Origin of the sequence: Pyxidicoccus sp. MSG2, from assembly GCF_026626705.1 — a bacterium.
Lineage (GTDB): Bacteria > Myxococcota > Myxococcia > Myxococcales > Myxococcaceae > Myxococcus.
Window position 1 is genome coordinate 57,672 of the sequence record NZ_JAPNKC010000001.1, and the last position, 113,801, is coordinate 171,472.

93 protein-coding genes and 2 pseudogenes (2 of these 95 cut by a window edge) are annotated in these 113,801 nt (G+C 69.8%); 43 read left to right on the top strand and 52 right to left on the bottom strand.

The features are described 5' to 3' along the window. The 3 genes in view from OV427_RS00175 to OV427_RS00185 are tightly spaced (at most 23 nt apart) and all read right to left on the bottom strand, a layout consistent with a single transcriptional unit that may run on beyond the window. On the bottom strand, positions 1–177 hold the 5' portion of the coding sequence (locus OV427_RS00175; protein WP_267854096.1) for a competence/damage-inducible protein A. The gene continues 561 nt to the left of window position 1, outside the view; the window shows 177 of its 738 coding nt (coding positions 1–177); its start codon is at positions 175–177; its stop codon lies off the left edge, out of view. A 23-nt stretch (positions 178–200) separates the two neighbouring features. Next, positions 201–857 carry a dTMP kinase gene (gene tmk, locus OV427_RS00180; RefSeq protein ID WP_267854097.1) on the bottom strand — a complete coding sequence of 219 codons (657 nt, stop codon included), beginning with the start codon at positions 855–857 and terminating at the stop codon, positions 201–203. Beyond that, the gene (locus tag OV427_RS00185) at positions 854–1,192 is read right to left on the bottom strand and encodes a hypothetical protein (protein WP_267854098.1); all 339 of its coding nucleotides are present in this window, start codon (positions 1,190–1,192) and stop codon (positions 854–856) included. The genes tmk and OV427_RS00185 overlap by 4 nt, the downstream gene beginning before the upstream one ends. Before the next feature lie 200 nt (positions 1,193–1,392). On the opposite strand from OV427_RS00185, the gene ribB reads away from it, so the two are divergent. Continuing rightward, on the top strand, positions 1,393–2,544 hold the full coding sequence (ribB, locus tag OV427_RS00190; protein ID WP_324290047.1) for a 3,4-dihydroxy-2-butanone-4-phosphate synthase: 1,152 nt from the start codon (positions 1,393–1,395) through the stop codon (positions 2,542–2,544). A 91-nt stretch (positions 2,545–2,635) separates the two neighbouring features. On the opposite strand, the gene thrC is transcribed toward ribB, so the two are convergent. From thrC to greA, 5 genes are all read right to left on the bottom strand, one after another. Further along, positions 2,636–3,973, bottom strand: coding sequence for a threonine synthase (gene thrC, locus OV427_RS00195; RefSeq protein ID WP_267854100.1), 1,338 nt, complete (start codon positions 3,971–3,973; stop codon positions 2,636–2,638). Then, entirely contained in the window at positions 3,970–4,440 is a 471-nt protein-coding gene (locus OV427_RS00200) for a hypothetical protein (protein ID WP_420718237.1), read from the bottom strand. Before OV427_RS00200 ends, thrC begins: the two co-directional genes overlap by 4 nt. A gap of 208 nt (positions 4,441–4,648) precedes the next feature. Continuing rightward, positions 4,649–5,287 carry a protein-L-isoaspartate(D-aspartate) O-methyltransferase gene (locus tag OV427_RS00205; protein WP_267854102.1) on the bottom strand — a complete coding sequence of 213 codons (639 nt, stop codon included), beginning with the start codon at positions 5,285–5,287 and terminating at the stop codon, positions 4,649–4,651. A 79-nt stretch (positions 5,288–5,366) separates the two neighbouring features. Then, entirely contained in the window at positions 5,367–8,267 is a 2,901-nt protein-coding gene (gene recG / locus OV427_RS00210) for an ATP-dependent DNA helicase RecG (RefSeq protein ID WP_267854103.1), read from the bottom strand. 112 nt (positions 8,268–8,379) lie between these two features. After that, a complete protein-coding gene (greA, locus tag OV427_RS00215; RefSeq protein WP_267854104.1) occupies positions 8,380–8,898 on the bottom strand; it encodes a transcription elongation factor GreA in 519 nt (172 codons plus the stop codon). A gap of 179 nt (positions 8,899–9,077) precedes the next feature. Between greA and OV427_RS00220 the strand changes: the two genes are divergently transcribed. Together OV427_RS00220 and OV427_RS00225 are read left to right on the top strand one after the other, a co-directional pair. Further along, complete coding sequence (locus tag OV427_RS00220) at positions 9,078–9,608, top strand: FHA domain-containing protein (protein ID WP_267854105.1); 531 nt, start codon at positions 9,078–9,080, stop codon at positions 9,606–9,608. Positions 9,609–9,625: 17 nt separating this feature from the next. After that, on the top strand, positions 9,626–10,024 hold the full coding sequence (locus OV427_RS00225; RefSeq protein ID WP_267854106.1) for an ACT domain-containing protein: 399 nt from the start codon (positions 9,626–9,628) through the stop codon (positions 10,022–10,024). Between the two features lie 4 nt (positions 10,025–10,028). On the opposite strand, the gene OV427_RS00230 is transcribed toward OV427_RS00225, so the two are convergent. Further along, entirely contained in the window at positions 10,029–11,981 is a 1,953-nt protein-coding gene (locus OV427_RS00230) for a hypothetical protein (protein WP_267854107.1), read from the bottom strand. A gap of 335 nt (positions 11,982–12,316) precedes the next feature. Here OV427_RS00230 and OV427_RS00235 point away from each other — a divergent pair, with 335 nt between their 5' ends. The 3 genes from OV427_RS00235 (at position 12,317) to OV427_RS00245 (ending at position 15,136) form a co-directional block, all read left to right on the top strand. Beyond that, positions 12,317–13,972: a DUF2339 domain-containing protein gene (locus OV427_RS00235; RefSeq protein ID WP_267854108.1), complete on the top strand. Its 1,656-nt coding sequence runs from the start codon at positions 12,317–12,319 to the stop codon at positions 13,970–13,972. A 124-nt stretch (positions 13,973–14,096) separates the two neighbouring features. Next, positions 14,097–14,501: an MGMT family protein gene (locus OV427_RS00240; protein ID WP_267854109.1), complete on the top strand. Its 405-nt coding sequence runs from the start codon at positions 14,097–14,099 to the stop codon at positions 14,499–14,501. 86 nt (positions 14,502–14,587) lie between these two features. Then, a complete protein-coding gene (locus OV427_RS00245; protein ID WP_267854110.1) occupies positions 14,588–15,136 on the top strand; it encodes a M15 family metallopeptidase in 549 nt (182 codons plus the stop codon). 1 nt (position 15,137) lies between these two features. On the opposite strand, the gene OV427_RS00250 is transcribed toward OV427_RS00245, so the two are convergent. Beyond that, positions 15,138–15,560, bottom strand: a complete 423-nt coding sequence (locus OV427_RS00250) for a hypothetical protein (RefSeq protein ID WP_267854111.1) — start codon at positions 15,558–15,560, stop codon at positions 15,138–15,140. Positions 15,561–15,788: 228 nt separating this feature from the next. Between OV427_RS00250 and OV427_RS00255 the strand changes: the two genes are divergently transcribed. The 3 genes from OV427_RS00255 to OV427_RS00265 all read left to right on the top strand — a co-directional run bounded on the left by OV427_RS00255 (position 15,789) and on the right by OV427_RS00265 (position 20,408). Continuing rightward, entirely contained in the window at positions 15,789–18,056 is a 2,268-nt protein-coding gene (locus tag OV427_RS00255; protein ID WP_267854112.1) for a mucoidy inhibitor MuiA family protein, read from the top strand. Beyond that, positions 18,056–19,612: a DUF4139 domain-containing protein gene (locus OV427_RS00260; RefSeq protein WP_267854113.1), complete on the top strand. Its 1,557-nt coding sequence runs from the start codon at positions 18,056–18,058 to the stop codon at positions 19,610–19,612. The genes OV427_RS00255 and OV427_RS00260 overlap by 1 nt, the downstream gene beginning before the upstream one ends. 85 nt (positions 19,613–19,697) lie before the next feature. After that, a complete protein-coding gene (locus tag OV427_RS00265; protein ID WP_267854114.1) occupies positions 19,698–20,408 on the top strand; it encodes a hypothetical protein in 711 nt (236 codons plus the stop codon). 16 nt (positions 20,409–20,424) lie between these two features. Here the strand turns inward: OV427_RS00265 and OV427_RS00270 are convergent, their stop codons facing one another. Next, positions 20,425–21,591: an FAD-dependent monooxygenase gene (locus tag OV427_RS00270; RefSeq protein WP_267854115.1), complete on the bottom strand. Its 1,167-nt coding sequence runs from the start codon at positions 21,589–21,591 to the stop codon at positions 20,425–20,427. A 108-nt stretch (positions 21,592–21,699) separates the two neighbouring features. Between OV427_RS00270 and OV427_RS00275 the strand changes: the two genes are divergently transcribed. Continuing rightward, positions 21,700–24,195 (top strand): putative metal-binding motif-containing protein, encoded by a 2,496-nt coding sequence (locus OV427_RS00275; RefSeq protein WP_267854116.1) that lies wholly within the window; start codon positions 21,700–21,702, stop codon positions 24,193–24,195. 31 nt (positions 24,196–24,226) lie between these two features. Here OV427_RS00275 and OV427_RS00280 read toward each other — a convergent pair whose 3' ends face one another. Next, entirely contained in the window at positions 24,227–26,461 is a 2,235-nt protein-coding gene (locus OV427_RS00280; protein WP_267854117.1) for a transporter substrate-binding domain-containing protein, read from the bottom strand. Positions 26,462–26,626: 165 nt separating this feature from the next. Between OV427_RS00280 and OV427_RS00285 the strand changes: the two genes are divergently transcribed. Beyond that, on the top strand, positions 26,627–27,220 hold the full coding sequence (locus OV427_RS00285; protein WP_267854118.1) for an HD domain-containing protein: 594 nt from the start codon (positions 26,627–26,629) through the stop codon (positions 27,218–27,220). An 18-nt stretch (positions 27,221–27,238) separates the two neighbouring features. Here the strand turns inward: OV427_RS00285 and OV427_RS00290 are convergent, their stop codons facing one another. From OV427_RS00290 to OV427_RS00300, 3 genes are all read right to left on the bottom strand, one after another. Beyond that, positions 27,239–28,087, bottom strand: a complete 849-nt coding sequence (locus OV427_RS00290; protein WP_267854119.1) for an MBL fold metallo-hydrolase — start codon at positions 28,085–28,087, stop codon at positions 27,239–27,241. An 8-nt stretch (positions 28,088–28,095) separates the two neighbouring features. Further along, a complete protein-coding gene (locus OV427_RS00295) occupies positions 28,096–28,512 on the bottom strand; it encodes a hypothetical protein (protein WP_267854120.1) in 417 nt (138 codons plus the stop codon). A 133-nt stretch (positions 28,513–28,645) separates the two neighbouring features. Beyond that, complete coding sequence (locus OV427_RS00300; RefSeq protein ID WP_267854121.1) at positions 28,646–29,713, bottom strand: NADH:flavin oxidoreductase/NADH oxidase; 1,068 nt, start codon at positions 29,711–29,713, stop codon at positions 28,646–28,648. Between the two features lie 83 nt (positions 29,714–29,796). On the opposite strand from OV427_RS00300, the gene OV427_RS00305 reads away from it, so the two are divergent. Genes OV427_RS00305 through OV427_RS00315 form a run of 3 tightly spaced genes read left to right on the top strand, consistent with a single transcriptional unit; the run spans position 29,797 to position 31,483 of the window. Next, complete coding sequence (locus OV427_RS00305; RefSeq protein ID WP_267854122.1) at positions 29,797–30,573, top strand: hypothetical protein; 777 nt, start codon at positions 29,797–29,799, stop codon at positions 30,571–30,573. Further along, the gene (locus tag OV427_RS00310) at positions 30,570–30,842 is read left to right on the top strand and encodes a hypothetical protein (RefSeq protein ID WP_267854123.1); all 273 of its coding nucleotides are present in this window, start codon (positions 30,570–30,572) and stop codon (positions 30,840–30,842) included. The genes OV427_RS00305 and OV427_RS00310 overlap by 4 nt, the downstream gene beginning before the upstream one ends. Continuing rightward, entirely contained in the window at positions 30,788–31,483 is a 696-nt protein-coding gene (locus OV427_RS00315; RefSeq protein ID WP_267854124.1) for a type VI immunity family protein, read from the top strand. Before OV427_RS00310 ends, OV427_RS00315 begins: the two co-directional genes overlap by 55 nt. 6 nt (positions 31,484–31,489) lie before the next feature. On the opposite strand, the gene def is transcribed toward OV427_RS00315, so the two are convergent. Both def and OV427_RS00325 read right to left on the bottom strand, forming a co-directional pair. After that, positions 31,490–32,092 carry a peptide deformylase gene (gene def, locus OV427_RS00320; RefSeq protein WP_267854125.1) on the bottom strand — a complete coding sequence of 201 codons (603 nt, stop codon included), beginning with the start codon at positions 32,090–32,092 and terminating at the stop codon, positions 31,490–31,492. Positions 32,093–32,125: 33 nt separating this feature from the next. Beyond that, positions 32,126–32,878, bottom strand: coding sequence for a ferritin-like domain-containing protein (locus OV427_RS00325; RefSeq protein WP_267854126.1), 753 nt, complete (start codon positions 32,876–32,878; stop codon positions 32,126–32,128). Positions 32,879–33,287: 409 nt separating this feature from the next. Here OV427_RS00325 and OV427_RS00330 point away from each other — a divergent pair, with 409 nt between their 5' ends. Together OV427_RS00330 and OV427_RS00335 are read left to right on the top strand one after the other, a co-directional pair. Beyond that, entirely contained in the window at positions 33,288–34,571 is a 1,284-nt protein-coding gene (locus OV427_RS00330; RefSeq protein ID WP_267854127.1) for a hypothetical protein, read from the top strand. 51 nt (positions 34,572–34,622) lie between these two features. Beyond that, complete coding sequence (locus tag OV427_RS00335) at positions 34,623–35,117, top strand: hypothetical protein (protein WP_267854128.1); 495 nt, start codon at positions 34,623–34,625, stop codon at positions 35,115–35,117. 8 nt (positions 35,118–35,125) lie between these two features. Here the strand turns inward: OV427_RS00335 and OV427_RS00340 are convergent, their stop codons facing one another. From OV427_RS00340 to OV427_RS00350, 3 genes are all read right to left on the bottom strand, one after another. Then, the gene (locus OV427_RS00340) at positions 35,126–36,277 is read right to left on the bottom strand and encodes a fatty acid desaturase family protein (protein ID WP_267854129.1); all 1,152 of its coding nucleotides are present in this window, start codon (positions 36,275–36,277) and stop codon (positions 35,126–35,128) included. Positions 36,278–36,409: 132 nt separating this feature from the next. Next, positions 36,410–38,347, bottom strand: a complete 1,938-nt coding sequence (locus OV427_RS00345; protein ID WP_267854130.1) for a carboxypeptidase regulatory-like domain-containing protein — start codon at positions 38,345–38,347, stop codon at positions 36,410–36,412. 184 nt (positions 38,348–38,531) lie between these two features. After that, the gene (locus OV427_RS00350; RefSeq protein ID WP_267854131.1) at positions 38,532–41,498 is read right to left on the bottom strand and encodes a DUF7594 domain-containing protein; all 2,967 of its coding nucleotides are present in this window, start codon (positions 41,496–41,498) and stop codon (positions 38,532–38,534) included. A 165-nt stretch (positions 41,499–41,663) separates the two neighbouring features. On the opposite strand from OV427_RS00350, the gene OV427_RS00355 reads away from it, so the two are divergent. Continuing rightward, positions 41,664–42,707, top strand: a complete 1,044-nt coding sequence (locus OV427_RS00355) for a HupE/UreJ family protein (RefSeq protein ID WP_267854132.1) — start codon at positions 41,664–41,666, stop codon at positions 42,705–42,707. Between the two features lie 35 nt (positions 42,708–42,742). Further along, a complete protein-coding gene (locus tag OV427_RS00360; protein ID WP_267854133.1) occupies positions 42,743–43,819 on the top strand; it encodes an NADH:flavin oxidoreductase in 1,077 nt (358 codons plus the stop codon). A 75-nt stretch (positions 43,820–43,894) separates the two neighbouring features. Here OV427_RS00360 and carB read toward each other — a convergent pair whose 3' ends face one another. Further along, a complete protein-coding gene (carB, locus tag OV427_RS00365; RefSeq protein WP_267854134.1) occupies positions 43,895–47,161 on the bottom strand; it encodes a carbamoyl-phosphate synthase large subunit in 3,267 nt (1,088 codons plus the stop codon). Between the two features lie 123 nt (positions 47,162–47,284). Between carB and OV427_RS00370 the strand changes: the two genes are divergently transcribed. Then, positions 47,285–48,010, top strand: a complete 726-nt coding sequence (locus OV427_RS00370) for a hypothetical protein (protein WP_267854135.1) — start codon at positions 47,285–47,287, stop codon at positions 48,008–48,010. On the opposite strand, the pseudogene OV427_RS00375 reads toward OV427_RS00370, so the two are convergent. The 5 genes and pseudogenes from OV427_RS00375 to OV427_RS00395 form a co-directional block, all read right to left on the bottom strand. Continuing rightward, positions 48,007–49,109, bottom strand: a pseudogene (locus OV427_RS00375) (pyridoxal phosphate-dependent aminotransferase). The gene OV427_RS00370 and the pseudogene OV427_RS00375 overlap by 4 nt on opposite strands. A gap of 137 nt (positions 49,110–49,246) precedes the next feature. Continuing rightward, positions 49,247–49,732: a pantetheine-phosphate adenylyltransferase gene (gene coaD / locus OV427_RS00380; RefSeq protein ID WP_267854136.1), complete on the bottom strand. Its 486-nt coding sequence runs from the start codon at positions 49,730–49,732 to the stop codon at positions 49,247–49,249. A gap of 45 nt (positions 49,733–49,777) precedes the next feature. Beyond that, positions 49,778–50,335 (bottom strand): 16S rRNA (guanine(966)-N(2))-methyltransferase RsmD, encoded by a 558-nt coding sequence (rsmD, locus tag OV427_RS00385; protein WP_267854137.1) that lies wholly within the window; start codon positions 50,333–50,335, stop codon positions 49,778–49,780. A 27-nt stretch (positions 50,336–50,362) separates the two neighbouring features. Beyond that, positions 50,363–51,400 carry a hypothetical protein gene (locus OV427_RS00390; protein ID WP_267854138.1) on the bottom strand — a complete coding sequence of 346 codons (1,038 nt, stop codon included), beginning with the start codon at positions 51,398–51,400 and terminating at the stop codon, positions 50,363–50,365. Positions 51,401–51,530: 130 nt separating this feature from the next. Further along, complete coding sequence (locus OV427_RS00395) at positions 51,531–52,544, bottom strand: cation diffusion facilitator family transporter (RefSeq protein WP_267854139.1); 1,014 nt, start codon at positions 52,542–52,544, stop codon at positions 51,531–51,533. A gap of 110 nt (positions 52,545–52,654) precedes the next feature. Here OV427_RS00395 and OV427_RS00400 point away from each other — a divergent pair, with 110 nt between their 5' ends. The 10 genes from OV427_RS00400 to OV427_RS00445 all read left to right on the top strand — a co-directional run bounded on the left by OV427_RS00400 (position 52,655) and on the right by OV427_RS00445 (position 64,268). Then, positions 52,655–54,238, top strand: a complete 1,584-nt coding sequence (locus OV427_RS00400) for a sigma 54-interacting transcriptional regulator (protein WP_267854140.1) — start codon at positions 52,655–52,657, stop codon at positions 54,236–54,238. Beyond that, a complete protein-coding gene (locus tag OV427_RS00405) occupies positions 54,235–55,209 on the top strand; it encodes an alpha/beta fold hydrolase (RefSeq protein WP_267854141.1) in 975 nt (324 codons plus the stop codon). The genes OV427_RS00400 and OV427_RS00405 overlap by 4 nt, the downstream gene beginning before the upstream one ends. A 243-nt stretch (positions 55,210–55,452) precedes the next feature. Next, positions 55,453–57,297, top strand: coding sequence for a translational GTPase TypA (gene typA / locus OV427_RS00410; RefSeq protein ID WP_267854142.1), 1,845 nt, complete (start codon positions 55,453–55,455; stop codon positions 57,295–57,297). Between the two features lie 202 nt (positions 57,298–57,499). Then, positions 57,500–59,044 (top strand): hypothetical protein, encoded by a 1,545-nt coding sequence (locus tag OV427_RS00415; protein ID WP_267854143.1) that lies wholly within the window; start codon positions 57,500–57,502, stop codon positions 59,042–59,044. A 306-nt stretch (positions 59,045–59,350) separates the two neighbouring features. Then, complete coding sequence (locus OV427_RS00420) at positions 59,351–60,427, top strand: 2-oxoglutarate and iron-dependent oxygenase domain-containing protein (protein ID WP_267854144.1); 1,077 nt, start codon at positions 59,351–59,353, stop codon at positions 60,425–60,427. A 98-nt stretch (positions 60,428–60,525) separates the two neighbouring features. Further along, positions 60,526–61,005: a DUF1772 domain-containing protein gene (locus OV427_RS00425; protein ID WP_267854145.1), complete on the top strand. Its 480-nt coding sequence runs from the start codon at positions 60,526–60,528 to the stop codon at positions 61,003–61,005. Further along, a complete protein-coding gene (locus OV427_RS00430) occupies positions 61,002–61,766 on the top strand; it encodes an SDR family NAD(P)-dependent oxidoreductase (RefSeq protein WP_267854146.1) in 765 nt (254 codons plus the stop codon). The genes OV427_RS00425 and OV427_RS00430 overlap by 4 nt, the downstream gene beginning before the upstream one ends. Positions 61,767–61,910: 144 nt before the next feature. Further along, complete coding sequence (locus OV427_RS00435; protein ID WP_267854147.1) at positions 61,911–62,534, top strand: NAD(P)-dependent oxidoreductase; 624 nt, start codon at positions 61,911–61,913, stop codon at positions 62,532–62,534. Further along, a complete protein-coding gene (locus OV427_RS00440; protein WP_267854148.1) occupies positions 62,503–63,474 on the top strand; it encodes an NAD(P)H-binding protein in 972 nt (323 codons plus the stop codon). The genes OV427_RS00435 and OV427_RS00440 overlap by 32 nt, the downstream gene beginning before the upstream one ends. Before the next feature lie 59 nt (positions 63,475–63,533). Then, positions 63,534–64,268 carry a DUF6544 family protein gene (locus OV427_RS00445; RefSeq protein ID WP_267854149.1) on the top strand — a complete coding sequence of 245 codons (735 nt, stop codon included), beginning with the start codon at positions 63,534–63,536 and terminating at the stop codon, positions 64,266–64,268. Positions 64,269–64,272: 4 nt separating this feature from the next. Here OV427_RS00445 and cglE read toward each other — a convergent pair whose 3' ends face one another. The 14 genes from cglE to OV427_RS00515 form a co-directional block, all read right to left on the bottom strand. After that, the gene (gene cglE, locus OV427_RS00450; RefSeq protein ID WP_267854150.1) at positions 64,273–64,875 is read right to left on the bottom strand and encodes an adventurous gliding motility protein CglE; all 603 of its coding nucleotides are present in this window, start codon (positions 64,873–64,875) and stop codon (positions 64,273–64,275) included. Positions 64,876–65,036: 161 nt separating this feature from the next. After that, entirely contained in the window at positions 65,037–67,088 is a 2,052-nt protein-coding gene (locus tag OV427_RS00455; RefSeq protein WP_267854151.1) for an AgmX/PglI C-terminal domain-containing protein, read from the bottom strand. A gap of 53 nt (positions 67,089–67,141) precedes the next feature. Next, positions 67,142–67,429 carry a hypothetical protein gene (locus OV427_RS00460; RefSeq protein ID WP_267854152.1) on the bottom strand — a complete coding sequence of 96 codons (288 nt, stop codon included), beginning with the start codon at positions 67,427–67,429 and terminating at the stop codon, positions 67,142–67,144. 183 nt (positions 67,430–67,612) lie between these two features. Next, positions 67,613–69,115: a tetratricopeptide repeat protein gene (locus OV427_RS00465; RefSeq protein WP_267854153.1), complete on the bottom strand. Its 1,503-nt coding sequence runs from the start codon at positions 69,113–69,115 to the stop codon at positions 67,613–67,615. A gap of 47 nt (positions 69,116–69,162) precedes the next feature. Beyond that, entirely contained in the window at positions 69,163–72,831 is a 3,669-nt protein-coding gene (locus OV427_RS00470; RefSeq protein WP_267854154.1) for a tetratricopeptide repeat protein, read from the bottom strand. A 251-nt stretch (positions 72,832–73,082) separates the two neighbouring features. Continuing rightward, a complete protein-coding gene (locus tag OV427_RS00475; RefSeq protein WP_163989193.1) occupies positions 73,083–74,630 on the bottom strand; it encodes a tetratricopeptide repeat protein in 1,548 nt (515 codons plus the stop codon). A gap of 23 nt (positions 74,631–74,653) precedes the next feature. Beyond that, on the bottom strand, positions 74,654–75,856 hold the full coding sequence (locus tag OV427_RS00480) for an outer membrane beta-barrel domain-containing protein (protein WP_267854155.1): 1,203 nt from the start codon (positions 75,854–75,856) through the stop codon (positions 74,654–74,656). Positions 75,857–75,868: 12 nt separating this feature from the next. Next, complete coding sequence (locus tag OV427_RS00485; protein ID WP_267854156.1) at positions 75,869–76,693, bottom strand: outer membrane beta-barrel domain-containing protein; 825 nt, start codon at positions 76,691–76,693, stop codon at positions 75,869–75,871. Positions 76,694–77,091: 398 nt separating this feature from the next. After that, positions 77,092–77,763 (bottom strand): 50S ribosomal protein L3, encoded by a 672-nt coding sequence (gene rplC, locus OV427_RS00490; protein WP_267854157.1) that lies wholly within the window; start codon positions 77,761–77,763, stop codon positions 77,092–77,094. Between the two features lie 142 nt (positions 77,764–77,905). Further along, a complete protein-coding gene (locus OV427_RS00495; RefSeq protein ID WP_267854158.1) occupies positions 77,906–78,676 on the bottom strand; it encodes a hypothetical protein in 771 nt (256 codons plus the stop codon). Between the two features lie 118 nt (positions 78,677–78,794). Continuing rightward, entirely contained in the window at positions 78,795–79,268 is a 474-nt protein-coding gene (locus OV427_RS00500; protein WP_267854159.1) for a hypothetical protein, read from the bottom strand. Positions 79,269–79,326: 58 nt separating this feature from the next. After that, positions 79,327–80,466 carry a HupE/UreJ family protein gene (locus OV427_RS00505; protein WP_267854160.1) on the bottom strand — a complete coding sequence of 380 codons (1,140 nt, stop codon included), beginning with the start codon at positions 80,464–80,466 and terminating at the stop codon, positions 79,327–79,329. A 52-nt stretch (positions 80,467–80,518) separates the two neighbouring features. Beyond that, positions 80,519–81,085, bottom strand: a complete 567-nt coding sequence (locus OV427_RS00510) for a hypothetical protein (protein ID WP_267854161.1) — start codon at positions 81,083–81,085, stop codon at positions 80,519–80,521. After that, entirely contained in the window at positions 81,082–81,258 is a 177-nt protein-coding gene (locus OV427_RS00515; protein WP_267854162.1) for a lmo0937 family membrane protein, read from the bottom strand. The genes OV427_RS00510 and OV427_RS00515 overlap by 4 nt, the downstream gene beginning before the upstream one ends. A gap of 287 nt (positions 81,259–81,545) precedes the next feature. Between OV427_RS00515 and OV427_RS00520 the strand changes: the two genes are divergently transcribed. The 7 genes and pseudogenes from OV427_RS00520 to OV427_RS50540 all read left to right on the top strand — a co-directional run bounded on the left by OV427_RS00520 (position 81,546) and on the right by OV427_RS50540 (position 90,906). After that, positions 81,546–82,283, top strand: coding sequence for a lytic transglycosylase domain-containing protein (locus OV427_RS00520; RefSeq protein ID WP_267854163.1), 738 nt, complete (start codon positions 81,546–81,548; stop codon positions 82,281–82,283). A 234-nt stretch (positions 82,284–82,517) separates the two neighbouring features. After that, positions 82,518–82,841 carry an STAS domain-containing protein gene (locus OV427_RS00525; protein WP_267854164.1) on the top strand — a complete coding sequence of 108 codons (324 nt, stop codon included), beginning with the start codon at positions 82,518–82,520 and terminating at the stop codon, positions 82,839–82,841. A gap of 98 nt (positions 82,842–82,939) precedes the next feature. Beyond that, the gene (locus OV427_RS00530) at positions 82,940–83,920 is read left to right on the top strand and encodes an AAA family ATPase (RefSeq protein ID WP_267854165.1); all 981 of its coding nucleotides are present in this window, start codon (positions 82,940–82,942) and stop codon (positions 83,918–83,920) included. Then, positions 83,917–84,888, top strand: coding sequence for a DUF58 domain-containing protein (locus OV427_RS00535; RefSeq protein WP_267854166.1), 972 nt, complete (start codon positions 83,917–83,919; stop codon positions 84,886–84,888). Before OV427_RS00530 ends, OV427_RS00535 begins: the two co-directional genes overlap by 4 nt. Next, positions 84,885–86,933 (top strand): transglutaminase TgpA family protein, encoded by a 2,049-nt coding sequence (locus OV427_RS00540; protein WP_267854167.1) that lies wholly within the window; start codon positions 84,885–84,887, stop codon positions 86,931–86,933. Before OV427_RS00535 ends, OV427_RS00540 begins: the two co-directional genes overlap by 4 nt. 455 nt (positions 86,934–87,388) lie before the next feature. After that, positions 87,389–88,276, top strand: coding sequence for an RNA polymerase factor sigma-32 (locus tag OV427_RS00545; protein ID WP_267854168.1), 888 nt, complete (start codon positions 87,389–87,391; stop codon positions 88,274–88,276). Positions 88,277–88,432: 156 nt separating this feature from the next. Further along, positions 88,433–90,906 (top strand): annotated as a pseudogene (locus OV427_RS50540) (OPT family oligopeptide transporter). A 117-nt stretch (positions 90,907–91,023) separates the two neighbouring features. Here OV427_RS50540 and OV427_RS00560 read toward each other — a convergent pair. Beyond that, positions 91,024–91,401, bottom strand: a complete 378-nt coding sequence (locus OV427_RS00560) for a hypothetical protein (protein WP_267854169.1) — start codon at positions 91,399–91,401, stop codon at positions 91,024–91,026. Positions 91,402–91,588: 187 nt separating this feature from the next. Here OV427_RS00560 and OV427_RS00565 point away from each other — a divergent pair, with 187 nt between their 5' ends. Both OV427_RS00565 and OV427_RS00570 read left to right on the top strand, forming a co-directional pair. Beyond that, a complete protein-coding gene (locus tag OV427_RS00565) occupies positions 91,589–93,349 on the top strand; it encodes a HEAT repeat domain-containing protein (protein ID WP_267854170.1) in 1,761 nt (586 codons plus the stop codon). Positions 93,350–93,353: 4 nt separating this feature from the next. Further along, positions 93,354–94,664 (top strand): HD-GYP domain-containing protein, encoded by a 1,311-nt coding sequence (locus OV427_RS00570; RefSeq protein WP_267854171.1) that lies wholly within the window; start codon positions 93,354–93,356, stop codon positions 94,662–94,664. Here the strand turns inward: OV427_RS00570 and OV427_RS00575 are convergent. From OV427_RS00575 to OV427_RS00615, 9 genes are all read right to left on the bottom strand, one after another. Then, positions 94,645–95,664 (bottom strand): RluA family pseudouridine synthase, encoded by a 1,020-nt coding sequence (locus OV427_RS00575; protein WP_267854172.1) that lies wholly within the window; start codon positions 95,662–95,664, stop codon positions 94,645–94,647. The two genes, OV427_RS00570 and OV427_RS00575, sit on opposite strands and share 20 nt — an antisense overlap. Before the next feature lie 11 nt (positions 95,665–95,675). Next, a complete protein-coding gene (locus tag OV427_RS00580; RefSeq protein ID WP_011553384.1) occupies positions 95,676–95,939 on the bottom strand; it encodes a hypothetical protein in 264 nt (87 codons plus the stop codon). Between the two features lie 83 nt (positions 95,940–96,022). Beyond that, positions 96,023–97,390 (bottom strand): helix-turn-helix domain-containing protein, encoded by a 1,368-nt coding sequence (locus OV427_RS00585; protein WP_267854173.1) that lies wholly within the window; start codon positions 97,388–97,390, stop codon positions 96,023–96,025. Then, positions 97,387–98,340, bottom strand: coding sequence for a P-loop NTPase (locus OV427_RS00590; RefSeq protein ID WP_267863334.1), 954 nt, complete (start codon positions 98,338–98,340; stop codon positions 97,387–97,389). The genes OV427_RS00585 and OV427_RS00590 overlap by 4 nt, the downstream gene beginning before the upstream one ends. A gap of 167 nt (positions 98,341–98,507) precedes the next feature. Next, complete coding sequence (locus tag OV427_RS00595) at positions 98,508–100,190, bottom strand: hypothetical protein (RefSeq protein ID WP_267854174.1); 1,683 nt, start codon at positions 100,188–100,190, stop codon at positions 98,508–98,510. Between the two features lie 157 nt (positions 100,191–100,347). Next, complete coding sequence (locus OV427_RS00600) at positions 100,348–100,941, bottom strand: HNH endonuclease (protein WP_267854175.1); 594 nt, start codon at positions 100,939–100,941, stop codon at positions 100,348–100,350. Beyond that, on the bottom strand, positions 100,938–102,335 hold the full coding sequence (gene selA / locus OV427_RS00605) for an L-seryl-tRNA(Sec) selenium transferase (protein ID WP_267854176.1): 1,398 nt from the start codon (positions 102,333–102,335) through the stop codon (positions 100,938–100,940). Before selA ends, OV427_RS00600 begins: the two co-directional genes overlap by 4 nt. Positions 102,336–102,467: 132 nt before the next feature. Then, positions 102,468–102,671 (bottom strand): cold-shock protein, encoded by a 204-nt coding sequence (locus OV427_RS00610; protein WP_163989240.1) that lies wholly within the window; start codon positions 102,669–102,671, stop codon positions 102,468–102,470. 243 nt (positions 102,672–102,914) lie between these two features. Then, on the bottom strand, positions 102,915–105,320 hold the full coding sequence (locus tag OV427_RS00615; protein WP_267854177.1) for a transglycosylase SLT domain-containing protein: 2,406 nt from the start codon (positions 105,318–105,320) through the stop codon (positions 102,915–102,917). A 107-nt stretch (positions 105,321–105,427) separates the two neighbouring features. Here OV427_RS00615 and OV427_RS00620 point away from each other — a divergent pair, with 107 nt between their 5' ends. Continuing rightward, on the top strand, positions 105,428–107,668 hold the full coding sequence (locus OV427_RS00620) for an ATP-binding protein (RefSeq protein WP_267854178.1): 2,241 nt from the start codon (positions 105,428–105,430) through the stop codon (positions 107,666–107,668). 12 nt (positions 107,669–107,680) lie between these two features. Here OV427_RS00620 and OV427_RS00625 read toward each other — a convergent pair whose 3' ends face one another. Further along, positions 107,681–108,613, bottom strand: a complete 933-nt coding sequence (locus OV427_RS00625) for a hypothetical protein (protein WP_267854179.1) — start codon at positions 108,611–108,613, stop codon at positions 107,681–107,683. A gap of 96 nt (positions 108,614–108,709) precedes the next feature. Between OV427_RS00625 and OV427_RS00630 the strand changes: the two genes are divergently transcribed. The 3 genes from OV427_RS00630 (at position 108,710) to gspC (ending at position 111,025) form a co-directional block, all read left to right on the top strand. Next, positions 108,710–109,378 (top strand): zf-TFIIB domain-containing protein, encoded by a 669-nt coding sequence (locus OV427_RS00630; RefSeq protein ID WP_267854180.1) that lies wholly within the window; start codon positions 108,710–108,712, stop codon positions 109,376–109,378. Between the two features lie 153 nt (positions 109,379–109,531). After that, positions 109,532–110,104, top strand: coding sequence for a hypothetical protein (locus OV427_RS00635; RefSeq protein WP_267854181.1), 573 nt, complete (start codon positions 109,532–109,534; stop codon positions 110,102–110,104). 27 nt (positions 110,105–110,131) lie between these two features. Next, on the top strand, positions 110,132–111,025 hold the full coding sequence (gspC, locus tag OV427_RS00640) for a type II secretion system protein GspC (RefSeq protein WP_267854182.1): 894 nt from the start codon (positions 110,132–110,134) through the stop codon (positions 111,023–111,025). A gap of 6 nt (positions 111,026–111,031) precedes the next feature. Here gspC and OV427_RS00645 read toward each other — a convergent pair whose 3' ends face one another. Continuing rightward, positions 111,032–112,999, bottom strand: coding sequence for an ABC-F family ATP-binding cassette domain-containing protein (locus OV427_RS00645; protein WP_267854183.1), 1,968 nt, complete (start codon positions 112,997–112,999; stop codon positions 111,032–111,034). A gap of 123 nt (positions 113,000–113,122) precedes the next feature. On the opposite strand from OV427_RS00645, the gene OV427_RS00650 reads away from it, so the two are divergent. Continuing rightward, positions 113,123–113,801, top strand: the start of a protein-coding gene (locus tag OV427_RS00650) for a serine/threonine-protein kinase (RefSeq protein ID WP_267854184.1). It continues 1,025 nt past the right edge of the window; only the first 679 of its 1,704 coding nucleotides appear in the window; its start codon is at positions 113,123–113,125; its stop codon lies beyond the right edge, outside the window.

Below are 113,801 nucleotides of genomic sequence, written 5' to 3' on the forward strand. Positions count from 1 at the left end.
GGCCCTCGCCACAGCGCTCACGATGGCGTCCACGTCATCGAGGACGATTTCCACCGAGTGCAGCGGAATGCCCACCTCGCGCAGCCGCTTGATGAGGTGGGGCCCGTTCAGGTCCGTGACCTTCGCGGTCAGGACCTCGTTTCCGATGATGACCGCCGCTGCGCCGGTGCGCTCCATGCGAGGCCGGACTCTAGCCCGGCTCAGCGCTTCCGGCCGAGCAGCTTGCGAATCTCCTTCAGCGAGGCCTCCGTCACCGCCTCGATGCCCTGCTCGCCGTCGATGTGGACGATGCGCTCGCGCTTCTCGAGCAGCTTGATGGCCGCGACGTACTGCTTCGCGATGCGCCGCTGGGCCTCGTCCGCCTCGAACAGCTCCGGTGCCCCGCCACGGGCCGCGCGCCGGCGGGCCGCCACCTCGGGCTTCACGCCGACGAACAGCGTCAGGTCCGGAGACACCGCGCACGCATTCACCGCGTCCACCCACTCCATGGGCAACGTCGCCCCCTGGTACGCGAGCGACGACAGCACGTAGCGGTCACACAGGACGACCTTGCCCTCGGCCAGCGCCGGCAGCACCCGCGCCGCGAGGTGGTCCGTCCGGTCCGCCGCGAACAGCAGCGCCAGCGTCTCCGGCGTCAGCGGCCCCGCCCCACCGGGCAGGCCCAACCGCCCCGTGAGGGCCTGGCGAATCATGGTGCCCACGGGCCCGTCGGAGGGCTCGCGCGTGGTGAGCACCGCGTGCCCCTCCGCGCGCAGCACCGCCGCCAGCCGCTCCACCTGCGTGGTGGTGCCGGCGCCGTCGAGTCCCTCCAGGACGATGAACCGCCCCTTGCGGACGGCCTTGCGCGCGGCGCTCACCGGGGCAGCAGCGCCGCGGGGTCGTCCAGCCGCAGCTGGCGACGCAGCTCCATCATCGTCTCGTAGCCCTTCAGCTCCTCCACCAGCACCTTGCGGCCCGTGCGGTAGTGGCGGAAGGCGTACACCAGCAGCGCCAGCGTCAGCAGCGTCGCGCCCCACGCCAGCATCGGCGTGCGGAGGGAGTCATAGAAGAGCTTGCCCGCCGCGCCGCCAATCAACAGGGCGGCGATGGTGGAGACGCCCGTATGGGCGAAGTGCGTGGTGCTCTGGCGGACGGACAGGCTCTCTTGAAGCTGGTCGAGCTGCGTCCTCAAATCCTGGGTATCGGCGCTCATCACGAACCGCGGACCCTACCTCAGCGTGCCCCACCCGTCGAGTCGCCACCCCGGCCAGCGACCGACCGTCGGCCCTCCAACGGCCCCTCCGCCTGCCAGAGAGAGAGCCCTGCCCGGCTCATCCGCCCCATCACCGGAACGCACAGCGTCCAACAGGTTGCCTTGCGAGCCCGGAGCGTGCGCGCTACATGCGCCAGGGCATGCAGCCCTCCCGGCGGACCGACACCTCCATGAGTCACGACTCCCAGCTCTCCTCCATCGAGGACGCCATTCGCGACATCCGCGACGGCAAGTTCGTCATCGTCGCGGACGACGAGGACCGTGAGAACGAGGGTGACCTCATCATGGCGGCGGAGAAGGTGACGCCCGAGCACCTCGCCTTCATGGTCCGCCACACCAGCGGCATCGTCTGCCAGCCCATGCTCGCCGAGCGCCTGGACGCGCTCCGCCTGCCGCAGATGGTGGCGGACAACACCGAGTCCCACCGCACCGCATTCACCGTCTCCGTGGACTTCCGCCACGGCACCTCCACCGGCGTGTCCGCGGCGGACCGCGCGAAGACCATCCGCGCGCTGGTGGACCCCAACAGCAAGGCGGACGACTTCCTGCGCCCCGGCCACATCTTCCCGCTGCGCTACCGCGAGGGCGGCGTCCTGCGCCGCGCCGGCCACACCGAGGCCACGGTGGACCTGTCCCGCCTCGCCGGCCTGGAGGCGTCCGGCATCCTCTGCGAGCTGGTGAAGGACGACGGCACCATGATGCGGATGCCGGACCTGATGGCCTTCGCCCGCGAGCACAAGCTGGCGGTCATCACCATCGCCGACCTCATCGAGTACCGCCGCCGCAAGGACCGGCTGGTGCGCCGCGAGCCCGGCCAGCACACCGTCACCACCCGCTACGGTGAGTTCACCGCGCTCACGTACACCTGGCTGCCGGACGGCGCGAAGTCGCTGGTGCTCGTGAAGGGCGACCCCGCGGCCCGGCCCAGCACCCTGGTGCGGCTGCATGCCGCGTGCGCAATGGGCGACGTGTTCGGTTCCCCGACCTGCAGCTGCAACGTGCTGCTGGACCAAGCGCTCGCGCGCATCTCCCGCGAGGGCAACGGCGTGCTCGTGTACCTGCCCGGCATGCACGGTGACGACTTCGGCATCCACCACAAGCGCAACACCGACGGCAGCAGCGGCCCGACGCGCGGCCCGCAGGACTCGCGAGATTTGGGCATGGGCTGCCAGATCCTCAACGACCTGGGCGTGCGCTCGCTCCAGGTGATGACCAACACGGACATCACCTACCGCGGCCTCGCGGGCTTCGGCCTCACCATCGACAAGCGCGTGCCGCTGCTCGCGGACTGACGCGCACCGGGGCCCGGCTCCTGGGCCCCGGACGTACTGCGCGCCTGGAAGGCGCCAGCGGCTGGGGCTGCCTCCGAGCTTGGGCCCTGAATCAGCCCAGGTCGGCCAGCGCGCCCCGCACGGCATCCAGATTCGCCGGCAGCTCCACCGGAGGATTCGCGTAGCGGCTCGTCACGTCCGCGAGCGCACTCCGGTGGTAGCCCACCTTGAAGTCCGCGAACTTCAGCCCGTGCGCGGTGGCCACCACCGCCACGCGCGAGTCCTTCGCGATGACCCCCTGGGCCACCAGCTTCTCCACCGCCGCCAGCGCCACGCCCGTCTGCGGACACGTGAAGGTGCCCTCGCGGTCCGCCCGGGCCGCGGCGTTGGACAGCTCGGACTCCGTGGCTTCCTCCACCACGCCGTCAAAGGCCTTGAGGACTCGCACCGCGCGCTTGAAGGACACCGGGTTGCCAATCTGGATGGCGGACGCCAGCGTCTTCTCCGCCTGCATCGGCACCAGTTCCTTGAAGCCGCCGCGGAAGGAGCGGGCCAGCGGGTTGGCCCGCTGAGCCTGCGCCACGGCGATGCGCGGCCGCTTCGTGATGAGCCCCAGCTCCAGCATCAGCTCGAAGCCCTTGCCCAGCGCGCTGGCGTTGCCCAGGTTGCCTCCGGGAATCACCACCCAGTCGGGCGGCTCCCAGCCCAGGTCCTGACACAGCTCCACGGCGACCATCTTCTGGCCCTCGATGCGCAGCGAGTTCATCGAGTTGGCCAGGTACAGCCCCGTGTCCGCCGTCACCGCCTGCACCAGCTTCATGCAGCCGTCGAAGTCCGTGTCCAGCGACAGCACGCGCGCGCCATTGGCAATCGGCTGCACGAGTTGCGCGAGCGACACCTTGTCGCGCGGAAGGAAGACCACCGCGGGAATCCCGGCCGCCGCGCAGTAGGCGGACAGCGCCGCGGACGTGTCCCCCGTGGACGCGCATGCCACCGCGCGCAGCGGCACGCCCCGGGCACGCATGTGCTTCACGGCGGAGACCAGGACCGTCATGCCCCAGTCCTTGAAGCTCCCCGTCGGGGAAACGCCGCACTCCTTCAAGTCCAGCGCCGCCAGCCCCAGCTCCGAGGCCATGCGCGGCAGCGGCTTGAGCGGCACGCGCCCCTCGCCCAGGGACACGATGTCCTCGTCGGGAAGCCCCGGAATGGCCCACTCGCGCTTGCCCCATACGCCCGAGGCCTCCGGCAGCCGCGCGGAGCCGAAGCGCGACTCGAAGCGCCGCTTCCACATCACCCCGGGCACGGCGCGCAGGGCCGCCAGGTCGTGCGACACCTCCAGCAGGCCGCCACAGCGCGGGCACCGGTACACCACGTCCAGCAGCGAGGCGCGGAAGTCACAGCCCTCACTGCACGCGTACTCGGCCCGGAACTTCGGATCAGGGACGATCATGCTTCCACTCTAGATCGCGTCCCACACTCCGAGCAGATCTTCCCGTGCCGCACCGGGGTGTGGCACGTCGAGCAGGCGGCCCAGCCTTCCTCCTCCACGCCCGAGCCCTTCGCGCCCGCCACGGCGGTGGCCGCCAGGCGCGCCCGGGGCAGCCGCATGCCGCAGTGGTCGCAGAGCAGTCCCTGCGCCTGCACGTTGCGGCAGTAGCGGCACACGACGGCGCCCGTGGGCGCGGCGGTGCGTACGCCGTCGTCCTGGGCGCGGCCGGTGTCCAGGTCCTCCATCAGCGCCACGGGCACGGCGCCGGTGGCTCCCGCGCGCGTCAGCTCCAGGTCCGGCACCGACTGGGCCGGCAGGTCGGGGCCAGCCCTCAGGCGCGTCGCATCCAGCTCGGGCAGCACGGCGACTTCCACCGGGACACGGCCGCCCGTGTGCGGGGTCAGCTCCAGCTCCGCCAGGGGGGCCACGGGCGCCGCTTCGACAACGGGCGCCGGGAAGACCCGGCCACAGACGTCGCACTCGGTCCCCTCGGGTTGAACGTGGTCGCACACCGGACAGATGATCATGATGCGCGAACGTTAGCGGGCCGCCGCTCCCGGGAGCAACGCGACTTCCAGACGATGATGGGCTTGCGGGCAGGCAGGCGACGGGTCCCCACCCACCCAAGCCACATTCTCATTCTCGCGGAAAGGCCTGCCCCGTCATGGGGACGAAGCGCACCGGGAGCAGCCGCTCGACGAGGGGCAGGTCCCCCTCGCGCCGGGCGCGCTGGATGCGCAGCAGCTCCTGTGAGCCTCCCAGCGGGCCCACGGGGATGACCAGCCGTCCGCCGCGCTGGAGCTGGGCGACCAGGGGAACGGGGATTTCGCTGGGCGCGGCGGTGGCGAGGATGGCGTCGAAGGGCGCCGCCTCGGGCCAGCCCAGCGAGCCGTCTCCCTTGCGGAAGTACACGTTCTCGAAGCCCAGGCGCCACAGCAGCCGCCGCGACGAGCGCGCGAGCTCCGAGACGATTTCCACCGTGTACACCTCGCGGCACAGCAGCGCGAGCACCGCCGTCTGGTAACCGGAGCCGGTGCCAATCTCCAGCACGCGCTCGTGCCCCTTGAGCTGGAGGGCCTCCGTCATCAGCGCCACGACGTACGGCTGGCTGATGGTCTGGCCGTAGCCGATGGGCAGCGGTACATCCGCACCGGCCTCGGCGCGCGCACGCTCCGGGACGAAGTCGGCGCGGTCCAGCCGGGCAATCGCCTCCAGCACACGCCGATCCTGGATGCCCTGGTCCTTCAGGTACTCGGCACGTCCCCAGTCGCCCATGCCATGACAATAGTCACCGGAGGGCAGGCAGGCATGCTCCCACGGCCCCCGTGCGGCCCGGCCCGAGCTCCAGGCCCGGCTACCCCACCCGCGCCAGCGCGAGGCGGCCTTCCCACCGCTCCTCGAGCGCCTTCACCAGGCCCTGATTCTCCCGGGCCTTCAGCTCCGGGTCCTTCTCCAGGATGCGCCGGGCCTCGGCCTGGGCCATGGACAGTAGGTCGCCGTCCCTCGCCAGGTTGGCCACCGCCAGCTCGGGCAGGCCGCTCTGGCGCGTGCCCAGGAACTCGCCGGGCCCGCGAATCTCCAGGTCCTTCTCCGCGATGACGAAGCCGTCGCTGCTGCGCTCCATCACCCCGAGCCGCTCGGTGGACTCCCACGAGCGCGCGGCGCCGGCAATCAGATAGCAGTAGCTCGCCGCCGCGCCGCGCCCCACGCGCCCCCGGAGCTGGTGGAGCTGGGACAGGCCGAAGCGCTCGGCGTGCTCCACCACCATCACCGACGCGTTGGGCACGTCCACGCCCACCTCCACCACGGTGGTGCAGACGAGGAGGTCCAGGTGCTTCTCGCGGAACGCCTCCATGACGGCGTCCTTCTCCTCGCCCTTCATCCGCCCGTGCAGCAGGCCGACCCTGGCCTGGGGGAACACCTGCGCCAGCTTCTCCACACCCTGCGTGGCGTCCTCCAGGTCGAGCTTCTCGGACTCCTCCACCAGCGGATAGACGACGTACGCCTGATGGCCCTTCGCCAGCTCGGAGGCCACCGACTCGTACACGCGGGTGCGCTGCTTCTCGTTGAAGACGCGGGTGCTGATGGGCGTGCGCCCCGGCGGGAGCTGGTCGATGACGGACAGGTCCAGGTCCCCGTACAGCGTCATGGCCAGCGTGCGCGGAATGGGCGTGGCCGTCATCACCAGCACGTCCGGCTTCGGGCCCTTGCTCATCAGCGTGTGACGCTGGAGCACACCGAAGCGGTGCTGCTCGTCGATGACCGCGAGCCCCAGCCGCTGGAAGGAGACGTCCTGCTGGATGAGCGCGTGCGTGCCCACCGCGAGGTGGATGTCCCCGCGCGCCACGGCGTCACGCCGCTCGCGCTTGGACTTCGCCGTGCCCGCCGCGCTAAAGAGCCCCACGTTGTAGCCCAGTGGCTCCAGCACCTTGCGGAAGCTGCGCTCGTGTTGCTCGGCCAGGATTTCCGTGGGCGCCATGACGGCCACCTGGTAGCCGTCCTGCAGCGCGACCATGGCGGCAATCATCGCCACCGCCGTCTTGCCGCTTCCCACGTCGCCCTGCACCAGCCGGTTCATCGGCTCCGGGCGCGCCATGTCCCGGGCAAGCTCCTGCACCACCTTCGCCTGGGCGCCGGTGAGCTGGAACGGGAGCGCGGCGCGGCCCTTGTCCAGCCGGGTCGGGGACACGTCGAAGGAGATGCCCTCCTCCGCCTTGATGCCCTGCCGCTTGAGCGCCATGCCGAGCTGGAGGAAGAACAGCTCGTCGAACGCGAGGCGCCGGTGCGCCTCACTCTGGTGCGAGTCGAGCGCCTCCAGGTCCGCGTCGCCGGGCGGGAAGTGGATGAAGCGCAGCGCGTCCGGCAGGCCCATCAGCTCCAGGCGGCGGCGCAGGTCCACGGGCAGCGGGTCCTCCAGCGCCTGCGCGTACTTGTCCCCGACGCTGGCGGCCAGGTCCCGGAAGGAGCGCTGCTCGGCGCGCTCGAAGCCCGGGTAGATGGGGACGATGCGGTTGAAGTGGACGGAGGAGGACTCGATGTCCTCGGCGGGCTCGATTTCCGGGTGGGCCATCTCCCGGCCGCTCATGGTGGCGCGCACCTCGCCGGAGAGGACGATGCGCTTGCCCACCGTGAAGCGGCTCTTCAGCCACGGCCCCGCGTTGAAGTACGTGGCGGCGATGCTTCCCGAGGAGTCACCCACGACGGCGCGGAACATGCGCTTGCCACCGCGGCCGGGCACGAAGTCCGCGAGCCTCACGACGCCCACGGTGACACCGCGCTGGCCGGGCTCCAGCTCGGCGATGGTGCTCAGCTTCCTGCGGTCCTCGTAGCAGCGCGGCAGCAGGAAGAGGATGTCGCCCAGCCGGCGCAGGCCCTTCTTGTTGAGCGTCGAAACGAGCCGCGGGCCCAGCCGCTTGTCCAGCGTCTTCAGCGGCATGGACAGCGGCCCCGTGCGAGGGGCAATGGACAGGAGCTTCGCCTCGGCGCGTGAGGCCTCGGCCGCCACCGCGCGCTTCTTCTTTCGCTCCGTCTTCTCCTTGCGCGTCTTCGCGCCGGGCACGGCTTCCGGCACCGTGGCGAGCGTGGCCTGCCGGGGGCCCTTGCCGGTGGGAGCAGCAGCCGGGATCGGGGCCGCGCTTCGGGCGGCGGGCAGGGCTCCGGGGCGTGCACCCGGGACGGCCGACGCGGCACCGGCGCGTGGTCCCGAGGCGGCCGGCACGGCTCCGACGCGCGGGTCCGGTGCGGCCGGCAGGGCTCCAGCGCGCGAGCCCGGAGCCGGCGCATCCTTCGCCCGGGGAGGCGCGGCCACGGGCTCGACGGACTTCCACGGAGGGACATAGCCCGGGGGCGTCGCTCCGGCGGCCGCGCCCTCCACCACCGGCAGGCGGCGCGTGCGGTGCTTCTCCACGGGAGCCAGCACACTCTCCCGCACGAGCGTCCGCGGGACAGGCGCGGCTCCTTCGGGAAGCTGGGCCACCGCGCCCACGCCCTCCAGCTCCGCCGGAAGCTCCACGCCGCTGAGCTTCAGTCCGGCCACCACGCGGCGCAGCGCGGCCTTGCGTCGCTCGGGCGCGGGGTCATCCACGTAGGGCAGCGCCGCGCGCAGGTGGTCCAGGGCCTGGGCATCCACGCCGCTGGCCCCCGCGAGCGCTCGCTCCAGCACCGGACGCAGCCCCTTGACGGTGGCGAGCATCGCGAAGTCGCGCTGGCACGCATACCGGAGGGGACCGACGAGGCTGGCGAGCGGATGGTTCACGCGCGGGTTCCGTCGCACATCCTACGGAAGAGGGCTGACGTCTCCCAGGAAACGAGACCGGGGGAGCGAGCCCGTGCCCGCTCCCCCGGCAGCTCCCCGAAGGGAAACGCGATCAGCTCTCGCCGGACGTCACACCCTCGTCCGGGTCCTCGAAGCGAACCTTCGTGATCTCCAGCTCCTTCGTGCCGCCGGGGCTCTGCACCGTGGCGATGTCGCCCACCTTCTTGCCGATGAGCGCGCGCGCCACCGGCGAGGTGACGGCAATCCACCGCTTCTTCAGGTCGGCCTCCAGCTCGCCGACGAGCCGGTACGTCACCGGCTTCTCGGTCTCCGTGTCCAACAGGTCCACCGTCGCACCGAAGACGACCTTTTCACCGCCCAGCTTGCTCGTGTCGATGACCTCCGCGCGGGCAATCCAGTCGTTGAGGTCCAGGATGCGGCCCTCGATGTGCGACTGCTTCTCCTTGGCCGCGTGGTACTCGGCGTTCTCGCGCAGGTCCCCATGGGCGCGGGCGACCTCGATTTCGCGCGAGATCTTCCCCCGCTCGACGGACTGGAGGTGCTTGAGCTCCTCCTTCAGCTTGCGCAGTCCGGACGGGGTCATCGGGATGTTATCGCTCCCGCTGCTCATCGAAACGGCTCCTTCCACCACTCCCTGGTTCAATACACAGGGGGCCGGCACTCCTCACGGAGCCCGGCCCCCACGAAAGTCCCAATGTAGGGAACCCATCACAGCCTGGTCAACGAAAGCCGTACATGGAATCGGGGCTTCTGCTGTCCGTACGACGGGCGACCCGGTAGTCTGCCCGCGTGCTGTCCGTCCAGGAACTGCGCGCGCTCGCCGCCGCGCTGACCACCCCCGCCTTCCAGCGTCAGCTCGGCCCCTTCGCGCTCATCCAGCGCCCACCCGCCGACGCGTCCGCCGCCGTCCTCGCCCCCACCCGCATGGCCGCGCCCGAGGACATCCAGCAGGGAATGCTCGCCCTCCTGTTCGAATTCGAACACCTGCGCGTGGCCACGCTGCCGCCGCTGCAGTCCACGGACCGGCTGCGCATCGGCCGCCGCATGGACTGCGACCTCCTCATCGACGACGCGTCCGTCTCCAAGATGCACGCGGAGCTGCGCTGGAACGAGGCCGAGCAGCGCTGCACGGTGCAGGACCTGGGCTCCACCAACGGCACCTTCCTCAACGCCCAGACGCTGGGAAAGCGCGAGGCGGTGCTGCGTGACGGCGACATCCTGAGCTTCGGCAACGTGCAGTTCTGGTACCTGCTGACGGGCACGCTGCACGAGCGGCTCCGCTCGGGCGACGCCACCGGGCTGGGCTCCCGCAGCGGGTGAGTCGCGAGGGCGCACGCATGGCGGGAGAAACGAACCTGGACGTGCTGCTCAGTCGCATGCGGCCGGTGCTCAAGGACGGGGAGTACGTCTTCTGCACCCTGCCCCACCCGGCCACCCCGGACCTGGGCGCGCTGGCGCCCGTGGGCCTCTTCCACGAGGACGAGGGCCTGACGCTCATCCTCCGCCGCGAGCGCGCCGACGCGGCGGGGCTGCCGTACACGGGCACGTTCCGCCAGGTGACACTGTCGGTGCACTCCAGCCTGGACGCGGTGGGCTTCATCGCCGCCGTCGCCACGCGTCTGGCCGCGCACGGCATCGGGGTGAACCCGGTGGCCGCGTACCATCACGACCACCTGTTCATCCCTGCCGCGCGGGCCACGGATGTCATGGCCCTGCTGGACTCCTTCGCGCGCTGAAGCGTCAGCGCTTGTGGAGAATCGCCGTGTCCCCCGTCAGCCACAGCTCCGAGGCGGAGGCCGCCCAGAGCCCGGAGTAGTCGTGGCGGGTTCCGGTGCGCTCGGGCACCCACTTCGTGCCCTTCAGGCGCAGCAGCGTGCCCTGGTCTCCCGCGGCCCACACCTCGCTAGCGGAGGTGCCCCACACCGCCTCCAGGTTGGCGCTGGTGCCGGTGCACGCCGTGCTCCAGGCGGTGCCGTCGAAGTGCAGCAACGTGCCCCCGTCACCCGCCGCCCAGAGGTCCGCGGGCCCGGAACCCCAGACACTCCGCAGGCTCTTGAGCGTGCCCGAGGTCATCGCACTCCACGCGCTGCCATTCCACTGGAGGATGGTCCCCTCGGCCCCCACCGCCACCGCCAGCGACGCGTTGCCCGCCCAGACGTCATACAGCGGCTTCGTGTTGCCCGTGGGCACCAGCGTCCAGCCCGTGCCGTCGCGGTGCAGTGCTTCGCCGTGCTCTCCCACCGCCCAGACGTCCGACGCGGAGGTGCCGTGAACCGCCGTCAGGCCCGTGTCGCTCTGGAAGTGGTCCTGGCTCCACGTCGTCCCATTCCACCGAAGGATGTATGCGTTGGCGGTGACCACCCAGACGGCCGACGGCGACGCGGCGTAGACACCCCGGTAGTCATACGAGACGCCCAGCCCCTCCTTGCTGGCGGGGGCCCAGGCACCGGCGCTCCACCGCAGCACCTGGCGCTCGCTGTCCACCGCCCACACGTCCTGGGGCCCGCTGCCATGCACATCCACGACGCTGCCCAGGGTGATGGGGTTCTGCGACGCCCAGGTGGAGCCCGTCCACCGCGCCATGCGATTGCCCGAGGCGAAGAGCCACACGTCGTCCGCGCCGCTCCCGGCCATGAGGCCGCTGATGCCGTTGCTCAGCTTCTCCCACGTCGCCGCATTCCAGCGATAGCGCGTCTCCCCCGTGACGAGCACCGTCGACGGCGCCGCGGCGAACACGTGGAAGAACTGGTCCGAGGTGCGCAGGCGCTCCTCCAGGCCGGACGTGGAGACGCGGTAGACGATGCCGTAGTCGTCGCAGAAGAGGCACGGGTCGTCGGACGTCACGGCCCACACGTCGCTCGGACCGGTGCCCGTCACCTCGTACAGCGGCAGGTCCGTGCCCGCGTCGACGGCGGAGAACGCGGCCCCGTCATGGTGGCGCAGCGTGCCCTTCTGCCCCACCACCCAGAGGTCGTTCGCACCGCTGCCCCAGATGCCATTGAGGTCCTGCGTCGTGCCCGCGCTCACGGTGTTGAAGCCGGAGCCCTCGCCGTGCACCACGGTTCCGCCGGCGCCCACGGCCCAGACGTTGCCCGGCCCGGCGGCCCACACGGAGGACAGACTCCGCGTCGTGCCCGCGTCCACCGCCGTGAAGGCGCCGCCCGACGAGCGCACGACAGTGCCCTTCTCACCCACGGCCCACACCTCCGTGGCGGAGACCGCGTGGATGTCATGCAGGTCCGCGACCGTTCCACCCGTGACGCGCGTCCACCGCGTTCCATCCCAGTGCTGGACGTAGCCCAGCTCGCCCACGGCCCAGCCGTCATTCGCGGCACGGAAGTGCGCGCCCTTCAGCGTGTAGCCATGCGGCAGCGGGTACTCCCAGCACCAGCAGTCCGCGCTGCACACGCGCCCACCGTCCGCCAGCGCGCAGCTTCCGGCCGGAGCCGGGTCGCCGCACACTTCCGGGTCCGTGCAGGTCGGGCACGTGACGCCGCCGTCCGACGAAGTGCCTCCATCCGAGGACGTGCCCGCGTCGTCCGGAGTGGGCTCCTCCTCGTCGGAGTCACAGCCCGCGAAGCCGAGGGCTGCCACGAAGAGGAGCGCGAGTGGGAGCGCCAGTGCGCGGGTGGACACCGGGCCACCGCGCGAAGCGGGGACCGCGGCTGCCGCGAGGTCGGTGTCGCGGGACATGGGGGCTCCAGAGTCCGTGCTCCGCCGCGGAGTGGGGGCCGCACCTGCTGCGTCGTTGTTGTCGCGGGACATGGCATTCCTTGCCGACTGCAAGAGCAGACTCGTGGCGCCTGGCCCGCCCGGGTCCGGGTTCGGTGATGTATTGCAAGTGACGCTCCCTGCTGGATCCCCGGGCTCTCGATTCCCGGGGTCCCGTGCGCCGCACCGCGTCCAGCGGAGCAGGCCTCCAGACAGAGCGGTGCGAGGCCGTAGCCGGCTCACGCCGGCATGCCTACAGTCGACGCTGGCGCGGCGGCAGGGCCGGTGCCGTGTCCGGGTGCGAGGGGAACGAGGGAATGTCGGCCGAGGGTGACGAGCAGGAACTGCGCGAGGCCATCCGCAAGCTGGAGTCCACTGTCGCCTCGCTGGAGGCGCGCCTCGCCCGCCTGGAGACGTCCGGCGCCCGGGCCGAGCCGCCGCCTACCGTTGTCGCGGCGGAAGCCACCCGCGCCGTCGCGCCCGCGGCTCCGGAACAGCGCGATTTGGAGGCGCACCTCGGCACCTACTGGCTGAGCCGGCTGGGTATCGTCGCGCTCATCATCGGCATCGCGTACCTCATCACCTACCGCTTCGGTGAATTGGGGATGCTGGCCCGCGTGGTGGCCGGGTACGTGCTGAGCGCGGGCCTGGGCGCATTCGGCCTCTGGCTGGCGCGGCGGCATGAGTTGTTCGGGCGCATCGTCTTCGGCGGCGGCCTGGCGCTGGCGTACTTCGTCACGTACGCGCTGCACTTCCTGCCCTCGGTGCGCGTCATCGAGAGCCAGGCGCTCGCGCTGGTACTGCTCGCGCTGCTGGTCGTGGCCATCGTGGTGATTGCCCACCGGATGCAGTCGGAGACGGTGGCCGGCATCGCGCTCTTCCTCGGGCTGCACACGGGGATGCTCAGCGAAATCACCACCTTCACGCTGCTGTCCACCACGCTGCTCGCGTCGGGCGCCCTCTTCTTCCTCGTGCGGAACCGGTGGGTCGTGGTGCCGCTGTCCAGCCTGGTGGCGGTGTACTCGACGCACGTCGTCTGGGCGCTGCGCAACGACAGCGTGGCCCCCGGCGCGCCGGAGCGCGAGCGGCTGCTCCTGAGCCTGGGCTTCCTCCTCCTCTACTTCGTGCTCTTCTCCGTGGCGCTGCTGGCCCGCCCACGCGAGCTGTCCCGGCGCGCGTGCCTCGCCTTCGCACTGCTCAACTGGGTGGGGCTGGCGCTGCTCGGCGGATACGAGGTGGCGCGGTGGAGCGAGAGCCACCTCTTCACCTTCTTCGTGGTGCTGGCGCTCGCCGAGGCCGGCAGCGCCGCGGTGGCGCGCGCGCGGCAGGCCCCCGGCCCCCTCTTCCACGCGTACCTCGCGCTCACCGCCATCACCTTCGCCCTGGCCATGCCCACCGAGTACCAGGACGCCACCCTGGTGGCCGCGTGGACGGTGACGGGCCTGGCCACGGGGCTCGCGGCGCGCGGCACGGACTCGCCGGTGCTGCGGTGGGTGGGCGTGCTCATCCTCTTCACCGCGCTGGGCACGTGTGAGGTGCTCACGCCCGGACGGGCGCTGCTGCTCGCGGCCCTCTTCGCCGCCTTCGTCATCGTCGAGCGCGCCGGCTCCGCGCTCTGGCCGGGCCCGCCTCCTGCGAGTGCGCAGCGGGGAGACGCCCTTCTCCAGGCAGCCTGCGCGGCGGGCGCGGGGCTGTCGCTCCTCGGGCTCGTGGGTGGGCTGATGCCCGAGGGGCTCGTCACGCTGGGCTGGGTGGTGGCCGCCTTCGGCCTCTTCGCCCTGGGCTTCGCCGTGCGCGAGCGCTGGTACCGGTGGGCGGCCCTCGCCCTCCTCGGGCTCGCCCTGGTGCGCCTGCTGGTGGTGGACCTGGCCAACCTCCCCGCCGACCAGCGCGTGCTCACCTTCATCCTGCTGGGGGTGATGTTGCTGGTCATTTCCTACACGTACACGCGCCTGAGGGACCGCAAGGGTTGAGGCGCGGGCGCGCACCATTGGACTCACCAGGCACAGCCCACCCCACCCGCCCGGTTGGGCTCTTGACTCCCAACCCATGACACGGCATTTCGCCGGGGAAACCTTCATGGGCCAGGAGGCCGCCATGTCCACGCCAGTACGCGACGAGCGCGACTACTTCGAGCGCATCTACACCGCCTCCGAGCAGGTACCGCACGGCCAGGTGGCCACGTACGGAGACATCGCCACCATCGTGGGTGACGGCTGTGATGCCCGCATCGTGGGCCATGCGCTGGGTGCGCTCGGCTCTCGCTCGGCGAAGGTGCCGTGGCAGCGCATCATCAGCCGCACCGGCGGCATCAGCACGTCGGGCCACGGCCAGCGCGAATTGCTGGAGGCGGAGGGCGTCGCCTTCGACGCGCGCGGCCACGTGCGCATGGACGCGCACCACTGGCCGGGCCCGAGCGAGGAATGGGCCCGCGCCCACGGGTTCCAGACGCTGCCCCAGCGCCCCGGGAGCGCGCCGGACCCGCAGCTTCGTCTCTTCTGAAGAGCGGGCGCTCGCCGCCCCGCCTGCTTTGCACGGGGGAATAGAAGCGGGAGCATCTGATTCCGGCCACCGGGCCGGAATCCAACATGCCGCTCGCGTTCCTCCGCTGGGGTGTCCTCATCCTCGTGTGCCTCGTCGCGTCGTCGTCGTTCGCCGCCGGCTCCACCAAGAGCCGCCGGCCGAAGACGAAGGGCTCGAAGCTCGTCCGCATCAAGGGCGGCGAGCTGCTCCACCATGCCGCCGCCGAGGCATTCCTCCGCATGAGCACGGAAGCGCGCGAGGACGGCGTGTCGCTGCGGGTCACCAGCGGCTACCGCTCGCGGCGGGAGCAGCGCTGGCTGTACCAGCGCTACCGCAAGGGACTGGGCCCGAAGGCCGCGCGGCCCGGGCGCTCCAACCACCAGCGCGGGCTCGCGGTGGACCTCGTCGTGGGGGACGTCAGCTCGAACACCTACGACTGGCTCGCGTCGCATGCGTGCCGATTCGGCTTCCGTCGCACGGTGCCGTCCGAGCCGTGGCACTGGGAGTTCCGCCCGCGCACCACCCTGGGTCCCTCCGAGGGCCAGGACTGCCTGGGCCGGGACGTGGGCCCCGCGCCCGTCCCGGAGCCCGTCGCCAAACAGGACGCGAGCTGAGCTACAGCCGCGCCAGCGTGACATCCAGCACGCGTGCCTCGTAGCCGCAGTTGCAGCAAGCGCCCACCACCAGCACCTCCGGCACCGTCACCTCCACGGACGCGGGCCGGTAGCCGGGGGCGCGGACCTCGAAGGCGTAGTCGCCCGGCGCGTGGACGTTCGTCGAGCACACCGTCGTGGTGCCATCCGCGCCGCAGCTCCCGTCGATGCCGGACAGCTCCGCGTCGGGCATGGGATTGCCGGGCCCGCCGCTGACGCGCACGGTGATGGCGGGCGCGCAGGGGCCACAGACGACGCCCTCGCAGGAGCGCTCGTCCGGCGGTCCGTCCTCGCCATCCCCGAGCGTGCGCTCCAGCGTGGACGGGAGGTCACACCCGCCCAGGGCGAGCGCGACGAGCAGCGGGAAGGCGAAGGTGCGGGCCATGACCCGGGTTGGAAGCAACTCACATACCGGGCGCCAGGCACACTGAACCACGCGTAACTCCAGGCCCTGCCCTCCCCGGCCCCCTCGAAAAAACGAGGTGCCCATGGTTTTCCAGCGGTCGCCATGCGGGCTCCGGCCCTGGTGGCCCCGAGTCCCCATCGACGCGGGAGGCATGATTTCCGGCTTGCACCTCGACTAGCGTATGGCCCCTCTTCTTGAGGGGGGCTCATGCTCGTCGTGCCGTCCATCCTGGAAGCGGTCACCGTCCATGCCGAGGGCGCGCTGTGTACACGCGTCGCCACGGTGCAGGCGGAGGGTGGCCGACTCCCCACGCAGGTGCGCATCAATGGCCTGCCCTTGTCGCTGCGCTCCGGCTCACTGCGCGCAACCGTGTTGCAGGGGCCACCGGGGCTCGCCGTGCGCGACATCCGTCCCGCCTTCGACGTCCAGCTTCCCGCCGAGGTGGACGTCCCCACCGAGCAGCGTGCACTGGAAGCCGCCCGCGCCCGGCACACCGAGGTGTCGGCGGCCCTGAGCGTCCTGCAACGCGAGCTGCGGTCGGTGATGAAGCTCACGCCCACCTTCCCTTCCCGGAAGAAGGACGAGCTGCAGCCCCGCGACGCCCCGGTGGCCGCGCTGCTGTCGCTCACGTCCCTGGTGGACTCGGAGCTGGCCGCGCTCCTGGCGAAGAAGCTGGACCTGGAGCGCCAGCAGCGCGACGCCGACGCGGAGGTGACGCTGCGCAAGCAGCGCCTCCAGGAAGCCTCGTCGACGGCGCGCGGCCAGCGGGCCCGCGTGTACCGCGCCGCCATCCTCACCCTGGCCGGCCTTCCGGGCGTGGAGCACCCCGCGAAGCTCGCGCTCGAGTACGCAGTGCCGGGCGCGCTCTGGGTGCCCACCTACGACTTGCGCCTGCCGCGCACACTGGAGGAGGGAACACTGCGCATGCGCGCCTCCGTCCTCCAGCGCACCGGCGAGGACTGGACGGGGGTGAAGCTGTCGGTCTCCACCGCCGACCTGGCGCGGCGCGCGGAGGTGCCGGAATTGAAGGCGCTGCGCATCGGCCGGCGTCAGCCGCCCCCCGCGCGCTCCGGCTGGCGCGAGCCACCGCCCGGCCTGGACGAGCTGTTCGCGGGCTTCGACGCCACGCGCGTCCCCGCGAGGGCCGAGCCGCCGCCGCTGCCCAAGCCCCAGGCCCAGCCCGTCTTCCTCCAGGAGCCCATGCCCGAGGAGGACGCCGGCGCTCCGATGGAGGAGATGGCGAAGGAGGCGCCCATGATGGAGCGCCGTCGCTCCGTGGCCAGGGACGACCTCATGTCGACCACGGGCTCCTTCGCTCCCCCGCCTCCGGCCGCGGCACCGGCCGCCGGGTCCATGCCCCCGATGTCCCGCCCACGCAACGCGATGCCCTCTCGCCCCATGGCCCCCAAGATGAAGAAGGGCGGGCGAGGGGGAGCCCCGCCCCCCATGGCGGAGAGCGCCGACGAGGACGCCTTCATGGACGCGCCGGGCGAAGCACCCGAGGGCGCCCCTCGCGACCTCCTGGGCGGGTATGGCGGCGGCGGTGGCAACACCGTGGAGGAGCGGCAGGCCTCGCGGCTGGAGCCGTCGGACACGCTGCTGGACTACGACCGGCTGGAGTTGGCGCCCGCAGAGGACTCCGGGACGCGCGGCCGGCTGCGCCCGCGTCCCGCCTACGTCACCCGGGAGCTGCTGGCGCTGGCGGCGGTGCACGTGCACATCGACGTCACCACGCTGGTCGCCATGAGCGAGCAGGAGGCGTCCAATATCTGGCTGGCACCTCCGCCCGCGTGGTCCGTGCCGCCCCGGCAGTCCTCGCCGCACTTCGACGCGCGCTTCGACGTGGAGACGCGGTCGGACGTGCCGTCCGACGGGACCTGGCACACGGTGCCGGTGCTGTCCGTCCCGGTAGGCCTGTCCGCCGAGTACGTCTGCGTGCCCTCGGTGGAGACGCGGGCCTTCCGCACGGTGCGCGTGGAGAACCGGACGCCCTACCCGCTGCTGGCCGGGCCGGTGGACGTCACGCTGGGCGACGAGTTCCTGATGACATCCCCGCTGCCCACCATGGCCCCCGGCGCGACGCAGCGACTGGGCCTGGGCGTGGAGGAGTCCATCAAGGTGGCGCGCAACACGCGCTTCGACGAGGCCACCGGCGGCATCTTCGGCGGCGCGACGATGCTGACGCACCACGTGTCCGTGGAGCTGGCCAACCGGCTGACCAACCGCGTCCTCGTGGAGGTGTGCGAGCGCGTGCCGGCCGTGCCCACGGGCTCGGAGAAGGACATCAAGGTGGAGGAGACGGAGGTGGCGCCGCTCTGGCAGAAGCGCACGCCGCTGCCCGGTGAGACGCAGGTGGAGGGCGAGCGCGCGTGGCGCGTGGTGCTCCAGCCGGGCGAGGCGCAGACACTGAAGGCGACGTGGACCGTGAAAATCCCCGCGAGCAAGATGCTCGGCGGGGGGAACCGGAGGACATGATGGGCGCCCCCTTTACCCTGCCCGTGGTCAAGGTCACCGTCCTCGAGGACCGCGCGCTCGTCGAGCGACGCGGCGAGGTGCCTCTCGTCGCAGGTGCACAGCGCCTGGTCATCGAGGGACTGTCGCCGCTGGCGGTGGACCGCTCGCTCCAGGCGAAGGTGGCCGGCGGCACCGTGTCCCAGGCGCGCGTCCGCCGCGCCGTGAAGCCCTATCGCCCGGAAGCGCTGCGCGAGCACCGCACGGAGCTGGGCCGGCGCGTGGCTGAACTGGAGCAGGAGCTGCGGCACGCGCAGGCGGAGGAGGAGCGGCGACTCCACAAGCACAACCTGCTCCTGAGCGCGCACGAGGACGTGTATCGCGCCATCTCCGAGGACGCCGGCCGGGGTCAGGACCGTCCGGAGGTGTGGCGCCAGCAGCTCACCACCGTGCGCCAGGCGTTGGACGCGGCGGACGCGGCGCTGCGCGCGTCGAACCGCGACGTCATCGAACGCCGGGAGCGGCTGGAAGAGGCGCGCGGCGCACTGGCGCGCACCGAGGGGCCGGAGTCGAAGCTGGACGTGTACGCCGAGCTGGAGGTGGGCCACCCCGCCGGCGGCTCCGCGGTGCTGTCCCTCACGTACCTGGTGCCCTGCGCGGCGTGGCGCCCGGCCTACCGCGCGACGCTGGAACGCGCCGAGAAGGGCGAGGTGGTGACGCTCGAGTGCGAGGCCGTGGTGTGGCAGCGCACCGACGAGGAGTGGAAGGACGCGGAGCTGGCCTTCTCCACGGCGCGCCCCACGCTGGGCGCCTCGCCACCGCGACTGGTGGAGGACTGGCTGTGGCTGCGCGACAAGACGGAGCGCGAGAAGCAGGTGGTGGAGGTGGCCATGCGCGAGGAGGTCATCCAGACCACCGGCGAGGGCGGCGCGGCGAAGCGCGAGGAGGGCCTGCCCGGCATGGACGACGGCGGCGAGCCGCTGACGCTGCTGGCGCAGCACCGGGCCACCGTGCCACCGGACGGAGAGCCGCACCGCGTGCCGCTGTTCCGCTTCACCGCGCCCGCGGCGTCCGAGTTCCTGGCCTGCCCGGAGCAGTCCCCGCTGGTGCACCGGGTGGCGCGCTTCGACAACACGGGCCCGTCGGTGCTGCTCGCGGGACCGGTGGACCTGGTGCGCTCCAGCGGCTACGTGGGCCGCGCGCAACTGCGCTTCACCGGACGAGGCGAGCGCGTGAAGCTGGGCTTCGGCAGCGAGGACTCGCTGCGCGTGGCACGCAAGGTGGACGAGGAGGTGGAGACGAGCCGGCTCACCGGCCGCCGCGTGCGCACGCAGCGGGTGAAGCTGTACGTCTCCAACATGGGCGCGCGGCCGGAGTCCGTGGCCCTGGAGGAGCGCATGCCCGTCTCCGAGGTGGAGGCGGTGGAGGTGATGCTGCTCAAGGATGCCACCCGGCCGGCCCCCAATCGCGTCAGCGAGGACGGCATCGTCCGCTTCGAGTTGGCGGCCCCTCCCCGCTCGCAGCAGGAGCTTTCGCTGGCGTACACCGTCACCAGTGCGTCGAAGGTGGCGGGGCTGTGATGGTTCCACCGCGCAACAGCTGTTTGGGAGGGCCCCTTCCACCGTGGTACGGGCCGTGACTAATCCCTCGGGAGGAGGAACCCCCATGAGAATCGCCCCCGCGCTGTGCTCCCTTGGACTGCTGGTATCGCTCGGTGTGCCGGTGTCCGCCCTGGCGGAGGATGTCCCCCCGCCCCCCATGGAGGAGCCTCAGGGCCGGCCACCGCAGCTCGCGGTGGAGGTGGGTGGCTCCTTCACGCGGATGGAGCACCCGTCCGCGCTCATCCCCAAGACGGCCGCGCTCACGAAGCCGCTGGACGCACGGCACAACGCGGTGCGGCTGTCGGGCGGGCTGCACTTCAATCTCGTCCGCGGCTCGAACCGGGATGACCTGTGGTGGATCAACGGCATCGACTGGTACTTCGCCAACGACGTGCAGGTGCTCTCGTTCCGGCCGGGGCTGGAGAAGCGCTTCGCGCTGGCGAAGCGGCTGACGCTCGGCGTGGGCGCGTTCGGAGGCGCGGCCGAGGTGTCCCTGCCCACGGGGCTGATTCAGCAGAACCAGCCCGGTGACCCGACCTCGGGCCCCACGCTGGGTGGCGCCTTCTCCGAGAACCGGGACCGCAAGTGGGTCTTCGGCGCGGGAGGGATGGCGTCAATCCATTACTCCTTCGGACGCTGGGTCTACACGCGCGTCCAGGCGGGCTACACGCAGTACTTCAACAAGGCGGACGACTTCGCGAGCTCCGCCACGGAATCGTTCTCCGTCTCGCTCAGCGGGCCGTTCGCGGGCGCGCTGCTGGGGTTGAGCCTCTGACGGCCGCGCGCTCCGCTCACCCGGCGGAGCGCACCAGGTCCCGCACGCCCCGCGCGGCGAGCCCTGCCGGCACGAGCCGGAAGAGTGAGTCGCGCAGGAAGCGGCCGGTGGGGCTCTCCATCTGCGCAAGCTGTCCCAGTCGCCACGAGCGGAGCACGAGCTGGTTGGCGCGCTCGCGGCGGCGCTGCTCGTAGGTGACGAGGGCGCGCGTCACGTCGGCTTCGGTGGACAGACACTCCGAGAGCACCACTGCGTCCTCAATGGCCTGACACCCGCCCTGCCCCAGGTTGGGCGTCATCGGGTGCGCGGCGTCACCGAGCAGCGTCACCCGGCCGTGGCTCCAGCGATGCAGCGGGGGCCGGTCGTGGATGTCGGTGCGGACGATGGCGTCCTCCGGCGTGGAGGCCAGGAGGTCTGCGATGGGGGCGTGCCAGCCTCCGAAGACTTCCTGGAGCCGGGCGCGCGTCGTGCCGGGAGCGTCGTGGCCACCGGGGGGCGCGTTGAGCGTGGCGTACCAGTACACCTGCCCGAAGCCGATGGGGACGACGCCGAAGCGCGCGCCACGGCCCCAGGTCTCCGAGACGTGGCCCGGGCGCGCGCCGGGGACCTCGGGGGAGATTCCGCGCCAGCTCGTGTAACCGGAGTACCGCAGGGGCGCGTCGCCGAGCAGCCCGCTGCGCACGGCGGAGCGCAGGCCATCCGCGCCCACGAGGACGTCGCCCGTCACGGTGCTCCCGTCCGACAGCGTCACCGTCACCTGGTGGTCGTCGGTCCGGAAGCCCGTCACCGCGAGCCCGAGCCGGACGTGCTCGGCACCAGCGTGCTCCAGGAGGACGCCCTGAAGCCGGGCGCGGTGGAGGCAGGTCATGGGGATGCCCAGTTCCTGCTGGAGTCGCTGGATGGGGAGCCGGGTGATGGCCGCTCCCGAGGGCCGGAGGATGGCGCTGTCGGTGGGACTGGCACCGGCCGCGGCCACGGCGTCGGAGAGGCCGATGCGGCGCAGGGCCACGGCGGCGTTCATCTGGACGATGATGCCCGCACCCACCCAGCGCAGCGCGTCCGCGCGCTCGAAGACGGTGACGGTGTGGCCCGCGCGGCGGAGCGCCCAGGCCAGCGTGAGGCCACCGATTCCGGCACCGGCGATGAGGATGTGCCTGGGAGTGGAGCCCGTGACAATTGACATGGAGTCTCATTAGCGCACGGCTCGCCGCCGTGGGTAGGGCAATGCTATGGCATGCGTGATTGAGCGAGCGGGGGATGCTCGCACCGGAGAGGTGCGCAAATGCGAGTCATGAGGCTGCTGGGCCTGGGTGCAACGTTGATGCTTTGCGCCTGCACCGTGCCCAGCCTGGAAGAACTGCTCGGCGACCGCTCTGTCAAAGTGGAAGCGGCCTTCAACTTCAAGGCCGGCTGCATCGTCGTCGAGGTTCGCGACAAGGATGCGCCAGCGAAGTCCGAACGAGTCTCCTTCGACGTCCTCGCGCGAGCTGCGTCGGAACGAAGGGTCGACACCGTGATTCGACGCCACGACGACTGGGGGCTATCCCTGGAAGTCATTGCCACCGCGCACGAGCAGTCGTGCAGCGGGCCCGAGGTCGCGCGCGACACGCGGACGGTGGCACTGGACGCCGAGGGCGTGAAGACGGTGGCCGTCGCGTTGAGCGCAGTGGACGCCGACGGTGACGGGTTCATGCCCACGTCAGGTGGCGGCACCGACTGCGCGGACAACGACGCCACCGTCTCGCAGCACACTTTCTACCGGGACGCGGATGGGGATGGCTACGGCGGCGCGGACGACATGGTTCGGGGCTGCACGGTACCCTCGACCCAGTACGTACTCCGGGGCGGCGACTGCAACGACGCAAGCACCGAGCAGGCGCCGGGCAGGTCCGAACTGTGCGACGGCCTGGACAACGACTGTGCCGGTGGCATCGACGACGGCCTGACCCAGTTCAGCTTCTACAAGGACGGGGACGGGGACGGCGTCGGGGCGGGCTCGGTGATGATGGGCTGTGCCATTCCAGCCAATCACGTGGCGTCCGGCAACGACTGCAATGACACCGACATCCAGATCAAGCCTGGGTTGCCAGAGACGTGCGACGACAAGGACAACGACTGTGCTGGCGGCGTCGACAACGGCCTGCCGGTGGCCACCTATTACCGGGATGCGGATGCCGATGGCTTCGGCAAGGCCTCGGACTCGCTGCAGAAATGCAGGATGCCCGCTACTGGGTATGTGACCGACAGCACCGACTGCGATGACACAGCAAGCGCCGTGAATCCCAACGCGACCGAGGTGTGCAACGACATCGACGACAACTGCCGCGTTGGTACGGATGAGGGCTTCAACAAGTCGTGGTACCGGGACGAGGACGGGGACAGCTACGGGCGTCAGGACCAACTGGTGACGAATTGCACGCGGCCCACGGGCTATGTGGCGCCGACCGCCATCTTCGACTGCAACGATGGCGACAGCGCGGTGAAACCCGGGGCTCTGGAGCTGTGCAACGAGATCGACGACAACTGCGACAACAGTGTGGATGAGCCCTTCACCACGGGGATGACCCGGAAGGGCGCCGCCTGCAGCACCGGCCCTTCTTGCACGGGCATCTACGTGTGCAACGCGGCGAAGGACAACACCACCTGCAATGCGCCTGCGTCCATCAACTACTACCCCGATGCGGATGGAGACGGGGACGGAGCCAACGCCGCCGCCGCTTCGGTTTTCTGCTCCGACCAGCCCGCTCCACCCAACGCGTCGACCGTGAAAACGGACTGCGACGACGCGGACAAGTACAACAAGGGCAACGGCACCGAGGTCTGCGACCAGCGTAACAACAACTGCGACCCCGGGAGCCTGGTAGACGAGGGCAACGTATGCGCGGGCGCCGGCTGGAAGGAGCTGACGGACACGGTGCTTGGGGGCCGCAACTGGAACACGGTGGCCATCAACAAGGACAGCCCCACCGGCTACCCCGTGTGGATTGCTGGAGCCAACGGTGCGCTGGCCCGCCGCGCCAGCGCGGGCGATCCGTTCACGAGCTTCGACGGAGCGTGTGGCACCACAACCTGGAACTCAGCCTGGGTGAACATTGATGGCAGTGTGTTTCTCGCGGGCAGTGGGGGCTGGGTGGCCTGGCACGATGGAACCACGTGCGTTCAACAGCAACCGCTGGAAGGCGGCAGCAACGCCACAGGCATCATTGGCTTCCGCGAAGAAATGCTGACGATACTCGTCGTGGTGGATGAAGGGGGCCGCATGCACGGCTGGTTTCTAGGCAATGTGCCGACAGTGTTGGATGACAACCTTCCCCTCTATAGGGACGTTCACGGGTTCGACAGCTCACGGCTGTTCATCGTGGGCCAGGAGGCAGTGAGCCCCAACAAACCTATCATCGAGACCTTGACCGACGGGCCGGGCACCAGCCCCATGACCGCGCAGGGCTCGAACAATTCCAGCCTGCGCAGCGTCTGGATGGTGTCACCGGCGCTCGCATACGCGGTCGGAGACGCTAGTTACATCACCAGGTGGACAGGGACGACCTGGCTGACCGTGACGCCTCCGGCGGCCGCTGAATTCACGAGCGTCTGCGCGCCGGACCGCTCATCGGTCTACGTCACGGATGCCGCGGGCGTCATCCGTCGCTACACGGGGAACCAGTGGGCGCCGGCGCTGTACACCCCAGGGTCCGCAGCTCCGCTCAAGGACATCGCGCTCGTCTCCCCGACCAGCATCTGGGCCGTGGGCCCGAACGGGCGCGTCCTCCACTTCCCCGAGCTCCCTTGAGCCCGGGGCATGGGGCGCAGCGCCCCACCCCTCAGCGCTGCACTACCGCCGCATAGTTCCCGTACCGCGTTTGGATTTCCGACACGTACTTCACCGGCTCGGAGCCACGGCAGAAGCCGTGGCGTGCGCGCCGGTAGTGCTTCGGCTTCTCCAGCAGGAGCATGGCCTTCTCCACGTTGCCGAACCACCGGTTGGGGTCCAGGCCCTGCTCCTGCGCAATCCGGCGCGCGTCGAGCACGTGGCCGAGCCCCGCGTTGTACGAGGCGAGCGCGAAGCGCAGGCGCTGCTTGAAGGGAATCTCCGGCGCAATCCGGCCGATGAGCTGGTGCATGTACTTCACACCCGCGTGGATGCCCTGGTCCGGGTCCTCCAGCTTGCGGAACCCCAGCTCCTTCCCCGTGGCGGGCATCACCTGGAACAACCCCTGCGCCCCCACCCAGCTGCGCGCCTTCGGGTCGAAGCGGCTCTCCTGGAACATCTGCGCCACCATCAGCCGCCAGTCCAACCCGTAGCGCGCCGAGTACGACTGCACCAGCGGGTCATACGGAGAGATGGCGCCCGCGGACAGGGCCGTCTCCACCGTGGCCGGCGCCTCGTCACGGTGCCCCTCGAAGTAGCGGCGGCGCGACACGTTGTAGTCGACGCCGCGGTAGGTCTTCTTCACGAAGCCGTCGAGGAACGCGCGCAGCTTCGGGTTCTCCTGCCGCACCGCGAAGGCGATGCCGTAGTGCCCGTCCTTCCCAGCCGGCTCACCCTGCCCCGGCACCGTGAGCGCCGCCTCCACGTCATCGCGGTACACGCGCTCGGCGGCGAGGATGTGGCTGTCCGTCACCGTGTACGGAATCTCCCCGCGCGCCACGCGGTCGATGAGCGTCTCGGTGTCCATGTCCTCAGGCTCCTCGACGAGCGTGAAGCCATGCTGCGCCGCCAGCGCGCTCATGGTGTCGAAGTGGCTGGACGACTTGCGCAGGTGGATGGCCTGGCCCTTCAGCGCATCGAGCGACGCGGGCTTCGCAGCCCCGGCGCGCTGCACGAGGACCTCGTCCACGTAGAGGTACGGCGTGCTGAAGGCCACCTGCTTCGCGCGCTCGGGCGTGGCGGTGAGCGCGGCGGCGATGACGTCGCCACGCCCCTCCTTCAGCCACGAAATGAGCTGCTCGTACGTCGGCGGCACCACCACCTCCAGCCGCACCTTGAGCGCCTCCGCCGCGAGCTTCGCCATCTGGTAGTCGAAGCCGGCCTGCTCTCCCCGGTGGAGGAAGTACGTCACGGGGCTGTTGCGCGTGAGGACACGGAGCACTCCGCGCTTGCGGATGCCATCCAGGTCCGCGGTGACGAGCCTGTCCCGGTGCTCGGTGAGGGCTCGCTCCACGAGGAAGGCATCCAGCGCGGCGCGCAGCGCGGGGTTCTCCAGACGCACGGCCCACGCGAGCTGGCGCCCTTCCGCGATGGGGAACAGCCCTTCCACGTCCGGGTTGTACGTCTCCATCGCCGTGAGCAGATGGCTGTCCACCACCGTCAGCGGTCGCTCCCCGCGAGACACCTGCCACGCGAGCTCCTCGGGGTCGAGCGTCTCCGGCACCGCCTCGACGACGAGCCCCGGAGCCTTCCCGTTCGCCAGTTCCTTCAGCGAGGCGGCGAAGGTGGAGCTGGCGCGCACGTGCACGGTGCGCCCGGCCAGCTCCTCTGGCTTGCGAGGCAGCCCCTTCTCACCGCGCTTGCCCACGACGACCTCGCTCACCCGGGCCATGGGGCGCGTGAAGGCGATGTCCTTCGCGCGCTCCGGCGTCACCGTGAGGTCGGCGGCGATGATGTCCCCGCGCCCCTCGCGCAGCAGTGGGATGAGCTGGTCGAAGCTATCGACGGCGAGGAACTCCACCGCCATGCCGTACTTCTCCGCGAAGCGCTCCAGCAGCGCCCGGTCCTGCTCCCGGGGCATGCCCTCGCGCGGGAGCGAGTCCTCCTCGGTGCCGTCCACCAGGACGCGCAGCGTGCCGCGCTTGCGCAGTGCCGCGAGGTCTCCGGTGAAGGGCGGCTCGGGCGGCGGTGCGGGCTCCTCGACCTGGGCCACGGCCGTGGGCACCTCGGCCCGGGCCAACAGCGCTTCGGGGAACGGCGGGTCCTCCGGCTCCACGGCCGCGCTCGGCGTGGGCGGCGCGGGCGGCGGCTCCACGGGCTCCCGCTTGCAGGCGGTGGCAGTCACGAGCAACGCGGCGGCGAGCAGCCACCGCGAGGACGACAGGCTCCAGCAGGACGAATTGACCACGATGAACTCCCCCTCCTCATGGCCCGTGGACTGCCGCCCGGAGGCGGAAATGGCGCACGGCCATCCTCGTCCCCACATCTAGCCGATTTCCCCCGCTGGAATCATCCTCACCCGGAGTACGGGGCGCACAGGCCGGTGTACGGTGCTGGGACGAGGAGACGACGCATGAAGACCAAGGCCGCGCCACCGCTGGCCCTGCTCCAGGGGCGGAAGACCCTGCCGCTCATCGAGGCCTACTTCGAGCTGAACCACCTGAAGCAGCTCTTCCGTCAGGGCTGGCTGCGCGTCGGCATTCCTCCAGAGCGATGCGAGAGCGTGGCGGAGCACTCGTTCTTCGTCGCGCTGCTGGGCCTGTTCGTCGCGGACGGCTTCTTCCCCGAGGCGGACGCGGCGAAGGTGGTCCGCATCGCGCTGCTGCACGACCTGGGCGAAGCGTACGCGGGTGACATCACCCCGCATGACGGCGTGGACAAGGAAGCCAAGCACGCGCTGGAGCGACGCGCCGTGGAGACCATCTTCGGCAAGCTGCCGCGCGCCGCGGAGTACCTGGCGCTGTGGGACGAGTACGAGCGCGGCACCTCCTTCGAGGCGCGGCTGGTGCGGCAACTGGACCGCCTGGAGATGGGCCTGCAGGCGTGCGTCTACGAGCACCAGGGCATGGGCGACCTCTCCCAGTTCTACGCCTCGGTGGACAAGGCGCTGGAGGCCCCCGAGCTGCGCGCCGTGCTGGCGGAGCTGGAGGCCCTCCGGCCCGCGTGAGCCCTGCCCCGCCCCGCCTCAGCCGAACCAGCGGCCCGAGGGCGGCGCGAAGACGCGGACGCGCTCGTAGAGGGATGCGGGTAGCCGAGCACGGATGGTGGCCTGGACCTCCTCCGGACTGTGGGCCTGACTGAAGTGCATCAGCACCAGCGCTTCGTTCCGGAAGAGGTCGGCGCGTGCCGCGAGCTCATCCAGGTGGAGGTGCCAGCGCTCCTGCGCGTCCTGCACGGTGTGGCCTGCGTCCACGAAGGTGCACTCGATGACGAGGACGCGCGAGTCGAGCACGGATGGCTCGGTCTCCAGCACCCGTGAGAGTGTGTCGGTGGCGTAGGCCAATTCGAGCCGGTCCACCTCGTCGAGGAGGTTCTCCCCCGCCTGCCTGCGCCGCGCGATTTCTTGCGGCGGAAGGCCGTGGAACTCGTGCCGCAGCTTGGAGATGCGCCGGAGGAACTGGTAGCCGAGCGAGGGCACCGGGTGGTGCGTGCGGAAGGCGCGCACGTGCAGGCCATGCCCGAGCGCATGGACGTCCCCTGGACGCAGGGGGACGGTGCGCACCTCCATGGAGGTGTGGTGCAGGCGGGACAACACCGCGAGGGCCTCCTGCACGGGAGCCTCGATTTCGGCGGGCAGGAACACCTGCGGCGGCCCCTTGCCGATGAGCCGGCGGATGCCGAGCAGCGAGCCGAGGCCGCTGGCATGGTCCGGGTGGGCATGGCTGAGGAAGATGCGGTCCGTCCCGGCGAAGGAGCGGATGGGCACGCCCACGTCCAGCACCGAGTCCAGCTCCGGCACCTGGAGGGAGGTGTACACGCCGCCGACGGAGATTCCGCGAACGGTATAGGGACCCGCTTGGACCTCGGTGAGCATCCGCCCGCTTATTGCGCGACGGCCTGGCAGCCGCAACCGCAGTCGTTGAAGAAGGGCTCCTGGCCGGCGTCACAGACGAAGCGGATGGCCGCGCACTGGTCGGGGTCCTTCGAGACGTAGCGCAGGTTGGGGTCGCTGTAGTCGCAGCGCTTCTTCTCCTGGGGGCTGCCGTCCTCGCCCTTCGCGCTTTCGTCGGGCGAAGCGGAACAGACGCCGGCACAGTCGGCGCCGCCGTTGTTCGGGTCGCAGTCGTCGTTGGGGTCGTCCACGCAGGAATATCCGTCAGGGCAACCGATGCCCGCGAAGCCGCCACAGGCGGGGCTCGGGGGCGCGGCGGACTCGGGCTCCTGGGCGAAGGCGATGCCCATGGGCACGACGAGCCAGGCGGCCGCCAGGATGGCGAGCTTCTTCGCGGGGAGGGACATGCGTGGCTCCTTGAGGTGGGGGTACCCAAGGATTGGGGCTCGCGCACGCATGCGGGGAGTGGACCCGCGGCCTGGGTGCCCTCCTGGCTGCTGGCTTGACACACGTCCCCGAGCGAGAGGGAACCGCGAGGAATCAATCGCGGGCGCGCTCGTACTGCACGGGCCACTTCACCTCGGCCCGGAGCTTGCGGGCCGAGCGCAGGGGCCAGTACGGGTCTCGGAGCAATTCGCGCGCGAGGATGACCAGGTCGGCCTGCCCGGTGCGCAGCACGTGCTCGGCCTGCATCGCGGAGCGGATGATGCCCACGGCGCCGGTGGGGATGCCTGCCTCGCGTCGGATGTGCTCGGCGAAGGGCGTCTGGTAGCCGGGCCCCGCGGGAATCTTCACGCCGGGGACGACACCTCCCGAGGAACAGTCGATGAGGTCCACGCCGTCGAGCATGAGCAGCCGTGCGAGAGCGACGGAGTCCTCGAGGGACCAGCCTTCCTCCACCCAGTCGGTGCAGGACAGGCGCACGATGACGGGGAGTTCGTCCGGCCACTTCTCACGCACGGCGCGCACCACTTCGCGCGTGAGGCGGACGCGGTTCTCGAACGAGCCGCCGTAGGCATCCGTGCGCTTGTTGGAGAGGGGCGAGAGGAACTCATGGAGCAGGTAGCCGTGGGCCGCGTGGACCTCGAGGACCCGGAAGCCGGCGGCGCGGGCGCGCACGGCGGCGTCGGCGAAGGAACGAATGACGCGGGAGATTCCCTTCGCATCGAGGGCGGTGGGCTCGGGATAGTCGGGGCCGAAGGGTGTGGAGGTCGGGCCGACGGGGCGCCAGGCTCCGGCATCGGCGGGCACGGCGCCCTCGCCGTCCCACGGGCGCAGGGTGGAGGCCTTGCGCCCGGCGTGGGCGAGCTGAACGCCGGCTACGGCGCCGTGCAGCTCGAGGAACCGGGTGATGCGGGCGAGCGGCTCGACGTGGGCATCCTTCCAGAGTCCGAGGTCCTGCGGGGAGATGCGGCCGATGTCCTCGACGGCGGTGGCCTCGGCGATGACGAGCGCCGCGCCGCCGACCGCACGGCTGCCCAGATGGACGAAGTGCCAGTCGTTCGCGAAGCCGTCGTCGCTGGAGTACTGGCACATGGGCGAGACGACGATGCGGTTGTGGAGCTGGACTCCGCGCAAGGCCAGGGGACTGAAGAGGAGGCTGCTCATCTATCCTCCACGGGGCGTGGACAAGGGAGGCGCACGTGCCAGTGGGCTGCTCGCGATGGGTTCAGATGATGCTCGTACCCTGCATGCTGCTCATCGCGGCGTGCGCGGGCACCCCGGACAGGGGGGCGACTGGGAGGTACGGGTTCGATTCGGCGTCCGCGGGGTGCAGGCAGAACCCGGGGCTGTGTGCTCGCATGGCCGGCGAGGAAGCGGTGCTCCCCGGGGTGCAGGCCGCAGAAGTCGTGGCTTCGTCGGTGAGGACCGGCATCGCAGTGCTCCGGGTACTGGAGGAGGCGACCCGGGCGGTGGTCGAGAAGGAACTCACTGCGTGCGCCGACCTTGCGCGGTCAAAGGTTCTTGTCGACCTGTTTGGTGGCAGAAGCCCGACGCTCGCTGAGTGCAACGAACTTGTGGACGACGCGAGCTCGCGCAGACAAATCACCCGCGCCATGCAACTCGGTTGCCTCATGCATGAAGTGGCCCTGGCGTGTACCCGGAAAGCACTCGACGAGCGCCTCCCAGGCAGGTTCAGCTTGGAGCAGCGCTACCGTTATGACCGGCCATCGGGAACACTGGAGCTTGTCAGCCGCGACGAAGCCCGGTCCCTGCTGCGCGCGGGATGTGGCGAAGAGCTGAAGGGTACCCTCGTCCCGGACGTCGTCATCCACTCTGGAGATCCGCTTGAGGCCCAGGCCGTTTATGACTTCAAGTTCCCCTGCGTGAATAGTGACAAGCTGCCTCGTTCAAGGCAGTACCCTCCAGGTCACCCCCATGAAGGTCTCACTCAGGAGGAAATCTACGAAAAGGCGCTGAACACGGTGGTCAGGCGCATCGTTCCCAGAGTGGGAGTCATTCCATGAGCGAGCACTATCCGAGGATCCGCGTCATGGCGGAGAACGGCTACACGCTGGCCCGCGACGCAGTGCATATCTGCTTCTACATGCATCGGCATCTCCCCGAAATCGCTTCGAGCCTGCTCCGTGCACTGGAGATTTTCGTGCAATCGGTAGGCACCAATGCCCTTGGCCTCTATGCCGATTTCGAAGGTGAATGGCAGGAACTCGATGAGGCGGGGTGGGAGCTCATCAGGAACCGCTGCGCGAAGGCAGGGTTGCCATCGTTCAACTGAGTGATGCATCGAAAGAGAACCGCTACGCCTTCGAACACTTCGGTAAACCGTCGGAAGCCCCGGCGGTCAAGCAGTGCCCTGATGCCACGTGCGCGGCGTACTTCCGGCTCCCCACCGAACTCCTGGAGGAGCGAGGCCCAGAGTGGGTACGTGCCCTTGCGTTGCGACTCGCGGATGCGCTGCCCTTTTCCTCCGGCCATGCAGGACTAACGGTGGCTGGGGAGCTCAACCTCGTAGGTGTACCTGACAGGGTGACCCCATACTGCTTCCGTTACCCTGGCCTCGACATCCTCCCGCTGGGGCATGTGTCCTGGGAAATCGGCACGCGGGTCCGCGGCCCCGCGTGGCTCACCTTCGTCGGGCAACCCGCGCTGAACGGTCTCGGAGGCATCGCCGCGCTGAGGAGCCAGCTCCACGCTCCCGGCACCACCGTCGAGCCCCTGACCAACGACAGTGCCGTCATCACGCTCGGCACGTGGCCGGAGGCCGGTGACACCGAGCAGGGCCAGACGCTCCCTGCCTACCGTGAGCTGGCTCGCGTCCTGGAGCCCTGGCTCTTCCGCGAGGAACATCACTACGCCATGCACCTGAACTTCACCCCCGAGGACCTGCTCCGCTGGGAGCGCCGGTTCCTCGACTGAAGCGCCCTACCCCTTCCGCTCGGGCAGCCCCAGGGCCGCGCGGAGCTCCGCGGTGCTGCGTCCCGCCTGATGGCGGCGGTGGTTGTCCGCCGTGGTGAAGCTCCGCGTCTCCATCCGGTCGATGTAGAGCGTGCCATCCAGGTGGTCCAGCTCGTGCTGGAGGATGCGCGCATACCAGCCCTTCGCGCTCACCGTCACCGGCTGGCCATGCTCGTTCAGCGCCTCCACGCGCACGCCTCGCGCCCTCGCCACCAGGGCCGCGAAGCCGCTCACGCTCAGGCAGCCCTCGTGGAACTCCGCGGGCGTCGGGTCCTCCACCACGAGCTTCGGATTGATGAGCACATGGAACGCCACCGGTGCCCGCTCGCGCGACGCCAGGTCCGCGGGGGACACGCCGGCCTGGTACTCGGCCCGGTCCTCCACCACCACCAGCCGCAGGCCCACGCCCACCTGCGGCGCCGCGAGCCCCACGCCGGGAGCGTCCCGCATCGTGTCCCGCATCAGCCCGATGAGGCGCTGCACCTCGGGACTGGCAATCTCCTCCGGAGTCAAATCCCGCGCCTTCTGCCGCAGCACCGGCTCCCCTGCCTGGACGATCTTGAGCACCATGCGTCCACGCTACAGGGCCACCCGCCCTGCCCGCTACGCTCCCGCGGCGCTCCGTCGCTCCACCCACGCCCGCGCCAGCGCGGTGTCCACTCCGAAGCGTTCCAGGCCCGGGAAGACCACGTCGTGCAACGCCTTCACGAAGGTCTCCCGCTTGCGCGCATGCGGCAACACCCCGTGCTTCAGCAACGCGAGGCTCTCCTCCTCCGGGCTCCCCGGTGCGAAGAGGCGCGGCGACGCACTGCCCTCCAACATCGCCGGCACATGGGCCGACAGGAAGCCCACCGGCCCCCGCTCGTGCTCATGTGACAGCCACGCCCAGCCCAGTCGGCTGTGCGCCACCTCGTCCCGGAGGATGTCGCGCAGCACCGAGCGCACCCGGGGCGGCCCGTCCGGCACGAGCAGGGTCGTCAGCACCGCGGTGCTCTCCGTCTCGGTGATGCAGCAGGCGGCGACCACCTCGTAGAGCACCTGCTCGCGCAGCGGCAGCGCGGGCGGCGCCACCTCCTCCACGGCCTGCGGCGCGGGAGGCATCTCCACCTGGCCATAGTCCCGCGCGAGCCGCTCGCACATGCCCGCGTGGCGTCGCTCGTCCTCCGCCGCGCGACGGGCGAGCGAGACAAGCGGCTCGGGCGCACCGAGCCGCGCGAGCCGCTCCGTCAGCCGGGCGAAGCGCAGCTCCGCGTCCAGCTCCACCTGCCTGCGGAACGTCCACGCCTCCGCGACGAGCCGCCGCACCAGGTCCGGCAGCAGGTCCGGCTTCGTGTCGCTCACCTTCCGGAAGTCCATCGCGGCCCCGATTCATCCCGGGCGGGATTCGCCCATGCACGGTGAGAAGCTCCGGGCACGATACTCCAGATGCCGGCACCCTCGTTTCCCACGGCCGTGATTCCCATCCGTCCCCGGTCGTAGGTCGCGAGGCGGAGGGCCCTCCCTCGAGAGGACGAGGTTCCCGCTCCGACCGGCGGCCGAGGTCTTCCCTTCACGTCGGTGGCACTCTCGGGCGCGTGGCGAAGCGTCCGACAATGCACGCACACCTCTCGGGGAAGTGGCGGGGACTCCACGCAATGTCGCGGCGCATCCGCCGTAGCCTCCGTGGAAGACGCCCCACGGGTATGTTCGCAAGCAGCGCAGGGCCGGCGCGAAGTCCCAGGACACATGGGGCCGAGGCGATGCTCCAGGGAGCGTGGGAGTAGCAATGCGGCGCTTTCGACGCTTCGGGTGGGCCGCCCTGGCCTCGCTCGCCATCCACCTGGCGCTCCTCGCCCTTCTCTGGAAGGTGGAGCCCCCGGCGGCGCTGGCCACACGGCCATCCGCCCAGGCCCCGCTCGTCGTGGAGATCGTCACCCGCCCGAAGGCCGCGCCACCCGCGAAGCCCACGCCCGCACCCGAAGAGCCGCCCACGAAGCCACCGCCGCGACGCCGCGAGCCCCCTGCCCCCAAGCCACCGCCAGAGACCTCCGCCCCGCCGGTTCCATCCGAGAGCGCCTCACCGGAGCAAGCTCCGTCAACTCCTTCTCCGGGCGAAGTCCCCGGGCCTTCCGCCGTTGCAGGGCCCACCGAGCCCCCCTCCGACGCACCGAGCCGGCCCCTCGAGGCGGACGGGTCCATGTATCCATTGCCACCGTCGCTGATTCCCGGAGGCCCGCCCCCCGCCGGTCCGAAGCTCCAGAGCGGCCACACGCTGCGCCCGGGAGACCCGAGCCTGGACCCCGAGCTGCTCGCCGCCCAGGAGCGCGGCCGCGTCCACGGGCGCGTGAAGGGCTTCATCGAAGACAACCAGGCGGAGCTCCGCGTGGACAACGGGCTGATCGACTCGTACTTCAGCCGGCTTCGTGAGTCGCTCGAGAAGTCACTGGAGGATGCGCCCGTCTTCGACGGCATCAGCCTGCTGAACCAGGCCACGACGTCGTGGGCCTCCCAGGCGGGAAGCTTCGGCGCGACGGGCAATCCCGGCGGGGGCCCCCCTCCCATGGCGCCCACCGTCGCCGAGCACCTCAAGGCCCTGCAGGAGCGCGGAGACGAAGGGATGGAGTACCTGCGCGAGCGCGTCCAGGCCGGTGAGGAGATGCAGAAGCTCGCGGGCGGCGGCGGCCAGAAACTCATCGTCACGCTCGAGCTGCACCAGGGGATTGACGGTTCGCTGCGCGACGCGAGGCTCGTGTCGACGAGTGGCAACAAGGCCTATGACGCCTATGTCCTCAACGGCGTGCCGCCCGCGCTGGCGAAGCTCGGACCTCCGCCCGATGGCGCCCGAGGCGTGCGCCCGGACGGCATCCACACGCTCTGGTCCGTGGAAGGCCGGGTCGTCTACCTGCGCAAGCTCAAGGACCTGAAGACACAGGACAGCCTCTACATGGCCGCGGCGCTCGCCGCCGGGGTGCTCGCCGGCCGCTTCGAGGAGACCACGGGAGAAATCGAGGTCATCGACTTCCGCAACCCGCGCTTCGTGTGCCAGGCCCACCTGCTTCGCGTGTACTGACACAGTCCCGTGGTTGGTCCGGAAGCCTCGGCGGAGGTAGGCTCACGGGCCATGGCTCGTCGCAAGAAGGCCGAGGAGATGGCCGCTCGCGTCCGCAATCTGCTCGCGATGGACGCGGCCGGCGTCATGCGCCGGCTGGAAGCGCGGCGTGACGAGATGTTCGCCCTCTTCTCGCGCCTGCGCAGCCGCGAGCCGCTGCTGGGCACCATCTCCTCGCGCTACGCCAGCGGCGCCTTCGAGCAGCTCATCCACCTCTCCGAGCAGGAGCAGGCGGTGGTGGACCACTTCTACGAGCGCCTGGACGAGCTGCGCTGGTACTTCACGTACACCGAGGACATGCCCGGCACCGCGCAGCTGATCTTCACCAAGCTGCACAAGCGGCTGGAGGAGGCGTACCGGGTGCTGGTGGTGACGCTCGGACCGCCGATGCCGCCGGATGGCTCCCGCGTCGTGGACGTGCAGGCAGTGCGTCACGAGGGCCCGTCCCCGTCCACGGAGTCGGCGCTGGACAAGCGCGCGGTCTCCGCGCGCAACCGCCGCGCTTGAGCGAAGGCTCAGGCCGCCGGAGCCGCGGCGCTCGCGAGGCCCTCAGCCTCGGCCCTGCTCGGCTTGAGACGGCGCATGGAGCTCTTGCCGACGACGACGTCCACCATCTTCCGGGCGCGCGTCCAGACGCTCTCCTGGACATAGGGCACGCCGTACTTCTCGCAGAGGGCGCGCACCTTCGGCTGCACCTCGCGGTACTTGAGCATGGGCAGGTCGGGCCAGATGTGGTGCTCGATTTGATAGTTCAACCACAGGTGGGCGAAGTCGTTCAGGTCGCCGCCGGTCCGGTAGTTGGCGCTGCCAATCACCTGCTGCACGAAGCGCGCGCCGCGATTCTCGGGGGCCTCGTCGAAGCGGTACAGGTCCTCGCCGGTGTGGTTGGGCCCCACCACGAGGAACGTGTGCAGGCTGGTGAGCACGTCCGCCATCACCGAGTTGCACAGCGCGCTGAAGGCCGCCCACGGACCGATGATGAGGAACAGCGCGGGGAAGAGGACGAAGTTGAAGGCGGCGTACGGGAGGTAGCACTGGAGCACGAGCTCCTTCAGCTCCGCGCTCGTGAGCGCGCCGCCCTTGCGCCGGCCCTTGCGGCGCAGCGAGCTCAGCGTCTCGGGCGCGTAGTAGCTGGCGCGCCAGGTGAGCGCGAGCAGCGCGAGCTGGACATAGCGGACCGCGAGCGGGCGGCTCGGGTTGCGCAGCGTCCCTTCCGCATTGCGCTCCAGGAGGTCCGGGTCCGCGTCCTCACCGGTGTGCGAGTGGTGGAGGACGTTGTGCTCGAACTTCCACGCCTCGGGCAGCATCCAGTCGAGCCAGTCGAGGTAGCGGCGCCCGCCCTTCGCGAAGCCCTTGCCGGTGCGCGACGCGGGCAGGCCGGGGACGCGGTCATACCCGCGATGCCCCACGTGGTGCATCAGCAGCCACCGCGTGGAGCGGCCCAGGCTGAGCGCCGCGGCGCTGAACGGGTTGGGGGCGAGCCAGCACGTCGCCACGCCGAGCAGCGTGGCCGCCCTGCCCCACCGCTCGATCTTCCGCAGGTGCGCCGCGTCCGGCTCGCCGAGCGACGCATCCACCTGCTCGCGAAGCGCCTTCAGCTCGCGGTGGAACCCCTCCACATCCACGGAGGCCAGGTCGAAGTCGGGGGCGGTGCGGGACGAACTCACTGACACTCCTCGGAGGGGCAAGGGGGCACGAACGGTAACCTTCCACCGGGAACCCGGGAAGGGCCGCGTGCCGGACATAGTCGCCAGGGTACCGAGCGTCCAGCCACCCACCGTCGAAGGCGCCGAGTCGGCCTAGACCTGGATCTTCCTCCGGACCACCCAGACGTCCTCCACGTCCGAGCGTCCCGCTCGCCGGATGCCGAGCAGGACGCGGCTGCCCTCGGGGCCGCGGATGGCCTGCACCGCCGAGGGGAAGCCCATCTCCACCACCTTCGTCCCATCGATGCTCACGATGGCATCCCCGGGTTGCAGTCCCGCCTCGTGTGCGCCGCCGCCAGGGAGGACCTGCCCCATCACCAGCGCGTCGTCGCGCGCGGCCAGCACCACACCGATGCCCAACATCTCCGCGCGCTCGACTCCACCGTCGGCCACGGGGTTCAGGTCGATGGGCGGCAGGGGTGGTGCGCCCGGCCCGACAGCCACCCGGTCCACGATGCGCGTGTCATGGCCCTGCGCGCTCACGGACAGACTCACCCTCCCCGGGGCCAGCCCATCCAACGTGAAGCGGCCAGAGGTGTCGGTCATGGCGTCGAACACCGTGGACAGTGAAGCGTCGTAGACACCACCCTCCACCTGCACGCGGGCTCCGGCGATGGGGTCTCCGCCTCCGCGCTTCACGACCTGCCCTTCCAGCCGGGCGCCGGGTTGCAGGGTGATGTCCACGGGGCCGACGTCCGCGGTATTGGGCGGCACGCTCACCGTGGGAGCGGCGGGGGCGAGCCCGTAGGCTCCGACCCGGAGGGTATAGGTGCCGGGAGCGAGCCCTTCCACGGTGAAGCGGCCCTCCGGGTCCACCACGGTGAGCGTTGATCCGAACTCGCGCTCCAGGGGGCCGCGATGGAGCTGCAGCTCGAGCTGGAAGGACGCGACGGGAGCGCCGCGCTCGTCGCGCACGCGGCCGGTGAGGCGCGCGCCTCGGGCCAGGGTGAGGGTGAGGTCACGGCGTCCGGCCTCCACATTCGGGGCGGTCGTGCTCACGCGTCCGAGGACTTCGGCGAACACGTCGTAGCGGCCCGGAGGGAGCCGCTCCAGGAGGAAGCGCCCGTCCGCGTCCGACAGCGTCTCGGCCACGGGGGCGCTGCCATCTTCGGCGCCGGGCAAACTCGTGCCGCGGGGTTTCGTGGCGCGGACACCGGCACCGGCGATGGCCGTACCTGACTCATCCACGACCCGGCCCGCGAGGACTTCGCTGGCAGCCGAGGTCTCAACCTTGAGCCGAAGCACCGCGCGCCGGCCCGCGAGGCGCGAGCTCAGCTCGGCCCGCGCGGGAGCGTGGCCCGGGTGGCGGGCTTCGACCGTGGAGCGCTCGGGGGCCTGGAGGCGGACCTCGCCTTCCGCGCCGGTGGTGAACTCGTCCTGGGTGGGGAACAGCACCGTCTCACCGGAGCGGCCGGTGAGGAGCCGCACGTGGGCGCCCGCGAGGGGCTTGCCGGCGGGGTCTTCCACGCGGACGGTCCAGGACTCCTCGGGGGTGAGGGCCAGCAGCAGGCCCTCCACGCCGCTGCCGGGACGTGCCGTGAGGCGGATGGGGCTCTGCCCCCAGTCAGGGCCGAAGGGCAGGAAGCCGTCCGCGCGAATGCTGGCGAGCTGCCAGAGTCCCTCCTGGTCCGGCAGGAAGCGGAAGGCGCCCGCCTCGTCCGTGCGGGTGCTTGCGGCGCCCGAGGGGCCGGCGAAGGTCAGCTCGGCGCTCGGGACACCCTGTCCGGTGGTGGCGGACACCACGCGACCGGAGAAGGCCCCGGGGGCGTTGGCGGGAGCTTCCGTACGCCGGGCCGAGGGCAGACGGAGCAGCGGGGCCGGCGTCGGGGGAAGGGCCTGCGCCTGTTGAGGTGCCGTTGATGCCACGCGCGAAGGCTCGGGACGCGCGCGGGCAGGAGTGTCTCCGGGTGCCTCCGTCGCCATGGCGGGAAGAGCTTCGGGCTTCCGCGCAGTGGCCCACCACAGGGCCCCGCCCAGCAGGAGCAAGCCCAGCGCTATCCAGCCCCCATATCGGCGCTTCGTGTCGGCCATGGTGCCTCATCCTCCGCAGGAGGGACGGGCACCGCAACTACTCCCCATGCCGTGGGCAGCGCAAAGACCGCCGTCAGGTTCGAACGGATGAGGCCGGTGCGCGAGCACCTGCCACTCGGGCAAGGCAACACGATCCACTCCGGAGGGGCAGAATCCCCCTCCGGAGTGGTGAACCGCAGCCCTCTTAGAAGAACATCGGAGCCGAGACGACGTAGTGGCCGGACGACAGCTCGGCCACGGCAATCACGGCCTTGTTCGCAGAGGACGGCGTGTAGTCGAACGAGCCACTGCACGAAGACATCGCGTTGCACTGCAGCGTGGCAATGGCGCCGTACCCGTCATCGTCGTGCAGGGTGATCCGGTTGATCTTCAGCGTGCCGGTGTCGTTGAAGTTCCTGGCGAACACCGTCAGCGTCCAGGCATTGCGGTTGGGCAGGACGCTGCCCATCCACCAGCTCGAGTCGAACGCCGAGGACTGCGTCGCCTGCAGCGCGACGTAGACGTTCTTGTCCTCCAGCCCCGGACCGTTCTGCACGGCAAAGGCCCGCTTCTGTGACAGGGCCTGCTTGAGGTGCGTGAAGTTGCGCCCCAGGGTCCACATTCCGGTCCGCGTCCCGGTCAACGTGGAGGGACAGTTGTGCGCGGTGATGGTGCACGGCGACGTCGAGCAGTGGCAGTGCGCATCCGAGTTCGCCGCCGGCGCCACCCGCCACCCGTGCCGGACATACTGGAGGTAGCGGTTGATCTTCGGCTGCCAGGAGTTCGCGTAGTACGCAGTGTTCGTCCACTTCTCCAGGTTTCCACCGCTCAGCTCGTAGGTGGCCATCCGGGCGACGGCGGTCGACGACACCGTCATGTCCACCAGCGGGAAGTCGATGCTGAAGGGGTGGTTGATCTGCCCGAGCCAGTCATTGGCCGTGTCATCCAGGTAGTCGTAATACACGCGGTTGTTCGGCTTCGCGTCGCCCCACTTCCGCGTCACCCCGTTCGTCCAGCTGTACGTCTGCATGTTGAGCCCGACGGCCGGGAACAGGACGTTGAAGTGCCCCATCGAGAAGTTGCCCGCGTCCGTCGTCAGGTTGGTGAGGTCGATACCCGTCGTCGGCTCGGTGCTGGAATGGCTGCCCGTGTTGCTGGCACCAGAATCCCGGCTGTCGAAGCGCTGGTCCGCGTTGGTGGAGATGGGCCCCGCCTGCTCCACGCCGTCCACGAAGAACACCAGCCGGGCCGCGTTGGCGGCACCGCTGTCCCGCGTGTAGAAGCCCAGCGCATCCGTGGTGATGGTGCCCACCGTGATGGCCAGCACCACGTTGCTCAGGGTGTCCGGCTCCGGTGAGCAGTCTCCGCTCATCTTCGTGTAGAGCGTCCCGTTGGTCAGCAGCAGCTCCGAGACGTCGATGTCGTACCAGGTGTCGATGGGAGCATTGCCGGGGAAGAGGTCCTTCTTCTCATCCCAGGACCGGCTCCAGCGGTCGTCCCAGGCCGGGGTGGCCATGTTGTACCAGGCAGGGCTCAAGGTATTGGCGCCAGCGCAGCGAATCTGCCGGCGGACCTTGAACTGCCCGCTGGCCGAAGGGTTCTGGACCTTGATCCTCAGCTTGACAGCGGACCAGGTGCCCGCCGCCTTGCTGGAGATGTCGAACTTCATGTGGCTCTCGATCGCGCCATTGGCGGTGCCGTTCTCCATTCCCATCGAGGGAATGAACCGCTCCGTCACGCGCGTGGCATCGACGGACTCCTCCTGGCGGTCGAAGCCCGCAACGTCCTTCCAGCCCGCGTTGTTGACGTGCTCGGAGAGCGCCACGAAGTCCAGCTTCTCGGTGTTCTTGAGATAGTTGAGCACGTTGGTGGTGTGGGTCTTCAGCTGCGTCCCGTCCCAGCCATCCCCGCCATCGCCCAGGCCGTGACGGTGCAGGTCACCCCAGACAGGCAGGTAGGCACCGCGGTTGGTGCCCGTGGCGCAGACGCCGCAGTCGGTAGGGCTGCTGGCGCAGTCCTCGCCACGGCCGCAGATGCCGTCGGTCTTCACCGTCGGCAACTGGTCGCTGATGAAGACCAGCATGGGCTTGAGGCCCGGGTCCTCCTTCGAGGCGAACGTGCCCGTGCCGCCGGCCAGCAGCAGGTCGAGCGACAGGTCCTGCTTCGTGGTCGTCAGCGTGTCCGCCCAGGCGATGGCGTGGGTGACGGCCTGGGTGACATCCACTTCCACCCAGCGGCCGGCCACCGTGTTGGAGATGCTGGCGATGGCGGTCGCGTTCGGTGCACCCGTGCCGGCGGGCTGGTTGTCCCAGGTCAACCCCGTCTCACTCCAGGTCCAGTGGGTGCCCGAGGGAGGGGCGTACACGAGTGCGCTCGTGCCGCTCACGGTGGTGGTCGGGTACAGCCGCAGCATCACCCGGCCGCGCGGGCTGCCCACGTCGGCGGGGATGGAGGCGCCGTGCAGTTGGATGCCACGCAAGTCGTTGAGCAGGGGCCGGGAGATGGGAATCTGGAAGTAGGCCCGCCGGGCCGGTGCAACATCCGCGAGTCCGAGCGTGGTGGCGGCGCCCGCGTTGGTGGTGGGGTTGGCCTCGTCCACGACGGCATCTGCCGAGGGAACGGCGCCGAAGTAGTCGACGACCAGCCGGGGCTGGGTGCTCTCGCCCTGGAGGATGGTGGCGCTGGCCCGGTCCACCAGGCAGATGGCGTTGGTGTCGGTGCTCGCCACCGGCCGGATGATGAGCGTCTGCGTGGGCACCGCCGGATTGATGAGCGGCGTGACGTCGATGTCGAAGTACGAATTGGGGGCCGAGCCCGCGGGCACGGTGACGAAGGCCGTCCCGGGCGTGGGCCGCGTGTTCCAGGTGACTGTCTCGTCCCAGGTCGTGTTGGTGCTGTTGTAGACGCGGAAGTTGTGCGGCGTGCCGCCGTCCACGCCCAGGTAGAGCCGCAACGTCACCCGCGAGAAGGGCGCCACCAGCCCGGTGGTGTTGAACTTGAAGACGACCCACTCATCCGTGCCGCCCGTTTCAATCTGCGCGCACATGGGCGAGTAGGTGCCGTAGTTCGTCGTCGGCAGCCGCTCCTTGATGCGGGCGTCATGCGTGGCGACGAACTCCGTGGTCCTCGCGTAGACCAGCGGCTGCCGGTTCGCGTCGAGCTCCTCGTCCATCCCATCCATAGGGCCACAGCTCAGCGCCAGACACCCTGCCAACCACCCCGCGATGGAGGCGGACCCAAAACTGCTTCTCATGCAAACTCCCCTTTTCGGGCATTATCGAAAAGCGCGAATAACATGTTTCCCATTTATTCGTGAAATGGGTATTCGTGCTGGCGCATGCGCCCGTTCCTGGTGGTCGTCCTTCTCGCGCTCGCGGCGCCGGCCTCCGGCCATCCGCTCGACATGTCGACGCTGACCGTTCAGGTCGAGCAGGACCGCGTCCTGCAACTGCTGACGATTCGAAAGGACTCGGTCGAAGAGCTGCTCGGGCCTGACGGGGCCCGCCTTCCTCCCGAGGAGCTGATGGCGGCGCTCTTCTCGGCGACCCTCGGGGCCTCGGACTTGTCAGCGGGAGATGCGCCGTGCGAGCTGCTTCCCGTGGACCTCGAGCCGGGTGACGGCAACTTCCGACTGTCGACGGCGGCAACCTGCCCCGCCCGGGGTCCCCTGAAGCAGCGCTTCGGCTTCCTCCAGCGCGTCAAGGGCGAGGGCCAGAGCCTCATCGTCCTCGCCGACATCGATGGAGAGTCCAGCCGCCAGGTCGCCGACGCCGCGCACCCCGACATCACCCTGGCGCGCCAGGGACAGACGGAGGAGCACGGCTTCCTCGGCTTCATCCGGATGGGCGTCGAGCACATCTTCACGGGCTACGACCACCTGGTCTTCCTGCTGGGCCTGCTCCTGGCGGGCGCGTCCCTGCGCAGGCTGCTCCTGGTGGTCACCTCCTTCACGGTGGCCCACTCCATCACCCTGGGGCTCGCGGCCCTGGCGGTGGTGTCCCTGCCGTCACAGTGGGTGGAGAGCGCCATCGCGCTGTCCATCATCGTCGTGGCCGTCCTCAACCTGTTCGGCATGAAGGGTGACAAGCGCTGGATGCTCGCCTTCGGCTTCGGGCTCATCCACGGCTTCGGCTTCGCCTCGGCCCTCGCCGAGCTCGAGCTGTCGCGCTCGGAGCTGACCGCGGCGCTGTTCGGGTTCAACATGGGAGTCGAGCTGGGGCAGGCCACGCTCGTCCTGCTCGCACTCCCCCTGCTCCTCCTGCTGCGACGCAGCCGCTTCGCCTTCCGGGTGGAGCTGGTGCTTTCCGTTGCGTCCATCGGGGTCGCGCTCTATTGGCTCTGGCAGAGGGCCGTCCTTCCCTCCTTCTCCGGGGGCGCATGACCCGGAGCCCTCACCGCTCGCCAGGAAACGACGACATGACAGGGCTGTTCACCCCCCTCGAGCTCCGGAAGAACGTCACCGCCCGCAACCGCATCTGGCTCGCGCCGCTGACGAACATGCAGAGCCACGCCGACGGCACGCTGTCCGACGACGAGCTGCACTTCCTCGCCAGTCGCGCCGACGGGGGCTTCGGCCTCATCGAGACCTGCGCGGCCCACGTCGCGCAGGACGGCAAGGCCTGGCCCGGCGAGCTGGGCGTCCACGATGACGCCATGCTGCCCGGCCTCACCCGGCTCGCCGCGCGTTTGCACGCGGGCGGCGCGCTCGTCTCCTCCCAGCTCTTCCACGGCGGACTCCGCGCGGACCCCGCCGTCAGCGGCATCGAGAAGTGGAGCGCCAGCGCGCACACCGAGGACGGAGCCACCTGCCGCGCCGGCACCGAGGCCGACATCCAGGGCGCCATCTCCGCCTTCGCCCACGCCGCCCGCCGCTGCGCCACCGCGGGCTTCGACTCCGTCGAGCTCCACGGCGCCCACGGCTACCTGCTCTCCCAGTTCCTCAGCACCGTCTACAACCAGCGCACCGACGCGTGGGGCGGCTCACTGGAAAACCGCTCGCGCCTCATCCGCGAAACCGTGCGCGCCGTCCGCCGCGCCGCGCCCTCCCTCGTCCTCGCCGTCCGCCTGTCTCCCGAGGACTTCGGCCAGGCGAAGGGGCTGGACCTGGACGAGACGCTCGACGTCGCCCGCATGCTCGCGGACGACGGCATGGAGGTCCTCCACCTGTCCCTCTGGCGCTCCGCCCTCAACACGAAGAAGCGCCCGGAGGCTCACGCCATCTCCCTCTTCCGCGCGGCCGTCCCCGCCCACGTCCGCATCGTCGTCGCCGGCGCCATCTGGACGCGCGAGGAGGCGGAAGCCCAGCTTGCCCTCGGCGCGGACGCCGTCGCGCTTGGCCGCTCCGCCATCGCCAACCACGACTGGCCCGAGCGCGTCCGCCGGGGAGACGCACTCAACCGCGTCCCCGTCGCTCCCGAGACGCTCCGGGGCGAGGGCCTCTCGGAAGGCTTCGTCAACTACCTGCGGCAGTGGAAGAACTTCGTCGCCGCGTAGAGGCGCCCCAAACGCATGCGGCCCCACTCCCAGTAGGAGCGGGGCCGCGCGCGTCACTTCACCGGCTGAGCGTCGCTACCGCTTCCCACCCTTGGCCGCGCCCGTCACCTTGCCGCCGGTGATGCCCAGGTACTCCTGGAGCGGCTTCACGGACAGGTCCGTGCGCTTGAGCGCCTCCAGCGCGCCCACCGCCATGCGCGCCGCCTGCACCGTCGTGTAGTACGGCACCGAGTGCATCAGCGCCTCGCGGCGGATGGAGAAGCTGTCGGAAATCTCCTGCTTGCCGAAGGTGGTGTTGATGACCAGCACGATTTCCCCGTCGACAATCTTGTCGACGATGTTCGGCCGGCCCTCCTTCACCTTCTGCACCACCTGCGCTTCGATGCCCTTCGTCGACAGGTACTTGCTCGTGCCCGCGGTGACGATGAGCGAGAAGCCCATGTTCCGCAGCCGCCGCGCCAGGTCCACCACCGCGGGCTTGTCGTCGTCCTTCACGGAGATGAACACCTTGCCGCTCTTCGGCAGGCGCACTCCGGCGGCGAGCTGGCTCTTGGCGAAGGCCGACGCGTAGTCGTCCGCCAGTCCCATCACCTCGCCCGTCGACTTCATCTCCGGCCCGAGGATGACGTCTACGCCCGCGAAGCGCGCGAAGGGGAACACGCTCTCCTTCACCGCCACGTGCTTGAACTCGGGCTCGTGCGTCGCGCCCAGCTCCTGCAGCGTCTTGCCCACCATGCACAGCGCCGCAATCTTCGCCATCGCCACGCCCGTGGCCTTCGAGATGAACGGCACCGTGCGGCTCGCGCGCGGATTCACCTCCAGGATGTAGATGGTCTTCCCCTGGATGGCGAACTGCACGTTCATCAGGCCGACCACGCCCAGCTCGCGAGCGAGGGCAATCCCCTGGTCCTTCATCCGCTCCACCAGGTCCGGCGGCAGCGAGTGCGGCGGCAGCGTCGCCGCCGCGTCACCCGAGTGCACACCCGCCTCCTGGATGTGCTCCAGCACCCCGCCAATCATCACCGCGCCCGTGCGGTCCGCCACCAGGTCCAGGTCCACCTCGATGGCATCCTTCAGGAAGCGGTCGATGAGCACCGGGTGCTCCGGCGACGCGCTCACCGCCTCGCGCATGTACCGCTCCAGGCTGGACTGGTCGTAGACCGTCTCCATCGCCCGGCCGCCCAGCACGTACGAGGGGCGCACCATGACGGGGTAGCCGATGCGCTCGGCGACCTTGAAGGCCTCGGCGTGGCTGCGCGCCACCCCGTTCTCCGGCTGCGTCAGGCCCAGCTTCTCGATGAGCTTGGAGAACCGCTCGCGGTCCTCCGCCCGGTCGATGGCGTCCGGCGACGTGCCCAGGATCGGCAGGCCGGCCTTCTCCAGCGGCACCGACAGGCGCAGCGGCGTCTGGCCGCCGAACTGGACGATCGCGCCCACGGGCTTCTCGCGCTGCGACACCTCGAGCACGTCCTCAATCGTCAGCGGCTCGAAGTAGAGGCGGTCGGACGTGTCGTAGTCCGTGGACACCGTCTCCGGGTTGCAGTTGACCATCACCGTCTCGTACCCGGCCTCGCGCAGCGCGAAGGCCGCGTGCACGCACGCGTAGTCGAACTCGATGCCCTGGCCGATGCGGATGGGGCCGCTGCCGAGGATGAGGACCTTCTGCCGGTCCGTCGGAGGCGCCTCGTCCTCCTCCTCGTAGGTGGAGTACAGGTAGGGCGTGTACGCCTCGAACTCGGCGGCGCAGGTGTCCACCCGCTTGAAGACGGGACGGATGTTGCGCGAGTGCCGGTGCGCGCGCACCTCCTCCTCCGGGTAGCCGAGCAGCCTGCCCAGGTACTTGTCGGAGAAGCCGTGCGACTTCGCCTGGCGCAGCTGCTCGTCCGGGAGCTGGTCCAACCGGCCGCACTCCTGGATGGACTGCGCCTCGCGCACCAGCATCTCGATGTAGCGCAGGAACCACGGGTCGATGTTGGAGAGCGCGTGCACGCCCTCCACCGTCATCCCCTCGCGGAACGCCTGCGCCACGAACCACGGGCGCTCCGGGCGCGGCACGCGCAGGGCCTCGCGCAGCACCTTCTCGCGCTCCTCCTTCTCCGAGGGCAGGTCCGGCGACTCCAGCCCCACGCGGCCCAGCTCCATGGAGCGCAGGGCCTTCATGTACGCCTCGGGGAAGGTGCGGCCGATGGCCATCACCTCGCCCACCGAGCGCATGCTCGTCGTCAGGGTCCGGTCCGCGTGGGGGAACTTCTCGAAGTTGAAGCGCGGGACCTTGACGACCACGTAGTCCAGCGTCGGCTCGAAGGAGGCCGGCGTGTCGCGGGTGATGTCGTTGCGCAGTTCGTCCAGCGTGTAGCCCAGCGCCAGCTTCGCGGCGACCTTGGCGATGGGGTAGCCCGTCGCCTTCGACGCCAGCGCGCTGGAGCGCGACACGCGCGGGTTCATCTCGATGACGACCATGCGGCCGTCGTCCGGGTGGATGCCGAACTGGATGTTGGAGCCACCGGTATCGACGCCAATCTCTCGGATGATGGCCAGCGACGCCTGCCGCATGCGCTGGTACTCGCGGTCCGTCAGCGTCTGCGCGGGAGCCACGGTGATGGAGTCACCGGTGTGCACGCCCATGGGGTCCAGGTTCTCGATGGAGCAGACGATGATGACGTTGTCCGCCGTGTCCCGGACCACCTCCAGCTCGTACTCCTTCCAGCCGAGCACGCTCTCCTCGACGAGGATGGTGGAGGTGGGGCTCGCCTTGAGGCCGGAGCGGCAGATGGCCTCGAACTCGTCGCGGTTGTAGGCGATGCCGCCGCCGGTGCCGCCGAGCGTGAAGGAGGGGCGGATGATGGAGGGGAAGCCAATCTCCTCCACCAGCGCCATGGCCTGGGCCAGCGTCGTCGCGTAGCCACTCTTGGGCAGCGCGACGCCAATCTTCTGCATGGCGGCCTTGAAGAGCTGGCGGTCCTCGGCCTTGTTGATGGCCTCGAGCGAGGCACCAATCAAGCGCACGTTGTACTTCTCGAGGATGCCCTGCTCCGCCAGCGCCTTGGCCAGGTTGAGCGCCGTCTGGCCGCCCATCGTCGGCAGGAGCGAGTCGGGCCGCTCGGCGGCGAGGATGCGCTCCGCCGCGTCCACGGTGATGGGTTCGATGTACGTGCGGTGGGCGAACTCGGGGTCCGTCATCACCGTGGCGGGGTTGCTGTTGAGCAGCACCACCTCCACGCCTTCGTCCCGGAGCGCCTTGATGGCTTGAGTACCGGAGTAGTCGAACTCGACGGCCTGCCCGATGACAATCGGGCCCGAGCCAATCACCAGAACCTTGCGGATATCGGTACGTTTAGGCATCGGGCCGCCCCCATACCAACCTCCGCCGCGACATGCACGGACTGTATTCGCGGCTGTCCGCTCGCATGGACTCCGGACCCGTCCGGCGCCGTCTGCTACGCTCCGCCCCCTTTCGGAGGTTCCATGCGCCGCAGGCTCCTGGCCCTGTTCTTCTCCCTCGCGTCCCCTGCCCTCGCCCAGGCTCCCGAGACTCCCACGCCCGCGCCCACGGAGCAGGCTCCCGCTCCCGCTCCCGCGTCGGCGGCGCCCGCGACGCCCACGCCCACGCCCGCGGTGCCCACGACGCCCACGCCCGCGGTGCCCACGCCCACGGCGCCCACGCCCGCGGCACCAGCTCCCACGAAGCCGGCTCCCACGAAGCCGGCTCCCACACCCATGGCGCCTGGCGGCCCCTCGCTTGACCTCCCGCCGGACCTGCCCAAGCGGCCCATGGACGAGACGCCCTTCCCCGAGCTCCCCCGCGAGGAGCGAATCCGCCGGGACATCCAGGAGGACTCCCGCTTTCTCTTCCAGAGCCTGATTACCGGTGACGTCCGGAGCACCGCCAACGAGCTGTTCTACCCGTTCCAGCTCGAGGACAAGCGCTACGCCACCCCGGAGGAGCTGGTGATGGCGTGGGTGAAGCAGCTCCGGCTCAAGCGCACGGACCTCATCACGCTCTACGACATCGAGGTGCTGCCGCTCGTGGAGATGGAGAATAAGTACGGCAAGGCCCCCGCGCGGCTGGGGCTGGATTTGCGCGCGGAGAAGGACCTCTGGTTCGCGGTGGGCAACCTCTCCGGCCACCCCGCCGTCTTCATCTACCGCCCCTACCGCGACGAGTTCCGCGCCTTCGCGTACACGGACTAGCGCAGGGCCTGGACCAGCTCGCCCAGCCGCCCCAGCCCCTTCTGCAGGACTTCGCGCGAGGTGGCGAAGCTCATGCGGATGTAGCCCTCGGCGCCGAACGGGTCTCCCGGCACGGCGGCGACGCGGAACTCGTCGAGGAGGATTTCCGACAGCTGCATGGAGCCCGTCACCGGCTTGCCCTTGAAGTCGCGGCCATACAGGCCGCGCACGTCCGCGAACGCGTAGAAGGCGCCCTCCGGCATGCGGCACTTGATGCCGTCCAGCGCGTTGAGGCCGCCGACGAACATGTCCCTGCGCACTCGGTACTCCGCGGCCATGGCGGCGACGGTGTCCGACGGCCCGTTGAGCGCGGCGAGCGCCGCCTTCTGGCCGATGGACGAGGCGTTGGACGTGGACTGGTCCTGCACCAGCTGCATGGCGGCCACCAGCGGCCGGGGCCCCGCCACGTAGCCCATGCGCCAGCCCGTCATCGCGTGGGACTTGCTGAGGGCGTTGGTGACCACCAGCCGGGGCACCAGGTCCGGGGCCACGTCGCTGATGCCCAGGCGCTCGTCGGTGTAGAGGAGCTTCTCGTAGATGTCGTCCGAGATGATGTAGCAGTCGTGGGGGCGCAGCACGTCGGCGATGCCCTGGAGCGCGGCGCGCGAGTACACGGCGCCGGTGGGGTTGCCCGGGCTGTTGATGATGACGGCGCGCGTGCGCGGGGTGAGCGCGCGGCGGATGGCGTCCGGGTCCGGCGCGAAGCCGTCCTCCTCGCGCGTGGGGACGATGACGGGGGTGGCGCCCGCCAGTCGCACCATGTCGGGTAGCTGACCCAGTAGGGCGCGAAGATGATGACCTCGTCGCCCTCGTCCAGCACCGCCTGGCAGAAGTTGTAGAGCGCCTGCTTGCCACCGGACGTCACCAGCACCTGCTCCGGCGTGTAGCGCAGGCCGTTGTCGCGCTCGAGCTTGCGGCAGACGGCCTCGCGCAGCTCGGGGATGCCGTTGGTGGCGGTGTACTTGGTGAAGCCCGCGCGGATGGCGTCCACCGCGGCCTGCTTCACGTAGTCGGGCGTGTCGAAGTCAGGCTCTCCGGCCGCCAGCACCACCACGTCCACGCCCTGGGCGGCGAGCGCCTTGGCGCGCGAGTTGAGAGCGAGCGTGGGAGACGGCTTGATGGCCTGGAGCCGGCGGGCGAGTTTCATGCCCTTCTGCGTAGCGCGGGAGCGCCCGGCCCCACAAGTGGAGAGAGGGGCTACGTCTTGCCGGCGAACTTCGCCTTCAGCTTCTGATGCACATTGTCCGGGACGAGCCCCGTCACGTCGCCGCCGAAGGAGGCCACCTCCCGGACGAGCTGCGAGGAGATGTAGAAGTAGTCCTCACCCGTCATCATGAAGACGGTCTCGATGTCGGGCGCCAGCTTCCGGTTCATGTTGGCGAGCTGGAACTCGTATTCGAAGTCGGACACTGCCCGCAGGCCGCGGATGATGACGCCCGCGTTGCGCCGCCGCACGTAGTCCACCAGCAGCCCGTGGAAGGCGTCCACCTCCACGCGCGGGTCATTGCCGCACGCGTCCTGGATGAGCTGACGGCGCTCGTCCTCGGTGAAGAGGGGTGTCTTCTTCGGGTTCACCGCGATGGCCACGATGAGCCGATCGAACATCTTCAGGCTGCGCTGGATGAGACTCAGGTGCCCGTTGGTGAGCGGATCGAACGAACCAGGATAGATGGCGACCGGCATGCAACAGAGAGTGTCGGACGCCCCATCGGGCCGGTCAAGGAATGGTCAGGGCGCCCGGTAGAAGCTCACCAGGGTGTCCCCGAAGCGGCGCTGGTCTTCCCGGGTAAGCCCGCCATGGGCCTCCGGCGCGGCCTCCCGCTTGTCGTGCTCCACCACCACCATGCCGGCGGGCGCCAGCACCCCTGCGCCCACCACCCCGTCCAGCACCGTCTCCACCACCCGCGCCGCGTAGGGCGGGTCCGCGAAGATGAGCTCGAAGCGCTCCCCGCGCTTCTTCAGCGTCTCCAGCGCCCGGGACGCCGGCTGCGCGAGCAGCTCCACCTGGGAGGTGAAGCCCAGGTGGTCCGTGTTCTCGCGGCAGAGGGCCTGGGCCTCTCGGTCCTGGTCCACCAGCACCGCCCGCCCGGCGCCGCGCGACACGGCCTCCAGCCCCAGCGCCCCGGTGCCGGCGTAGAGGTCCAGCACGGCCTGGCCGTCCAGGAACTGGCCCAGCATGTTGAAGATGGTCTCCCGGACGCGGTCCGCCGTGGGACGGATGTGCATCGACGTCGGCTTGGGGCCGGCCAGCGCGCGGCCCTTCGCGGTCCCTGCCACGATTCGCATGGGGAAGGCTTCTACACCGGCCCGGGGCTAATCGCCCCGGTTCTGCGCCAGGAAGCGCATGGACGTCCCGCCCGAACGTGTGGCGCCCAGGGCGGAGACCACCTCCGCCGCCTCCGCGAAGGACAGCGCCTCCAGCCTGTCCCGTGCGAGCTGCGTCAGCGGAGGCAGTTGCTCCTCCAGGACGCTGAGCAGCTCCCCCGGGGGCAGCCCGGCGGCCACGGCCTTCTCCTCCACGCTGGCCCGGACCTCCGGAGGCCAGGCGCCCAGGGCGAGCCGCTCGAAGGCGCCCACGCAGTCCACCTTGCGCACTCCGGCCGCGACATAGGTGGGCAGCGCGTGCGGGATGCCGGCGACGACCTCCCCCACCGTCACCACCGCGTCGTAGTCCGCGGCCAGGTCCACCAGCCGCCGCAACAGCGCCACGTCCGGCTCGCCCTCACCCAGCGCGGCTTCCGTCACGCGGACGAAACGCACCGGCACCTTCCACTGCCGCAGCCCCTCCAGCAGCGTCCGGTACGCGTCCAGCGGGTCCGCGCTGGAGGCGGCCGGGGCCGTCAGCTCCAGCGACAATTCCCGCTCCGACACCGGGCCCGCCAGCACGTTCAGCGCCTCCACGGCCGCGTAGGAGTCCAGGCGGGACAGGTCCAACGACACCAGCGTGAAGCCCGCGTCCACCACGCGGAACAGGCCCTCTTGAAGCGGCCCCAGCGCGTCCCCATCCACGCGGGAGATGCGCACCGGGCCGGCCTGGAGGAAGAGGGGCCGCGAGTGCTCGGCCTCCACCGCCGCCTCGTGCACGGCCGCGACGAAGCGCTCCGCCGCGCCCCGGTCCGCCAGCGGGTGCGGGCACGCCAGCCCCAGCACCGCGTCCTCCGCTCGCGCGGCGCGCAGCAGGCCCGGCAGCGCCCCCTTCGCCTGCACTGGCAGGCATGGCAGCGCCACCGGCTCGCGCACCAGGGCGCGCAGCAGCTCACGCGGGTTCAGCAGCGGAATGCGCGAGCCGGCGCCCACCCGGGCCACCGTGTTCCCCGGCCGCAACGACAGCACCTTGTCCAGCACGCTCATGGGCCGCGGAGGATTGTCCGCCCGTACCACCGGTGCAAGGCGAACCGGCCGGGAGCGTCCGTTCCGCTACGGGCGCCTGCCCGGAAGGGCGGCCACGGCCGGTGTCCCTGGCGACCGGGGGGACGGAGCCTCAGTGGACCTCGCCCATATGGGCGTAGGTCTCGCTCTCGATCTGGATGGTGGTGTGGTCGATGCCGAACCGGTCGTACAGGTCGTGCTTCACCGCCGAGAGAATCTCGTCGTTGTTGCAGACCATGGGGTCCTGCACCACGAGGTGCGCCGACAGCGCGTAGACGCCGCTGGAGATGGTCCACACGTGCAAGTCGTGAACGGCCGTCACGCCGTTCACCTTCAGCATGATGTCCCGGATGTGGGCCATGTCCACGTGCGCGGGCACCGCCTCCATCAGCACATCCACCGCGTCGCGAACCAGCCGCACCGCGCCCACCACGATGACCACGGAGATGACCACCGAGATGATGGGGTCCACCACGTACCAGCCGGTGAACCACATGATGCCCGCGCCGATGAGCACGCCCACCGACGAGAGCGTGTCCCCCAGCACGTGGAGGAACGCGCCCCGCACGTTCATGGAGTGCGTGCGGTGCAGGAAGCCCAGCGCGCCCAGGTTCGCCAGCAGGCCCACCGTGGCCACCAGCGCCATGGGCTTCAGGTCCACCGGCGCCGGGGCGCGGAAGCGCTCGTACGCCTCCACCAGGATGAAGACGGTGATGGCCAGCAGCATGACGCCGTTGAGCAGCGCGCTGAGGATCTCCATCCGGTAGTAGCCGTACGTCTTCTTCACGTCCGCCGGCTTGCCCGCGAACCAGAGGGCCACCAGGCTCAGGCCCAACGCGGACACGTCCGTCAGCATGTGGCCCGCGTCGGACATGAGGGCCAGCGAGTTCGTCAGCCAGCCTCCCACCGCCTCCGCCAGGGCGATGGTGGCCGTGAGAATCAGCGCGAAGAGGAGCCGGCTCCGGTCCTTCCGCCGCTCCTCCGCCAGGCTCCCCTTCCGGGGGCCGTGCCCATGACCGTGCCCATGCCCATGATGATGGTGGTGATGCGAGTGGTCATGCCCTTCGCCGTGCTCATGCTCGTGGCCATGCCCGGATCCATCGCGCGTGTGAGTGGAGGTAGTCACGGGAGAGAGGGGTGCGGATAAAGCCCGTTCATGGGGTATGAGGGACGAGGATTCGAGTTCCGGCGACCCGGTGTCCCCAGCCCCGAGCGAGGGGGCACACGGAGGTAGGGATGGACTTCGAGAAGCACCTGGGCCTGCACACCATCATCATGCTGAGAGATGTCATCCGCAAGTGGTGGCAGCTGGAGCTCTCGTGGGCGGACAGGCACGGTGTCGTGCACGACTGGCAGCGCGGCGAAATCGTCCCTCCGCCGAATGACTTCTGCCGCATGTCGCTTTCCTCCAAGGAGGGACTGCGGCGCTGCGGCCAGTCGGTGAAGGTGCTGCACGAGAAGTTCAAGGCGGGAAGGAAGCTGCGCCGCGCAATCTTCCACGACTGCCACCTCAACTTCACCATCGTCGGCGCCCCGCTCTACATCAACAACGAGTACGAAGGCTTCCTCTTCGTCGAGGGCTTCGCCCGCCAGCCCCTCACCGCGCGCGACGCGGAGGCGCTCAAGGCGAAGATGCTCCCGTTCGCCCCGCCCCACTCGGACCTGGACCGCGCCGAGGACCGCGTGCCCGTGATGGACGGCTCCGAGCTGAGCAAGCTGTCCGACCTGCTCGAGTTCGCGGTGACGGAGATCGCCAACCACGAGGTGGAGCTGGCGCGCCGGGAGGACCCGCAGCAGTCGCTCTCCTCCGACCTGAGCGACCGCTACCGCTTCGAGAAGATCATCGGGCGCTCCGGGCCGATGATGGAGGTCTTCCGGTTGATGGAGAAGGTGGCCAACTCCGACTCCACCGTCCTCATCAACGGCGAGTCCGGCACCGGCAAGGAGCTGGTGGCCCGCGCCATCCATCACAACGGCCCGCGCAAGGACCAGCCCTTCGTGGTGCAGAACTGCTCCGCCTTCAACGACAACCTCCTGGAGAGTGCCCTCTTCGGCCACACGCGCGGCTCGTTCACCGGCGCGCTGCGGGACAAGAAGGGCCTGTTCGAGGTCGCCGACGGCGGCACCTTCTTCCTGGACGAGGTGGGCGACATGTCCCCCGCGCTCCAGGTCAAGCTCCTACGCGTGCTGCAGGAGGGGACGTTCCTCCCCGTGGGCGGCACCCAGCTCAAGGAGGTCAACGTCCGCGTCATCGCCGCCACCCACAAGGACTTGAGCGAGCTGGTGAAGCGGGGCGAGTTCCGCGAGGACCTCTTCTACCGCATCAACGTCATCCGCCTGCAGCTGCCGCCCCTGCGCGAGCGCCGCGACGACATGCCCGTCCTCATCGACCACTTCCTGCGCAAGCACCACCGCGAGGGACAGCGCGCGCGAGGGCTGGCCGCGGAGGCGCTGGCCATCCTCGGGGCCTACTCGTGGCCGGGAAACATCCGCGAGCTGGAGAATGAAATCGAGCGGCTGCTCGTGCTGGGCGGAGATCTGGAGACCATCCCCGCCGAGATCATCTCCAGCCGCATCCGCGACGCGGTGGTGCCCGGCGGCGGCCCGTTCATCCCCCCGCGCGCGCACGGCAAGCTGCACGAGGCGGTGGAGGCGTTGGAGCGGGAGATGATTCAACAGGGCCTCTCGCGCACCCGCTACAACAAGAGCCGGCTGGCGCGCGAGCTGGGCATCAGCCGCTCCAACCTCATCCTCAAGATCGCGCGCTACGGCCTGGACAAGGGCCTGCCCGAAGACGAGGCCGAGGTGAACGAGGCATGAGCCCCGAGGCGCTCTACTTCCGCCAGGACCGGCTGCGCGTGCCGGATGGCGCGGAGCTGTACTACCAGGTCACCGGTGACGGCGTGCCGGGCATGGTGCTGTGCGACGGCCTGGGCTGTGACGGCTTCGCGTGGAAGTACCTGTCCCCCTTCCTCGCGCGGCGCCACCGCGTGCTGCGCTGGCACTACCGGGGCCATGGCCGCTCCGGAATCCCGGATGACCGCACGCGCATCGGCATGCTGTACACGTGTGATGACCTGCGCCGCATCATGGACGCCGCGGGCCTGGAGCGGGCCGTCGTCTTCGGCCACTCCATGGGCGTCCAGGTGGCGCTGGAGTTCCACCGCCGCTACGCCAGCCGCGTGAGCGGGCTCGTCCTGGTGTGCGGCAGCTACGGCAACCCGCTGGACACCTTCCACGACTCCACCGTCCTCAAGCGCCTGTTCCCGGTCATCCAGCAGGTGGTGGAACGCTACCCGCAGCAGTCCGCGCGCCTCATCCACGCCGCGCTCCGCACGGAGCTCACGGTGCAGCTCGCCATCAGCCTGGAGATGAACCGCGAGCGCATCGCCCGCAACGACCTGGCCCCCTACTTCGACCACCTGGCCCGGATGGACCCCGTGGTCTTCGTGCGCACCCTGGACTCGCTGTCAGAGCACAACGCCTGGGACCACCTGGCCCACGTGGACGTACCCACGCTCGTCATCGCCGGCGAGCGCGACAGGTTCACCCCCGGGTGGATTTCCCGGAAGATGGCCGCCCAGATTCCGGGCGCGGAATTGATGCTCATCCCCGAAGGCACCCACACCGCCCCACTGGAGGCGCCCGGGCAGGTGGAGGTACGGGTGGAGCGCTTCCTCCGCGAGCGGCTGGGCGTGCGCACGTCCGCCAGCTCGCATCCCGCTCCTCTAGAGGCGCAGGCCCCGTCCCCGGCGCCCGGGCCGGCGGCGGTTCTCCCCTCCGGCTCCTGAGCTTCGTGGCGGCCGGGTGACGGCCCCCGTGTGGGAGAAATGGCGCTGCTCAGACGTTGAAGGTCGGGAGCGCGAAGCCCACGTTTCCAGGGGGCGGACACCGGCAGCCCGGCTGGTGGGCGTCCGCGCTCATTGCAGGAGACGCACTCGCGGCATATAAGCGCCCGCCTTCCGGGTTCCAGTGGGGTTCGGAAGCCCCGGGCGTTTCGGGCGTTCCCCCACCTTCATCACAGTTCGGTCCGTATGATTCCTCGCGAAAACATCCGTAACATCGCCATCGTCGCTCACGTTGACCATGGCAAGACCACGCTCGTCGATCACCTGCTGCGGCAGGCGGGCACCTTCCGTAGCAACGAGCACGTCGCCGAACGGGTGATGGACTCCAACGACCTCGAGCGCGAGAAGGGCATCACCATTCTCGCGAAGAACACCGCGGTCAGCTACAAGGGCATGCAGATCAACATCATCGACACCCCGGGTCACGCCGACTTCGGTGGTGAGGTGGAGCGCGGTCTGCGCCTCGTGGACGGCGTCGTGCTGCTGGTGGACGCAGCCGAAGGTCCCCTGCCCCAGACGCGCTTCGTGCTCACCAAGGCCCTGGCCATGGGCCTGAAGACCGTGCTCGTCATCAACAAGATCGACCGCCAGGACGCTCGCGCGCCCGAGGTGCTCGACCTCGTCTACTCGCTCTATATCGACCTGGGCGCGGACGATAAGCAGCTGGAGATGCCCGTCCTCTACACGGTGGCGCGTCAGGGTCAGGCCTCCACGCAGCTGGACGTGCCGGGCAAGACGTTGGAGCCGCTGTTCGACGCCATCATCCGCCACATCCCGCCTCCGCCCGCCTCGGAGGAGAAGACGCCGCAGCTGCTCGTGGCCAACCTGGACTACGACGACTATGTGGGCCGTCTCGCCGTGGGCCGCGTGCAGGCAGGCCGGCTGACCCCCAACATGCCCGTCTCAGTCGTGCGCGAGGGGGGCAAGGTCCAGCCTGGCAAGATCGTCAAGCTGTACGGCTTCTCCGGCCTCAAGCGCGTGGAGATCGCGGACGCGGGCCCGGGCGAAATCGTCTCCATCGCCGGCATCGAGGAAGTCTCCATCGGCGACACCATCGGTGACCCCGAGAAGCCGGTGGCCCTGCCCCGCATCACCGTGGACGAGCCCACGATGATGATGATCTTCAAGGTCAACGACGGGCCGCTCGCGGGCAAGGAGGGCAAGTTCGTCACCTCCCGCAACCTGCGTGAGCGCCTCTACCGCGAGTCCTACCGCAACGTGGCCGTCCGCGTGGAGGACACCGAGACGCCTGACGCGTTCCGCGTGGTGGGCCGTGGCGAGCTCGCCCTGGCCGTCATCATCGAGAACATGCGCCGCGAGGGCTACGAGCTGACGGCCTCCAACCCGGAGCCGATCACGAAGACCATCGACGGCGTCGTCCACGAGCCCATGGAGCTGCTCTTCTGCGACGTGCCAGAGGGCAGCGTGGGCGCGGTGACGGAGCGCCTGGGGCCCCGCAAGGGCCGCATGAAGGACATGGCGAGCCTGGGCTCGGGGCGCACCCGCCTCCAGTTCCGCATCCCCGCCCGTGGCCTCATCGGCTTCCGCTCGGAGTTCCTCACGATTACGCGCGGTGAGGGCATCATGAGCAGCCAGTTCGACGGGTACGAGCCGTGGTTCGGCTACATCCCGAAGCGTCAGAACGGCGCCATGGTCTCCGACCGCCTCGGCGACACCGTGCCCTACGCGCTGTTCAGCATCCAGGAGCGCGGGTACCTCTTCGTGGGCGCCGGCACCACCGTGTACGAGGGGATGATCATCGGCGAGCACGCCCACCCCTCCGAGCTGAACGTCAACTGCTGCCGCGAGAAGAAGCTCACCAACATCCGCGCCGCCGGCCGCGACGAGAACGTCATCCTCACCCCGCCCCGCGAGATGGGGCTGGAGAAGGCGCTCGAGTGGATTGCCGACGACGAGCTGGTCGAGGTGACGCCCAAGTCCGTGCGCATGCGCAAGAAGGCGCTGGCCGTGGGCGAGCGCTACCGCGCCGAGCGCGACCGCAAGCGCGAGGAGCGCGCCGCGGGCGAGTAGTCGCTCCGGTAGGCTTCACGCTGTAACGCCAAGGGCCCGTTCCCATCTGGGAGCGGGCCCTTCGTGCGTCTGGAGGCAGGCGAGTCTCACTCCCAGAGAAAATGAGCCGCACACCGCAACCCGCGCGGGGAAGTCTCGATAATCCGGGAGTCAGGAGAAGCGGTCCGTCTGGACCACCCCCTCTCCCCCGAGGACACGCCCCATGGGAATCGGATTTCCGAAGATCAGCCTCCCCAAGATTGAGCTGCCGAAGCCGAAGCTTCCGAACCCCGTCGACGTCGTGAAGAAGGGCGTCGAGGTCGTCGGCAACGGCGCGAAGAGCGTGGGCAAGGCCGGCGCCAACGTCGTCAAGGACGGCTTCGACGTGGCGAAGACGGGCGCGAAGACCGCCGTCGACCTCACGGGCAAGGGCATCCAGGCGCAGGTGGACCTGCTCAAGGCCGGAGCCGATGTGGCGACGTCCGCCGCCAAGGCGGGGGGCCGCTTCGCCCTGGGCGCGGCCGAGGTGGCCATCGACGCGAAGAAGAAGACCCTCGACCTGGTCGGTGACGTGGCCCAGGCCGGCGGCAAGGCGGCCTTCGACGCGGTGAAGTTCGCGGCCAAGGAAGGCCTCCAGCTCGCCGACGGTCTGCAGCAGAAGGTGCACGACGCCGCGCTGGACGGCATCGACAAGGCCACCGGCCTGGACGGGAAGATCAAGGACCTGGGCCCCGGCGACAGCATGAAGCTGAGCGGCAAGGTCGGCCTGGCCCTGGAGCTGGACGTCGAGCTCAAGGGTGAGTTCGAGATCAAGCGCGAGAAGGACGGCAAGTACGTCGTCTCCGGCGAGGCCGGAGCGGGCGTGGGCCTGGGCGCGGGCGCCGCGGCGCACGTCACCGCGGGCGGCAAGGTGGAGTACAAGTTCGACAACGCCGAGGACGCCAAGAAGGGCGCGCTCATCCTCGCGGGCGCGGGTGCCACCGCCGCGAATCCGGTGCTCGGCGCCGCGCTCGCGCCGCGTCCGGATGACCTGGCCTTCCTGCAGAAGAACCTCTCGTCCGTGGAGATCAAGGCCGGCGTCGACGCCAGCGTGGACGCGTCCTTCGGCGGCGAGGTCGGCGCGGGTGCTTCCGCCGGTGCCTCCGCCGGCGCGGCGGCCTCGTCCAGCTACAAGCTGGAGTTCGAGAACGGCAAGCCCAAGGCCCTGGTCCGCACCACCGAGGTCGAGGTGTCCGGCAAGGCCGAGGCCAGCGTCGAGCTGTTCGGCAAGCTCGGGAAGCAGACCGGCACGGATGCCCAGGGCAACCCCATCAACGACTCGCTCCAGGCCTTCTCCGGCGTGTCTGGCGAGGTGAAGGGGAAGATCGCCGTGGAGACGAAGATCCCGCTCGACTCGGCCAAGGTCGGGGACTGGGCCGCCTTCGCCGCCAGCCCCACCACCGCCGCCTTCGCGGGCGCCGCGGAGACCACCATCAAGGGCGAGCTGACCGGCGACGCGGGCGACGTCGGCGTCAAGGGCGACTTCGAGCTGAGCGGCCTGAGCGGCAAGGAAGTCCAGACGGTGGCCGGCCGCCTCCTGCACGGTGACTTCGGCAACGCCCTCGACGGCGTGAAGGTCGACACCAAGGGCAGCTGGGGCACCTTCTCGGACAAGGAGCTGGGTATCGGCGTGGATGCCAAGACGGGCGGCGCCGGTGTCGAGGTCTCCGTGAATGGCCTGAAGCGCGACTACACGGAGCGCGGCTCCTTCGAGCGCAAGGCCGCCTGAGCCATTTTCCGAGCCTCGATGTAGCCATGGGAGCCGCCCGGTTCAGCACCGGCCGGCTCCCATGTGCTTTCGGGGCCCGAGACACTCAATCGCTCTCTCCTGCGCCTGAAACACAACCCAGACAGCACACCCCTCCCCGGAGGGCAGGTTGACGTCGTTCTGCTCTACACTTTAGGTTCTGGACAGTCTGGTTGATATTTTCCTCCGTACCGAGTCTTTGTCACTCGACGTCCTCTCGGAGGTCCCCCAGACGCGCCGCTCTGACGGGCTACCCCCGGCCCGCAACGGCAGTCGAGAGCCCCCTCCATGAGTGACTTGCAGACGTTTTCCCTGCCGGAGTCCGTCTCCGGGCAGCCCTCTGACATGGAATTGGCGGACCGGATGATTCGCGCGTGGAAACGCGACGGCATCTTCCAGGTCGCCATGAGCGCCGAGCAGGACGGGAAGACCGAGCGCGCGTTCGAGGTGAGCCGCCGCTTCTTCCGGATGCCATTGGAAGCCAAGGCCCGCTGCGTCAGTGATTTGACCTATAGCGGCTACATCGCGTCCGGCGAGGAAGTCACCGCGGGCGAGGCCGACTCCTCGGAGATCTTCACCGTCTGCAAGGACGTGTCGCTGGAAGACGGGCGCGTGCACGGGAGGTGGCCGTGTCACGGACCGGCGCCCTGGCCCGACGAGGACTATCGCCTGGGAATGAAGGCCTTCACCGACGAGCTGGGCTCCGTCGGAGAGCGCCTGCTGGAGCTCACGGCGCTGGGGCTGGGGCTGGAAATCAACGCGCTGACGCGGCTGACCCACGACGGCTGGCATCACATGCGCGTGCTGCGCTTCCCCGCGCTGTCGTCGAAGTCGGCGCGAGGCATTGGCGCCCATACCGACTACGGGCTGCTGGTCATCGCCGCGCAGGATGACGTGGGCGGCCTGCTCGTCCGTCCGCCGGTGGAGGGCGAGCAGCGGAACCGGAACTGGCTGCCCACCGAGAGCTCCGCCGGCATGTATGAGAATGAAGAGCCGTGGACCTTCGTCAAACCGGTGCCGAAGGTGCTCACCGTGTTCCCCGGTGACATCCTGCAATTCATTACCCACGGCCAGCTGCTCTCCACGCCGCACAAGGTCCGGCTCAACACGCGGGAGCGCTACTCGATGGCCTACTTCCACGAGCCGGCCTTCAACACCTGCGTCCGCCCGCTGCTGGGGCCTCCGAGTGGGGAGTTCATCCACTACGGCACGCACTTCACGAACATGTTCATGCGGTGCTACCCGGACCGCGTCACCACGCGGCGCATCCTCGACGAGAACCGGCTCACGACGCTCGCAGGCCTGAAGGAGGAAGCCGTGGTGGCCTCCGCGCCTGTGCGAGTGCGCCAGCGCGCCGTGGCGTAGGGGCTTAACACAATTTAACCTGTCCAATCATTGAAGTGGTTCAAGCATCTTCCCATCATGGTGGGGGACGCGGCGCTCGCGTCCCCTGGAGGTCCCCCATGATGAAGCGACGCTCGCTGTACATCCTGCTGCTCTGCAGCCTGCTGTTCGGGCTGGTCCTCGGTGCCGGCATCAACCAGTCCCTGTTCGTGATGCCGGCATGGTTCGAGTCCCCGCCCGCTTCCCTCTCGCTCATCGGCAGTCAGTCCGCGAAGTCGATGGCCTTCTGGATTCCCCTCCAGACGGCGCTGCTCGTCGCGCTGGTGGCGTCCCTCGTCCTCAACTGGCGCGTACCCGGGCGGAGGACGCTGCTGGCCGGGGCCCTGGGCGTCTACGTGCTGACGTGGCTGGTATCGGGGCTGTTCTTCGTCCCGGAGATCACCTCACTGGCGGCCGCGGCCTCGGAGGGCCCCTACGACGCGTCGCTGGCCGCGCGGGGCCACCGCTGGCTGCAGCTTTCCTGGAGCCGGCATGTGCTCCTGGCCGTGGGCTGGGTGCTCGTGGGCGGCGCCCTCGTGAAGCACGAGGTGGCGTCATGAGCGGCCCGCGCCTGCTGAAGGGAAAGGTCGCCATCGTCCTGGGCGCGAGCCGGGGCATCGGCGCGGCGACCGCGCGCACGTTCGCCGCGGAGGGCGCTTCCGTCGTCCTGGCGGCGCGGAGCGAGGACATGCTGCGGGCGCTCGCGGAGGACATTGGACGGGGCGGCGGCACGGCGCTCGCCGTCCGGACGGACCTGGGTGACGCCGCTTCCGTGGAAGCGCTGGTGACGCAGACGGTGTCCCGGTTCGGACGGCTGGATTGCGCCTTCAACAACGCCGCGGACGGGCACATGCCGGGTCCCCTGGCGACGCTGTCGGTGGATGATTTCGACCGCTCCTACGCGGTGAACCTGCGCGGGTTCTTCGTGGCCATGAAGCATGAAATCAACGCCATGCTGGCCTCGGGTGGTGGCGGCGCCATCGTCAACATGTCCTCCACCGCCGGGGTCAACGGCGTCCGGGGCATGGCCGGCTACAGCGCGACGAAGCACGCGGTGCTCGGCCTGACGAAGTCCGCGGCGCTCGACTACGCGGACCGGGGCCTCCGCATCAACGCCGTCGCGCCGGGGCCCATCCTCACCGACCGACTCCAAGCGCTTCCGGAGGAGCGGCGCGCGCCCATCGTCCGCGCGGTCCCCATGGGGCGGATGGGTGCTCCAGAAGAGGTCGCGAGGACCGTGGCGTGGCTCTGCTCCGACGCGGCGTCGTTCATCACCGGGGCCACGCTCGCCATCGACGGAGGCCGGCTGGCCGGCGCCTGACTCCACGCGAAGGTCTTGCGCAAGCGGCCTGCCTCACACGCAAGTCCTGCGTCCGCGAGGCCCGTGCGTGTCCCCTGCCCCACGGTTGTCTCGGCATGGAGGGCCGGCGCGCCTCGTGCAATCGCGTGACGCCAGGAGGCGTGCATGCGAATCGCGGTGCTGGGAGCGAGTGGCCGAACGGGGCGTCAACTGGTCTCCCAGGCGCTCGCCGAGGGCCATGAGGTGCGCGTCCTCGTGCGCAGGCCCGAGGCCCTCAGTGATTCCCATCCGCGTCTCACCGTGCTGACGGGGGATGCGGAAGACCCCACGCACATCCGCGAGCTGGTGCGCGGCGTGGACGCGGTGGTGAGCGCGGTGGGCCCGGACCGCGACGACCCGCAGGCGTGCAGCCATGTCAGCGGCGTCGTCCGCGAAGTGCTGGAGGCCGAGGGCCCCCGACGTTACGTCTACGTCTCGGGTTCGCATGTGGACATGCCGGGCGACGCGAAGGACTTCATCGGGCGCCTGGCCACGCGGGTGGGCCGTCTTTTCGGAGGGCGGATTGTCGCGGACAAACAGCGTGAGCTGGATGCACTGCGCGCGAGCAGCCTGGACTGGACAGCGGTGCGTCCCTCCCAGCTGACCCAGGGACCGAAGACTGGCAGATACCGGGTGAGCACCTTGACCCCGCCGGGAGCCTTCGTGGCCCGCGCGGACGTCGCCGACTTCATCCTCAAGGAGCTCCAGGAGCACCGCCATGGACGACAAGCTCCCTTCATCGCCCGCTGAGCAGCGCGATGATGGCCCTCCCTGCTCCAGGGTCCTCGTCACCGGGGCGCTCGGCAACGTGGGACGCGAAGTCCTGCGGGCCCTCGCGGCGCGGGGAATCGCTGCACGGGCGGCGGTCCGTTCGGTGGAGCGTGCTCGCGCGGTGCTCGGTCCGGAGGCGGATGTCGTCGCGCTGGACTTCCTGGACGCCCGCACGTTCCAGCCCGCGCTGGCGGGCTGCGATGCGCTGTTCCTGCTGCGCCCTCCGGCGCTCTCCGACGTGAAGCCCACGCTCAACCGGCTGGTGGACGTAGCCGTGGCGGGCGGCATCCGGCACATCGTCTTCCTCTCGGTGGTGGGGGCGGACATGAACAAGCTCCTCCCCCATCACGCCGTGGAGCGGCACCTGGAGCAGCAGTCGCGGACGGGCTGGACGCTGCTGCGGCCCGGTTTCTTCGCGCAGAACCTGGGGCACGCGTACCGGCGCGACATCGTCGAGGACGGGCGCATCTACGTCCCGGCGGGCAAGAGCAGCGTCGCGTTCGTCGACGTGCGCGACGTGGCCGAAGTGGCGGCCCGCGTGTTCGCCGCGCCGCGGGCCCATGCCGGCAAGGCCCATACCCTCACGGGCCCGGAGCACTTCACCTTCCTCGAGGTCGCCGAGACGCTGACGGAGGCACTCGGCATCCACGTGCGCTACCAGTCCGCCAGCATGCCCGGCTACCTGCTGCACCTCGCGCGGCGAGGGCTGCCCGCCTCGCAGGTGCTGGTCCAGACGGTGCTCCATGCGGGACTGCGCTCCGGTCAGGCCGCGCGGGTGGACCCGACGCTCACCCGGTTGCTCGGACGCCCCGGCCGCACGATGCGCGACTACGTGCACGACCATGTCTCGCTCTGGAAGACCGCGCCGGCGGCGGGCCGGAACCCGGCCCCCGGGTCCCACGCAAAAGAGGCTCGATGACCGCCACCGTCACGGAACACCTCCCTCCTGCCCCTGCACTGTCCCACGAAGAGGACAACGTGGCTCGGCGCCTGGTGGACACGCCACCGCGAGACAGCTTCCGGCCCGAGATGCTGAATGGACTCCCGCCGCCCGCCCGGGACTGGCTCGCCCACGCGATTGCCATGGGAACGCCCCTGTGGCGCACGGCGCAGCTCACCATGCACGGCACGCTCAAGGTGGGCGGGCGCTGGTGCCCCTTCGAGGCCACGCAGGTCCACGCTCCCAGCCACGGCATGCTGTGGAAGGCCCGCGCGCGGATGATGGGACTGCCCATCGTCGGCCATGACCTCTATGCCGACGGGCGCGGTGAGATGCGCTGGAAGCTGCTCGGGCTTCTGCCGGTGGTGCGCGGCGATGGCCCGGACATCGCCCGGTCCGCCCGCGGCCGGCTGGCCGGCGAAGCGGTCGCCATGGTGCCGACCTGGCTCGTGGGCCCGCACGTCACGTGGACCGCCGAGGGACCTCGCACCGCCGTGGCCCACTTCACCGTCGACCAGGAGCCCTTCGACATCCGGCTGGAATCGGGTGACGGCGGCACCCTGCGCAGCGTGAGCTTCCAGCGCTGGGGCGCGCCCCGCCCGGGAGACGCCTTCGGCCTCTACCCGTTCGGTTGCGAGATACTGGAGGAGCACACCCTGTCGGGGCTCACCGTGCCGCGCAGGATGCGCGCGGGCTGGTTCTTCGGAGGGCCGCGCTTCGAGTCCGAGGGCGAGTTCTTCCGCGCCACCGTCGACTCGCTGCGGCCCCTCTGAGGCTTCAGAACGTGTACTTCACCTTCGGGAAGATGGAGAACGCGGTGATGTTGGGCCCGATGATGTAGCGGGCCAGCAGGTCCGCGCCCACGGAGAAGTGGTCCATGCCCGTGGCGTACTCGACTCCGAAGCCCAGGCCCGCGTTCGGCGCGCTCAGGGCACGGCCCGGGTCTCCCGCTTCGGGGTCCACCGGGGCGGGGTCCAACCGCGTGTAGCCCGCCACCATCTTCGGCGTCAGGTACAGCCGGTCCATCACCTTCACGTGGTACGCCGCCGTGAGGTCCAGGAACGTCATCGTGAAGTTGTCGGAGAGCGCGCACGTCTCCGTGCCCGGCAGGTAGCCCGCGAAGCAGTTCTGCGCGGACGAGCCGAGGCCGAAGTGCGCCCCCAGCGACAACTTCTCCGTCAGGTCGTACCCCAGCCCGAGCTGCAGGTACGTCTGCGCGTTCGAATAGACGTTCTCCCCGCCGAGGGTGAAGAACACGCCGATGTCCGTCTCGGTGAAGAAGCCGCGGCGCGGCTGGAACTCCACTCCCTCCGGCGGCGTGGCCGCCAGGGCCGGAGACGACAGCAGCGCAAGCGCGGCGACTAGCTGGGACTTCTTCACGAATCCTCCCGACACGCGTGCCCCCGGTACATCCCGGGAGCGGCGCTGGACGTTAATGACGCCCCCCGCATTCCGGCAACGAGGGGCGGAAATGAAAGTGGCGTGGACCGCTTCGTCCACGCCACTAGAGAACATCTACGTTGCCGCCTCGACGCTCGGGACTACCCCTCGCCACCCTCGCCGCCACCGGCGGGCGAGAAGATCCAGGGGTACGTCACCGACACCACGCCGCCGCCCTTGGGCTCCGGGAACTTCCAGCGGCGGATGCGGGAAATCATGCACTGCTCCGCCTTGGAGCTGTTCAGCGTCGTCTCGCTGACGTTGGCGTCCGACACCGCGCCCGTGGGGTCGATGGTGAAGGCCACCGCCACCTTGCCGGCGAGGCTCGGGTCCTTGTTCAGCTCGGACTCGTAGCAGTACTTGATCTCCCCCTGGTGGCGCCGGATGACCTTGGCGATGACGTCCTTGTCGAGGCCGCCGACCACCGTCGTCTTGCCAGGGATGACCTTGGTGATGGACTTGCCGCGCCCGCCCAGGTCGATACCACCCGAGCCACCCGCGCCGCGCCCATTGCCCTGCGTACCGAGGCCGCCGATGCCCAGCGCCGTGCCGCCGCCGCCGGTGCCCGTGCCGCGAGAGCCGAGGCCACCGACGCCCTGCGCGTCACCCATGGCCGCGCCGCCCTTGAGGCCCCCCAGCGCGTTGTTGAGGCCGGTGCCGAAGCCGCCGGGGCCGAACACGTCCGAGGCCCCGCCCTTCAGCCCCTTGAACGCGCCCAGCAGGCCGACCTTGCCCACCACCTGGCGGTCCTTCTCCTTCTTGTTCTTGTCCACCACCGGCGTGCCCGGCTTGGAAGGAGCGGCCTCCGCCTGCTTCGCCTCCTCCTTGCCGAACTTGCCCTCTTCGTCCTTCGCCTTCGCGCCCTCCTCCACGCCGGTGAGCTGGAGCTTCTTCTGCTCGAGCTTCTTCTCCGGGGTGATGAGGAACTTCGCGACGCGCTGCTGGTCCTGGAAGATGTCCGTCGTCTCCGGGTGCTCCGCGCGCGGCGTGAGCGTCATCGCGAGCACGATGGCCAGGCCCGCCAGCAGGCAGATGCTGGCAATCTTGAAGAAGGTGAAGTCCGCCTCGGCCAGCGAGACCGCCGCGATGGCCTGCGACGGCCGCACGTAGCGCGCCACGAAGGACACCGTGCCGAGCGACACCTCCACGCGGTCATGCAGGCCGAGCGTGAGCACCTGCTCCTGGGCCGCCGACGCACCGGTGAGCGCGCCCGCCGCGCGCAGCGCGTCCTTGGAGCGCACGTTGCCGTGGTTGGTGACGATGAGGCCCGAGCCCGCGGGGGCACGCACCTCCAGCTTGTCGCCGCGGCTCACCGCCAGCACGTGGCGCTGGCCCACCGACGGATCGAAGACGTGGAAGAAGTTCTTCTTCCCCTCGCCGATGGTGATGGGGACGCCGTCCTTGAAGTACTGGACCTCCAGCATCTGGTCGCCCCAGAGCATGGCCACCTGGAGCACCTTCGCCTCGGGGACCGGCATGGCCTCGGGAGGCAGGGGCTCCTGGAGGTGCGGCGGCAGCGGCGGCTTCACCTTCGCCGTGGCCGCCGGAGTCACCGTCCGGGCCTGCTGGGCCGACGGGCCCACCTTGTTCGCCACCGGAGGCGCCACGGGGGGCACCACCGGAGTCACCGGCCGCTCCGTGCGCACGGAGACGCCAGACGCCGACGCCCCCATGCGGTTGCCGGAGACCGGCATCGGCACCGGCATGCGCGGCGGGTGCTGCACCGCAGGTGGTGTCACCACCTCCGGCACCGCCACCGGGGCGCGCTGAGTGAACGAGCCCTGGAAGGCCGCTCCCGTCACCTTCGCGCCCGCGGGTGCACTGCGTACGGGCTCGGCTGCTCCGAAGAGCACCTCCACCCGGGTGCCACCCATCTTCAGGACATCCCCGGGTGTGAGCGCCGTGGGGAGGACCAGTCGCTGGCCCCTCACCTCCGTGCCGCTCTCGCTGCCGAGGTCGATGGCCGTGACAGAGCCATCCTTGTCCACCTTGAGCATCACGTGGAGATTGGAAACCCGCGGATCCTGAATCTTCACCGCCGCTTGGGCGCCCGACCCCACAATGACGCTCTCCGCTTCCGACACGGCCTCAACCGTGGAGCCATCAGGCCCGGTGATTCGAAGCGTCAAGCCGTTGTTCTTCGCCGCCGCCATGAGGATTCTTCCTTCTTCCCTTCCGCTCCCGAAAACGAACAACCGCCGCCGCCCTAGAGGTTATCGACTGACTTCTGCAACTCCGGATCGAAGTTCTCCCGGACCTTGATGAGGCTCTGGAAGTCCGACTTCTTGCGGTGGAGCACGTACGAGCCTTCCGGCTTCGTCAGCTCGCCCTCCACCGCGACATCGGTGAAGTCGATCACCGTCTTCTTGCGGAAGACAGTGCGGTCCTCCTCCTGGATGACCTTCACCGAGTCCTTCGAGTTGTCCTGCGCCACCGCCACAGCCGGCGCCACCCACAGCCCCATCACCACCGCCACCGATGCCAGTCGCCTCATACCCATCCTCCAATCACTCCATCGGGTGAGACAGCGGGTCTTCCAACAGGTTCCCGCGGGTCCATTGCACAGCGCGATCCAAACCCAAGCCCCTGAATCCTAAGGAACTTGCCTGCCGCCTGCCATGTGCCGGCCCGGCAGGTGGAAAAAACTTCCACCTCCTGACCGCCACAACTGCCGTCGCTACGGCGCCTGCGTGGGCGCTGGGGCCGCGCTCGGCGCGCCCGGGGCGTTCTGCGAGGGAGCGCCAGGCGCGGCGCTCGCGGGCACCTGGGCCCCCTCCTGAGCGGGCGCCGCCGTGTCACCGGAAGGTGACGCACCGTCTCCCGTGGGAGCCGCGCCCTCGGCGGACGGCTCGCCCTGAGCAGGAGCGGCGCCTTCAGCAGGCGCCTCGCCCTGCTCCTGCGGCAGCTGGTTGAGCAGGGAGCCACCGCCGCCGGTGGCCTCGTTCTTCTTCTCGCCCTCGGCGCCGGCCGCGGCGGGCGCCTCGGGAGGCGGAGCCTTGAGCATGTTCTGCAGGCCCTGCATCTTGGCGGTGATCATCTGGCGGTCCTGGTCCGTGGTGGACTGCAGGCCCTTGCAGCGGTCGAGGAAGGCGATGGCCTTCTCCCAGCCCGCGCGGTCCGCGGCATACGCCCAGCCCGCGCCGCACACCGCCTCCGGCAGGTCCGAGCGCGAGGAGAGCACCTTCTCGAAAGTCTCTCCGGCGGCCAGGCCCTTCTTCGGGTCCGTCCCCTTCTGTCCGTCCAACGCCCACGCGAGGTAGAGGCGCGCCTCCGCGGAGTCGGGCTCGAGCTCCGTCACCTTGGTGAAGGAGCGCTCGGCGCCCGCGTAGTCGCGGTAGCTCAGCGCCATGGCGCCGAGGTTGAGGTAGCCCGGAGCGAACTTCTCGTCGAGCGACACCGCCTTCTGGAACTGGGCGAGCGCGCGTGCGCGGTCCTCCAGCTTCAGGGAGATCATCCCGAGCAGGTTGTAGATGGCCGGGTCCTTCTCCGCGTGCTTCACGGCGGTGCCGGCCAGCAGCTCCGCGAGCCGGAACTGGCCGCGCGCATACGCCACCTGCGCCAGGTTCTTGTACGCCTCCGGGTTGTCCTTGCTGCGCACCAGCACGCGGCGGGCGGCGGCCTCGGACTCGTTCAGCTTCCCCGCCACGCGGTACGTAATCGACAGGCTGTTGAGCAGCGAGGCGTCGAACTCGCGGCCCGGCTGCTTCAGCGCCTTGTCGAGCACCGCAATCGCGTCATCGGCGCGCCCCTGGTTGCGGTGCATCACCGCCAGGTTGACGGCGGACGGCACGTGGCCCGGGTCCAGGAGGAGCACCTTCTCGTAGGCCACCCGCGCGTCGCCGGTGCGGCCCTGACGCTCGGCGATGACGCCCAGGTTGAACTGCGCGTTGAGGCTGCGCGGGTCCTTGGCGAGCGCCTTCTCGAAGCCCTGGCGTGCGCTGTCGAGGTCACCCGCCTCATAGGCCTGGAGCGCCGCGGCGAACAGCTCCGAGGAGGTGCCGTCCTTCGGCGCGGGCGCCTGCACCGGCTGCGGCGCGGGCGGAGCCTGCTCGGGCTTCTGGGCGGACGCGGCCGAGGGGGCCGGTGTCTCCGGAAGCACGGAGGGCTTCGTCTGGGGCCCCGACGCGCACGCGGCGGTGAAGGCCAGCGAGCCAGCGAGGAACGAGCGGAACCATTTCATCTGCGTCTTCCCTGTCCCTGCATGAAAGAAGTTGAAGCGGTTGCGCGTCACGGCAGCACCTCCCCGAGCGAGGCGGTGGGCGCGGGCGCCTGCTCCTGCGTGGAGGGCGCCTGCTGGGCCGGGTCCGCGGGCGCGGCCTTTCCGGCCGGCTGCGCGGGCGTCCCGGGCTCCGTGGCCGCCGGAGCGGGCGTCACCGAGGCCTCGGCCGTGCCGTCCGGCGCACGCGCCAGGTCGGCGCGGGCCATGGAGTCACTGGTGCGGTACTCCACCGGCCGCACCTGCGCGTAGGAGCCGGGGCGGTAGCGGTTCACCTGGTCCTGCGCGGCCAGCGTCCACGGGCTGTAGACGCCCAGCTCGTAGGCCTTGTCGAGCGCCTTCTCCAGCGCCTCGGTGGCCTTGTCCTCCAGCGGCAGCGCCAGGTTCTCCAGCTCCCCGCGGTACATGGCGAGCTGGTCCTCGTCGAGCCCCTGCGGGTCCGGCGAGTCCATGATGTTCTTCGCGAAGTCCGCGTACGCGAGGCCGATGCGCGTGAGCGCCGCGATGCCCCACTCACCCGAGCCCGTGGCGAGCACCGCGAGGTACTCCTTCTCCACGCGCTGGATTTCCTTCTGCTTCGCGGTGAGGTCCCTGCGGATGGTCGTCACCCGCGAGAACTTGATGTCCGTGTAGCGCTTCCACGCCGGCTCCAGCGCCAGGAAGCGCACGTGGCCGTAGGCGTTGAGCACCGCCACGTCCTTGCGCGCGGCCTCGGGCAGCTTGTTCCAGGAGCGCACCAGCTCCGCCTGCACGCGCTCCTGCTCCCGCGCGTTCTTCAGTTGCTGGTACGCGAGCAGCTCGTGGTAGCGCGCCAGGTACAGCTGCGGCGCGGCGGCGCGCGAGTCGCGGCCGTACGTCTCCGCGAAGGAGCCGAAGGCCTTCGCCGCCTCGCTCCACTTCTTCTCCTTCTCCCAGACGTTGGCGATGGCGAAGGCCACCTGCGGCACGTCCTTGCGGTCCTTGAAGCGCGTGACGTAGGCGTTGTACGCGGACACGGCCTTCTGCGGCTCGCCCGCGCCCTCCCACCAGACGCCGGCGTTGAACTGCGCGTCCGCCACCCACGTCCCGGCCTCGTCCACCAGCGCCTTGCGCTCGGCGGTGCGCTGAGCGCGCTTGGAGTCCGCGTCCTCCACGGCGCCCGGCACGTCGTCCCTCTTCGCCGTGGCCTTGCGCTCCTTCGCCTTCTTCGACTCGGCGTCGCGCGCCTTCATGGAGGCGTCGTACTCGGTGATGAAGGACTCGGCCATGGTGGCGGCCTTGCGGTACTCGGCCACCTTCTCGTAGAGGCCGGCCAGCGAGTAGCGCGCCTTCAGCTCGAAGTTGCTGCGCGGGTACTCCTTGAGGAAGCGCTCACCCGCTTCGATGCCCTTGTCGATTTCACCCGCCTCCTGCGCAATCACCATCACGTAGGTGAGCGCGCGGTCGGCGTTGTCCGACCTGGGGAACTCGGAGACGAACTTGAGGAACTCCTCGGCGGCCTTCTTCGGGTTCTTCTCCTTCTTGTAGACGACCTCGTCCACCCACTTGTAGTGGCTGCCCTCCACCACGCGGGAGACGCGGGTGGCGAAGTCCGTGCCGGGCTTGGACAGCCGCTTGTTGGCGAGGAACTTCCGCGACAGCGTGCTCAGCTCGAACCACTCCTCGCGGCTCTCGAGCACGTACATGGTGAGGTCGGCCGCGTCACGCGAGCGCCGCTCCTCGGGGTACTTCTCGATGATTTCGCCGAAGCGCCGGGCCGCGTCCACGAAGTGGCTGCGGTCGTAGAGGATGACGGCCGCCTGGTAGCGCAGGTCGATTTCGTCCTGCGTGTCCGGGTACAGCTTCACGTAGATGTCGCACGCAGAGACGAGGCGCTCCTCGAACTTCGTGAGCTTCTCCTCCTCACGCTCCTTCGCGTCGCGCTTGACGATCTTCTGCTTCGCGACGTCGCCCTTGTCCTTCTTCTCGTCGACCTTCTGGCCGTCCTTGAGGTCGCTCCTGGCAAGCTGACCCCGTTCAATCTTCACCAGCTTGTCGTAGGCGAGGATGGCGTTGTACGCGGCGCTCTTGCGGTAGGTCTCGTTGGAGACCTCGCGTGCCGTGTCGCGGTCCGGAATCTTGAACGCCACCACCGCGTCGTACTCGGCGGCGGCGGCCTGCCACTCCTCGAGGGCCCAGAGGATTTCCGCGTAGAAGAAGCGGATGTTGAAGGCGGAGTCCGCGACGAACTCCGGGTTGGAGCTGGAGGCGAACGCGTCCACGTACTGCTTGTAGATGTCGCGCGCGAGCCGGTAGGTCTCCACCTGGCGCGTCTTCTGCGCCTCCTGGTGGTACTCCGTCACCATGACGCGCATGGCCTCTTCGGTGACGTTGAAGGCGTTGCGCAGGACGGTGGCCTGCTTCTCGTTGGCCGTCCACCACTCGCCACCGGGGCTGTAGAGGTCCACCATCCGCTTCATTTCCTTGCGGACCTGCTGGCGCTGGCGGAGTCCCTCGTAGGCGCGGACGATGGCCTGCTGGTACTCGGGCGCGTTGGCGCCCATGGGCTCGTCGTCCACGAGCGTGCGGTAGGTGAGGATGGCGCTGTCGAAGTGGCCCGCGTCCACCAGGCCCGCGGCCGTCTTGGCGATGAGGCGGCCCTGCCGCTTCGTGGGAGCCTTCTGCTTGAAGTAGGTGATGGCCTCCTTCGGCTGGTCCATCTGCACGTAGAAGACGGTGAGGTCGTTGAGCGCCTCGGTGCGCAGGTCGCCCAGCTCCTCCTTCTTCGAGGAGTAGTCCACCACCTCGTGGAGCTTCTTCAGGCCCTCCGCGTAGTCACCGGTGTTGTAGTCACACCAGGACAGCTTGTAGATGGCGTACGCGTAGATCTTCGGAACGCCGGAGTCGCGCGCCTTCTCGTAGTTCTGCTTGGCGGGGATGAGCTTGTTGTTCTCGAAGTAGTGGTTGCCGAGCTGGATGTACGCATCCGGCACGAACTCCGACTTCGGGAAGTCCTTGATGAGCTCCTCGTAGCGGGCCACGGCGGCGTCGCGGCGGCCGAGCTCGTAGAGGTTGTAGCCCATGGAGAAGAGGATCTCGTCGCGCTGGGGGTACTTCGGGTACGCGCGGAGGATGTCCTCGTAGATGGCCATCGTCTCCGCGCGGTAGCGCTCGCTCTCCTTGTGGTCCTGCTGCGGCTCCGCGGCCTTCTCACCGCGCGCCACGGCGGCGTCGTACTTCTTCTCCGCCGCGAGGAAGCGGTCCATCTCCAGGCGGTAGAGGTACTGGGACTTCTCCCAGTACAACTCCGACAGGCGGCTGAGCATCTCCGCCTTCTGCATGTTGTCGTCGTGCAGCTTGGAGACGAGGCGCTTGAGGGCCTCAATCGCCTCGTCGCGCTTCTTGTCCGCGAGCGCGTCCTTCTTCGAGTCCGCGATGCGGGGGATGTCCGCGAACTTCGCCGTGGCGGGCTTCACCCGCGCGGGGCCCTTGCGCACGTCCTCGGGCGCCACGCCGGGCGGAGGGGCCTTGGCCTCCTCCTGCTTCGCGGCCTTCTTGTCGGACGCCTTGCCCTTCTCCCGAGCACCCGGGGTCTTCGACGCCGACGCCGAGGCGGGCTTCTTCACCGCCCTGCGGGCCGGCGATTCCGCCGCCTCTCCCACCCCACCGGCGGCGAGCGCGACACCTACCGCCAGCGCACCGAAACGAAGAACCACCTTCATGCGAGCTCCTGCCGTGAAGCCGACCCGGCAACCGGGCGATCAGACACCCATTGACGAGGGACGACGGAAAGTAGACGCGCCCTCCCAGAATGAGAAGTGGCGTGGAACGACTCTTGCGGCCCGTAACTCATTGTCTGGCAATAGCTTCTTCCAGTGCCCGACAACGACGAAGGGGGCGGCCCCGGCGCCAACTGCGCGCGGAGGCGGCCCCCTCGTGGGTACGACCGTGGGCGACAGCGGCCCATGTGTGTCTATTGTTGCTGCTGCGTGGATTCTGCCGTCTTCGCCGGGCAGCCGCGCTTCAGCGTGTATTGATAGTAACCAATCTCGTCGATCCAGAACTCGCCCTGGAACTTCCAGTAGTTGTAGTTCGCGCCCGGCATCTTCGGCCGGTAGAGCGACTGGCGCGTCAGCAGCGCCTTCTGGTCCACGCCGGCCTGGAGCAGGTCCTTCTCGTCCAGCGCCGTCTGCACGCGGATGATTTCGGCCTGGTCGGAGAAGGTGCGCAGGTTGTCCGCCGCCTCGCGGATGCGGCTCTTGGCCAGGGTGCCGCCGACCTGGAGCAGCGTGCCGCGAATCTCCTCGAGCGAGCCCATCGTCTGGGCCGCCATGGGCGAGCCGCGCCAGCCGCCGCCGCTGAGCGTGCGCTTCTCCTGGTCCACCTGGTCCAGCATCCGCATCACCTCGCGGATGCGCTCGTTGTTGCGCAGCCACAGGTACACCGGGCGCGGCAGCCGGCGGTTCTCCGCGGCCACCAGGTTGTAGGCCTGCACCAGCTGCACGTCGTCGCCGGTGAACGGGTCGAGCTGCTTCGCCATGGGGCCGTAGAGCTCGTCGAAGGCCGCCAGCGTGGTCTTCACCTCGTCGTAGAGACAGGAGTAGTAGTAGACGGTCGCCTTCAGAATCCACGACTCGGGCTGGAAGGCGCCCTCGAACTGGGGCGCGTGGAGCGCCTGGAGGCTGCCCAGCGCGCCGCCGAAGTCCTCGTTCTGGAAGCGCGCGAAGCCGTTCTCGAAGAGGGCCTGGTCCCAGTAGCGAGCGTAGCGGGGCACGCGCTCGTAGGCGGCGGTGGCCTCCGCCTGCTCGCCGCGGCGGTAGTGCAGCCGGCCCAGGCTGAGCAGCGCCAGGTGCTGGGTGGGCTTGAGCTCCACCTGCGGCTCCTTCGCGGACAGCACCGCGTTGAAGGCGGACAGGGCCTCCTTGTCCAGCGCGTCGCCCTCACCGGGACGGCCGGGGAAACGCGGGTCCGACAGGACGACGCCGAGCAGGTAGCGCGCCTTGGCGTAGACGCGGCTGTCCTTCGGGACGGCCTCGAGCAACTGGCGCGCCTCCTCGAAGCGGCCCTTGCGCTGGCTCACCGTGCCCACCAGGTAGTTGATGCGGGCGAGCACCTCCTTGGGCAGCGTCACCCACCTGTCGCGCACCTCGTCGGTGTACGCCTGGTTGAGGATGCTGGGGATGAGGTTCTGCTCGTCCAATTGCTGCTGCATGTCGACGAGCCCCTCCACCGCCTTGAGGTACGAGGGGTGCGAGGGCCCGGCGTTGACGATGGCCGCGTAGGAGATGAAGGCGGAGACGGGCAGGCCCTTCTTCGCGAGCGACTGCGCGAGGAAGTACTCCGACTTGCCCTTCACGTCGGCGTCGGCGGCGCCCTCGGAGAGCTGGAAGAAGAGGGGCGCGGCGGTGTCGAAGTCGCCGGCGTTGAAGGCGGCCAGCGCGCGGTTGTAACCGCCCACGTCCTGCTGGGCGAACACCGCGAGCGGCGCCAGGACGACGAAGAAGCTGAGCAGTCGTTTCATGGCGAGGAGTGCCTTCATGTGCGTCAGAAGAGGATGGAGAAGCCGGCGTAGAAGCTGATGTTGTTGAGGACGTCCGAGGACGGCTCGGCCACCAGGTCCCGGCCCAGGATGATGTCCTCGCGGTAGTTCTTCTTCGTCTTCGGGTCCACGCCGTCGAACTTCTCGTACTTGCAGCTGCCGCTGAGCTGCAGCGTGGCGAAGTCCTGGTTGCCCGCGCGCGCGGCCTCCAGCGCCTCGAAGTCCGCCAGGTTGCAGCCGTCCACCTTGTCCACGCGGGCGGTGTAGATGAGGTCTCTCACCTCCATGCGCAGCGCGTAGTTCTCGCCGAACTGGAGGCGGAAGCCGCCGCCCACCGAGCCGAGGAACTTGGTGCCGGTGTCACCGAAGCGGGCCGGCACGGTGAAGCGCTCGCCGTCCACCTCGTTCGCCACTTCCGGGCGGATGAGGTGGCGCGTGGAGCCCACGCCCGCACCGCCGCTGAGCACCACGCTGAACTGGGCCAGCGAGTCGTTGAGGAAGGCGAACTTGCCGTAGAGCGGCGTCACCTCCACGCCCGCCTGCGCGCCCCACACCAGCAAGAGCGAAGAGGCCGCCTGCGCCTGCTCGCGGACCTTGTCGATGAGCTCGAGGTTGAAGTCGCTCTCGTTCGAGTACCAGTTGTACTGGCCCATCAGCTGGAACGCGAAGTTCTCCTGCAGGTGGTAGATGTACTGGAGCGCCGAGCCGGCGTGGTTGGTGTACTTGCCGTTCACCTGCACCGTGGCCGGGAAGAACGCGAACTCGTGGTGGCCCTCGTCCGCGAAGCGCTTCTTCTGGACGATGTGCACCGACACGTTCGGGTCGTAGAGCGGCGCGCCGTGCACCAGGCGCTGCTGCTGGGCCTCGGTGGTGCGCGGGGCCTCGGCGGCCAGCACGGGCGCGTCCTCCGGCGTGGCGGGCGCGTCCGGCTGCGTGGGCTGGGGCTCGGCCACCACGGGCGCCTCTTCCGGGGAGGCGGGCGCCGGGGCCTCGGCCGCGGTGTCGGACTCCGGAGCCTCTTCCGGGGCCTCCTGGGGCACGACGGGCTCGGGCCGGGACGTGGGCGCGGAGGGAGCCTCCGGCTTCGGCTGGGCCTGGGCGGGCGGCGGCGGCACGGACGTCTCGGCGCCGGGCGCGGGCACGTTCGCCTGCGCGAGCGCGAGGGCCGGGGCGGCGACGAGGAGCGCGAGGGAGAAGATGGGTCGCATAGTCAGGAGGACCTAGAAGGAGAAGGTGTAGCCAATGTCGAACTGCACCAGGTGCGTGAAGCCCGGGTTGGACGCGGGCTCACCCGTCTCGCGCCCCGCCTCCCAGTCGTCGCGCAGCAGGTTGACGCGGTAGGCGTCGCGGAACACCCAGTCGCGCAGCTCCAGCCGCACGCCGTGCTTGTTGAGGACGAAGAAGCGGAAGCCCACCGCGGCGGACACCACCGGGGCCACGCGCGTCTCCTTCACCCAGTAGTCGCTCGAGGCCGAGCCCCGGTCCTCCGGCACCGCGCGGTCGTCACAGATGCCCAGCTCCCGGTCCACCACCTGGGTGCACTGGATGACGGAGTTGCGCTGGAACGAGCCGAGGCCGCCACCGGCCCAGACGTACGCCTGGAAGTGGGCGGGCAAGTCGGACAGCAGGCTGAGCTTCCCGTAGATGGGCGCCCACCTCACGCCGGCCACGCCGTGGAGGTTCATCTCCCAGAGGTCCTCGAGCTCGTCCGTCACCTTCTTGTCCTGGCGGTCCAGGAAGCTCTCGGAGATGGAGCGCGCGAGCCCGGTGTGGCGGCTGGCCGCGTAGCCGGCGCGCGCCTCGAGCGCGAAGGTGTTGAAGAGGTTGTAGGCGACGCCAACGTTGAAGAAGTAGTGCGCCGTCAGGTGCGTCTGCACCGGAAGGCCCACGCCGAGCGACAGCTCGAGGTGCCCACCCGGCTCGAACAGCCGGTTGCGGACGACGACATTGTCGAGGACCTTCTCATCATCGTCCTGTGCCGCGGCGACAGGCGCCGCCAGCGACATGGCCAACGAAGCAAAGACGCGGAGCGTGCGTGCGTTCATGGTTCCTGCCCGGCCCGTGGGGTGGGCCGCCGTGTGCGGGAGGTCGAAGCCTCCCCCATCCCGGGCGCCTGCGTCACCCGACGATCAGGCCCCTTCGTGGCGCATCCATGTGCACACGGCTTCCACGAGCGACAAGCCACGATGGCCCGGAGTCTGAATTCTTTTCACCCACGCCGACGCAAGGCGCCCACCGGTCAACGTTTCCGGGGGCGCGCGTGACACGGCCGTGGCGAAGTGGGCAGGCAGGGCCCCTCTGGGGACACACCTGTACCTACCCGTGACGTCTTTTCGGGCGAGCGCCCCCGCCCCGCAAAGCGAACGCCCCGCCCGGATGCCCGACGAAGCGGGCCCGGAGGCGGGGCGTCAGGAGCGCCTGGACTTCAGGGCGCCCGGTGCGGCTAGCCGCGCGCGGCCTTGTGCTGCGCGCGCATGGCCACCTTGATGCTCGGCCGGACGTAGACGACGGCGTTGTTGTGGCCCGGGACGGCACCCTTCACGAGGAGGAGGCCCTTCTCCACGTCCACCTCGACGACGGTCAGGTTCTGCGTGGTGACCTGCTCCACGCCGAAGTGGCCCGGCATCTTCTTGTTCGGGTAGGTACGGCCAGGCGTCTTACGCTGACCGATGGCGCCCGGGTGACGCTGGTACTCGTGCGTACCGTGCGTCTTCGTCTGCGAGCCCTTGAAGCTCCAGCGGCGCATGACGCCGGAGAAGCCGCGGCCCTTGGTGACGCCCGTGACGTCCACCAGCTCGCCCTTGGCGAACATGTCCGCCTTGACGGCGTCGCCCACGTTGAAGGAGGCAGCCTCCTCCGGCGTCACGCGGAACTCCTTCAGGTGACGGCGGTAGGGAGCGTTGGCCTTCTTGAAGAAGCCGCGCTCAGCCAGGTTGAGAATCTTCTCGCGGATCTCACCAAAGCCGATCGTCACCGCGGAGTACTGGTCCTTCTCCGGGGTGCGCTTGCCCACGACCTGGCAGGTGCCCACATCGATCACGGTGACCGGGACGAGGTTGCCCTCATCGTTGAACACCTGGGTCATTCCGACCTTCTTGCCAATCAGACCCTTCACGTCGTCCTCACTGCCAGCGCGCGTGGCGCGGAAAATCCCAATAAAATCAATGACCTGGACTGCACGCGTCCCGCGGCCGCCAGGAAGCGGCGCAATGTAGCAGACGCGCCCCCCACGTCAAGCACTACGGGCGGGGGTTCCCTCACTGCGCGCGATCAAGCCGCGGGTAGAACGGTGCGAGCTGCGCATCGGGGATGCGTCGAGCGTACACGTCTTCGCCGAGCAGGAACAGCGATTGATCCAGGTAATCCTCCGCGGCCTTCACCTGTTCCTCCTTCGTGGCGATTGCCTGGTCGAGCTCCGCCATCTGCTGGTCGTGCTCCAGCTTGCGCGTCTCCTCCTCGTCCTCCATCTCCAGCATGCGCTTGTGCGCCAGGATGCCGGCGGAGCCGGGCTGGCCGGGCTCGGGGGTGAGGGCGTTGGACACACGGACCTCCAGGTCCTCCACCTCGCGGCCCAGGCGCATCTGCGCGAGCCGGTTCTTCTTGAGGTTGGTGCGGGCGACGTCGATCTTGCTCGCGTCCGTGCCCGTCAGCTCCATGTCCTTGATCTTCTTCTCGAGCTTCTGGAGGCCGTCGATGGCGTAGCGCAGGTCGGCGCGGCGGGTGGACAGCGTCTTGCGCAGGTCCTTGACCTTGCCCTCGATGGCATCCACCGCCTTCTTCCACTTCTTCACGACGACCTCGTGCCCGCCCCGCTCCTCGGCCTGCTGGGCCAGGAAGTCCTGCCAGACGGCGTCCTGGTCGTTCATCTCCTGCTCGAGCGCGGCCAGCTCGTCCCGGCGCGCCACCACGGCCTCTTCGGCGCGGTAGACGCGGTCCATGGAGCGCGGGCAGGTGGGCTTGCCGGGCAGGCGATCACGCGCCAGGTCGCCCAGCTGGAAGATGAGGTCGTTGTAGCTCTCCTTCGCCATGGGCGGGTTTCTACGCCCAACGCGCGGGGACTGTCACCGGGAGAGCGAGCCGGCGTGGACTTCAGTGCCCGTTTTCAGGAGCCCGGCGACGCGTCTTCAGGAGCCGGGCGACGCGTCTTCAGGAGCCGGGCGACGCATCCAAGGTGGAGGACGGCCCGTGCATGACGGCGGCCAGGGCCCCTTCCGCCAGGGCGAGCAGCTCCCGGGCGCGGTCCTGCTCCTCGGTGCGGTTGAGCTCGCAGACCCAGGCGGAGGACAGGTCCGCTTGCTGGCGCGCCAGCTCGGCCGTCGTCTCATAGCGGGCGGCGGACGCGCGGGCGAAGCAGCCCTCGCGGCGCAGCTCGAGGATGGTGTCCGCGTCCAGCTCGATGTCCTCGGGCGGGACGGGCAGCGGCCCCCGGCCCAGCGCGGCCAGCCGGGCCAGCAGGCGCGAGGCGTGTGCGCGGCAGAAGGCGGCCAGCACCATCAGCCTTGCCCGGACCCGCGCATCTCCAATGCGCTCCGCCAGCGCTGTCATCCGCCGGGCGGAAACGACTTCCGCCTCCCATGCGGCGGCCAGCGCAGCGGCCAGCCGGGTATGCCTCGCACCCATTGACGTCCCCCGTTCCCTACCCTCTATGCCGGCAACGTAGGGACGCCCTCCGCCGGATTCAACCGAGTGCCCGCTCGATCATCCAGTACCCACCAGCAGCGAGGATGCACACCGACACCGCGCGCACCGTCTTGAGGTGCAGCGCCGGCCTGCGCTGCACCATGCGCAGCAAGGGAAGCAGCACGGCCACGACTGTCGCCTGCCCCAGCTCCACGCCGACGTTGAAGCCCAGCAGCGCCGGCGCGACCGAGTCGCCCAGCCCATAGTTCTTCAGCACACTCGCGAAGCCGAAGCCGTGCACCAGCCCGAAGAGGAAGGTGACGAGGGCGCGGTGGCGGTGCTCGCGCAGGACGAGATTCTCCACCGCCACATAGATGATGGAGGCGGCGATGGCGGCCTCCACCCAGCGCGCCCGGTCCCCGTCCAGCCCCACCCAGCCCAGCACGACGGCCCCCAGGGTGAGGGAGTGCGCGACGGTGAACGATGACACGAGCAGCAGCACCCGCTTCCACCCGCCGCCCACCAGCAGCACCGCGAGCAGGAAGGCGAGGTGGTCCCAACCGTCGAAGATGTGGCGCACGCCCTCTTCCACCCAGCCGAGGACGCCGCGGACGGAGGCGCTCCCCTTCCCTCCCTCCGCGAGGCCAGGGATGTCCACGCTCGGCTGCGCGGCGTCCGCGAACACCGAGCCCGGGACTTCACCATCCAGCGAGCTGCCGAGGATCACGCGGTAGCCCACCGGCAGCACCGACAGCACGGTGTACGTCTGCCGCAGGGGCCCCGGAGGGCAGGTGAAGGTGGCGGTCAGCTCCACGTACGTCTGGCGCAGCAACGCGGAGTGGGAGGTACGCGTGCAGGGCCGCCCGCCCGCGGTGAGCGGTAGTGCGTCCCACACGCCCACCTCAAGCGCGGCGCGGCGGGCGTCCAGGTCCGCCTGGGACACCGTGCCGTCCCCGTCCGCGTCGGCGGGCAGCAGCAGGCCGAGCGTGCCCGCCGTCAGCGTGAGCACCTGGCGCACCTCCGAGCCCATGGGGTCGTCCCCCGGCTCGCCGCCGGGAGCGAGCCGCGGCTCTCCCGCGGGGGAGCCCGTCGGGGTGCGGCGCACCTGTGAATAGAGGATGTCCGCGTCGTGCGCGGAGGCCGCGCCCGCGGCCAACAGGAGGGCCGCGAGCACCCCCCGGGGGGAAGCCCTCGTCATGGCGCCGCAGCCTGCCTTCACGGCCGGCCCGCGTCCATCGCCGGCTGCCCGCCTACTCCTGGATGAAGCGCAGCTGCACCTGCTGGCGGCCGCTCAGGCCCCCGTGCCGGGTGCCGCAGTAGGGGCAGTAGAGGGGCTGGTCCCAGTCCCACAGCAGCTTGACGTCCTCCCCGCAGCACAGCATGGGCAGCGTCCGCAGCAGCTCGTCCGCCTCCGGGTCCATGGGCCCGGGCAGCGCCTCGGGCGTCACCGCGACGAAGGTGGGCCGGGGGTTGAGCGACAGCGTGCGATTGACGTGGGCCAGTTGCTCGTAGCGCACGTGGTTGGCCCACGCGCGCGCCACACCCTCCAGGTGCGTCTGCTGCGCGGGCGTGAGGAAGGCATCCGCCTCCGCGCGCGTGCCGCAGTACGGGCAGCGCCACAGCGGCAGCCCGTCCTCCCCTTCGTGTGCGTTCTCGAAGGTGAAGAAGGCCTGCAGCTTGTGCAGCACCGCGCGCGAGTCGAACGGGCCCGGCCGCATCTTGAAGGGCCGCTGACAGCCCGGGCACTCGCGCCGCGTGAAGCCCGCGGTGTCCCGGGGCAGCTCCAGGCCCGTGACTTCCGGCCCGGCGCCGCTCATGGGTTCGCCGTCCATCTCGCACGCGCCGTCCGCCGGCCGGTGGACACCACCGCCAGCAGGAAGGCCACGAAGGAGAACAACAACAGCAGGTGGACCCAGTAGCCCTCGGTGGAGCCCGCCGTCATCCCGAGCCCCCACAGCACCAGCAGGATCATTCCCATCGTCCAGTACACGCCACACCTCCCAAGCCCACACCCTGGCGCGGGCAAAGCTAGGAACGGGTACCGGACCGGGCAACCCAGTCCTTTTCACAGCCTCACGTTGGGTAAAGCACTGCCCCACCCGGGCATTTTTTCCGACGTGCGGGGCGATCCTCCGGCCCTTGCGTGGAGATCTCATAAGGAGGGACGCAGTGTGAAAGGCGCATGGCACGCCGCCTGCTTTGCCGCCGTCACATCAGAAGTCGGTTGCAGTTGCAGGTTCAGCGGGCGCGCGCGGCACTGGCGCCGGGGAGGGCGGGATGCGGGGCTGGACGGTGGCGATGGCGGCAGCGGCGGTGTTGGTGGGGTCCGAGGCGTTTGCGTTTCCGGTACAGGTGCCGGAAGGCCCCCAGGGCGAGGCACCGGAAGTGGTGGAGCTGCGCGCGCAGCTGTCTGCGCGTGACGCCGAGCTGAGGACCGCCCTGGCGAAGCTCCAGGCGTACGAGGACGAGGCGGACTTCGCCGAGGCCGACCGGCTGGGCGTGGCGGAGCTGGTGAAGGCCTCCGGCCTGCCCGAGCGGCAGCAGCGGCGGCTGGCGGTGGCCATCGTCCGCGAGGCCCGGGCCAACAACGTGGACCCGCTGCTGGTGGTGGCGGTCATCCGCTGCGAGAGCAGCTTCAACAACTACGCCGTCTCGGGTGTGGGGGCCATGGGCCTGATGCAGGTGATGCCGGACACCGGCAAGTACCTGGCGGAGAAGGGCGGCTACAAGCTGGGCCGCTCCAGCAACCTCTTCGACGCCGAGACGAACGTTCAGCTGGGCACCGCCTACCTGGCGGACCTCATCGCCCGCTTCGGCACCGTGGAGAAGGCGCTGGTCGCCTACAACGCGGGCCCCGGGCTGGCCAAGCGCATCCTCGCAAAGCCAGAAGTCCGCAAGAAGTTCATGGCGGGCTATCCGACCAAGGTCGTGAAGGAGTTCCGGAAGCTGAAGGCCCAGCAGGAGCGCCAGCTCACCCTCCGCGATCAGCAGACGACGATTGACCGCAAGGGTTGACCGACAGGCAACACGCTGGAAGCCCGTTGCATGACAATCTGGTGAATCTGCCCTGGGGGGGGCTGACCTTCCCAGTCGCCAAGGTGCAGTGTGTGCGCCCGGTTGAGAGCACTCCACGGGTTGTGTCGCCCGTGGAACTTCAGGGTTTCCGGGAGGTCCGGAAGAGGCTCTTGGCCGTCGTGCCCATGTCAACGGCACATCGTGCACACAGCATCCACTTGGGAGCGCACAGCGATGGCGGGGCTACAGATTCACAGTGAGGAGATTGCAGGTCGGGTCACCCTTCGGCTGGAGGGCATCCTGGACGGCAGGACGGCGCACGAGGTGCGCACCTCCCTGAGCTCGCTCAGCGGCCGCGAGGTCGTCCTGGACTTCACGCACCTGCGCGAGTTCAAGGACAGCGCGGTGGGCGTGCTGACCCGCGAATTGGTGGAGCGGCCGGTGCAGCTGCGCGGCCTGGCCACCCACCACGAGCGGATGTTCCGCTACTTCGGCGTCGGCACGGGTGAGTCCCAGCGCCGCGCGTACTACACGCCGGAGGACATCCTCTCGGCGTGAGCAGCGCTCCCACCCGGTGAGCAGGCAGGCGTCCCGCGAGGGACGCGCCGCGAACGGGGTGTGCCGGCCCGCGAGGGAGTCGGCTAGAGTGGCGGGAGATGACCCAGCCTGCCCGAGTCCTCTCCCCCGTCCCCTCCCCTGCCTCCGCGCACTCGGCGATGGAACGGATCGCCACCCAGTTGGGGCGCGCGGTCCAGGGCAAGGAGGCCCAGGCCCAGCTCGTCGTGACGTGCCTGGTGGCCGGGGGGCACCTCCTCCTGGAGGACGTGCCGGGTGTGGGCAAGACGACACTCGCGGAGGCCCTGGCCCGGGCGTGTGGCCTGAGCTTCGCCCGCGTCCAGTTCACCGCGGACCTGATGCCGGCCGACATCCTCGGCGCCCAGGTCTTCCACGCGCAGTCGGCCACCTTCCAGTTCCGTCCCGGTCCCCTCTTCCGGCAGCTGGTGCTGGCGGATGAGCTGAACCGTGCCCCGCCGCGCACGCAGTCCGCGCTGCTGGAGGCCATGGCCCAGGGCCAGGTGTCCCTGGACGGCTCCACGTACCCGCTCCCCGCACCCTTCACCGTGGTGGCCACGCAGAACCCGGTGGACTTCTCCGGCACGTACCCGCTGCCGGACTCGCAGCTGGACCGCTTCATGGTGCGCATGTCGCTGGGCCACCCCGCCCCCGAGGTGGAGTCCCGGCTGCTGGCCACCCGCGGCGGCGCGCCGGCCCTGGACGCGGTGGAGTTGGTGTCCGGCCCCGAGGAGGTGGCGTCCCTGCGCGCGCTGGCCGCGGAGCTGAAGCTGGACGGCGCGGTGGCGGACTACGTGGTGCGGCTGGCGACGGCCACGCGCCAGCACGGGGACATCGAGCGTGGCGCGTCCACGCGCGCGGTGCTGGCGCTGGGCGCGGCGGCGCGGGCGCAGGCCCTGTGGGAGTCCCGGGACTTCGTGACGCCGGGAGACGTGCGGGCGCTGCTGGTGCCCTGCTGGGCGCACCGCGTGCTGCTGCGCAGCGCCGTGCAGGGCGTGACGGCGCGAGACGAGGCGGCGCACCTCCTGGAGGAGATCTCCCGGAAGGTTCCGGCGCCCCGGTGACGCCGCGCCGGCGCAAGCAGTGGTGGGCCCGGGTTCGCGCCTGGCTCCGGCCGCCGCGCACCCTGAAGGTGACGCGCATCGGCCGCACGTACCTGGTGGTGACGTTCGGCGTGGGCCTGGGCGCGCTCAACACCGGCAACAACCTCCTCTACCTGCTGCTGGGCCTGCTGCTGAGCATGGTGGTGGTGTCCGGAGTGCTGTCCGAGCGCTGCCTCCAGGACGTGTCCGTGCGGCGCGTGGGCGCGGACGCGGCCTTCGCGGCGGAGCCCTTCGCCTTCCGCTGGGCGATTGCGAAGAAGCGCGGCCACGGCTTCGCCCTCACGCTGGGCGAGGCGGACTCGCCGCTGACGGGCGAGGGCGGCGTGGGCTACCTCCCCGCCGGAGTGGACCACGTGGTGCGGGCCAACCTCACCGCGCCCCGACGCGGCCCGGTGCTGATGACGGGCGTGCGCGTCACCACGACGTGGCCGCTGGGCCTGTTCGCCAAGTCGCGCGTCTTCTCCCTGGAGGGCACACTGCTCGTCTACCCGCGGCGCGGCTACGCCTGCCAGGACCCGGGCGAGGCGGAGCGCGGGCCGGTGGGTGACGCGGGCAACCCGCGCCGCAACGACGGCACCGGCGACGTGTCGGGCCTGCGCGAGCTGATGCAGGGTGAGGACGCGCGCCGCATCCACTGGCTCAAGAGCGCGTCGGCGGGAAAGCTGCTGCGCGTGGAGCGCGAGCGCGAGGAGCGCCGCACCTGGGTGCTGGCGGTGGACGCCGGGCTCGAGGGCGACGCGCTGGAGCGCCGCTGCGAGGAGGTGGCCGCGCTGGCCCACCGGCTCATCGAGGAGGGCCACGAGGTGGGGCTGGACACGGCGGACGGCCGCGTGCGCCCCGCCGCGGGCAGCGCGCAGGAGCGGCGCGTCCTCCGGGCCCTGGCGTGGCTGGGCCACGAGGGCCCGCGCGAGGACGAGGAGGCGGCATGAGGCAGGGCTTGCGACTGGGGCTGAGAGACCTGGGCGCCGGGGCCGCCTTCGCCTCCATGGGCGTGTCCGGGCAGTTGCCCGTGTGGACGCTCGCGCTCTATGGGCTGGCGCTGGTGTGCGCGCTCATGGGGTGGCGGCTGTTCGGCCGGCGGGCGAAGCTCACCGCGCTGCTCCTGCTCGTGGTGGCGGTGGTGCTGGGCATGAATGTCCTGGCCGGCTCGCTCAACCTGGTGGTGGCGGCGTGCGCCTTCGCGGGCCTCATCTCCGCGCACCGCCTGCTGTCCACGCCCGAGCCCGCCACCGACGGGCAGGTCCACCTGTCCGGGCTGCTGATGGTGGCGGGTGGCGCGGCGCTGACCGGCGAGCTCGTGTACGGCCTGTGCCTGGTGGCCTTCGGCGTGCTGTCCAGCATGTCGCTGGCGCTGGGCGTGGTGGAGGCCGCGGTGCCGGAGGGCGAGCCGGTGCCGGTGCGCCAGGTGATGCGTCCGCTGGCCACGGGGCTGACCTTCGCGGTGGCCGGCGCGGTGGCCTTCTTCATCCTCTTCCCGCGCCTCAACTGGAACATGATGGGCCCGCGCGCTTCGCCGGGCCTGGGCGCCGCCACCGCGGGCTTCTCCAACACCGTTCGACTGGGCGGCGCCGGCGGCACCCTCAAGGGCAACCCCCGCATCGTCCTGCGCGCCACCCTGGACCCGGATCCGGACCAGGAGAACCTGGACGCGTACTGGGTGGGCCGCACCTACGACGTCTTCGACGGGCAGGAATGGACGAGCCTGGGCAGCGCCCGGGGCGACGGCGACTGGATGGTGACGCTGCGGCCGGGCAGCGAGCGCCTCATCCACCAGCGCGTGGAATTGCTCCCCGCGTACGGAGCCCGCACGCTGGTGGCCCTGGAGACGCCCTCGAAGCTGGGCAACGCGGCCGCCCACACGCAGGCGGGCAGCCGGCGCGCCCGCATCCAGGAACTGGGCGGCGGCGAGGTGCGCTTCCTCGACCCCGGCATCTCCTTCAGCTACGAGGCCTACAGCCTTCCTCCCGGCGGCAGCGGTGACAGCTTCAAGAAGCTCCCCGCCGACGAGCAGGACGCGCTGCTGACCCTGCCGGAGAACATCGACCCGCGCGTCGCGCAGACGGCCGCGCGGGTGCTCAACGGAGAGCGCGAGCCGCTGGCCGCCGCGCAGAAGCTGGCCGCGTGGCTGCAGCGGGAGAACTCGTACACGCTGGAGCTGAGCGGGAACGTGGAGGATCCGCTCGCGGACTTCCTCTTCGAGCGCAAGGCGGGGCACTGCGAGCACTTCGCCACCGCCCTCACGCTGATGCTGCGCACGCAGGGCATCCAAGCGCGGCTGGCCACGGGCTTCTTCGGCGGCGAGCGGGTGAACGACGGCTACGTCGTCCGTGCTGGCGACGCGCACGCGTGGACGCATGTGCTGGTACCGGGGCGCGGCTTCGTCACCGTGGATGCGACGCCGCCAGCCCACCGCGCCAGCCAGGCCTCCGAATTCCTCCAGGACCTGCTCGGCTTCTACGAGTCGCTGGAGGAGCGCTGGCGCAGCGCCGTGGTCGACTACTCCTTCAGGGACCAGTTGGACGTGGCGCGCTCGCTCGTCCGCCCGCCCCGAGGCTCGGATGAGAACGAGTCGCCGAGCCGGTTGCCACCGCTTCGGGCCTGGGCCACCGCGCTCGTCGCGGGCGCCGTCGCGTATGGCGTCTGGCGCAGGCTGGCGCGATTCCTCGAGCGTGAGCGCCCGCACGACGCCACGCGCTTCGTGGACGCGGTGGAAGCCCTGCTCGCCTCCGCCCGGTTGGAGCGCCACGAGGGCGAGACGCTGGAAGAGCTGGACGCGCGGCTCGCCCGCGAGCACCACCCGCTCTCCGCTGCCCTGAGCCCTGTCACCCGACGCTACCTGGAGGCCCGCTTCGGGGGCCGTCCGCTGCGCCAGGGTGAGTCGGTGGAGCTCCTCGGCACGCTCAAGCGCGCCATCGCCGCCGACGCCCGCCGCGCCGCCGCGGAAGCGCGCACTCCCCGCGCCCGCGCCTCCTGAGCCGGCGCGTCGCCCGCGCCTCCTGAGCCCGGCGCGTCGCCCGCGCCTCCTGAGCCCGGCCTGCCGAGCGTGGAGGCCCCTGGCTTCCCGCTCGCTCTCCGGTCGTTCCGGCGCGCTCGTGGAAACGCACCTGTCATTGCCGGGGTGAGTCGTTACGCCTTTTTCGTCGCCCGGGCAGACAGGCCCGGACTTCACGTGGGAGGCCGCTTGCTCATCGCTCTGAACTTCCTACCGCTCCGTTTCCGAGGTCGCCCTCCAGGCGCGATGTAACCGTTACAGGTTTCCCGCCTTGTACACGCGGCCAACCTTCGCCAACCCCCCGCAGACACTGGGGAAGACGCACAGCAGCAAGTTGGCACCGCCGTTGCTCAAGGCAGCCTTCGTCAAGTTGTCAGGCGGTCCGAACACATTTTCTGGCCTCCCAAGCGAGAGGCCCCCGTCGGGAGACACCACTCATGCAGGCTTCCACCGAGCAGTCGTCCAACTCCGGCTCTCTGGCGATGTACCTCTCGGAGATCAACCACTACTCCCTCCTCACGGTGGAGGAGGAGCAGGAGCTGGCGCGGCGCTTCATCAAGGGCGACCTGGCCGCCGGTCACCGCCTGGTGACGTCCAACCTGCGCTTCGTCGTGAAGGTCGCCTACGAGTACCGCTCCTACGGCATCAAGATGTCCGACCTCATCCAGGAGGGGAACATCGGCCTGATGAAGGCCGTGCAGAAGTTCGACCCGGACAAGGGCATCCGCCTCATCTCCTACGCGGTGTGGTGGATCCGCGCGTACATCCAGAACTACATCCTGAAGAGCTGGAGCCTGGTGAAGCTCGGTACCACGCAGGCGCAGCGCAAGCTGTTCTTCAGTCTGGCCCGCACGCGCCGTGAGCTGGAGAAGTTCGGCAGCGGCGACGCCATCGTGAATGTGGATGACATCGCCCGCCGGCTGCACGTGAAGCCCGGCGAGGTGCGCGAGATGGAGCAGCGCATGGGCGGCCGTGACCTCTCGCTCGACGCGCCCATGGGCGAGGACGGCGGCAACAGCCACGTGGACTTCGTGGTGAGCGCCGCCGCGCCGCAGGACGACGAGTTCGCGGACAAGGAGGAGGCCGGCCTCATCAACGCCCGCGTCCGCACCGCGCTGATGCGCCTGGACCCGCGCGAGCGCTTCATCATCGAGCAGCGCGTCATGAACGAGCGCCCGATGACGCTCAAGGAACTGGGCGAGCACTTCGGCTTCTCCCGCGAGCGCGCCCGCCAGCTGGAGATTCGCGCCAAGGACAAGCTGAAGTCCGAGCTGGCCGCCCTCATGGCCGAGGTGGACCCCGAGGCCGCCGCCATGCAGCAGTAGCCCGCGCCTGACGCGGCAGGTCGGCCGGGCACGGCCGGCATCCAGCGCCTCCGCCCCACCCGGGCGGGGGCGCTTGTCGTTTGAGCGCCCCGTGTGACGGAGGCTCGGCTCCCTGCTAGAAGGGACGGCGATTCCCCTCGTGAAGGAGCCTCACGCTTGGCCCACGGTAGCCCGCCGGTCGCCGAAGATCGCGTCCCTGTCGCAGAGGTGCACGCGCCCCACGCACATACGCCCTACGTCTCCCCTGACAAGTCGCCCCTGGAGATGACCATCCGAGGCCTGGTGCTCGGCTCGGTGCTGGGCGTCGTGTTCGCCGCCTCGTCCGTGTACCTGGCCATCAAGGTCGGCCTCACGGTGTCCGCCTCCATCCCGGTGGCCGTGCTCTCCATCGCCATCTTCCGGGCCCTGGGCAACTCCAGCATCCTGGAGAACACCATCGTCCAGACGGCGGGCTCGGCCGGCGAGTCGCTCGCCTTCGGCGTGGCGGCGGCGCTCCCCGCACTGCTCCTCCTGGGCTACGACATCAGCCTCACCCACGCCTTCCTCACCGCGGCGCTGGCGGCGTGCTCGGCGTGCTGATGATGATTCCGCTGCGCCAGGGCCTCATCGTCCAGGAGCACGGCAAGCTGCCCTACCCTGAAGGGACGGCCAGCGCGGACGTGCTGATAGTCGGCGAGCAGGGCGGCACCAACGCCCGCACGGTCATCATCGGCTTCATCGTGGGTGGCATCTACAAGTTCGCGTACTCGGGCATGAAGCTGTTCCGCGAGACGCTGGCCACGCCCATCAAGGGCCTGAAGAGCGCGACGCTGGCCACCGAGGTGAGCCCGGAGCTGCTGGGCGTGGGCTACATCATCGGCCCGCGCGTGGCGGCCATCACCTTCGCCGGCGGCGTGCTGAGCTACCTCATCCTCATCCCCGCCATCTCCTTCTTCGGCAGCGGGCTGGAGCAGCCGCTGCTGGTGCACAACGGGCAGCTCATCCGGGACATGTCTCCGGACCAGATTCGCAACGCGTACGTGCTCTACATCGGCGCGGGCGCGGTGGCCACGGGCGGCCTCATCAGCCTCATCCGCTCCATGCCCACCATCATCGGCGCCTTCCAGCGCAGCGTGGCCACGCTGCGCGCCTCGCGCAACCAGGGCTCCGGGCCGGTGTTGCTGCGCACCGAGCAGGACCTTCCCATCACCGTGGTGCTCGTGGGCAGCCTGCTGCTCGTCCTCGCCATCTGGCTGGCGCCGCCGCTGCAGGTGAACTTCATCTCCGCCATCCTCATCGTCATCTTCGGCTTCTTCTTCGTGACGGTGAGCGCGCGAATCACGGGTGAGATTGGCAGCTCGTCCAACCCCATCTCCGGCATGGTGGTGGCCACGCTGCTCGTCACCTGTCTCGTGTACCTGCTCCTGGGGTGGACGTCCTCCGAGGACCGCTTCATGGCGCTCACCACGGCGGCCATCGTCGGAATCGCCGCGTCCAACGGCGGCACCACCGCGCAGGATTTGAAGACGGCCTTCCTGGTGGGCGGCACGCCCCGCAAGCAGCAGGTGGCGCTCTTCGTCGGCGTGCTGACCAGCGCGATGTTCATCGGCCTGGTGCTGGTGACGCTCAACCGCGGCGCCACCGTCACCATCCCCGAGCCGCACCCCGGCGTGCAGGTGACGGACTTCACGGAGGAGACGCGCGTCCAGCACACCTTCCCCTGGGCGGTCTCCCCCGAGACGCTGGCCTCGCGCGGCCTGGACGAGGCGGCGCTGCGCAAGGCCCTCTGGGCGCAGGGCTATGAGCTGAACACGCAGGGCGGCACCCCGGAGCTGCGCAGCTGGCGCGAGGTGTCCGCGCAGGACGCGGGCGCGGTGTCGCTCAGCCTCGCCAATGACACGCAGGTGAAGGTGTCCGAGCTGGGCACCCTCACCGAGGGCCCGAAGCGCACGTACAAGGAAGGCCACGTGCGCGGCGCGGACACACCGGTGCCCGCGGGCAAGTACCTCGTCGACGAGTCGGGCACCATCCAGTACGTGGTGGACCCGGGCATCGGCGGTCGCATCGCCGTGTACGAGGGCCAGCAGCTCACCCGCTACTCCGCGCCCAAGGCGCAGCTGTTCGCGCTCATCATCGACGGCATCCTCACGCAGCGGCTGCCGTGGGACCTGGTGCTCCTGGGCGTGTTCATCGCGCTGATGCTGGAGCTGTGCGGCGTGTCCGCCCTGCCCTTCGCGGTGGGCGTGTACCTGCCCATCAGCAGCAGCACGCCGCTCTTCGTGGGCGGCATGGTGCGCTACGTGGTGGACCGCGTGCGCGGCGGCAGCGCCGCCGAGTCCGAGTTCTCCCCCGGCACCCTGCTGTCCTCCGGCTACATCGCCGGTGGCTCCATCGCCGGCGTGCTCATCGCCATCCTGGAGATTGCCAGCGACGGCGCCCTGACGCGCGCCATCAACCTGCCGGCCGTGCTGGGCCACCAGGGCGGACTGGGCGGCTTCTTCAACGCGGTGGGCGAGAGCGAGCTGGCGCACCCCGTCTGGTCCAACGTCTGGGGCCTGCTCTTCTTCGCCGGCCTCACCCTCTTCCTGCTGCGCTCCGCCCTCAAGGGCGAGAGCGCCGCGGTGGCCCCGCCGCCGCCCAAGAAGGCCTGACGCGAAGTCCCGGCGGCGGTGCCTCGCGTGAGGCCCCGCGCGTCCGGAGAGGTTGCATGAAATGACTCGAGGCGGCGTGGGAGTCATCCCCGCCGCCTCGTTCATTTCAGGCGCCGCTCACAGCGGCGGGTGGGACGGAGGCACGCTCGGGGGAGGCGGCGTCTCCTCGACCCCGGACGGTGCGTCTTCCCACTGCGACTCAGAGTCCGGCAGCGCGGCGCCGCCCTCCGCGCACACGTATTCAGCACGCAGCGGCGCGACGATGCCGAAGGTAAAGAAATAGACGATGGGTCCCCAGACGGGCCAGTACACATCCACCCGCGACAGGCCCCGCGGGCACTCCGCCGCCACGTTGGACATCGTCAGGCCGTACGCCAGACTGACTCCCGTCTGCTCCTCCACGTCTCCCGAGCGCGGCGCGCCGGAGCGCACGCTCATCCGGAAGCACCCCGTCAGCGACAGCAGCAGCATCCCGCTCGCCAGCATCCGCTTCATGCGCTTGAGACTCCCTCGGTGGCTGGCGCGGCTCGTACCACACCAGGAAATCCCGGTCATCCCAGGCGCTGTTTCACATGTGTCACCCCAAGCCCTTGAACTTCCACCGGGTCGTCTCCTGGGTAACAGGCGGAAATCAGGGTAGGCTTGGGATACCGCCCGAGCGGAGAGTTGCAGACGCATGGCCATGGCCCAGCCCCAGAAAGCCGCACCCGACGCGACCGCCGAGCTGACTCCCGAGGCGAAGGAGAAGGTGGAGCTGGCGAAGACGTTCGCCTTCCACCTGCTCAAGGGCATCAAGCAGATCGGCATGTACCGCCACAACGAGTCGCGCTTCCCGGAATTCCTCGCGAAGGCGCTCGAGTCGGTCCAAACGTACAGCGAGAAGTTCGGCCCGCTGTCGCTGAAGGTGGAGCAGCAGAACCTGCTGTTGCACGGGGAGGCGCTGTTCACCGAGGACACGCCGCTGCCCTACAAGTTCTTCCGGGACGGCATCCGGCAGCTCATCTTCCGCCCGGGCATGCAGGTGGAGGAGCTGGTCACCTTCACGCTCATCGCGCTGTCCGAGCCGGAGCGCGGCGCGGAGGACGTGCTGGCGCAGTTGTGGCGCGCGAGCATGGAGCACGTGGAGTACGTGGTGGTGGAGGGCTTCTCCATGGAGTCCGCCTCCGAGGAGGAGGTCCAGGTCGAGGTGGACAAGGTGGTGGGCTACCTCTACTCGCGGCTGCAGACGAACTCGGATGACTACCTGCGCTTCGCGCGCGTGTCCGCGGAGGACCTGGACTCCAAGCTGGACGGCGTGGAGCAGATTCGCGGCCTCGTGGTGGGCGGCCGCCACGCGACGGACGACCTGAAGGCGAAGCTGCAGCGCGAGGTGAGTGAGGAGGAGAACGCGCGGCTGTTCCCCAAGCTGGTCAGCGCCGTGTTCCAGGTCGTGGAGGGCGGCGTCGATGACGCCACGCTGCTCGAGGAAATCTTCGTGCAGCTGCTGGACATGCTCCTCATCCAGGACGACTTCAGCACCATCAACCAGATCGTCCTCAAGCTGCGCGCGCTGTCCCAGCGCGACGGCGGCGAGGGCCTGGGACGGCTGCTGGACAACTTCATCCACAAGATGGGCGAGGAGCAGCGCCTGATGCGCCTGGGCGAGTCGCTGAAGTCGGCGCGCCCGAAGAACCCGTCGGACGTGACGCGCTACCTGCAGGCGCTGGGCAGGGACGCCATCGTCCCGCTGCTCACGGTGCTGGAGACCATCGAGGTGCCGGAGAACCGCGCGCTGTTGTGCGACGTGATGGCGGGCTATGCGCGCGAGCTGCCGGACCCCTTCGTGATGCGCCTGGTGTCGGACCGTCCGCAGACGGTGCGCGACATGGTCTACATCCTGGAGAAGAGCAACCACCCGGAGCGCCTGAAGATGTTCGCCCAGGTGCTCAAGAGCCCCAACCTGGTGGTGAAGCTGGAGGTCCTCAACATCATCGGCAGGGGCCGCACCGGCGAGGCGCGGCGGATGATGGTCGACTCACTGACGGACCCCATCTCCCAGGTGCGCATGGTGGCCGCGAAGATGCTCCCGGAGTTCGACCGGGACAAGGCCTACGCGGACCTGATGCGGGTGGTGCGGGATGCCGCGTTCGAGAAGAAGACCCCGGACGAGCGCGTGGCCTTCTACACGGCCATCGGCTCCACGGGCACGCCCGGGGCGCTGTCGATGATGCAGCAGATGCTGTCGGTGAAGCCCTCGCTGCTCAACAGGAAGCGCGTGCTGGACGACAAGATGCTGGCCATCCACGGCCTGGGCGGCGCGTGCTCCATCCAGGGCTACAAGATGTTGCAGTCGGTGGTGGAGGACAAGAGCCAGCCACTGGAAGTGCTCACCGCCGCGCGCAAGGCGATGTACCAGACGCGCAAGACGTTGTTCGGGGACTCGGCGCTCCCCGAGGAGGCTTAGCCCCATGGCCGAGAATCTGAAGGTCAATCAGAGCCAGGAAGAGAACGTCAACGAGTACGGCCGCGAGCACAACGAGAAGCTCCAGTCGCTCGCGCGGTCCATGGTCGCCGGCCTCTACATGCTGGTGCGCTCGGTGAAGATGTATGACCCGGAGAACGCCGTCTTCCAGAAGCCGCTCCACCAGCTCCAGGACATCGTCAACCAGATCATCGGCAAGGAAGGCCGGCTGGAGCTGACGGGCGTCAAGGAGTCCTTCTACCTCAACGGCATGCTGGTGAAGGTGGACCTCAACTCCATCGAGAACCAGCGCTACCTGCTGGCGGAGATGCGCGCCAAGGACGTGGGCGGCTTCACGCTCACCAAGCCGGTGACGGTGCCGGAGCTGAAGAACTTCGTCTGGATCTTCGCCAAGGAGCAGTCCGGCACGACGGAGGAGGACGGGCTGTCGGGCCGCAAGCTGCTCAACATGCGGGTGGCCAAGTTCTCCAAGCTCAAGGAGAAGCTGGACAAGGACATGGACAACCCGGGCGACATGAAGGTCGATCGCAAGAAGTACGCGATGACCATCTACGCCCGCGCGGTGTTCTTCCTCACGAAGTACCTGGAGTCCGTGCGCGCCGGGAAGCCCATCAACGCGTCCAAGGCGCTGCGGCTCGTGCAGGACTTCGTGGACATCTCCTACGAGCAGAAGACGCACTTCCTGGGCATGACGACGATGCGGCGCGAGGACGACTACCTCGTGTACCACCAGGTCAACGTCTGCCTGATGTGCATCGTCTTCGGCGCGGAGCTGGGGCTGACGAAGCCGCAACTCAGAGACCTGGGCTACATCGCCCTCTTCCACGACGCGGGCATGGCGACGCTGCCGGAGGAGCTGTCCACCAAGCGCGGCGCGCTGTCTCCGGACGAGCGGGTGGCGGTGCAGAAGGCGCCGCTCATCTCCGTGCGCAACATCCTCATGGAGAAGGGCTTCAGCCGCTCCACGCTGCTGCGCGTGGTGACGACGTTCGAGCACAAGACGGACTTCGGCACCGCGGTGCGCGACTCGCGCGGCAACATCCAGATGATCATCCCGAAGACGAACCTCGGGGCGTACGCGAAGATCATCGCCATCTGCGACGCGTACGACGCGCTCACGTCCAAGCGCCCGTACCGGGATGCCTACGGCCCGGAGGTGGCGCTGATGCTGATGTGGACGGAGATGCGCAACAAGTTCGACCCGGAGCTGCTCGCCGTGTTCATGCGCGTCATGGCCATCCAGCCGGTGAAGGTGCTGTCCAAGCGGCAGCAGACGCTCAGCGTGTCCGGCCTGTAGCCCGCTTCGCCGCCTTCTTCCGGGCGGCGGGCTTCCGCTTCGCTTCCGGCACCACCGGGGTGCCGCGCAGCAACTCCAGCGCGGCGGTGAAGTCCTCGGGGATGGGCGCTTCCAGGTTCAGCGCCTTGCCCGTGCGCGGGTGGGCGAAGGCCAGCCGCCACGCGTGCAGCGCCTGACGCCCCAGCCGCTCCTGCGCCTCCCCCGCCCCGCCCTTCGCCTTGCGGCCGGCGCCATAGAGGGCGTCACCGAGCAGCGGGTGGCCGGACTCGGCCAGGTGCACGCGAATCTGGTGCGTGCGGCCGGTGAGCAGGTCCACCTCCACCAGCGCGGCGCCGTCGAAGGACTCGAGCACGCGGTAGAGGGTGATGGCCTGCTTGCCGTCCTTCACCTTGCCGGTGAACTTCTGGCGATTGACGGGGTGGCGGCCGTAGAGCGTCTCGATGCGCCCCTCCGCGGGCGGCACACCGTGGACGAGCGCCAGGTACGTCTTCTCCACCGCGCGCGTCTTGAAGGCCTTCTGCAGGCCCACGAGCGTCTGCTCGTTCTTCGCCACCACGAGGCAGCCGGTGGTGTCCTTGTCCAGCCGGTGGACGATGCCCGGGCGCAATTCGCCGCCCACGCCGGCCAGGTCCTTCACGCGGTGGAGCAGCGCATTGACGAGCGTCCCGGACGCATGCCCCGCGCCGGGGTGCACCACCATGCCCGCGGCCTTGTCCACCACCACGAGGTCCTTGTCCTCGTGCAGCACGGCGAGCGGCAGTTCCTCCGCCAACGGGACGGCGGCCACGGGCGCGGGGATGTGGAGGCTGAGCAGCTCACCCCCTCGCAGGCGCTTCGCCGGCTTGGCGGGCTGGCCGTCGGTGAGCACATGCCCGGCCTCGATGAGGCCATGGATGCGGGAGCGGGTGAGGTCCGGGAACGCCCGGGCGAGGTACTGGTCCACGCGCTCTCCGCGAGCTTCGGGCGGGGCGCGGTGCTCTCGCGTGTCGGGCGCTGCCACGTGCGGAGGGGCTACCAGATCTTCGACTTCACGTGCGCCTTGGAGCGCAGGACGATGTCGTTGATGGCGCGCTCGAAGAAGTTCATCTTCGTGAAGATCTCCTGGCTGACGCGGCTCTTGTAGAGCTCGCGGCCCTCTTCCAGTTCCTCCTTGAGGACCTCGAAGAGGTTGTCCTGCTCGATGCCCTTGATGATCTTCTGCTCGTTGTAGAGCGAGATATCCGAGGCAATCGCACGGGCGAGCCGCATCGCCTTGACCTTTTCCTCGTCCGTCATCGTCCTACTTACTTAGGCACCGGTCCGGGGGGAGTCAACTTTCATCGCACCCCTGTACCAACGCTTCCCCCTCCCGGACGGAGTCACTTCTTCCCTGACTTCTCAGAAGCCAGGGCCAGATAGCTCCTGGACACCCTGAGCGGATCCAGCCCGAGCTCGCGGGCGAGGTTCATGAGGATTCCGCGCAGGTACACGGGGGGCGGGAGGGCGGTGTAGCGGTCGGCCTCCACGTTCTCCAGGTGGGCCTTGGAGATGCGGGTGCGGTCGGCGACCTGCTGGAGGGAGAAGGACCGGGCCTCGCGCACGCGGCGCAGCAGTTCGCCGTTGAACTCGGCGTCCGCCGGGATGTCCGGGGTGCGGGGACGCTGCTCGCGCACGCGGGCCGCCACCTGCGCCAGGGCCGCCTCCGCCGTGGCAATGGCCGAGTCCTGGGAGAGCACCTGGGCGTCGCCGAGCTGCCGCCCGGGGCCCGGACGCGGTGCCGGCCGGCCCGGGTCGGAGGCCGGAACCACCGTGGGGGTCCGGGTGGATGGCGTGCGAGCACCCGGCCGGAATACGGGAGCGGGGGTGCCCTCCTTGCGGCCAGGCACGGTGGCGAGCGCGGTGCTCTCGGGCGCGGGGGCGGTGGGGGCGGACTGCCAGGTCGCGACCTCGGGGGCAGGTTCCGGGGCGACGGCGACGGCGGTGGGCTCCACGGGAGGCGTGGGCGCAGTCACGGGCTCCGTCGTGGACGCGACAGAAACGGACGGAGCCGAGGCCGCGGGGACCGCTTCCGCGACAGCAACAGCCGCCGCGGAGACCATGGGCACGGGTGCCTGCGCCGGTTCCGTCGCAGCCGCGACCGGGATGGCCGTCGAGGCCGTGGGCACGTGCACGGAGCTGCCGAGGAACTGCGAGTCCTGCAGCGAGCTGGACACGTACGCGAAGGAGAATCCACGGAAGAACGTGGCGCGGAAGTCCGGCGGTGCCACCGGGCTCGTGGCCGCCTCCGAGGGTGGCGGCGTGGCCGTCGAGGTCTGCTCCACCACCTCCGGCTCACGTGCCACGGGCGCCGCCGTGGCGGTCCCCTCCCCCGGCCCCCCTGCGTCGACCTCCGCCGAAGCCGAGCTCGCGAGCGCCTCGGCGGCGCGCTCCACCGTGCCCGCGGCGGGTGTGGCCTCGGGCGACGGCTTGCCTCCCGCCGTGACGGCCTCCGCCATCCGCCGGGTGGGAAGGCCCAGGTCCTTGTCGTACTCGGCGCGCAGGTCCGCGTCGGTGAGGATCTCCATCGCCTCGGTCATCCGGGCGCGGAGGCCGTCCACCTGCTCAGGGTCGACCAGCGCGTACACGGCGATGGAGTCCGGAGCATACAGCTCCATCAGCCGCGAGTACGCCGCGCGGATGTCATCCACCGGAGCGGAGACGGGGACCTCCAGGAGCTCGTAATAGGTCTGCTGCTCGAAGGGCTTCATGGGGAAGACGGGTCGAGGTTGCTGTCGAGTGCGAGAAGGCGATCGGCGATGCGCTGGATGGCCGTGGACGCCGGGGAATCGGGCCGTTCGATGAGGACCGGGCGGCGCTTGCGCACCGAGCGCCACGCCTCGTCGTCGTAGCGGATGGCGCCGAGGTCATCCATCTCGATGCCGAAAAACTTCTTCCACGCGGAGGCCACGGCGGTCCCCACGGTGAGGTCCGCGTCCGTGCGCGCCTGATTCACGATCAGCCGGATGCGGAAGGCGGCCAGCTCGCGCTCCAGCCGCTCCGCGGCCGAGGGGTCCTTGCGCCGCGCCTGCGCGAGCACGTCGTGCAGCGTGCGCAGCGAGCCCTCGCGCGTGGTGAGCGCGCTCTCCACCATGTCCTGGATGCCGTACTTCGCCTCCACCTGCTGGAGCCTCCGGAAGAACGCCGCCTTGGCGAAGCGGTACGCATTCTCCACCGACGTCGGCTCCGGCAGCACCACCAGCAGCCCGTGGTCCGCCATGATGAAGAAGTCGATGGTGTTGAAGCTGGTGCCCGCGCCCAGGTCCAGGATGAGGTAGTCTGCGGACGCGCCCATCAGCGTCTTGAGCAGCTTCTGCTTCTGCGCGTACTTGAGGTTGGCCGCGTCCAGCGCGTCCTGCGCGCCGGCGATGAGCGACAGCCGGGGCACGCCCGTGGGGACGATGACCTCTTCGAGCGTCGCCTTGTTCTTGCGCAGGAAGTCCGACAGCGTGGCCGTGGGCTGTCCCACGCCCAGGCACGTGTGCAGGTTGGCTCCGCCCAGGTCGGCGTCCACCAGCAGCACGTTGAGCCCGGACTGCGCGAGCGCCACGCCGAGGTTCGCGGACACCATGGACTTGCCAATGCCGCCCTTGCCTCCACCCACGGCGATGATGCGCCGCGGACGGGGGCGACGGGACAGCCCCGGCGGGCCGGAGGCCACCGGACCCGGTGTCTTGGAGACGGGGCCCAGGACATGGGCTTCGCTCCGGGGCGCTCGCGAGGGTTCGGTCATGGAGGACAGTGGGACGGGCTTCAATGGAGCTCCCATCAAAGCCCGTCCTACTGCCCGAGTCGACTCCCCGCCAGAAAGCGTCCGTCAGGTGATGATCACCGGATGATCACGGTGCACGAGCACGCCTGGCTGCCGTCGCACGTGGCCCCCGTGGCCGTCTCGCACTGCAGGCCGAAGCAGCACGGGTTGTTCGGTGAACACGCCTGCCCGCCCGCCGAGCAGGTAGCCCCGCCCTCGCAGGTACCGGTGGTGCTCCCACCGGGGATGCGGCAGCCCAGCCCGGAGCAGCAGTCCGAGGGGGAGGTGCAGACGCTCCCCTGCGGCTGGCACGCCTGCGGCGCCTGGCACTTCTGGTTGTTGCAGATGCCCGAACAGCACGCCGCCCCGTTGGAGCACGCCTGGTCATTGGGCGTGCAAGCAGGGCCCGCGTCCGTACCGCCGGTGCCTGCATCCGTACCGCCCGTGCCACCGTCAGGCGCGGTGCCCGTCGGACGGCAGACGAACGTCAATTCGTCGATGGCGCGGCACGCGGTGCCGGCGCAGCAGCCCGAATTGCCCGGATCGCACACCGTGCCCACCGGATCACACGTGGGGGCGGGCTGGCACGTGAAGGAACCACCGTCTGCGCCCGGCAGGCAGCGGTTGCCGTTGCAGCACTGGTCGCTGAACTGGCACGTGCTGCCCTGGGAGATGCAACAACCCGCCTCGCCGGTGTAGCCCGTGGGGCACGAGGCGGGGCACTGGCCGCTGGGGCAGCCGCCGAAGCAGCGCGGCACGCCGCTGGAGTCCACCTTGCACACGGCCTTCTGGCCGTCGCAGCAGGCCTCGCGCGCATTCACGTCGATGATGCCGCCGTCGGGCAGCATGCCGGAGCCACAGATGTTGCCCACCGGGTTGCAGCCGTTGGGCTTGTCGCAGCGGTTCTCCCGGCAGTCCACCGCGTTGGAGACCTTCTCGCCGCCGCAGCACACGCCGTCGTTGGTGCAGTAGTTGCCCGTCGGGCGGCAGCCCCCCACCGGCTGGCACACCGTGGCGCCGTAGCCCAGGTCCACGCAGGTGCGCGAGCAGCAGGTGCTGCCGCCGCTGCACGGGTTGCCGTCCTGCACGCAGTTGCCACCGCCGGCGCCGCCCACCGCCACGCAGCGGCCCGGAGTGCCGGTGCCGTTCTGCGAGCACACGCCGCCGCAGCAGTCCTCGTTCTTCAGGCAGAGGTCGTCATTGGCCTGGCACGAGTACGCCGGCTTGCACACGCCGGCCTGGCAGTTGGTGGAGCAGCAGTCGCCGTCCGCGCCGCACGCCTGGCCCGGCACCTTGCAGGACGTGCTGCCCGCGGGCAGCGCCGCGCACTTGCCGTCGCCGCCGCAAATCTTGGTGCAGCACTCCTCCGCGTTGGCGCAGGTGCCGCCCACGTCGAGGCACTGCTGCGTGGAGCACCTACCGCCGAGGCAACTCTGCGTGCAGCACTCGATGCCGTTGGAGCAGGTCTCACCGGCCGGGGTGCACTGCTCGCTCGGCTCGGGACACGTGCCCGCCTCCGTGCAGGTGCCCGTACAGCACGCGGCGCCGGTGTCCCGGCTGCAGGTCGCGCCCACGTCGATGCACGTGGAGCCCGGGCCGCCATCCGGCAGGTCCGTTCCGGAGTCCGTGCCCGAGTCCACCTCCGAGCCAGCGTCCGTCGTGCCCGGGGGCCCCGAGGGCGGCTTGTCGTCGTCACACCCCGACACGGCCCCGAGGGCCAACACCATTCCCACCAGCAACAGCCAGCGGTTCGCTTTCATGTGGAGACTCCCTGCCGTGCCGGTGCGGCGGGGGCGCGGTCCGGGCCGGGCATGCATGCACGCGGAAGCCGCGCGCGTGCCGGGAGGGACCCGGGTTCCCCCGGGAGCGGCCACGAGAAATCGTCAGGGAGCCGTCACTTGGGGGACGTCGGTTCCGCTACTCGTCCAGAAGTTCGACGTTCCAGTACGAGGCATCCGCCAGGTGCAGGAAGGGCAGCCACTCCCGGTACGTCACCTTGCGCGTGGCGCCGCGGAACAGGGGCGTCCAGCGCGGGCGCACCGGCTTCTTCAGCAGCTTCATGTCCGCCTGCTCGGGGGTGCGTCCGCCCTTCTTCAGGTTGCAGGGGACACACGAGCAGACGACGTTCTCCCACGTCGTCTTCCCGCCCTGCGAGCGCGGCATGACGTGGTCCAGGTTCAAGTCACAGCGGGGGAGGTTCTTTCCGCAGTACTGACAGGTGTCGTTGTCGCGCGCGTAGATGTTCAGGCGTGAGAAGCGCACCCGACCGCGGGGCAGGTGGTCATACGCGCTGAGCACCAGGACGCGGGGCACGCGGATGGTGCGGTTGATGGTGGTGATGCAGTCCTGCGTGGCGCTCAGCGCGGCCCAGTCGTCGAACTCGTAGAGGCGGTACTGCGCGTCGATGGCCTTCGCCACGCCCTGGTACAGCAGCGAGAACGCCCGCTTCACCGAGGTGACATGCACCGGTTGGTAGTACCGGTTGAGGACGAGGACGGCGCTGTTGATCATGGCGGGTTCCCTGGACGGGCGGACGCGACGGAGTCGGCGACCACCTGGAGCTCCTCCTCCGCGAGACAACGGACGTCGAGGACCCCCTCGCCATCCGTGATCCTGCCAATAACCGGCACATCCCCGCTGCGCAGGCAGTCCAGGAATGTTTCCGGCCCCTGTAGGGTGAGGATGCAGGCAAAGGAAGGCAACCGGGCCAGCGGCATGGCGCCCCCGCCCACCTGTCCCTCCACGCCCTCCACCCGGGCACTCACGCCCCGCTCGGCCAGCAGGGCCTGGAGCCGCAGCGCGCGGGCGCGCAGCTCCTCCGGCCGCTGGGCAAGCAGCCTGTACGTGGGGACGGCCTGCGGCCGGCCATCCCGGTACAGCTCCAGGGTGGCCTCCAGCGCGGCCACCGTCATCTTGTCCACGCGCAGCGCCCGGGTGAGCGGGTGGGCCTTGATGCGCGCGAGCAGCGCCGCGCGCCCCACCACGATTCCCGCCTGAGGCCCGCCCAGCAGCTTGTCACCAGAGAAGGCGATGACGTCCGCCCCCGCCGCCACCGCCTGGGGCACCGTGGGCTCCCGCGTGAGCCCCTCCCCTTCCAGCGGCACCAGCGCGCCCGAGCCCAGGTCCTGGAACACAGGCACCCCGCGCTCGCGGCCGAGCGCCGCCAGTTCCGCCACGTCGACTTCCTCGGTGAAGCCCACCATCGCGAAGTTGGAGCGGTGCACCTTCACCAACAGTCCCGTGTCCGGCCCCACCGCGCCGGCGTAGTCCGAGCGGCGGGTGCGGTTGGTGGTGCCCACCTCCACCAGCTTCGCGCCGGACTGGCGCATCACGTCCGGTACGCGGAAGCCGCCGCCAATCTCCACCAACTCGCCGCGCGACACGATGCACTCGCGGCCGGAGGCCAGCGCCGCCAGCACCAGGAGCGCCGCGCCCGCGCAGTTGTTGACGACGAGCGCGTCCTCCGCGCCGGTGAGCGCGCGCAGCAGGCCGATGAGGGGCGCATAGCGGCTGCCGCGCTCGCCCTCGTCCAGGTCGTACTCGAGGTTGGAGTAGCCGCGTGCCACGGAGGCCACGCGGGCCACTGCCTCCGGGGCCAGCGGCGCGCGGCCCAGGTTCGTGTGCAGCACCACGCCGGTGGCGTTGAGCACGGGCCGCAGGTTGGGCGTGGCCAGCGTGCCCAGTGCGTCGCGGACGTCGGCGTCGTCGAAGGGGCGCGCCTCGCCCTGGAGCAGCCGGGCCCGCACGCGGTCCACCGCCAGGCGAAGCGCGGCGACGGCACGGGCCCGGGGGACTGTGGCCAGCAGCGGCTCCAGCGACGGGCGGCGCAGGAGCTGCTCGATGGAGGGGAGCCCGCGCAGGAGCACGTTCTTCCCACCATCCCCGCTGTTCGACGGTGCGCCCACACGCGGAGTCTAGGGGAGCCGGCGGGCGGGCGCCAATCGGGCGGGCAGAAGGCCGGAAAAGGAAAAGGCCCAGTCTCCTCGTGGGAGACTGAGCCTTTGTACCGAACGCGTCAGTGCGCGTTCAGCGGGACATCAGAGCGGGCGAACGTTCTGAGCCTGGAGCCCCTTGGGGCCGCGGGCCACATCGAACTCCACCTTCTGCCCTTCCTGCAGGGAGCGGAAGCCCTGGGTCTGGATCGCAGTGTGGTGGCAGAAGAGGTCCTCGCCCCCGCCGTCCTGCGTGATGAACCCAAAGCCCTTCGCGTCGTTGAACCACTTCACGGTACCAGTCGCCATTACTCTTCTCTTCTTCTTTCTCTTCCAGCCTCATGAATTGAGCTGGACGCCACGCCTGGTTCAGGTGCGGCCCCCGCCGTGTGCCACGTTTCTACGCGGTTGCATAGGGGGTTACACCGTCCCAGGTGCCCTTTTCTGTCAGGACCCGGACATAACACGCTGTTTTGGAGCCTGATTCCGGACGATTTTCCTCTTCCTGCAACGCGTCATGGCCACCCGCACCGGGAGTGCCAGGAAGGGAGGCTACTTCGAGGCGCTCTTGAGGACGGGCAGCTTGGGGGCCCGGCCGTAGAGCAGCTGGTAGGTGTTGAAGGAGCGGAGCACACGCTTGATGTAGCCGCGCGTCTCGGAGATGGGGATCTCCTCCACCCACGCGTCCAGCGGCAGGTCTGGCTTCTCCGAGCGCCACCGATTCACCGCGCCCGGGCCGGCGTTGTAGCTGCCCACCGCGTACGGCGTGTGCCCGTTGAACTTCTTCAGCAACCCGCCGAGGTAGTGCGCGCCCAGGCGGATGTTGAGGTCCGGCTGGAGCAGGCTGTCCACGGTGAAGCGCTTGAGCTTCAGCTCGCGCGCCACGTTCTTCGCCGTGGACGGCATGAGCTGCGTGAGGCCGAGCGCGCCCGCCCAGGACAGCGCCTTGGGGTCCAACGCGCTCTCCTCGCGCATCAGCGCCTGGAGCAGGTCCGGCTCCACGCCCGCGTCGGCGGTGTGCTTCTCGATGAGCTCACGGAAAGCGTTGGGATAGGCCACCTCCCACACGACGCGCGTCTGCGGCGTAATCCGCCCGCTCAGGTCCTTGCGCAGCGCCAGCCGCGCCACCGCGTGCGCGGAGCGCTCGTCACCGGCCTCGTGCAGCACCAGCACCAGCAGGCGGATGGCCTCCGCGGGCTGGTTGGCGCGGTTGACGGCAAGCAGCTCGGTGGCCACCGAGTCGACGAAGCCCAGGCGGTACAGCTCCACGCCCGCCTTGAAGTGCGGGTCCTCGCCCATGGGGCCGGCGAACAGCGGCCAGGGGCTCGCGGCCTCGGGCACCTTGAAGATGTCGGGAGACACCTTCTCCAGCCGCGCCGGGTCCACCGTGGCCAGCTGCGAGCGCGCCATCAGCCCGTAGTAGGTGGCCGGGTGCTCCACGGAGAGCTTCTCGAAGAGCTCCGCCGCGCCCTGGATGTTGCCCTTCTCCTGCATCGTCCGGGCGCGCCAGTACCGCGCGCGCTCCACGTCGTAGCTCTCGTCCGCCTGGGCGAACTGCGCCTCGATGCGGTCCAGGAAGGACAGGCCGGAGTCCTCCACCCCGCTGGTGCGCGCAATCCAGTACGCCTTGAAGAGCGCCTCGCCGAGGAAGTCCCCCGCGGGGTACAGGCGCGCCAGCTCGTCCAGGCGGGCCATGGCCTCCTTGGGACGGCCCGTCTTCACGTACAGGTCCGCCGCGTAGAAGAGCCCGTCGTCCGCGAAGGTGTGGTCCGGGAAGTCCCGCGCCAGCCGCTCGTACGTCTCCGTGCCGCGCGCCTGGTCCACAATCGAGCGCGACGAGCCGAGCACGTACAGCGCGCGCGCCAGCAAGTCCTTGTCCTGGCACTTCTCCACCACCGGCGTCAGCACCTGGATGGCGCGCGTGTGCTGGCGCTCCTTGCGCTGGCCCTTGCCGTAGATGAAGTGCGCGCGGCAGGCGAGCGCGTCGGGGAGCTGGAGCTGCGCGAGCAGCGGCTCCAGCACGTCCAGACCCTGCTTGTTGCGGTGCAGTTCCACCAGCGCCTCGCCCCGCGACACCTTCGCGTCCACCGGGGCCTTCTGCCCCTTGAGGCGCTTCTCGGCCTGCTTCGCCAGGGGGGACAGCGGGTACGCGCCCCACAGGCGCCACAGCGCGTCGCGCTCGGCGGCCTTGTCCTTCTTCTCCGCGGCGATGTCGGCGATGGCCATCAGCGCCTCGGCGCCCACGTTGCGCCCCCAGCTGGGCGCGGCGCGCGTGGTGAGCGGCTCCAGCGCGGCCATGGCACCCGCGGCGTCCTTCTTCTTGCGCAGCACGCGGGACAGCGCCAGCCGCGCGTCCACGTAGAGCTTCGACTCGGCGGGCACCTGCGTCAGCAGCGCCGCCGCCTCGTCGAAGCGGCGCAGCCCCTCGAGCGCCACGCCGCCATGGGTGAGGCAGCGGTCCTTCAGCGCGGGGTAGTCCGGCGCCAGCGCGGCGAACTCGGCCGCGGCGGCCTCGTCGTCTCCGGCGCGCACGGCGGACAGGGCGCGCAGGTAGCGCACCGGGGCGCTGTCACCCTCGCCCTTCAGCAGCTCACGGGCGCGCGTGTACTGGCCGCGGTCGAACGCGTCGCGGGCCTCCTTCTTCTTCCCGTCCGCGAAGTACGGGGACAAGTCTTCCAGGCCGTAGCGGCGGCCGCGGTGCACCACGGGCGCGGGCGGCGCGGCGTTGGGGAAGGCCGGGTTGAGCACCTCCACGTAGCCCGGGGGCGCGGGGGCCTTCTCCGAGTCCGGCGGCGGAGAAAGCTCGGCCTCCGAGGGAGCACTGTCCGGACGCTGGGCGGGGGCCTCGGAGGCCTCGGCACCGGGGGCCTCGGACTCGGGCACCTGGGGAGCGGGAGCCTGCGCGGACATGAGCAGCGCGGAGGCGATGACGGCGACTTTGGAGAGATAGGGCTTCATACGCGGGGGCTAAGACCCTGGTTGATGCGCGCGGGCACGCCCCAGGACAACCGGGAGTGCATGGAAAATTTCCGGACGTGGACACAGGTTAGACTGTCCGCCTGCACATGGACATCCGGACTCAGAGCGCTCTGCTGGCATCCATCATCGGGCTCGCGCTCGGCGTGTCCATGTTGTTGCGGCCCGGACGACCGCGGGCCCTGACGCTGTATTCCGTCTTCGCCCTGACAGTCGCCGGGTACTACCTCTCCCTCTTCTTTCACAGCATCTTCCCCTCGGCCGACTACCCCTGGGCGTCGCGCATCGCCCTGGGCGCCACCGTCCTCGTGGCCTCCCTGGTGCCGGGCGCCGCGGTGGCCTTCTTCCTGGAGTTCCTGGGCGTCAGCAAGGGAACACACCAGGTCGGTCGGCGGCTCGCCGTGCTGTCCGCCTTCCTGGGACTCGCCGTGGCCGTCACCCCCCTCGCCGACAAGGAGTGGGCCCGGGTGGCCATCGGCATCTGGGTGGGCGGCGCGCTGCTGACCTCCGGTTCGTTGCTGGTCCACCGAGTTCGGACGACGGAATCGCGCATCGAGCAGCTGCGGCTGGCGTACCTGGCCATCGGCGCGGGGGCGGCCATCCTCTTCTCGGCGCTCGACTTCCTGGGGCGCTACGGGATTCCGTTCCCGACACTGGGGCCGGTCTTCTCCACGCTCTACCTGTTCTTCCTCGCGCAGACGCTGCTGCGGCTGCGGCTGATGGATTTGCATGAGCTGCTGGGGAAGATTGCGTCGCAGACGGTGCTGGCCGTCATCCTCGCGGCCGTCTTCACGGTGCTGACGGCGTGGGTGGACGAGGACACGGGACTGTTCGTCTTCAACACGGTGGTGGCGGCCTTCGTGGTCCTCATCCTGTTGGACCCTCTGCGCGCCAAGGTGGAGGAGATGGTGGTGCGCATCTTCTTCCGCGAGCGCTTCGCGCTGCTCGACTCGCTGGGCACGCTGCGGGCGCGGATGACGAACGTGATTGAAATCTCGGAACTGGCGCGGCTGGTGCTGGACACGCTCCACGAGACGGGCCGCGTGACGCACGCGTCGGTGTACCTGCTGGCGGAGGACCGGCCCGGGTACCGGCTGCTGGACTCGCGGGGCCCGCCGCCGGTCGCCTTCCTGGACACGGCGGTGGCGCGCGGCCTGCTGTTCGCCGCGGCGAGCGGGCAGAAGGCGGTGCTCCGCGAGAATGTGGAGCGGCGCGTCACCACCATGCGGATCCAGGCCGTGGAGGGCAAGCGCTACCGCGACGAGCTGAAGCGCCTCAACGACACGCGCGCGGCGCTGGTGCAGGTGAAGGCCGGTATCACCGTGCCTCTGATGGGCAATGACCGCGTCATCGGCTTCCTGAACCTGTGGGACGAGCGGGTGCCGGAGGCGTACGCGTCCGACGAGATTGCGCTGATTCTGGAAGTGGCCGAGCGGCTGGCGACGGTGCTGGAGAACTCGAAGCTGTACGAGAAGATTCGAGAGCGAGACCGTCTGGCGGCGCTGGGTGAGATGGCGGCCGGCCTGGCGCACGAGATTCGCAACCCGCTGGGGGCCATCAAGGGCGCGGCGCAGTGCCTGGACCCGAAGCGGCTGGGAGGCGAGGACGGCGAGTTCCTGGACGTCATCGTGGAGGAAGTGAACCGGCTCAACGGCGTGGTGACGGCGTTCCTCGACTACGCGCGGCCGATGAAGCAGAGCTTCGGGCCCACGGACCTGAACGAGGTGGTGACGCGGACGATGCGGCTCGTGCAGAACGACGTGCCGTCGAACATCTCCCTGGCGGTGGAGCTCGACTTGCAGTTGCACCGGGTGGACGGGGACGCGGAGCAGCTCAAGCAGGTGCTCATCAACCTGGTGCAGAACGCGGTGCAGGCACTGGGCACTCGCGAGGGGCGAATCACGGTGCGCACGGACAAGCCGGAGCGCTTCGGAGAGATTCGCAACGCGGGCGGCGAGTTCGTGGAGGTGCTGGTGTCCGATACGGGGCCTGGCATTCCGTCGGACCAGCATCAGCACATCTTCGTGCCGTTCTTCACGACGAAGCAGAAGGGCACGGGCCTGGGTCTGGCCATCTGCCAGCGCATCGTGAAGAACCACGGAGGGAGCATCTCCGTGCAGAGCAAGGTGAACGAGGGCACCACGTTCGTCATTCGCCTCCCTGCCCTGCCCCCGGAGCCGACCGGTGACGGTGTGCCCGCGGATGGAACGCCGGTGCCCGCCACGCGTCCGTCGCTGTCACTGCCCATCCCGGATGAGCTGCGGGACACGCCCAGGCCGCCGCCACCGGAGCCGGGCCGCAAGCGTGAGCGGCGGCGGCGCGCGGGGTAGTGCCTCGCCTCGTCAGAAGAAGCGGATGATGTCGAAGTAGCGCGAAGCCGAGCCCGCCGCGTTGGAGGCCGTGAGCGTGTACCGCCCCGACGGCACCGAGGTCAGGTTGGACAGGACCAGGATGGCGCTGGAGGGATTGGGCACCGCGAGCGACAGGCCAATCTGCGGCGACGACACGGAGTAGCCCGAGACGCTCGTGGGCAGGTTGTCTCCGCCGACGATGAGCTGCCGCGTCGGCCCGCTGTTGTCCGGGTAGATGAGGCTCGGGTCCAGGTAGCTGATGCTGGGCGCCCTGAGGGCCGTCGCGATGTAGACGGGCACCGAGGTGCTCCCGGCCTGGCTGGAGACCCGCAGCAGGTATTGCCCCGGCGGCACGTTGGATGCGACGTAGAGCGGCAGACTCACGGAGGTGGAGCTGCCCGAGGGGAAGCCCGTCCCCGTGCCCAGCAGCGGCTGTCCGTACTGGTTCGTGAGGGTGTAGCCGAAGGACAGCGGCAGGTTCATCCCGTAGATGGTGACGACCGTCGTCCCCGCGGAGAGCGTGCTGGGGTTGACGGAGCTGACGCTCGGCGCGCCGGCTGGCCAGACGACCTGCGCCTGGGACAGGTGCCGCGACGCCGTGGACTCGTCTCCATCCGGCAGCTCCATCCACGGGCCGAGCCCCTGCGCCACCCCGCTGTTGTCCGCCTGCACGCCCACGACCTGGACGCGCGCCTTCCCCGAAGCCGCCGCCGCGGACATCCACTCGTGCACGCCCGCCGGCAGGCCCTGCGCCAGTTGCAGTACCCGGCCATTCTCGAGGAGCAGGTTGACGTCGTAGGCGGAGAGCCCGTCGCCCGCTCCGTCGCTGTCCCAGCGTACCCACATCGCCTTTCCGGGTGCCCCTGCCAGCTCCATCTCCTTCACCGAGACCTGGAGCTCCTTCTTCTGCTGATTCGCTTCCATGTGTGCCTCGCTTCCGCGGACCTGGGACATCCAGGTCCTCACATGGCTGCTACGAGGCGGTATTGGAGGTGGATGCGGGTCCTGTAGGCTCGCGCCATGAGCGCCTGCCCCTTCTGCCAGACGACCATGCGGTCCACCTTTCTCGGCGGCCTGCCTCGCGAGGAGTGCGGCGACTGCGGGGCCGTCTGGTTCGAAGGCGAGGCGCTCTCCAAGGTGATGGGAGGCTCCGTCTCGGACGCGCTGGTGCGGCGCGCGAAGGGCCACCCCGGCATCTGCAAGGGCTGCAAGGCGAAGCTCCAGTACGTGCCGAGCTGTCCCGACTGCGGCGCGCAGGCCCCCACGTGTCCGAGCTGCGGCCACGCTCCGCTGCCGGTGGTGGAAGCGTTGGGCGTTGCTGTCGAGGTGTGCTCCGACTGTGCCGGCGTGGCGCTGGACCCGGGTGAGCTTCAGCAGCTCCAGCGGGCCGCCGAGACGTATCGCAACGAGCCGCTCGACGTGCGTCCCAAGGTGCGGCTCGGCGTGGTGCAGGCGTGTACCGAGTGCAAGCGCGGGCTCAAGCCGAAGTACGGCTTCGTGTGGGAGGAGCGGCTCTACTGCGGAAGCTGCGCGCCCGACGGCTCCGTGCCCTTCTCCGAGGAGCTGGCGAAGGCCACACCCAGCGAGGCGTCCTCCGTGCCACAGACCCCCGGGTACAAAGCCGGCATACGCGAGGATGCCACCGGCTCCGCCTTGACGTGGTTGTTCTCGCGCGTGTTCGGACGTTGAAGCACGCGTGACAACCTGTCATCCGCTCGCGCGGACTCCGTGACAGCGGGTCGTGTTGTCTGCTCCCGCTGACGACGTCGCTCCTCTGGGTGCGATGGTGGCATCGTGCTTGCTCATGTCCGTCGTGTCTCTGAACCGAGAGGAGCCACGACGATGGAACGCTTCATCCGCAAGCACTTCTGGCTGTTGGGCGGCGCCTTCATCCTCATCGCCGTTCCAGGGGTGGCGGGCACGATGCATCTGCTCAACCGGCACATTCCCGCACTCGCCCCCGAGCCCAACGCCCCCGCCATCGTCATCGAGCGGGAGCGCATCACCCTCCCCGCGCAGGCACAGCAGGCTCCCGCCCGGCCCCCCGTGGCAGTCGACACCTCTACGTCATGGGGAGACATCCGCACCGTCGGAGAGCACGCCTACGAGATTGCCTCCGCGGATCTCCAGAATGCGCTCATGCGACTGGACGAGCTGTCCACGCAGGCGCGCGTGGTGCCCGCGTTCAAGGACGGAAAGGCACAGGGATTCAAGATGTTCGCCATCCGTCCGCACTCGCTGTACGCGAAGCTCGGGCTCCAGAACGGTGACGTGCTCAAGCAGATCAACGGGCAGTCGCTCACGACTCCCGAAACCGCGATGACTGCTTTTGGAAGCATCCGCGACGCCCGGCACATCGAGTTGGACCTGGAGCGCGGCGGAGTCCCCGTGCGGAAGACGTACGACGTGCGCTGAAGCACCGCGCGCAGAGGGGGAACGACAATGTCACTCATCTTCCGCAGGTATTTCTGGCTGGTGAACGGGGCCTTCATCCTGTGCGTCGCGCTGCTGGCGGCACGCATGGCCAATCTCTTCGTGGAGCTCGCGCTCGCGCCACCCGTCTCCAGCACCCCACCCTCGCACGCACCAGCAGCCACGGCCTCGGAAGAGGCACGCATCCCAGTGGATGGCCCGCGCCTCGCGAAGCTCATCGGGTTGAGCTTCGGCAAGGACGAGCCCCCCGTGGTCGCGCCCAGAGGCGACGAGGTCGCCACGGGCCCCGTCAGGAGTGCGCTGCGCGTGAAGCTCCTGGGCACGCTGGTGGCGAGTGACACGCAGTGGTCGCTCGCCTCCATCCAGGACCTGGAGACCCAGCGCGCCAGGAGCCTCATGGTCGGCGATGACCTGATGGGCGCGAGAATCCTCTCCATCGAGCGCGAGCGAATCATCATCGCCGCCAACAACCGCGAGGAGTTCATCGACGGAGAAGCCTCGCCCACGACTGCCGCCCCCGCCCTGACCCGCACCACAGCCACCGCGAACCCCGGCCCCGAGAGCGGCATCCGCGCCGTCGGCGAGCACTCCTACGAGATTCCCAGCGAGGAGCTCCAGAACGCGCTCTCGCGACTGGACCAACTGTCCACGCAGGCCCGCGCCCTGCCCGCCTTCGAGAACGGCCAGTCCGTGGGCTTCAAGCTCGCGGCCATCCGGCCGAACTCGCTCTACTCGAAGATTGGCCTCCAGAATGGTGACGTGCTCAAGCGCATCAACGGCCTGACGCTCGACTCACCCGAGCGCGTACTGGAGGCCTTCACGAAGCTGCGCGAGGCGCGGCACATCGAGCTGGACATCGACCGGGGCGGCGGCCCGGTCCGCAAGGTCTACGACGTGCGCTGACGCAACTCACCCGAGCGACGCGGCCGCCTGCGCCAGCTTCTCCTGCGCCGCTTCCCACCGGGCATAGAGGCTCTCCAGCTCCTCCTTGCCGGCGCGATGCGTGTCCATCAGCGGCTTGGCGCGCGCGAAGTCGTTGTAGAGGGCGGGGTCCGCGAGCTGCGCCTCGCGCTCCTTCTGCTCGGACTCCAGCGCGGCGATGCGCTCCTCCAGCTTCGCAATCTCCTTCTTGATGGGGCCCTCCACCACGCTGCGGCGCTGGCGCGCCTCGGCCTCCATGCGCTTGCGGTCCTTCTCCGTCACCGGGCCCGTGGACGCCTTGCTGTCCCGGCCCGCCGCCGCGGCGGCCGCGGCCTCCTGGGCCTGACGGGACTGCTCCTGGTGGTACAGGTAGTCGTCCAGATTGCCCGGGTGCGGCGTCAGCTTCCCGTCAGCGACCTCCCACACGTGCGTGCACAGGTTGTTGATGAAGCTGCGGTTGTGGCTGACGAAGAGCAGCGTGCCCGTGTAGCTCTTCAGCGCCTCGATCAACATCTCGGACGAGTCCAGGTCCAGGTGGTTGGTGGGCTCGTCCATCAGCAGGAAGTTGGAGGGCACCAGCAGCAGCTTGGCCAGCGCCACGCGCGCTCGCTCGCCGCCGCTGAGCACGCCGATGGGCTTGTCCACGTCGTCGCCACTGAAGAGGAACGCGCCCAGCACGCCGCGCACGTAGCTCTCCGGCTTGTCCGCCGCGAGCGGCCGCACCTCTTCGATGATGGTGTTCTGCCGGTCCAGCTTGTCCGCGTGGTGCTGCGCGTAATAGCCCACCACCACGTTGTGCCCCAGCGTCACCTTTCCCGTGTCCGGAGCCAGCTCGCCCGCCACCATCCGCAGCAGCGTCGTCTTGCCCGCGCCGTTGGCGCCCACCACGGCGATGCGCTGCCCGCGCTCCAGGCGCGCGGACAGGCCGTTGTACACGGTCTGCGCGCCGTACTTCTTGGTGATGTCCTCCAGCGTCACCACGTCGCGGCCGCTCCGCTCCACCTCCGGGAAGCGGAAGCGCATCGTGGTCCGCTCCTCGAGGACCTGCACCTTCTCCATCTTCTCCAGCATCTTCGCGCGGCTCTGCGCCTGCCGCGCCTTGGTGGCCTTGGCGCCGAACCGGTCGATGAAGCCCTGCAGCTCCGCGCGACGGGCCTCCACCTTCTCGGCCCGGGCCCTGAGCAACTCCTTCTCCTCCGCGCGCAGCCGCTTGTAGTCGTCGTAGTTGCCGGCGTACTCGCGCACGCCCTCCAGCTCCAGCGACACCACCCGGTTGATCTGCCGGTTGAGGAAGTCCTTGTCGTGCGAGATGAGGACCAGCGCCTTGTTGGAGCGGCGCAGGAAGTCGTCGAACCACGTGAGGGTGGGCACGTCCAGGTGGTTGGTGGGCTCGTCGAGCAGGAGCAGGTCCGGGTCCTGGAGGAGCAGCCCCGCCAGCGCCGCGCGCATGCGCCAGCCGCCGGAAAGCGCGGAGGTGGGCTTGAGCAGGTCCGCGTCCCGGAAGCCCAGGCCCTTGAGGATTCGCTCGGCGTGGTGCTTGCCGTAGCGGTTCTCGAAGTCGTCCAGCTCGGCGTGCAGGTCGGACAGGGACTGGGACAGCTCCAGCTGGTCGTCCTCGTCGGTGGCCTCGGCGAGCGCGGCCTCGGTCTCCCGGAGCCGGGCCTCCATGGTGTCGCGGCCGGGCACCGTGCTCATGACGGCTTCCACCACCGTGCCCTCGGGCAGGCCGGCGATTTCCTGGGGCAGGTACCCCGCGCGGGCCTTCCGGGCGTACTGCACCGTGCCGGAGTCGGGCTGGTTCACCCCGGCCAGTATCTTCATCAACGAGCTCTTGCCCGTCCCATTGGCGCCGACGAGACCTACACGGTCCCTGGGTCCGAGAGTGAAGTTGTCGTTGTCGAAGAGGACCTTCTTTCCATAGGAGAGACAGAGGTCCTGGGCGATGACGAGGCTCATGGCGGGCGGGGATGTAACAGCCCTCGGGCCCCTCGGGAACGTCAGATATGCCTGCTCGGCCGCCCCGGGGCCTTCCAGCCCCTTTTCGCAGCCGGCCAGGGCCTGCCTATACTCCCGCCCCACATGGCTGCCCCCTGCCCCCACTGCGGAAGCACCGACGGCGTCGACCACCTCTGCTCCGGCCAGAGTCTCCAGCTCCTCGGCCAGGTGCTCGACGGCCGCTACAAGATCGAGAGCGTCCTGGGCCAGGGCGGCATGGGCATGGTGTTCCGCGCCACGCAGACCTCCGTGCAGCGCCCGGTGGCGGTGAAGACGCTGAACCCGTCGCTGGCCGCCGCGCCCCAGTTCTTCGAGCGCTTCCGTCGCGAGGCCGAAATCGCCAGCCGGCTGCGCCACCCGAACGTCATCACCATCTTCGACTTCGGCCGCGCGCCGGACGGCACCTGCTACTTCGTGATGGAGCTCCTGCAGGGCGAGAGCCTCAAGGAGATGGTGAAGCGCGAGGGCCCCATGTCCCTGCGCCGCGCGGTGAGCCTCATCGAGCAGGCGTGCCAGGGCCTGGCGCACGCGCACGCCGAGGGCTGCGTGCACCGCGACCTCAAGCCGCACAACATCATGGTGCAGCAGCTCAGCGGCAAGGACTTCGTCAAGGTGCTGGACTTCGGCCTGGTGAAGGCGATGGAGGCCGAGGAGGAGGAGCAGCTCACCTCCACCGGGCAGGTGCTGGGCACGCCGCAGTACATGCCGCCCGAACAGGCCGGTGGCGAGGCCGTGGACCAGCGCTCGGACCTGTACTCCATGG

What these genes read in the sequence shown, in the direction of transcription:
- OV427_RS00505 (WP_267854160.1), bottom strand. Translation starts at nt 80,466, where the DNA reads ATGACGAGGGCTTCCCCCCGGGGGGTGCTCGCGGCCCTCCTGTTGGCC.
- OV427_RS00285 (WP_267854118.1), top strand. Translation starts at nt 26,627, where the DNA reads ATGAAGACCAAGGCCGCGCCACCGCTGGCCCTGCTCCAGGGGCGGAAG.
- OV427_RS00345 (WP_267854130.1), bottom strand. Translation starts at nt 38,347, where the DNA reads ATGGCCGACACGAAGCGCCGATATGGGGGCTGGATAGCGCTGGGCTTG.
- OV427_RS00205 (WP_267854102.1), bottom strand. Translation starts at nt 5,287, where the DNA reads ATGGGCGACTGGGGACGTGCCGAGTACCTGAAGGACCAGGGCATCCAG.
- OV427_RS00420 (WP_267854144.1), top strand. Translation starts at nt 59,351, where the DNA reads ATGAGTGACTTGCAGACGTTTTCCCTGCCGGAGTCCGTCTCCGGGCAG.
- OV427_RS00470 (WP_267854154.1), bottom strand. Translation starts at nt 72,831, where the DNA reads ATGAAGGTGGTTCTTCGTTTCGGTGCGCTGGCGGTAGGTGTCGCGCTC.
- OV427_RS00465 (WP_267854153.1), bottom strand. Translation starts at nt 69,115, where the DNA reads ATGAAATGGTTCCGCTCGTTCCTCGCTGGCTCGCTGGCCTTCACCGCC.
- OV427_RS00245 (WP_267854110.1), top strand. Translation starts at nt 14,588, where the DNA reads ATGCCGCTCGCGTTCCTCCGCTGGGGTGTCCTCATCCTCGTGTGCCTC.
- OV427_RS00460 (WP_267854152.1), bottom strand. Translation starts at nt 67,429, where the DNA reads ATGAGGCGACTGGCATCGGTGGCGGTGGTGATGGGGCTGTGGGTGGCG.
- OV427_RS00305 (WP_267854122.1), top strand. Translation starts at nt 29,797, where the DNA reads ATGCTGCTCATCGCGGCGTGCGCGGGCACCCCGGACAGGGGGGCGACT.
- OV427_RS00250 (WP_267854111.1), bottom strand. Translation starts at nt 15,560, where the DNA reads ATGGCCCGCACCTTCGCCTTCCCGCTGCTCGTCGCGCTCGCCCTGGGC.
- OV427_RS00480 (WP_267854155.1), bottom strand. Translation starts at nt 75,856, where the DNA reads ATGCGACCCATCTTCTCCCTCGCGCTCCTCGTCGCCGCCCCGGCCCTC.
- OV427_RS00645 (WP_267854183.1), bottom strand. Translation starts at nt 112,999, where the DNA reads ATGAGCCTCGTCATCGCCCAGGACCTCTGTCTCTCCTATGGAAAGAAG.
- OV427_RS00510 (WP_267854161.1), bottom strand. Translation starts at nt 81,085, where the DNA reads ATGAGCGGCGCCGGGCCGGAAGTCACGGGCCTGGAGCTGCCCCGGGAC.
- OV427_RS00350 (WP_267854131.1), bottom strand. Translation starts at nt 41,498, where the DNA reads ATGGACGAGGAGCTCGACGCGAACCGGCAGCCGCTGGTCTACGCGAGG.
- OV427_RS00415 (WP_267854143.1), top strand. Translation starts at nt 57,500, where the DNA reads ATGGGAATCGGATTTCCGAAGATCAGCCTCCCCAAGATTGAGCTGCCG.
- OV427_RS00400 (WP_267854140.1), top strand. Translation starts at nt 52,655, where the DNA reads ATGGACTTCGAGAAGCACCTGGGCCTGCACACCATCATCATGCTGAGA.
- OV427_RS00230 (WP_267854107.1), bottom strand. Translation starts at nt 11,981, where the DNA reads ATGTCCCGCGACACCGACCTCGCGGCAGCCGCGGTCCCCGCTTCGCGC.
- OV427_RS00425 (WP_267854145.1), top strand. Translation starts at nt 60,526, where the DNA reads ATGATGAAGCGACGCTCGCTGTACATCCTGCTGCTCTGCAGCCTGCTG.
- OV427_RS00620 (WP_267854178.1), top strand. Translation starts at nt 105,428, where the DNA reads ATGGACATCCGGACTCAGAGCGCTCTGCTGGCATCCATCATCGGGCTC.
- OV427_RS00325 (WP_267854126.1), bottom strand. Translation starts at nt 32,878, where the DNA reads ATGGACTTCCGGAAGGTGAGCGACACGAAGCCGGACCTGCTGCCGGAC.
- OV427_RS00455 (WP_267854151.1), bottom strand. Translation starts at nt 67,088, where the DNA reads ATGGCGGCGGCGAAGAACAACGGCTTGACGCTTCGAATCACCGGGCCT.
- OV427_RS00370 (WP_267854135.1), top strand. Translation starts at nt 47,285, where the DNA reads ATGCGCCGCAGGCTCCTGGCCCTGTTCTTCTCCCTCGCGTCCCCTGCC.
- OV427_RS00570 (WP_267854171.1), top strand. Translation starts at nt 93,354, where the DNA reads ATGGCCGAGAATCTGAAGGTCAATCAGAGCCAGGAAGAGAACGTCAAC.
- OV427_RS00540 (WP_267854167.1), top strand. Translation starts at nt 84,885, where the DNA reads ATGAGGCAGGGCTTGCGACTGGGGCTGAGAGACCTGGGCGCCGGGGCC.
- OV427_RS00435 (WP_267854147.1), top strand. Translation starts at nt 61,911, where the DNA reads ATGCGAATCGCGGTGCTGGGAGCGAGTGGCCGAACGGGGCGTCAACTG.
- OV427_RS00185 (WP_267854098.1), bottom strand. Translation starts at nt 1,192, where the DNA reads ATGAGCGCCGATACCCAGGATTTGAGGACGCAGCTCGACCAGCTTCAA.
- OV427_RS00565 (WP_267854170.1), top strand. Translation starts at nt 91,589, where the DNA reads ATGGCCCAGCCCCAGAAAGCCGCACCCGACGCGACCGCCGAGCTGACT.
- OV427_RS00520 (WP_267854163.1), top strand. Translation starts at nt 81,546, where the DNA reads ATGCGGGGCTGGACGGTGGCGATGGCGGCAGCGGCGGTGTTGGTGGGG.
- OV427_RS00290 (WP_267854119.1), bottom strand. Translation starts at nt 28,087, where the DNA reads ATGCTCACCGAGGTCCAAGCGGGTCCCTATACCGTTCGCGGAATCTCC.
- rsmD (WP_267854137.1), bottom strand. Translation starts at nt 50,335, where the DNA reads ATGCGAATCGTGGCAGGGACCGCGAAGGGCCGCGCGCTGGCCGGCCCC.
- OV427_RS00615 (WP_267854177.1), bottom strand. Translation starts at nt 105,320, where the DNA reads ATGAAGCCCTATCTCTCCAAAGTCGCCGTCATCGCCTCCGCGCTGCTC.
- OV427_RS00525 (WP_267854164.1), top strand. Translation starts at nt 82,518, where the DNA reads ATGGCGGGGCTACAGATTCACAGTGAGGAGATTGCAGGTCGGGTCACC.
- OV427_RS00390 (WP_267854138.1), bottom strand. Translation starts at nt 51,400, where the DNA reads ATGAGCGTGCTGGACAAGGTGCTGTCGTTGCGGCCGGGGAACACGGTG.
- carB (WP_267854134.1), bottom strand. Translation starts at nt 47,161, where the DNA reads ATGCCTAAACGTACCGATATCCGCAAGGTTCTGGTGATTGGCTCGGGC.
- OV427_RS00485 (WP_267854156.1), bottom strand. Translation starts at nt 76,693, where the DNA reads ATGAACGCACGCACGCTCCGCGTCTTTGCTTCGTTGGCCATGTCGCTG.
- OV427_RS00625 (WP_267854179.1), bottom strand. Translation starts at nt 108,613, where the DNA reads ATGGAAGCGAATCAGCAGAAGAAGGAGCTCCAGGTCTCGGTGAAGGAG.
- OV427_RS00310 (WP_267854123.1), top strand. Translation starts at nt 30,570, where the DNA reads ATGAGCGAGCACTATCCGAGGATCCGCGTCATGGCGGAGAACGGCTAC.
- thrC (WP_267854100.1), bottom strand. Translation starts at nt 3,973, where the DNA reads ATGATCGTCCCTGATCCGAAGTTCCGGGCCGAGTACGCGTGCAGTGAG.
- OV427_RS00275 (WP_267854116.1), top strand. Translation starts at nt 21,700, where the DNA reads ATGAGGCTGCTGGGCCTGGGTGCAACGTTGATGCTTTGCGCCTGCACC.
- OV427_RS00635 (WP_267854181.1), top strand. Translation starts at nt 109,532, where the DNA reads ATGGAACGCTTCATCCGCAAGCACTTCTGGCTGTTGGGCGGCGCCTTC.
- OV427_RS00265 (WP_267854114.1), top strand. Translation starts at nt 19,698, where the DNA reads ATGAGAATCGCCCCCGCGCTGTGCTCCCTTGGACTGCTGGTATCGCTC.
- greA (WP_267854104.1), bottom strand. Translation starts at nt 8,898, where the DNA reads ATGAGCAGCGGGAGCGATAACATCCCGATGACCCCGTCCGGACTGCGC.
- typA (WP_267854142.1), top strand. Translation starts at nt 55,453, where the DNA reads ATGATTCCTCGCGAAAACATCCGTAACATCGCCATCGTCGCTCACGTT.
- OV427_RS00500 (WP_267854159.1), bottom strand. Translation starts at nt 79,268, where the DNA reads ATGGGTGCGAGGCATACCCGGCTGGCCGCTGCGCTGGCCGCCGCATGG.
- OV427_RS00330 (WP_267854127.1), top strand. Translation starts at nt 33,288, where the DNA reads ATGCGGCGCTTTCGACGCTTCGGGTGGGCCGCCCTGGCCTCGCTCGCC.
- OV427_RS00580 (WP_011553384.1), bottom strand. Translation starts at nt 95,939, where the DNA reads ATGACGGACGAGGAAAAGGTCAAGGCGATGCGGCTCGCCCGTGCGATT.
- OV427_RS00595 (WP_267854174.1), bottom strand. Translation starts at nt 100,190, where the DNA reads ATGAAAGCGAACCGCTGGCTGTTGCTGGTGGGAATGGTGTTGGCCCTC.
- OV427_RS00235 (WP_267854108.1), top strand. Translation starts at nt 12,317, where the DNA reads ATGTCGGCCGAGGGTGACGAGCAGGAACTGCGCGAGGCCATCCGCAAG.
- OV427_RS00270 (WP_267854115.1), bottom strand. Translation starts at nt 21,591, where the DNA reads ATGTCAATTGTCACGGGCTCCACTCCCAGGCACATCCTCATCGCCGGT.
- OV427_RS00600 (WP_267854175.1), bottom strand. Translation starts at nt 100,941, where the DNA reads ATGATCAACAGCGCCGTCCTCGTCCTCAACCGGTACTACCAACCGGTG.
- OV427_RS00300 (WP_267854121.1), bottom strand. Translation starts at nt 29,713, where the DNA reads ATGAGCAGCCTCCTCTTCAGTCCCCTGGCCTTGCGCGGAGTCCAGCTC.
- def (WP_267854125.1), bottom strand. Translation starts at nt 32,092, where the DNA reads ATGGTGCTCAAGATCGTCCAGGCAGGGGAGCCGGTGCTGCGGCAGAAG.
- OV427_RS00630 (WP_267854180.1), top strand. Translation starts at nt 108,710, where the DNA reads ATGAGCGCCTGCCCCTTCTGCCAGACGACCATGCGGTCCACCTTTCTC.
- OV427_RS00610 (WP_163989240.1), bottom strand. Translation starts at nt 102,671, where the DNA reads ATGGCGACTGGTACCGTGAAGTGGTTCAACGACGCGAAGGGCTTTGGG.
- OV427_RS00295 (WP_267854120.1), bottom strand. Translation starts at nt 28,512, where the DNA reads ATGTCCCTCCCCGCGAAGAAGCTCGCCATCCTGGCGGCCGCCTGGCTC.
- OV427_RS00405 (WP_267854141.1), top strand. Translation starts at nt 54,235, where the DNA reads ATGAGCCCCGAGGCGCTCTACTTCCGCCAGGACCGGCTGCGCGTGCCG.
- OV427_RS00560 (WP_267854169.1), bottom strand. Translation starts at nt 91,401, where the DNA reads ATGAAGCGGATGCTGGCGAGCGGGATGCTGCTGCTGTCGCTGACGGGG.
- OV427_RS00240 (WP_267854109.1), top strand. Translation starts at nt 14,097, where the DNA reads ATGTCCACGCCAGTACGCGACGAGCGCGACTACTTCGAGCGCATCTAC.
- gspC (WP_267854182.1), top strand. Translation starts at nt 110,132, where the DNA reads ATGTCACTCATCTTCCGCAGGTATTTCTGGCTGGTGAACGGGGCCTTC.
- OV427_RS00255 (WP_267854112.1), top strand. Translation starts at nt 15,789, where the DNA reads ATGCTCGTCGTGCCGTCCATCCTGGAAGCGGTCACCGTCCATGCCGAG.
- OV427_RS00475 (WP_163989193.1), bottom strand. Translation starts at nt 74,630, where the DNA reads ATGAAACGACTGCTCAGCTTCTTCGTCGTCCTGGCGCCGCTCGCGGTG.
- ribB (WP_324290047.1), top strand. Translation starts at nt 1,393, where the DNA reads ATGCAGCCCTCCCGGCGGACCGACACCTCCATGAGTCACGACTCCCAG.
- OV427_RS00545 (WP_267854168.1), top strand. Translation starts at nt 87,389, where the DNA reads ATGCAGGCTTCCACCGAGCAGTCGTCCAACTCCGGCTCTCTGGCGATG.
- OV427_RS00335 (WP_267854128.1), top strand. Translation starts at nt 34,623, where the DNA reads ATGGCTCGTCGCAAGAAGGCCGAGGAGATGGCCGCTCGCGTCCGCAAT.
- OV427_RS00360 (WP_267854133.1), top strand. Translation starts at nt 42,743, where the DNA reads ATGACAGGGCTGTTCACCCCCCTCGAGCTCCGGAAGAACGTCACCGCC.
- OV427_RS00260 (WP_267854113.1), top strand. Translation starts at nt 18,056, where the DNA reads ATGGGCGCCCCCTTTACCCTGCCCGTGGTCAAGGTCACCGTCCTCGAG.
- OV427_RS00585 (WP_267854173.1), bottom strand. Translation starts at nt 97,390, where the DNA reads ATGAAGCCCTTCGAGCAGCAGACCTATTACGAGCTCCTGGAGGTCCCC.
- coaD (WP_267854136.1), bottom strand. Translation starts at nt 49,732, where the DNA reads ATGCCGGTCGCCATCTATCCTGGTTCGTTCGATCCGCTCACCAACGGG.
- OV427_RS00495 (WP_267854158.1), bottom strand. Translation starts at nt 78,676, where the DNA reads ATGGCGAAGGAGAGCTACAACGACCTCATCTTCCAGCTGGGCGACCTG.
- OV427_RS00440 (WP_267854148.1), top strand. Translation starts at nt 62,503, where the DNA reads ATGGACGACAAGCTCCCTTCATCGCCCGCTGAGCAGCGCGATGATGGC.
- OV427_RS00530 (WP_267854165.1), top strand. Translation starts at nt 82,940, where the DNA reads ATGACCCAGCCTGCCCGAGTCCTCTCCCCCGTCCCCTCCCCTGCCTCC.
- OV427_RS00430 (WP_267854146.1), top strand. Translation starts at nt 61,002, where the DNA reads ATGAGCGGCCCGCGCCTGCTGAAGGGAAAGGTCGCCATCGTCCTGGGC.
- OV427_RS00225 (WP_267854106.1), top strand. Translation starts at nt 9,626, where the DNA reads ATGGCGGGAGAAACGAACCTGGACGTGCTGCTCAGTCGCATGCGGCCG.
- OV427_RS00355 (WP_267854132.1), top strand. Translation starts at nt 41,664, where the DNA reads ATGCGCCCGTTCCTGGTGGTCGTCCTTCTCGCGCTCGCGGCGCCGGCC.